The sequence below is a fragment of the Paraburkholderia sp. Ac-20340 genome (assembly GCF_017104965.1).
Lineage (GTDB): Bacteria > Pseudomonadota > Gammaproteobacteria > Burkholderiales > Burkholderiaceae > Paraburkholderia.
In genome coordinates this window covers 172,003-287,345 of the sequence record NZ_JAAGPR010000007.1, presented here as the reverse complement: position 1 = coordinate 287,345, position 115,343 = coordinate 172,003, and the positions used below count along the sequence as shown (strand labels likewise).

Here is a 115,343-nt window from a genome sequence, read left to right as displayed (position 1 = left end):
CGCCAATGTGGGGCGTCAGATCGAGGAACAGGCGGGCAGCGGCCAATAAGTCGCTGGAAGCGGCAGGACGTTCCAGGTATTCCGATTCGCAGGCCGGAGCGGTGCGCAAGCGCCGTTCCGGCTTTTTCATTGCCCGAATGGAAACTGGCAATTCCGCCATCTTTTGGCTTCTGCAGTGTCAGGTCCGAGGGCGCATAATGCGCGTGCGCCGTGATGGCGTCCCGTTTTGCAGACGCGCCCAGCGACATTCGAACAATCTTTGCGTGGGCGGGGAATAAAGATTCCGCACCGCGCGTTATCTCCTACTGAAAGGTTACGGCTCGCTCACGTGAAAACTTCTCTTTCCGCCGAATCGCGTTTCAACGCCGCCGCGCCCGCGCAAAAGTACACGCGCGTGGCCGTGCTGCTGCACTGGTCGATCGCCTTGCTGATTCTGGGCAACGTCGCGCTTGGCCTGACGGCTTCGCTGCTGCCCGACGGCACGCTCTCCGACGAAAACATCCGCTTCGTGATCGACACGCACAAGTCCATCGGCATCACCGTGCTGGGGCTTGCGATTCTGCGCGTGCTGTGGCGCCTCACGCACCGTCCGCCGCCGCTGCCCGCCGAATTCCCGGCATGGGAGCGCGCGGCCGCTCACGCGGCCCATATCGCGCTCTACGTGCTGATCTTCGCGATGCCGCTCACGGGCTGGCTGCACGACTCGGCGTGGGTGGCTGCGGCTTCGCATCCCATGTATCTGTTCGGGCTGTTCCAGTGGCCGCGTATCGGCTTCATCATGAATCTCGATCCCGCCACCAAGAACGCGTTACACGAGCAGTTCGGCGCGCTGCATACGGCGTGCAGTTATGCGCTCTATGGCGTGCTTGCGCTGCATATTGCGGGCGCGCTCAAACATCAGTGGATCGATCGTCATTCGGTGCTGCGCCGGATGATGCCGTGAACGACGACAAAGGACTGTCTTGAACGACTTGCTCGATCAGGCGCTCGCGCGCACTTCGCCGCGTATCGCGCCGCCGCCCACGCCGCTCGTCAGCATCGTGATTCATTTGAGCGTCATGGTGTTATGGCTTGTGCTGTTCGCACGCGCGTTCTTCCTGCAAGGCGTGGTCGCGTGGTCGACCGGCATCGCCTACGTGATCTACGACACGGTGCTGCTGATCTTCGTGGCATGGCAGGCGCGCGTGCTGTTGCGGCCCGCGCAGGACATTGGCATGGTTGTGCCCGCATCTGCATCGCTTTCGATGCCGACGCTGGGCGTCATCGTCGCCGCGCATAACGAGGCGGGCGTGCTGCCGATCACGCTCGATGCGCTGTTTGCGCAGACGCGCGCGCCGCGCCAGATCGTGATCGCCGACGATGGTTCGACCGATGGCACCGCCGCGTTACTCGCGAAGCGTTATGGCCTGACCGATCCCGGCGAAGGGCGCATGAGCGCGCCGTCGCTGCACTATCCGAATCTGCGCTGGCTGAAGCTGGCGCACGGCGGCAAGGCGCGTGCGCTCAACGCGGCACTGTGCGCGATGGACACGGATGCGGTGATGACGGTGGACGCCGACACGCTGCTCGAACCCGATGCCTGCGCCGCCATGGCCGACGCGTTCGCACGCGAACCCGCGCTCGTCGCGGCGGCGGGGCTGCTTACGCCGGTGTGCGGCACGACGCCGAGCGGGCGCTTCTTCCAGTGGTTCCAGACTTACGAATACATCCGCAATTTCATCTCGCGCTTTGCGTGGATGCGTGCGGATAGTTTGCTGCTCGTTTCAGGCGCTTTTGCTGCGTTTCGGCGCGAAGCGGTCGTCACGGTAGGCGGCTTCGATCCGAATTGTCTTGTAGAGGATTACGAACTGATTCACCGGCTGCGCCGCTATTCCGCGCGCGAAGGCCTCGGCTGGGATGTGCGCGTGATCGGCACGGCGCGCGCGACGACCGATGCACCCGGCACGCTCGCGAGTTTCCTGCGTCAGCGCCGCCGCTGGTTTGCGGGCTTTTTGCAGACGCAATACTGGTATCGCGACATGACCGGCAATCGCCGCTATGGCAAGCTCGGTCTCATGATGCTGCCGGTCAAGGCATTCGATACGGTTCAACCGATCTACGGCCTCACGGCATTTGCGTTGCTGCTGGGTTTTCTCTTCGATGGGCGCTTTACGATCGTCCTGCCGGTGCTGGCGGTGATCGTCGGCAAGATCGTGATCGACCTCGCGTTTCATTTGTTCTCCGTGCATCTGTACCGGCGCTGGAGCGGCGACCGCAAGAGTTCGAGCTTCGGCATGGCGCTGCTCGCAGCGATCTTCGAGCCGTTCTCGTTCCAGTTGATGCGCCACATGGGCGCGGCGCTCGGATGGCTGCATTTTCTGCTTGGGCGCCGCAAATGGGGCGTGCAGCAGCGAACGGGGCTGGGCGCACAACAGCAACGGCGCGAGACGGCGGCGCAATCGCGCTGATTGTCGTGCTTGCGTCGGTTGCGCAAGCACGCTCCTTCCCACTAGACTGCACCATGATGAGGCGTCGAATCGCGCGGCTTGACCCTCGCGCGATGGCGCCCGAAATCATGCACCATTCGGGCGCATAAAAGCCGGATTACGCTGGAACAACCGCGTTCCGGCGATGGCATACGCCTTGCTTTTCGTAGCGTACCGCAGCGCGCCGCCCGTGACGTGACGTCAGGGTTTCGCTGCATCCACGCGCGAGAACGAGCCGATGCAAGTCCATGACGAAATGCGCGACGAGGGCGCTGTGCGCGCCCATTACGAACGCTTCCAGCACTGGCTGGAGCGGCAGACTGGCGAGACGATGGCGCGCAAACGCGCCGAGGCGGACCTGCTGTTCCGGCGCGTCGGTATTACGTTCGCGGTCAACGGCGATCTATCGGGAACCGAGCGGCTGATTCCCTTCGATCTGATTCCCCGCATTATTCCCTCTGACGAATGGGCCACGCTCGAGCGCGGTTTGCGTCAGCGCGTCCAGGCGCTCAATCTGTTTCTGCACGACGTTTATCACGAGCGCAATATCGTGCGCGCGGGCATTATTCCGGCCGAGCAGGTGTATACCAATGCGCAATATCGGCCCGAAATGCAGGGCATTGATTTACCGCTTGGCATTTACGCGCATATTGCCGGTATCGATATCGTGCGTGATGGCCGCGACGGCGCGTTCTACGTGCTCGAAGACAATCTGCGCGTGCCATCGGGCGTCTCGTACATGCTCGAAAACCGCAAGATGATGATGCGGCTTTTCCCGGAGCTATTCGTCCAGCACAAGGTTGCGCCGGTTGCGCATTATCCCGATCTGCTGCTGGAAACGCTGCGTTCGTGCGCGCCCGACGGTGTGGACGATCCGGTGGTCGTGCTGCTCACGCCGGGCATGTACAACTCCGCATATTTCGAACATACCTTTCTCGCCCAGCAAATGGGCGTGGAACTGGTCGAAGGCAGCGATCTGTTTGTAGAGGATAACTATGTATTCATGCGCACGACCAAAGGGCCGCGGCGTGTGGATGTGATTTATCGACGCGTGGACGACGACTTTCTCGACCCGCTGGCATTTCGCGCCGATTCCGCGCTGGGCGTGCCGGGTCTGCTCACGGCATATCGCGCGGGCCGCGTCGTGCTGGCCAATGCGATGGGAACGGGCGTTGCCGACGATAAATCGATTTATCCCTATGTGCCGGACATGGTCGAGTTTTATCTGGGCGAGAAACCCATTCTCAACAATGTGCCAACGTGGCAATGCCGCCGCCCTGAAGATCTCGCCTATACGCTCGATCATCTTCCCGAACTGGTCGTGAAAGAAGTGCATGGCGCGGGCGGCTACGGCATGCTGGTCGGCCCGGCTTCGACGCGCGAGGAAATCGAGGCGTTTCGCGAACGCCTGATTGCGCGTCCGGGCAATTACATTTCGCAGCCCACGCTGTCTCTTTCTGCGTGCCCGACCTTTGTCGAAGCCGGCATTGCGCCGCGCCATATCGATTTGCGGCCCTTTGTGCTGTCGGGCAAGACGATCCAGATGGCGGCGGGCGGTCTGACGCGCGTGGCGCTCAAGGAAGGATCGCTGGTCGTGAATTCGTCGCAGGGCGGCGGCACGAAAGACACCTGGGTACTCGAATGAGTGCGCTATTCATTACTGTGGAAAACGTCGCAAAAAGCGGAAACAAAGAGGAGCGAGCATGCTGAGCCGTACCGCCGATCACCTGTTCTGGATGGCCCGTTATATGGAGCGCGCGGAGAACACCGCGCGCATGCTCGACATCAACCTGACGGCGCTGCTCTTGCCCGGCAATGCCGACGATGAAGTGCGCACGCATCGCGCGATGTTGCGTATTTCCGAACTCGATGCGGCTTTCGACGCACGTCACGACAAAACCACGCGCAGCAATGTGCTGCATTTTCTCGTTGCGGACCCAACCAATCCGTCGAGTATCTATTCGTGTCTGCAGGCCGCGCGCGAAAACGCTCGCGCCGTGCGCGGCACGCTCACGACTGAGTGGTGGGAAACCGTCAACGACACCTGGCTGCAATTCGCCGAACTGCTGCGCGGTAACGAACTGACTACGCATCCCGAATCCCTGTTCGAGTGGGTGAAGTTCCGCTCGCATCTCTCGCGTGGCGTGCGTGTGGGCACGGCCTTGCAGGACGACGCGCTGTTTTTCACGCAACTCGGCACCTTCCTCGAACGCGCCGACAACACGGCGCGTATTCTCGACGTGCGCTTTGTCGAAGTCGATCAGGCCGATTCGCGCTCGGCCGCACGCCAGCTCGAAGACTTCTATTACTGGACGTCGATTTTGAGTTCGGTATCGGCGCTGGAGATTTACCGCAAGGTTTATCGCGATGTGGTGACGCCTGCGCGCGTGGTCGAACTGTTGATCCTGAATCAGCAGATGCCGCGTTCGTTGCTTGCATCGATGGACGGTGTGTGCGCGAATCTCGCGATGCTGCGCACCGATGCCTCGCGCGAAGTCGAGCGCACAGCCGGCAAGCTGCGCGCCGAACTGCTTTACGCCGATCTGCGACAGATTTTCTCGGTGGGCGTGCATACCTTCCTCACGCAGTTTCTCGCGCGCGTGTATGAACTGGGCAACCAGGTGGCGCGCACGTATCTGATGCTGCCGCTGGGTTGATGCACTGAAAAGTCATTCGGATTCCAGATCGATTCGTTGAAGGATTTTCGCCATGCAACTCGCGATTCGCCACGACACCGTGTACCGCTACGACGCGCCGGTACATTACTCGATCCAGCAATTGCGCCTCTCGCCAATCACGACGGCTTCGCAGATCGTCACGCAATGGCATGTCGATGCGCCAGGCAAACTGGAAGCCAGTCGCGACGCTTACGGCAACACCTTGATGACGCTGGTGCTGTCGCGCCCGCACCGCGAAATACGCCTGCGTGTGCGCGGCGAAGTGGAAACCGTGCCGCTCGCGGATGGGCGTCTGACCGAAGGCGAGGGGCCGATCCCCACCTGGCATTTCACCTCGCCCACGCGGCTGACGGAAGCCGATACGGCGCTCGCCGAATTCGCGCAAAGTCTGGGGCCGCTCGACAGCGTGGCATCGATTCTCGACGCGGCGGCGCGTATTACGCAGCGCGTGCAATATGAATCGGGTGTGACCGATGTCGCGCATTCGGCCACCGATGCGTTTTCGCTAGGCCGTGGCGTGTGCCAGGATCACGCGCATGTGATGCTGGCGGTGTGCCGTGCGCGCGGCGTGCCGGCGCGTTACGTGAGCGGCTATTTCGCGCCCGGCGACGTGCCGGAAATGGCGAGTCACGCCTGGGTCGATGTGTGGCTCGACAACGGCTGGGTGACAGTCGATGTCACGCACGCCTGTTTCGCCAGCGAAAAATACTGTCGCATCGCGGTGGGGCGCGATTACGAAGCGGCTGCGCCGGTGCGCGGGCGGCGGATCGGCGGACTGGGCGAAACGCTCGATGTGAGCGTGCGCGTGAGCGCGCAAGGCGAACAGCAGCAATAGTTTTCTCGTTATACGAAAGGAAACCCGCCCAGCGTAGAGCCGCGGCGCGGGTTTCTCATACGCAACGCATGCTCCGTAGCGTGCGAAAATCGCGGCTACACGAGAAACGCACTGCGATCCGAAGGACAACTATGACGTACTGTGTAGCGCTGGCGGTAGAAGAGGGGCTGGTTTTCCTGTCGGATACACGCACGAATGCGGGGGTCGATCACATCAGCACATCGCGCAAGATGGCGGTGTTCGAGGAGCCCGGCGAGCGCGTGCTCGTGCTGCTGGTGGCGGGCAATCTGGCGATCACGCAGGCCACCATGCAGGTGCTGACCGAGCAGCGCGACAGCGCGCAGCCCTCGCTCTGGAGCGCGTCGAGCATGGTGGAGGCCGCGCGTATCGTCGGCGAGGCCGTACGCGAAGTGCATCGGCGCGATGCTGAAGCGCTCAAGCAGTTCAATGTCGATTTCAACTGCAGCTTCATTCTGGGCGGGCAGATCCAGGGCCAGGCCATGCGCGTGTTCCAGATCTACGCGGCAGGCAATTTCATCGAAACGTCGAGCGTGAATCCGTACTTTCAGATCGGCGAATCGAAGTACGGCAAGCCGATCATCGACCGTGTGCTGACGCCGCGCACGCCGCTCGACGAAGCGGCCAAATGCGCGCTGATTTCGATGGATTCCACGCTGCGCTCGAACCTGTCGGTGGGGCTGCCGCTCGATCTGCTGGTCTACGAACGCGATTCGCTGCGGGTGACGCGTTACGCGTCGCTTGACGATTCGAATGCCTATTTCCAGATGCTGCATTCGACGTGGGGCGAACGGCTGCGCCAGGTGTTCGCCGAGATTCCCGATCCGCTCTGGACCGACGACAGCAATGTGCCGCGTCACGAGCGCGTGGAATTGCCGGTGGTGCCGCGCGCGCCGCACGAAAACCATCGCGCGGACGGCGCATTGACGCGCCCCGCGCAGACCCTGGCGCAAGGGCCGCAACCCGCGACGCCGCCACGCAATACCTGAGCGTGTAGCCTTCTCCATCTGCTGTTCAAGCCCGAACCGCGCGGCCGATACAGCGCGCGGTTCCGCCTTTTAGCGTCCTTTCGCGTCACGCAACTGTCATGCACCGCGCCGCCGGAAGGCCGCTACGCGCGGTATCCTCCTGCAGGACGTGTGAACCGCAGGGCGAATGCAGGCGCGCGCAAGGCGCCTGCTGTGCGCTCTTTGACCGCAAAGAGGAGACGGGCGATGAAGCAGGACGATCCCAAGGCAGCGAAGTCGGACGAACTCGACGTAAGCACCACAGGCACCGAAAACAGTGGTCCCGACGATCCCGCGCGCCGCCGTGTGCTTGGCGGTATCGCCGCGGTTGGCGTGGGGCTGGCGCTCACCGGTTGCCAGACGCCGGAGTCGAATGCCGGTCTTGGCCCGCGCAGCGCCGGCGAAGCGCGCGTGGACGCCGCGCTGCGCGACCAGGTGCGCCACATCGTCGTGATCTACGCCGAGAATCGCAGCTTCACGAATCTCTACGGCAATTTCCCCGGCGTGCAGACGCCGCTCTCTGGCGTGCCGGCCTCGCGCTACGCGCAGCTCGACCGCGACGGCAAGACGCCGCTCGCGCAATTGCCGGCCATCTGGGGCGGGCTCGTGCCGCAGGCGCAGGAACTCGACGGCAAGCGCTACATGATCGGCGAGAAGGCGATCGCGGGCCTCGCAAACCAGCCGTTTCGTATCGTCGACACGCAGGGCGCGCCGTTGCCGAACGGAATCATCACGCGCGATCTGGTGCATCGCTTCTATCAGAACCAGATGCAGATCAACGCCGGCCGCAACGACCAGTTCGCTGCGTGGGGCGATTCGGGCGGCCTCGTGATGGGCTATTACCAGAACTCCGCCGAGAGCTTGCGGCTCTGGCAACTCGCGCAGCAATACACGCTCTGCGACAATTTTTTCATGGCCGCTTTCGGCGGGTCGTGGCTCAACCATATCTATCTGATTGCCGCCCAGGCGCCGTATTACCCGAACGTGCAGGCGAGTCCGGCGAAGCATCTGGTGTCCGTGCTCGACGGCGACGATCCGCTCGGCACGCGTCTGAAGGTGGCGGCCAGCAGCCCGGCATCGGCGCTGGGCGGGCCGCCGAAGTTCGTCAACGATGGCGCCTTCACGCCCGACGGCTACGCCGTCAACACGATGGCGCCGCCGTATCAGCCGAGCAGCGTGCGTCCCGCCGAAGACGGCAATCCGGCATGGGCCGACCCGGCCGATGTGCGCGTGATGCCGCCGCAGACCTTCGCGACGATCGGCGACCGGCTGTCGGCCAAAGGCGTCGACTGGGCGTGGTACAGCGGCGCCTGGCAGTACGCGCTCGACCATCGCGACACCGGTTCGGTGCCCGATTTCCAGTACCACCATCAGCCCTTCAATTACTTCGCCAGTTTCGCGCCGGGCACGGCGCAGCGCGCGCGGCATCTGCGCGACGCGGGCGTGGGCGACGATCCGGCCACCAACCGGCTGCTCGCCGATATCGACGCGGGGCGCTTGCCCGCCGTCACGTTCTACAAGCCGCAGGGCAATCTGAACATGCACGCCGGTTACGCCGATGTGGAGTCGGGCGATCGTCATATCGCCGCGGTGATCGGGCATCTGCAGCGCAGTCCGCAGTGGGCCAATACCGTGATCGTGATGACGCATGACGAGAATGGCGGCTGGTGGGACCCGGTGGCGCCGCCGACGGGCGACCGCTGGGGGCCGGGCTCGCGCATCCCGGCGCTGGTGATCGCGCCGTTCGCGAAGAAAGGGCACGTCGATCACACCTTCTACGACACCAACTCAATCCTGCGCTTGATCAGCCGGGTCCACGGGCTCGCGCCGCTCGACGGCGTCGCTTCGCGTGACCGCGCGTTTGCCGAGCGTGGACAGATGCCGCCGGGCGATCTCACGGGCGCACTCGATCTTGCGTGACGGGGCAGGGCTGGGTGGGCAGGGAGTCGGGCAAGTCGCGGTCAAAAGTTGCCGATCGGAAACATTCTGCTAATTCCGTGACTAAATCGACTAACTGCCTATCCGATCAATGAGTTGGCGCGCTAGCAAGCGGGTTATCAACAGGTTTATCCCAAGAAGCTGTGGACAACTTTTCTGCGCACTTTTTGTGCATTTTTGCTGATTTTTGGGTGTTTTCCCTTTGGGATCATGGGCTTGGATGCGATGTCCAGTAGTTGCCCACAGGGCTGTCAACGAAAACTGTGGACAAGGACGGCGCTGGTGGTCGAATTCGCATCAAACCTGCTGCAATCCGCAACGTAGCAGACAATTCGATATGCATCAAACACTTGGCGCACTCATCCCAGGGTTACGCACAGGCCTGCCAACAAAATCTGTGGATAGTCCGAAGGATCGGGCCCAGATGCTGATATCGATAACACTCGCCTTGCGCCACGCGCCGTTTCCGCCCGATAATCGACCTGCTGATCGGGTGCGAAAACGGCATCAAGTGCGGGTTCTAGCGGTCTGAAGAGCGCCGTAAGAGCCTGCAAGCCCGACTGCCCGAACGCGTCGCCCCCGCGCGCCGCGGCCATTTCCCCACTTCCCCGCCACTCTCCAACGCGCCGTGCTCAACAACTCGCGCTTTGTCGGTCTCCTGCGTATTCCCGGTTTTCTGCCGCTTGCCGGCGCCACCCTGATGCTCGGCGTGGCGATGTCCTTCACCGCACCGTATCTCTCGCTATTCGGCGTCGAGCGCGCCGGCATGACGCCGTTCCGTCTGGGCGTGTTCATGACCGCGATCGCTGCCAGCGGCGTGATCGCCAGTACGGCAGCGGGGCGCTGGAGCGATCGCACGGGCAAGCATCGGCTGCTGTTGCTGGTGTCGCTATGCGCGGCCACGCTCGGCTATATCTGTCTGTGCATCGTGCGCGATTACCGGCTGCTGCTGGCCGTGGGCATCGCGTTTATCGGCGCGGGCGGTTGCGCGATGTCGCTGGTGTTCTCGTTCAGCCGCGCCGCCTTGCCGGCCGCCGACGACGCCGAGCGCACCTTCGCCAGCGCCACCTTGCGCACGATTCTCTCGGCGGCGTGGGTGTTCGGACCGGCGGTGGGCGCGCTGGTGCTCGCAGCCACCGGCTTTTACGGTCTTTTCCTGTTCGCTGCGGCCAGCTTCGCGGCCTGCGGCGTGATCGTCTGGCGTATGCGCGAGCCGCGTCAGGACGAACACGCCACGCAGCATCTGATGAAGCGGCCCACCGCCCAGGACGTGGCGCAGGAGCGCGCCGAGGAAGCCATCGCGCCTTACGAGGGCCAGCCGCTCACGCAGGCCGAAGTGCAGCCGGCCGTGAAGCAGCGCCTGAACCCGCCCGCGCCGGATGCCCCGCAGAAGGACATCATGCGGGCCATCGTCGCGCTTACGCTGATTGGCCTCGCGGCCAACGCGACCATGATCGTGCTGCCGCTGTATATCGTCCACGGTCTGGACGGCTCGCGGCTCGACGTGTCGATCATGCTGGGCCTCGGCGCGTTCATGGAAATTCCGATGATGCTCGCGCTCGGCGCAAAGGCGTCGAAGCTGAACAAGTCGCACTGGCTGGCGGCCTGCGCGGTCGTGCATGCGGTGTACTTCGCGTCGATGGCGGCGGCGCCCGGCGTGCACGCGCTCATTCCGATGCAGATTCTCAACGCATTCGTGGTGGCCGTGACTTCGTGTCTCGGCATGACGTTCATTCAGGATCTGATGCCCGATTCTCCGGGGCGCGCGACGGCGCTGTTCTTCAATGCGTCGCGGCTGGGCTCGATTCTGTCCGGCGTGCTCTCGGGCATGCTGGTGCAGGCGTTCGGGTATCGCGGCACGTTTCTTTTTTGCGGCGTGCTCGCGCTGTGTGCGCTGGTGCTGTTCGCGGTGCCGGGCGAGCAATATCCGAAGATGGCGCGTGCGGTGCGCGATTTCGTGCGCGAGCGCATCGCTTCGCGCCCGAAATAAATATCGACGGAATTTGATCGGTCATCCGAATTAATCGACATAAAAGCACGGCATAAAAGCAAAGCGGCGCGATGTTATCGCGCCGCTTTTTTGCATACTGAATGCGGATGCGGTTATTCCACCGCTTCCGTCGCGCGAACGCCAACTGCGTGTTGCGCATGGCCCGCGTCGGCAAAATCTTCGGCATCCACATCGTAGCCCGACGGCTCCCAGCGAATCGCCAGCAGCGCGACCAGGCCCGCGAGCGGCGCAATCGCGATGATCCAGAACACGCGCGTGTTGAGCGCGGCGGCCAGCACCGGGAACAGGAATAGCGAAACCGTCGAACTCGCGCGCATCAGCGTCTGGTTCAGACCCACGCCCACGCCGCGCAGCGAAGTCGGATAGCCGAGCGAGGCGAACGTCATGCTGTGCGAGCCCGGCCCGATCCCCTGGCCGAACAGGAAGGCCGCGAGCAGGGCGACGGCGCTGACGACTTCGGGCGTCGTCGCCGGTTTGCCGACGATCGCCAGGCCCACCAGCGCGCCGAACTGGATGACATAGCCGCAGACCGTCATCTTCCATGCGCCGAAGCGCGGCACGGTGCGCACGGCGATCAGACCGCCCACGAACGCAAAGCCCAGGTTCAGCACGAGCGAGGCGAGGATGGTGGTGAGCATCGACTGCGCGAGAAAGCTCGAAATGATCACCGGCAGGCCGAACGCCACGGCGTTGTAGGCGAACGACGAGGCCACGCCGATCACCGTCGCCAGTGTCGTGCGGCGCGCATAGACGCCGCGCAGCAGCGCGCCGTAGTTCTTCCACGACGCCACGCGCGCCGGTTTGGCGGCCGTCTGAAGGGCTTCGGGGGCGACATCGGCATCGATGCCATAGGAGCGTTGCAGGATGCGCGCCGCGCCCGCGAGATCGCCCTGATTCGCGGCCCAGACCGGCGACTCGCTGATATAGCGGCTGCGAATCGCGATGATGACGAGCGCCGGCACCGCGCCGAAGCCCAGCGTCAGGCGCCACAGCAGGTGCGAATGCGAGGCGGGCAGCGTCGCGTAGAACGCCAGCACGAGCAGATAGGACACGCTGATGGCCGCGTACCAGACGGGACACCACATCGCCACGCGCGCGGCCTTGTTGCCGCGGCCGGACAGGCGCGAGAACTCGGCGAGGAAGGCCATTGCCACCGGCAGATCGATGCCCACGCCCAGTCCCATTACGAAGCGCGCGCCGCCCAGCACCCAGGCGTTAGGCGCGAGCGCGCAGGCGAGTGCGGCGACCACGAAGAAGAACATATCGGCCATGAAGACGCGATACCGGCCGATGCGGTCGGTCAGGAAGCCGCCGAGAAACGCGCCGACGATGGCGCCGAACGTGATCGCCGAGGCAACGAAGCCGGTGCCCGCCGGCGAGAGCGAGAATTCGCGCGCGACGTCCTTGAGGCCGAAGGCGAGGGCGCCCAGGTCGTAGGCGTCGAGGAACACGCCGCCCAGCGCAATCGCCACGACGATGCGCGCGTTACTGCCGGGCGCGCCGCCCGTGTTGACGAGGCGCGAGACATCGGCGGCGCTGCGGATCAGCGGACGGCTGGCGCTCGAAGCGCCGGAAAGCGAAGAGAGGGGTGAGGCAGACATGCGGGGCGGAGCGGCGGCTGGAAAGCTCGCAATGCTACCGGCGGGTGGCGTGCCGCCCAAATCGTCTTTCGTAATGAGCTTATGCGGTGGGCATGATTGTTGCGCCGCAGCAAAACGGGCGCATCGATGCCATCAGTGCATATAGGTGACGCGGCGCGTGCGGTCGCTCAGTTGCACGCCGGCGTCGAGCAGGCAGATGGCGAACCAGCGCGCCGTCTTGAGCATGCCGCTCACGCTCTGCGTCGGCAGCCAGTCGTTGAGCAACTGCACGGCGGCTTCGCTGCGCGTCGATTGCAGCAGCGCGAGCACCTGCAGCAGCGAGCCTTCGTCCTTCGCCAGTTCGGACGCGCAGCGGCATCGCGTGTCCAGCGGGCGGCAGGTGGCGCGGCAGAGCGTGCCCATCAGCAGATCGAAATGGCCGATGCCTTCGGCGCCCATGCCCGCGTCGGCGAGCACGCCGCGCCAGCTTTCGGCCTTGCCGTAGGCGTCGCAGTGCGGGCGCAGCCAGGTGCGCACGGCGCGCAGGATGGTTTGCTCGGCGCTATCGGGGTGCTGGACGAAGGTGTCGTCGATCAGCGTGTCGGTTCTCGCGAATGCGGCGGTGTAGTTCATGTGGGCCTCGGGCGAACAGGGCGGTCGGGCGCGCAGCCGGAGTGCGCGGATCAGTCAGGGCCGGGCTCGCCGGCATGGGAAACATGATGCCCCAAAAAACATCCAAATGCAAATGATTCTCATTTGTATAATGGCGATGCCAGTTGCGTCTACGCGAGTACGACGCTGACCCACACGCATGTGGCAGGACGATGTCGCCAGCGCCGCCAGAATCCAGCGTGACGCCAGAAAGGACTCTTCCAGGCGTTGCGCTTAATTCAGGGGCCACAAGCCGCTAAAGTCCCGTCCATGCGTGTTCCAGCGTTGCTGGCGCATCGTGAGAGTTCGCCCCGGCCCGAAGACGGCCGGGGCTTTTTTTTGCACTGCGCAAACCCGCGCCGCACCGGCCCGGCGGGGCCTGCAGGATCGGGCCCCTATGCATAAGTCATTGAGGCCAAAGAAACAAGTAAGGTATTATTTCGGCCGCGCGGTGTGGCGGTGTGTCGCTTGCACATGCGTCCATGAGGTCCCCGAGGGCACTTTTGAGGCCAGAAGCAGATTGGGCGGTGATGTTTTGTGATTTTTGCGCTAGCAGAAAGCGACGCAAAAACAATGACTTACATCAGGCGCTGATCGGATTTGGCTTGTTGCGCTGCAAAAGTTCCATATTCCGTTTACCCTCGTTAACCCTTGAACGTGTGTTGCATTTCGCCTCTCAGCTGACAAAACCATTTCAGCCAGTCTGGTCCGACTTTCACCCCGCGTTAATCTTTCAGTTTGCCTGCGCGCCAGCCCGCGCGCGGACGAACTCTGTGCACCGCATTTTTAAGGTCCTGTTGAAATGCAATCCGTTCCATTCCTGAGTCTGGCGATCTGGATCCCCATCCTGTTCGGCGTGGCTGTGCTGCGCCTCGGGTCGGATAGCCACCCCCAGCGCACGCGCTGGTTGTCGCTGATCGGCTCGATCGTCGGCCTCGTGGTGACCATTCCGCTGATTACCGGTTTCGACAACCATGTTGCCGCCATGCAGTTCGTCGAATTCCGCAACTGGCTGCCGGACTTCGGCGTGGCCTGGCGTCTCGGGATTGACGGCATTTCGATGTGGCTGGTGGTGCTCACCGCATTCACGACGCTCGTGATCGTGATTGCCTCGTGGGAGTCGATCACCGTGCGCGTGGCCCAGTACCACGGCGCGTTCCTGATCCTCTCGGGTCTGATGGTCGGCACCTTCGCGGCCACGGACGGCATGCTGTTCTTCGTGTTCTTCGAAGCGACCCTGATTCCGCTGTACCTGCTGATCGGTTCGTGGGGCCATGCCCGCCGCAGCTACGCCGCGGTCAAGTTCTTCTTCTTCTCGCTGGCCGGCTCGCTGCTGATGCTGGTGTCGATGCTGTATCTGTACAGCCAGGCGCACACCTTCGACATGGCCGCATGGCATAACCTGTCGATGGGCCTCGTGCCGCAGTTGCTGGTCTTTATCGGCTTCTTCGCGGCCTTCGCGGTCAAGGTGCCAATGTGGCCGTTCCACACCTGGCTGCCGGACGTCCACCTCGAAGCGCCCACCGGCGCGACCGTGATCCTCGCGATGCTCAAGCTGGGCGGCTACGGCTTCCTGCGCTTCACGCTGCCGATCACGCCGGACGCCGCGCACTTCTTCGCGCCGGCCATCATCACGCTGTCGCTGGTCGCCGTGGTGTACTCGAGCCTGCTGGCGCTCGCGCAAACCGACATGACCAAGCTGCTCGCGTACTCGACGATCGCCCACATGGGTCTCGTCACGCTGGGCCTGTTCCTCTTCAACCAGATCGGCACCGAAGGCGCCATCGTCCAGATGATTTCGTACGGCTTCGTCTCGGGCGCGATGCTGCTCTCGATCGGCATGCTGTTCGACCGCACCAAGACGCGCACGATCTCGGCTTATGGCGGCGTCGTCAACGTCATGCCGCGCTACGCCGTTTTCATGATGGTGTTCTGCATGGCCAATGTGGGCCTGCCGGGTACCTCGGGCTTCGTGGGCGAGTTCATGGTCATCATGGGCGCGATCCGCGTGAACTTCTGGATCGGTGCGATCGCAACGACCACGGTCGTGCTGAGCGCGGCGTACACCCTGTGGATGTACAAGCGCGTGATTTTCGGCGCGGTGGCGAACAAGAGCGTCGCGAAGCTGGCCGATATCGGCCGCCGCGAAACGCTGATTCTCGCGTCGCTGGCCGCACTGGTGCTGGCAGTGGGCATCTATCCGAAGCCCATGACCGACGCAATCGAACTCTCGGCCGCCAATCTGGTGGCCCAGGCCGGCCGCACCAAGCAGCCTGCCGAAGATACGGCCAACGCCGACGCAGTGCGCACGGATGCCGCACGCGCCGGTACGGAAGCGGAAGTGCGCGTGCCGCGCTCGCCGACGTAATCAGGCCGGTCACTGCAGAAGAATGACGACGCACCTGCGCGCCGTCCCGCTCATCAAGCGGCGCGGCGCGCAGGTGCGTTCAACTGTTTTCGGATTGTGTAATTCGGAAAAAAAGCCGCGGCGGATTGGCGTCAAGACCTAAATGGGGCTGCTTGAGCGTGTGTTGATGAGGCGCGACAAACCTCGCGAACCCATGCGACATAGTGTCTCACTTTTGTTTTGACAAAGATCATTTTCAGCATTCATTGATTGTCATGGATCAAAGCGGCTGTATGATTCGGGCGCGCTTCCTTTGCCGGATGTCAGGGGATGTGCCCGGAACTATTCAATGAATGAAATTCAGGCAAACGTGATGAAAAGAACAACCTTGCAAAGGTTATTGCTTCCCGTCAGCGCCGGATTGGCCATGTGTCTTTCCGGTTGCAACTTGGAAGTCCTCGACCCCAAAGGTAGCGTGGGCGTGGCGGAAAAGTCGCTGATCGCGACCTCCACCTGGGCCATGCTGATCGTGGTGATCCCTGTGATCATCCTGACGCTGTGGTTCGCGTACCGCTATCGCGAATCGAACCGCAACGCCACCTACGCGCCGAAATGGTCGCACTCGACGGCTATCGAAGTCGTCGTCTGGACCGTCCCGACGCTGATCATCCTGTTCCTCGCAGTGCTCACGTGGAAGACCACGCACGAACTCGATCCGTACAAGCCGCTTGAATCGAACGTCAAGCCGATCAACGTCGAAGTGGTCGCGCTGGACTGGAAGTGGCTGTTCATCTACCCGGATCTGGGCATCGCCACGGTGAACCAGCTGGCCGTCCCGGTCGGCACGCCGGTCAACTTCAGCATTACGTCGGACTCGGTGATGAACTCGTTCTTCATCCCGCAGCTGGGTACCCAGGTGTACGCGATGGCAGGCATGCAGACCCGTCTGCACCTGATCGCCGATCATGCAGGCGACTACGCCGGCCTGTCGGCGAACTTCAGCGGCAAGGGCTTCTCGGACATGAAGTTCCGTACTCTCGCCACGAGCCAGCAAGACTTCGACGCATGGGTCCAGAAGGTCAAGGCGTCCTCGACGCAGCTTTCGATGGATCAATACGCGACGGTTGCGCAGCCGAGCGAGAAGGCACCGGTTGAATACTTCTCGACGGTGGACCCGAAGCTCTTCAACAACATCATCGCGAAGTACAACAACGGCCACGTCACGAATTTCAGTGACCCGTCGTGCGTGACCAAGGGGTAACCAGGCATGTTCGGAAAACTTACACTAGCCGACATTCCGTATCACGAGCCGATTATTCTCGGCACGATGGTCGGTATGGCTATCATCGGCGCATTCGTGCTCGGTGGGATCACTTACCTCGGTAAGTGGAAATATCTGTGGACGGAGTGGCTGACGAGCGTCGACCACAAGCGTCTGGGCGTGATGTACATCGTGCTCGCCCTCATCATGCTGCTGCGCGGCTTCGCCGACGCAATCATGATGCGTACCCAGCTGGCTCTCGCGTACAACGCGCCGGGCTATCTGCCGCCGCACCATTACGACCAGATCTTCACGGCTCACGGCGTGATCATGATTTTCTTCATGGCCATGGCTTTCATGGTTGGCCTGATGAACATCGTGGTGCCGCTGCAGATCGGTGCACGCGACGTCGCGTTCCCGTTCCTGAACTCGCTGTCGTTCTGGATGACCGCCGTTGGCGCAATCCTGCTGATGATCTCGCTGGTCGTCGGTGAATTCGCGATGACGGGCTGGCTGGCTTACCCGCCGCTGTCGGAGCTCGCATACAGTCCAGGGGTCGGTGTCGACTACTACCTGTGGGCGCTGCAGATCTCGGGTGTCGGTACGCTGCTGACCGGCGTGAACTTCTTCGTCACCATCATCAAGATGCGCGCTCCTGGCATGACGATGATGAAGCTGCCGGTGTTCACGTGGACGGCGCTGTGCACGAACGTGCTGATCATGGCTGCGTTCCCGATTCTGACCGTTACGCTCGCGCTGCTGGGTCTGGACCGTTACATCGGTACGCACTTCTTCACGAATGACGGTGGCGGCAACGCCATGCTGTACCTGAACCTGATCTGGGCATGGGGTCACCCCGAGGTGTACATCCTGATCCTGCCGGCGTTCGGTATCTTCTCGGAAGTCGTCGCGACCTACGCCAAGAAGCCGCTGTTCGGCTACAAGGCGATGGTGTACGCAACCTGCGCGATCATGGTGCTGGCATTCGTCGTCTGGCTGCACCACTTCTTCACGATGGGTTCGGGCGCTGACGTCAACGCGTTCTTCGGTATCGCCACGATGATCATCTCGATCCCGACGGGCGTGAAGATCTTCAACTGGCTGTTCACGATCTACCGCGGTCGCCTCGAGTTCAACTCGTCGGTGCTGTGGACGCTCGGCTTCATGGTCACCTTCACCATCGGCGGCATGACCGGCGTGATGATGGCGATCCCGGGTGCCGACTTCGTGCTGCACAACTCGCTGTTCCTGATTGCTCACTTCCACAACGTCATCATCGGTGGCGTGCTGTTCGGCTACCTGGCTGGTTTCAACTACTGGTTCCCGAAGGCATTCGGCTTCAAGCTGAACGAAAAGCTGGGCAAGCGTGCATTCTGGTTCTGGCTCGTGGGCTTCTACGTTGCCTTCACGCCGCTGTACGTGCTGGGCTTCATGGGCGCAACGCGTCGTCTGAACCACTACGACAATCCGGCATGGCATCCGTGGATGATCATCGCGTGGGTTGGCGCAGTGCTCGTGGCAATCGGTATCGCTCACCAGCTGATGCAGCTGTATGTGTCGATCCGCGACCGCAACCTGCCGGAAAACCGCGATGTGACGGGCGATCCGTGGGGTGGCCGTACGCTGGAATGGTCGATGTCGTCGCCGCCGCCGTCGTACAACTTCGCGATCATCCCGAACGTGTCGGAACTCGATGAGTTCCAGCATCTGAAGGAAACCGGCCGCGCAACCGTTGACGTCGCGAACACGCACTACACCGACATTCACATGCCCTCGAACACGAGCGCAGGTCTGTTCATCGGTTTCTTCAGCCTGGTGCTCGGCTTTGCTGGCATCTGGCACATCTGGTGGCTCATGATCGTTGGCTTTATCGGCATCGTCGGTACGGCAATCGCTTACAGCTTCCAGAAGAACGAAGGCTATTACATCCCGGCCGCCAAGGTTCGGGCAGACGAAGAAGCGCGTAGTCGCGCACTGGCCAAGGCGTTTGCTGCCAAGCAACGCGGTGGCAAGGTTGAAGAAGCACTGGAGGCCAACTGATGTTGACGAAAACTGGTGCGGCCGCACTCGCGGAGCACGATCACCACGATCACCCGCCGTCACACTCGGTGTTCGGTTTCTGGCTGTACCTGATGACCGACTGTATTCTGTTCGGCACGCTGTTCGCAGTGTTTGCCGTCATGCAGAACCAGTTCGCAGGCGGCCCGACCGGCAAGGACCTGTTCGACATCAATGGCGTCGCGATGGAAACGGCAGTGCTGCTGCTGTCGTCCATCACGTATGGCTTCGCGATGATCGGCGCGCACAAGCAACGCAAGGGCCAAGTGCTGTTCTGGCTGGCCATTACGTTCCTGCTGGGCGCAACGTTCCTGTATTTCGAACTCCATGAGTTCGCGAACATGATCGCCGAAGGCAACGGCCCGCAACGCAGCGCGTTCCTGTCGTCGTTCTTCACGCTGGTTGCCACCCACGGTATCCACGTGACGTTCGGCATGATCTGGATGGTCGTCCTGATGGTGCAGACGCTGAAGGCGCCGGCACTGGGCGATCGCGAAATCCGCCGCCTGTCGTGCCTGAGCCTTTTCTGGCACTTTCTGGACATCGTCTGGATCTGCGTGTTCTCCTTTGTCTACCTTGCGAGCGTGATTTAAATGAGTGCTCATCCTATCCACGAAGAAGAAAGCCACGGCAGCTTCGGCGGCTATGTGGCGGGTTTCGTCCTGGCGGTGGTGCTCACGGCAGCATCGTTCTGGCTGGTCCTGCATGGCGGCCTGCCGCGTGAAACCGCGCTGCTCGGCCTCGCTGCCCTGGCAGTCGTGCAGATCGTGGTCCACCTCGTGTTCTTCCTGCATATGAACACGTCGTCGGGCCAACGCTGGAACGTGACCGCATTTGGCTTCACGGCCATGACGGTGCTGATCGTCGTGATCGGTACGCTGTGGGTCATGCACAACGTCAGCATGAACATGATGTCGCGTTAATCGTCGATTAACTGCACATCCCGCTGAAAAGCAAAAAACGCCGCCAGGGCTCGCGCCCGGCGGCGTTTTTCTTTGGGGTTTCGTATCGGAAAGTTTTGCTTTTCGGGCCTCAGGTGGCGAAGCGTTGCCGCACGACCTGGGCGACGGCACGGCCGAGTTTGTGGTGCTGATCGGCTTCGTAATGGATGCCGTCGGTCGGACTGACCTTGGCGAATTCGCCTGCATCGAGAAACGCCGAGCCGTATTTCACGGCCACACGCTCGTAGAGCGGCGCGAGCAGACGCGACTTCGCCGCGCCGCCCGTGAAGATCGCACCGAGAAAGCCGATCTCGTCGATCGGCACCGGCGACATCAGCAGCACATGCGGCGTCGATCCGCTCGGACCGGCGCGGCAGGCGACCAGCGTTTCGAGCAGCACGTCCACCGAATTGGCGATATCGGCCGGCGTGACGGAAAAGCGCGTCTTGAGATCGTTGGTGCCCAGCATGAGCACGACGACATCGACGGGCAACTGGCTTTCGAGGCACGCCCGCAGATACGCGAGGCCGTTTTTGTGACGTCCCTCGATCGGGTCGTCGTGCACCGTGGTGCGCGCGGGCAGGCCTTCTTCGATCACCTGCCAGCCGCTGCCGAGCGTCGCGGCCAGCACGCCGGGCCAACGATCGGCGGGGCCGAAGCGCTCCAGCACGCCGGGCAGATTGAGCGGTTTGGTGCCGTGGGTGTTCGAATCGCCAAAACAGAGCAGGGTACGTAACGACATGGATGGCTCTCCAGATGGTGAGTTTCCGATGCGAAATTTCCAGCCGCCGCGCGTTTTTCGGTGCCCGAACACGCTTGCAACGGCCAGCGCGATAAAGCCACTTTGAGAGTCGGGAGATTGCTAGACGACTGGTCTAATCCGCCTGTAACATGGCAACCCATGAACGCAGCGCCAGCCGTCGAAGTACGGCAACACATCCTCGATACCGCCATGCCCATCATTCTGGGCAAGGGTTTTTCAGCCGTCGGTCTGAACGAGATTCTCGCGACCGCGGGCGTCCCCAAAGGGTCGTTCTATCACTATTTCGGCTCGAAAGAGGCGTTCGGTGAAGCTTTACTGACGTCGTATTTCACGGAGTATGCGGATCGCCTTGAAGAGCAGCTCGTGCAGCGCGGCGGCTCGCCGGTCGAGCGCCTGATGGGGTATTTCGAGGAATGGCGCCTGATGCAGTGCGCGGACGGGCCGGACGGCAAGTGCCTCGCGGTCAAGCTGGGCGCTGAAGTCAGCGATCTATCCGAGCCGATGCGCGCGGTTCTGCGTCGCGGCACGGAAGAGATCGTGCGGCGCATCGGCGTGTGTATCGAGGAAGGCTGCGCAGATGGTTCGCTAAGCGGTATCGGCGATGCGAACTCCACGGCGGCCACGCTCTACGAACTCTGGCTGGGCGCGACGCTGATGGAAAAGATCCGTCGCGATCGGCGTCCGCTCGATGCCGCCATGGTGACCACGCGGCAACTCCTGAATCTGCCGCTGGGCGCGTGATTCAGCCCCGGCCGCAAGCGTAACCCGCACGCCACATCGGCATGACATCATTGTTTGAGCGCCCTTGAGCGGGCGCCTTCGCAAAGCGTCATGTCATACGGAAAGTTTCTAGACGACCGGTCTAATTGATTGCCCGCTGCAGGTAGTGACACGAATCGATATCGCGCGGCTGGACCGGTTTCATTGGACGCGAGAGCGTCCTGATCTCATCGAAAAAAGGAACGTCGATGAACGTACTGATCGTTTTGACTTCGCACGACGAACTCGGCAACACGGGCAAAAAGACGGGTTTCTGGCTCGAGGAATTTGCCGCGCCTTATTACGCGCTGCGTGACGCCGGCGCGCAGATCACGCTGGCTTCGCCCAAGGGCGGCCAGCCGCCGCTCGATCCGAAGAGCAGCGATCCCTCGGCGCAGACCGAGGCCACGCGCCGTTTCGATGCCGACGCCGCCGCGCGCGCAGAACTTTCCAATACGAAACGTCTCGCCGATGTCGACGCGAACGACTACGACGCGGTGTTTTACCCCGGCGGCCACGGCCCGCTCTGGGACCTCGCCGAAGATCCGCTGTCGATCGCGCTGATCGAAAAGACCCTCGCGGCAGGCAAGCCGGTCGCGGCCGTGTGCCACGCGCCTGGCGTGCTGCGTCATGTGAAGGGCGCCGATGGCCGCCCGCTCGTCGCCGGCAAGAAGGTGACGGGCTTCTCGAACAGCGAAGAAGCCGCCGTCGAGCTGACCGATGTGGTGCCGTTCCTCGTCGAAGACATGCTCAAGGCGAATGGCGGCAACTATTCGAAGGCCGCTGATTGGGCCGCGCACGTGGCCACCGATGGCCTGCTGATCACCGGCCAGAATCCCGCATCGTCCGAGCCGGTCGCCGAGGCTTTGCTCGCCCAGTTGCGCGGCAAGTAAGCGAAGTCCGCGCGTCTTATCCCGGTTTCCTTTCGGCAACTCCACGCGCCGCGCGTTACGCGCGGCGTGGCGAGTTTTTGTTGCCTGCTGCAATGAGGCGTGCCGAAAGGAAATCCCGATTTTCCGATCCCAGCGATCGACGTTTTTTCAAGGGCGCAGCCCGTGCCGCCGTGCCGGCTCGCGCCGCTAAAGGAGAGCAGTAGATGTCCGCATTGTTCGAACCGTTCAAGCTCAAAGATGTATCCCTGCGTAATCGCATCGCCGTGCCGCCGATGTGCCAGTACATGGCCGTAGACGGCATGATCAACGACTGGCACCACGTTCACTACGCGCAGATCGCGCGTGGCGGCGCGGGTCTCGTGATCGTCGAGGCGACGGCGGTGTCGCCGGAAGGCCGCATCACGCCGGGCTGCGCGGGTATCTGGAACGACGAGCAGGCCAAGGCCTTCGCGCCGACCGTCGCGGCGATCAAGGCGGCGGGTTCGGTACCCGGCATCCAGATCGCGCACGCCGGCCGCAAGGCGAGCGCGAACCGTCCGTGGGAAGGTGATGACCATATCCCCGAAGGCGATGCACGCGGCTGGCAAACCCTCGCGCCGTCGGCGATCGAGTTCGGCGCGAATCTGCCGAAGGTGCCGCAGGCCATGACGACCGACGATATCGCGCGGGTGCGCGAAGACTTCGTGGCAGCCGCAAAGCGCGCGCTCGACGCCGGCTTCGAATGGCTCGAACTGCACTTCGCGCATGGTTACCTCGCCCAGAGCTTCTTCTCGGAGCACTCGAACCAGCGTACCGACGCCTATGGCGGCAGCCTGGAAAACCGCAGCCGTTTCCTTCTGGAAACGCTCGCTGCCGTGCGCAAGGTCTGGCCGGAACATCTGCCGCTGACCGCGCGTTTTGGCGTGATCGAATACGATGGCCGCGACGAGCAGACGCTCGCCGAATCGATCGAACTCACGAAGAACTTCAAGCGCGAAGGTCTGGACATGCTGAGCGTGAGCGTCGGTTTCTCGACGCCGACCGCGCAGATTCCGTGGGCGCCGGCCTTCCTCGCACCGATCGCACAGAAAGTGCGTCGCGCAGCCGGTCTGCCGGTGTCGTCGGCATGGGGTATCGGCACGCCGGAACTGGCCGAGCGCTCGGTCGCTTCGGAGCAGCTCGATCTGGTGATGGTCGGTCGCGCGCATCTTGCGAATCCGCACTGGCCGTACTTCGCCGCGCAGGAACTGAAGGTGGATCGCGCGGCCTGGACGCTGCCGGCGCCGTACGCGCACTGGCTCGAACGCTACAAGGCCTAAGCGGGTTTTGATCGACGCATAAGCCGTGCAGGATCGGCAATACTCAAATATTGCCGATCGGAAATTTCGTTGCCGATAAGGACATCTCGATGAGCATTTATCTGTTTGCCAGCCTCACGCCGAAAGCCGAACACGTCGCCGACCTCGAAGCGGAACTGCGCCAGATGGTGGCGCAAACGCGCAAGGAGCCGGGCAACCGGCGCTACGACCTGCTGTGCCGCGCAGACGGTTCGCCGGGCTTTCACCTCTACGAAACCTATGTGGATGAAGCCGCGGTGCAGGCGCATCGCGAGAGCGCGCATTACGTGGCGTTCCGCGGCAAGATCGGCGCCTGGCTGGCCGAGCCGGTCGACGTCAAGACCTTGAAGGGCGTGGATATCGCGGCCTGATTTTTTGCTGCGACCGATGCGCAAAAGCGCCGGGGCGATGTCATGCCCCGGCGCTTTTGTTTTGTGCAGACATCAGCGAAGTTCAATTCGCGAAATCGAGCACTCATAGCGCCGCATGGAAAGTCCGAGGTTAATTAATGAATGCAAGTCGAATGATTTTTTAATCGCACTGCGAATCAAAAGTTTGACTTCGGGGAGACGAAAAACACCCCATTCGATGGCCGGCTCATTGCCCCCATTACAATGATTGTTTTGCTCATCGGCTGGCTTATCCGGATGCAGATCGAAGAACTGTTTCAGCAGGCGCACGAACGGCATATTGCCGGCGATTTTGCTTTGGCGCGCGAGGGCTACAGCCGCATTGTCGAACTCGACCCTTTACACGGCGCGGCGCGCTTCCGGCTTGCGGTGATCGATCTTCAGCAAGGCCGCTTTCAGGACGCTATCGAAGGCCTGACGAAAGCGCTGGAGATCGAACCCACCAACCGGCGCTATCGTGAAGCGTTGGGGCAAGCCTATGCCTTCGCGCAGCGTCATGCGGAGGCTGCCGCTGCGTATCGCGGTCTGCTCGAAGAAGACGCAACCGACCCCGATCACTGGTTCGGACTCGCCAGCGCGCTGCAGGCTCAAGGCGCGCTCAGCGATGCGGCGCTCGCATGGGAAGCCGTCACGCAGCGCGACCCGCAACGCGCCGACGCGCTCAATAATCTCGGCAATTGTCGCCGACTGCTCGGTGAAACGTCGCTCGCGCAAGGCGCCTACGAGCGTGCGCTCGCGGCGCAACCGGGCAATGTCGAAGCGCTGGTGAACCTAGGCACGTTGCTGCGCGCTCAGGGTTCGCGTGAGCGCGCACTGACGCTGCTGCGCGAAGCCGTTGCGCTCGCCCCCGATTCGACCGCCGCGCTCGTGAATCTCGGCGCGCTGTTAATGGACGAGGGAAAGCCGCAGGAAGCCGCCGATGTGCTGTCGCGCGCATTGGCGATTGCGCCGGACTTTGCGCATGCCGCCTACAACTACGGTAGCGCTCTTCACGCGCTGGGGCAGCGTCGCGAGGCGCAGGCGCAGTATCGCCATGCTTTGTCGATCGATCCCGCGCACGCCGAAGCGGCCAACAATCTGGGCAACGTGTGCCGCGAGCTGGGCGAACACAAGGCGGCGATGGACGCTTTCGAAACCGCCATTCGCGTGCGGCCCGATTTCGTCGATGCCTGGAATAACGCGGCCAATCTGCAACGAGCGCTCGGCCATCAAGACGAGGCACGCGCGCTGTTGCGCAAGGCGCTTGAACTATCACCGGATCATTCGCCCACGCTCAATAACCTGGGCAATGTCTTGAAGGATTGCGGCGAGCTTGACGAAGGCGTTGCCTGTTTCGAGCGCGCCGTTAAAAGCGATCCAGGCAATCTCACTGCCCATAGCAATCTGCTCTACGCGCTTTCATTTCAGTCGCCCGAACCTGAAGCGATCCTCGCGCAGGCGCGGCGCTGGTCGGCGCAACACGAAATACCGTTGCGCGCGCAGCGTTTTTCGCACGCGCTCAGGAGCGCGCAAGGACGACGTTTGCGAATCGGCTATGTCTCAGCGGATTTTCGTGAGCATTGCCAGGCATTATTCATGATGCCGCTGCTTTCGAATCACGACAAAAGCCGCTTCGAGATTCACGCCTATTCGAGCGTCGTTCGAGCCGACTCGACAACTGCGCGTCTCGCGGCTCACGTGGATGTGTGGCATGACGTGCGCCAGCTCGACGACGCCGCGCTCGCGCAACGGATTCACGCGGACGGCATCGACATTCTTGTCGATCTCACGATGCATATGGCCGATGGCCGCCCCTTGCTGTTCGCGCGCCAGCCCGCGCCCGTGCAGGTTGCGTGGCTCGCGTATCCGGGCACGACCGGTATCGAAGCGATGGGTTACCGGCTGACCGATCCGCATCTCGACCCGCTTTCGTACGAGGCGCACTACAGCGAACGCACGATCCGTCTGCCCGATACGTTCTGGTGCTACGACCCGCTCGCGCACGAACCGGCCGTCAATGCACTGCCTGCTGCCAAGGCGGGACACGTAACGCTCGGCAGTCTCAACAATCCCTGCAAATTGACGGAGCGCACGCTCGAATTGTGGGCGGGCGTGTTCGCGGCGCTGCCCAATGCGCGTCTGATGCTGATGGCCGCGCAAGGCGAAGCGCAGACGCGGCTGGCCGAACGCCTCGCACGTCACGGCATTGCGCCGTCGCGCGTGCGCTTCGTGCCGTTCCAGCCGCGCGATGCGTATCTGCGTACGTATCACGAGATCGACCTCGCCATCGACACGCTGCCGTACAACGGCCACACCACGACGCTCGACGCGCTGTGGATGGGCGTGCCGGTGGTGACGCGCGTCGGCGAAACCTGCGCAGGGCGGGCTGGCTTGTCGCAATTGGCCAATCTGGGGCTGGATGCACTCGCTGCCTTTTCCGACGAGGATTTCGCGCAGACCGTCGTGTCGCTCGCGACCTATCTGCCGCGTCTCGCGTATCTGCGCGCGACCTTGCGTGCCCGGATGGAAGCGTCGCCGCTGATGGACGGAGCGAAATTCGCGCGCGGTATGGAAACTGCGTACGAGGCGATGTGGCGCGAGTGGGCCGGCGCGGACAAAGCTCACCGCTAACCGCGATCTGACGCAACCAGCCGGATGGGGTAGGCCATCCGGCCGACTTGACGGGCTGCTCGACGCCCACGGCATCGATTAAGCACGCGCCCTGCATGCTGTATAAATATACAGTAAAATCTTCACCGTTCGGCCCGCCAACCCGGGCCAAAAGCTGCCGGGCGCCGCCGCCCGGTCCCACGCCTGTGATCCATCCGGAATGCCAGCGCAAGTGAGCGATAACCGATCCATCAGAATCCGCGGTGCCCGTCAGCACAACCTCAAGAACCTCGATCTCGACCTCCACACCGGCGAAATGACGGTGGTGACCGGGCCGTCCGGCTCGGGTAAGTCCAGTCTCGTGTTCGACACCCTTTACGCGGAAGGGCAGCGTCGTTACGTCGAAACCTTCAGTGCCTACGCGCGTCAGTTTCTCGACCGCATGGATCGTCCGCAAGTCGATCGCGTCGACGGCGTGCCGCCGGCCATCGCCATCGACCAGACCAATCCGGTGCGCAGCTCGCGCTCGACCGTCGGCACGATGACGGAGTTGAACGACCATCTGAAGCTGCTGTACGCGCGCGCTGCGAATCTGTTCGATCGCGTCACGGCGCAACCGGTGCGGCACGACACGCCGGAAACGATTTACGCCGAACTGCGCGCGCGCACGGCAGTGGGCGACCCGCGCCTCGTGGTGACGTTCCCGGTCGAACTGCCGGATACGACCACCGAAGAGGAAGTCCAGCAATGGCTGTCCGCGAGCGGCTATACGCGCGTGCAGGCGCAGCGCGAAGTGAAAGCGGCCGACGGCACGCGCAAGGTGCTCGACGTGGTGGCTGACCGTTTCCGCCTGCAGAACGCGGAAAAGAGCCGCGTGGTCGAGGCGATCGAGGCGTCGCTCAAGCGCGGCGGCGGGCGCGTGAACATTTATGTCGTATCGGAAACCGACGCCGCGAGCGACGTTTCCGATACGAAACCCGAACCGCAGATCTGGCGTTTCTCCACCGGCCTGCATTGCCCGGACAGCGATCTGCGCTACGCGGACCCGCAACCGGCGCTGTTCTCCTTCAACTCGGCGTATGGCGCCTGCGAAGTGTGCCGGGGCTTCGGCCGGGTGATCGGCGTGGACTGGGGTCTGGTGATTCCCGATGCGCGCAAGTCGCTGCGCGACGGCGCGATCAAGCCGCTGCAAACGCCCGCGTGGAAGGAGTGTCAGGACGACCTGATGCGTTATGCCGCCAAGGCCGGTGTACCGCGCGATACGGCCTGGGCCGAACTCACGCAGGAACAGCGCGACTGGGTCATCAACGGCGCGCCGGACTGGAAGGGTAGCTGGCAAACGCAGTGGTACGGCGTGAAGCGCTTTTTCCAGTACCTGGAATCGAAGGCGTACAAGATGCACATTCGCGTGCTGCTGTCGAAATATCGCAGCTATACGCCGTGCGAAACCTGCGGCGGCGCGCGTTTGAAGACCGAAGCGCTGCAGTGGCGCCTGGGCACGCAGGAAAACGCGGACGAAGTGCTCGCACCATCGGCGCGCTTTCTGCCGCATGGCGTGGACTGGACGCGTGCGCAACTCGAAGCGCTGCCGGGTCTGACGCTGCACGATGTCATGTTGTTGCCGATCGAGCGTATCCGGCGCTTCTTCGACGATCTCTCGCTATCGTCGGCACTCCTTGACGATGCGCTCAAGCTGCTGCTCGCCGAAGTGCGCACACGGCTCAAATATCTCTGCGATGTGGGCCTGGGCTATCTCACGCTCGACCGCCAGAGCCGCACGCTTTCCGGCGGCGAAGTGCAGCGGATCAACCTGACCACGGCGCTCGGCACCTCGCTGACGAAGACGCTGTTCGTGCTCGACGAGCCGAGTATCGGGCTGCATCCGCGCGACCTGAACCGTATCGTCGAAGCCATGCAGCGCCTGCGCGATGCCGGCAATACGCTGGTGGTCGTCGAGCACGATCCGTCGGTGATGCTGGCCGCCGACCGCCTGATCGACATGGGTCCGGGGCCGGGCGAGCGCGGCGGCACGATCGTCTATGACGGCACGCCCAGGGATATCCGTTCGTCCGGCACGCTGACCGGCGAATATCTGGGCGGTCATCGCGCGGTGGCCGATGCTTCGCACTGGGAGCGCCGGCCCGTCGATGCAAAGACGCCCAGCCTGCTGCTCGAAGGCGCGAGCGAACACAATCTGCGCGACGTGACCGTGCAGTTTCCGTTGCAGCGCCTCGTCTGTGTGACGGGTGTGTCGGGCTCGGGTAAATCGACGCTCGTACAGGACGTGCTGTATCCGGCGCTGGCGCGTCATCTTGGCAAGGCCACGGAATCGCCGGGCGTTTATCGCGCCCTGAGCGGCGCGGAGCAGATCACCGACGCCGTGTTCGTCGATCAATCGCCAATCGGCAAAACGGCGCGCTCGAATCCGGCCAGCTACGTGGGCGCGTTCGATGAAATCCGCAAGCTGTTTGCCAAGGCGCCGCTCGCGAAGCAGCGCGGCTATACGGCGGGGATGTTCAGTTTCAACTCGGGCGAGGGCCGCTGCCCGACCTGTGGCGGTTCGGGTTTCGAGCACATCGAAATGCAGTTCCTGAGCGACGTTTATCTGCGTTGCCCGGATTGCGACGGCAGCCGCTATCGCCCGGAAGTGCTCGAAGTGAAGATCGAGCGTGGCGGCCGTGCGCTCTCCGTGGCGGATGTCCTCGATCTGACGGTCAGCGAAGCCGCGCAGTGCTTCGCTAAGGATGACGAAGTATTGCGCGTGATCCAGCCGATCGTCGATGTCGGCCTCGAATACGTGAAGCTCGGCCAGCCGGTGCCGACGCTTTCGGGCGGCGAAGCGCAGCGCCTGAAACTCGCCGGTTATCTCGCGGAAACGGCGCAGGCGCGCGGCAAGAAAACGTCGGCGGGCGGACGTCTTTTCATGTTCGACGAACCCACCACGGGCCTGCATTTCGACGATATCGCCAAGCTGATGCGCGCGTTCGGCAAGCTGCTGGCGGGCGGCCATTCGCTGCTGGTGATCGAACACAATCTGGATGTGATCCGTGCCGCGGACTGGCTGATCGACCTCGGTCCCGAAGGCGGCGACGCGGGCGGCGAAGTGGTGTGCGTGGGCACGCCGGACGATGTGATCGCGTGCCCGCGTTCGCACACGGGCGCTGCGCTGGAGCGCTACGAAGCGGCGCTCGGCCATGGTGTCGAGCCGGTGCTCGCGGAAGAAGAGGGCGTTGCCTTGCAGACCGCGATGCGCGCCGCGCAGGCGCGCCGCGAGATCCAGGGCGAAGACGTCGTGCGTATCGTGAATGCGCGCGAGCACAATCTCAAGGCGCTCGACGTCGATATTCCGCATGGACGTTTCAACGTCATCACGGGCGTGTCGGGTTCGGGCAAATCCACGCTCGCTTTCGACATTCTGTTTCATGAAGGCCAGCGCCGCTATCTGGAATCGCTGAACGCTTACGCGCGTTCGATCGTGCAGCCTGCGGGCCGCCCGGAAGTGGACGCCGTGTACGGCATTCCGCCCACGGTTGCGATCGAGCAGCGTCTGTCGCGCGGCGGCCGCAAGAGTACGGTGGCGACCACGTCCGAGGTCTGGCACTTCCTGCGTCTGCTGTACGTGAAGCTCGGCATGCAGCATTGCGTTCACGACGGCACGCCGGTGACGTCGCAAAGCAGCGATGCGATCGTCGCGCAATTGTTGCGCGAGCATCGAGGTCAGCACGTTGGTCTGCTCGCGCCGCTCGTGGTGAATCGCAAGGGCGTCTATACGGATCTCGCGAAATGGGCGAAGGCGCGCGGCAATACGCATCTGCGCGTCGATGGCGAATTCGTGCCGGTTGCGCCGTGGCCAAAACTCGACCGTTTCCGCGAACACACCATCGAGTTGCCGGTGGGCGATATCGTGATCGAGCCTGAAAACGAGGCTCAATTGCGCGAAATGCTGGCCACGACGCTCGACGCCGGCAAGGGCGTGGTGCATCTGCTGGCGCCGCTCGACGGTCTGGATAATGCAATCGGCGACGGTAAATCGACCTCGCAGATCGGTGAAATCAAGGTGTTGTCGACGCGGCGCGCCTGCCCGGTTTGCGGTACGAGCTATCCCGAACTTGATCCGCGCATGTTCTCGTACAACAGCAAACACGGCTGGTGTACGACCTGCGTGGGCACGGGCCTCGCGCTCACGCGCGAACAACGCGCGGCCTATGACGATACGGTGATGGCCGCCGACGATCGCGGCCGCGAACAGACGCTGCCTTCGGAAGAGCAGGAGCCGGAAGGCATGGCCGATACGCCGTGCCCGGATTGCCACGGCACGCGTCTGAATCCCGAAGCGCGTGCGGTCACGTTCGACGAACATGCGATTGTCGACGTCGCGCAATGGACCGTTGGCGAAACGCGCCGCTGGATCGAATCGCTCGAACTCAATGGCCGCGATGCGCAGATTGCGCGTGACGTCATCAGCGAAATTCGCAGCCGTCTGCAATTCCTCGAAGAAGTCGGTCTGGGTTATCTGAGCCTCGATCGCGCTGCGCCGAGTCTTTCGGGCGGCGAGGCGCAGCGTATTCGACTGGCCGCGCAACTGGGCAGCAATCTGCAGGGCGTCTGCTACGTGCTCGACGAACCGACGATCGGTCTGCATCCGCGCGACAACCAGATTCTGCTCAACGCGCTGCGCAATCTCGGCGATAAAGGCAACACGCTGGTCGTGGTCGAGCATGATGAAGATACGATTCGGCGTGCTGATCACATCATCGATATCGGGCCGAGCGCGGGCAAACGCGGTGGTCGCGTGGTCGCGCAAGGCACGGTCGCCGATCTCGCGGCGCAGCCCGATTCGCTCACAGGCCGCTATCTCGCGCAGCCGATCGTGCATCCGCTGCAGCCGCGCCGCGAAGTGAAGCCCGCGCGTGCGGGCCACGAAGCGGTGCCGGCGCAATGGCTCACGGTGCATGGCGGCAAGCTGCACAATCTGCGCGACGTCACGGCTCAGATTCCGCTTGGCCGTCTCGTGGCGATTACGGGCGTGAGCGGGTCGGGCAAGTCCACGCTCGCGCGCGATGTGCTGCTTTCCAATCTGCTCGATGCGGTGGGCCGATCGGTGCTGTCGTCGCCGGCCGTGCGCCGTGCGCGCAAGAACGCGAAAGAGACTGCGCCGAGCGCTGCGGAGCGCCGCTCCAGCGTGATCGCCCGCACCGCGGCGAAGCCGAAACTTGAGGTTTCGCACGTATGGCAAGGCTGCGATTCGATCAGCGGATGGGAGACCATCGACCGCGTGCTCGAAGTCGATCAGACGCCGATCGGCAAGACGCCGCGTTCGTGTCCGGCCACGTATATCGGCGTGTGGGATGCGATTCGCCGTCTGTTTGCCGATACGCTCGAAGCGCGCGCGCGCGGCTATAGCGCATCGCGTTTCTCGTTCAATACCGGTGACGGCCGTTGCCCGGCATGCGAAGGCCAGGGCGTGCGCACCATCGGCATGAGTTTCCTGCCCGATGTGAAAGTGCCGTGCGATGTCTGTCACGGTCAGCGCTTCAACCCGGAAACGCTGGCGGTGACGTGGCGCGGCCGCAATATCGGCGAAGTGCTGACGATGGAGATTGACGAGGCGGTGGAATTCTTCGCTTCGATTACGAGTATTTCGCATCCGCTGCAGTTGATGAAGGATGTGGGGCTGGGCTATCTCACGCTCGGCCAGCCGTCGCCGACGCTGTCGGGCGGCGAGGCGCAGCGCATCAAGCTCGTGACCGAGCTTTCCAAGGTACGCGACGACATCACGCGGCGCGGGCAGAAAGCGCCGCACACGCTTTACGTGCTCGACGAGCCCACGGTCGGGCTGCACATGGCGGACGTCGCGCGTCTGATTCGTGTGCTGCACCGTCTCGCCGATGCGGGTCATAGCGTGGTGGTGATCGAGCACGATCTCGACGTGATCGCCGAAGCCGACTGGATCATCGATCTCGGACCGGAAGGCGGTGTGGGCGGCGGCACGATCGTCGGCGCGGCGGAACCGGAAGGACTCGTGAAAATCGCCGCGAGCCACACGGGCGTCGCGCTCAAACCGGTGCTCGCGCGCACGGCATCCGGCGAGGCGCAAAGCGAACCGGTGCAGACGCAAGCCGCGGACGTCGTCGCGGCCGCGCCAGGCGCCCGCAGAAGGCGCGCGGCGGCGTCCCAGGGGTAACCCGCCAGAAGGTCGGCGAAAGACGCCTGCAATGGCTTTAGGTGGCTTGCGCAGGCGTCAAATCGCTTGATCTGGGCGGCGGCGGCAAGGTATGATGGGTTCCGCTTGCAGCAAGCAGCCGCGCACCTTTGCGGCACATTCTGGCGAGCGGAGCAGCGGACTCAGATCCCCTCCGGACCGGCCACGGATTCCACCTCCTGGTCACCTCATCAGTGCAGCAAGGCTTCGCGCTAAATGGCGAAGCCTTTGTCTTTTCAGGCCAGACGATTCGATATCGATCGGCGCCTGGTCCCCTTGGCGATGCTAGAGGAATTAACCGATGTTCGACCTCGACGGTGAGGCGCGCGAACGGCTCATCCTGTGGATTCAACACCGCATGGAAGAGTACGGCATTACGCTCGAAGAACTTGAATCATCCATTGCAGAAAGCGCACGGCTACCCAAGTATCGCGACGCATATGGCAACTCCTGGAATGGAGAAGGCGATATGCCGAGCTGGCTGCTGCGTTATAAGCATGCGGGTCAGGATATCGAGCATTTCCGCTGCTAGCGGAATGACTGCCGCATAGCGCACGGCAGCCCCAGAAAACAGTCCGATTCCGCCAGAATTCCGCCAGGCATTCGTTTGGCTATCTCTGCTTTTTTTTCGAATATTTTTTCAGTGGCGTTTTAAAAATGCCTTTCCACGAATATTGAGTATTAAATAGAAAGCGTCCTGATTCTGCGGAGTCTGCGCTTTGCGTTCGCACGCGCATAGTGCTCGTAGCATTGCTATTGCGCCGATGCCGATGCCAATGCCGATTAACCAGGCTCAAGCCTGCGTCAGGCGATCCGCGCGATAATCGCGCTCATTGCGGCCCGACTGCCGCGAGGGGGCGATATGGCGTTGCTGGTTCTAGGTCTCGTGCTCTTTATCGGCGTGCATTCGATTCGTGTTGTGGCGGCGCCCTGGCGCGCGGCGCAGATCGAGCGTTTCGGCCTCAAGGCATGGCGTGGCATGTTCGCGCTGTTCTCGATTCTCGGCATCGTCTTTACGGTGCGAGGCTATGCGCTTGCGCGGCGCTATCCGGTGCCGGTCTGGTTGCCGTCTCATGGGATGGCGCACGTTACCGCGCTGTTGACGGCGATCGCCTTCATCATGCTGACAGCGGCCTATGTGCCGGGCAATCACATCAAACGCGCACTCGGCCAGCCCTTCGTGAGCGGCGTCGCGCTCTGGGCATTTGCGCATCTGCTCGCCAACGGCACGCTGCACGCGATGCTGCTTTTCCTGGTGTTTCTCGTCTGGGCGCTGATTGAAATTCGCACGGGCCGCAGGCGCGATCGCGAGGCCGGCGTCGTCTATGCACAAGGCGCGGTTTCACGCGACGCGATGGTGGTCCTTATCGGCCTCGTGGCGTGGGCCGTATTCGCGTTCTGGCTGCATGGTCTGCTGATCGGCGTGCGGCCGCTCGGCTGATTTTTCTGCTTTTTGCAAACGCATTCGCCTAAAGCCATCGCGCAAAAAAAGAAGCCTGCTTATGGCAGGCTTCATCAAGGTACTGCTCGGAGTTCCGCGATCAGATCGCAGTGATAGCGATCTTAGGGCCGGTTCATGAAAGGCGCGTGAAAGTACACGCAATAGTCATGTTGGAGCCCGCGCGGCGCACTGCATCAGAGGTCGAAGAACACGGTTTCGCCTTCGCCCTGCATGCGGATATCGAAGTGATAAACGATATTGCCGGCCTGTTCGCTACGGCGTGCGATCAGCGTATTGCGGCGTGCTTCGGGAACCGAAGCGAGCACCGGGTCGGCTGCATTCGCAGCGGTTTCGTCGTCGAAATAAATACGCGTGAAGGTATGCGTGAGCATGCCGCGCATCATGACGATCACATTCACGTGCGGCGCTTCACCGGCGTTTTCGGCGGCCGGCTTGACCGTGCGCACGACAAAGCGCTGCTCCGGGTCCGTGCCGGTGCCCACACGCGCGAAACCGCGGAAGCCCGTTTCGGCCACTTGAGCACGCGAGTCGGGATAGCGGCCTTGCGCATCGACCTGCGAGAACTCGAGCATCGCGTCGAACACGGGCTTGCCGTCGCCGTCGATCACGTGACCCATCAGCGTGATGTGCTCGCCGGGCGTTTTCGAACTGGCCAGTTCGGGCGTGAACAGGCTCTTGAAATCGAAGTTGTATTGCTGCGGGCAGAGGCCGTAGGCGAAATACGGGCCGACGGTTTGCGAGGGCGTTTCCTTGAGTGCCATGATCAACGCTCCGTGGGGGTCTGGTTCGGGCCGCGCAGCACGATGTCGAATTCGTAGCCGAGTGCGTAGCTGTCTTCGGTGGTGTCGAGCGAGAAGCGCGAAATCATGCGCTCGCGTGCCTGCTCCGGCGTGCCTTGATAAATCGGGTCGAACGCGAGGAGCGGATCGCCGGGGAAATACATCTGCGTCACGAGGCGCGAGCCGAAGTAATCGCCGAACAGCGAGAAGTGAATATGCTGCGGACGCCATGCGTTGGGGTGATTGCCCCAGGGATACGCGCCCGGCTTGATCGTCAGGAAACGATAGCGGCCTTCGTTATCCGTCACGCAGCGGCCTGCGCCGAGGAAGTTCGGATCGAGTGGTGCGTCGTGCTGATCCTGCTTGTGGACATAACGTCCCGCTGCATTGGCCTGCCAGATTTCCACGAGCGTGTTGCGCACCGGCTTGCCGCCGTCGTCGAGCACGCGACCCGTCACGATGATGCGCTCGCCCAGCGGTTCGCCGTTGCGTGCCGCATTACGCGTGAGGTCGTGGTCGAGTGCGCCGAGATCTTCCGCGCCATAAACGGGCGCGTGCAGATTCTTCAGCTTTTCCTTCAGCGGAATCATCGGCAGCGTCGGGCCGCGTTTGGTGGAGGAGCGATACGGAGGATAGACAAACGCCGGATGCGAATCGAAGTCGCGCGGCGACAGGATGGACTCGTCCATGGTGGGGTGTCTCCTGGCAGGATTTGTGGGAAGAAGTTTATTGCAGCGTGGCCAACGGTCGCGGCCCGTGCATGACGCCACTTTATCCAATGCGAAAAGTTATGCAAAATGACGTTTTATCGCGTCTCGTATAACCAATCGTTATGCAAAATCGCCTCGCCGATTCCCGTGTCAAATTTCGCCATCTCCAATGCTTTCTAGCGGTTGCGCAGTTCGGCAGCGTGCAGCAGGCGGCGGAGAGTCTGTCGATCACGCAGCCCGCTGTTTCCAAGACGATTGCCGAGCTCGAGGCGGCGCTCGGCGTGAAGCTGTTCGAGCGCGGACGGCATGGCGCGGTGCCCACGCGCGAAGGGCAGCTTTTCATGCCGCACGCGAGCGCGTGCGTGAGCGCGTTGCGTCAGGGCGTCGCGCTGCTGGCGCGCGAGGAAGGGGCCGTGGCCGCGACGCTCGATATCGGCGTGCTGCCGACCGTGGCGACCGCGATGTTGCCGGCCGCGATGCGGCGCTTCACGGTCGAGTGGCCGCGCGTCAGCGTGCGGCTGCTGACGGCCGCGAATGCGGAATTGCTGGAGCGGCTGAAGGCGGGCGCGATCAGCTTTGCGGTTGGGCGGCTTGCCGATCCCGAGCGGATGGTCGGCCTGAGCTTCGAGCAGCTTTATAACGAACCGCTTGCCGTGGTGGTGCGCAAGGGCCATCCGCTCGTCGCGGACGCGGATGCAGGCACGGGCGCAGTCAGGCCGCTCGCACAATTCCCGACGCAATTTCCGCTGGTGCTGCCGCCGTTCGGCACCTTGATCCGCCAGGCCGCGGACAGTCTGCTGGCGGCCTGGGGCGCGCCGCCGCTGACCTCGTTTGTCGAGTTGCTGTCGGTGTCGGTGGGGCGTGCGCTCGCGCTGGAAAACGACGCGGTCTGGTTCGTACCTTCGGGCGCGGTCGAATACGATCTGCGCGAGGGCACGCTGGTGCGCTTGCCGTTGCCGAGTGCCGGCGGCGAAGAACCGGTCGGCCTGATTCAGCGCACCGATACGCAGCCGAGCGCGGCTGGGCGCGCATTGATGGAGGCGGTGCGGCAGGCGACGCGCGAACGATCGGGCACGCAGACGCCGGTTGCGGCAAAGAAGGCGCGCTCGCGCGCTAAAAACAAGGCGTGATGCGCTGAACGTTGCGCTGTGCCGTCACGTTGCCGAAAGTTTCCTTTTGGAACGCGCCGGCTTTGCGGCAGGCGCGGCCTGCAATGCCTGGGCCGCTTCGAGCGCGCCCGGAATCGACTCGCCGGTGGACATCCATAGCACCACGGCGTCTTCCTTGCTGGTGGAAACGGCGTAATGACCGGTGCGGCTGTCGAAATACAAACTGTCGCCGGGTTCGAGGTCAGTGGGCGTGTAAAGCTCGGTGTGCAGGCAGACGCTGCCGCTGATCACGTAGATAAATTCCTCGCCTTCATGGCGCCCCCAGTCGTCGAACGCATCCACCGAGTGTGCCGTGATGCGCACGAGAAACGGCAGCATGGCCTTGTGCGCGAGTTCCGTGGCCAGCAATTCCATCGAATAGCCGCGATACGCGTGCGTTTTGCCTGCGCCACGCCGCGTGAGCGCGCGACGGCCGCCGGCGTCGAGCTTTGGCGTGGAGCCGAACAGTTCGCCTAGATCGATCTTCAGACCCGCGACGATTTTTTGCAGCACGTCGAAAGTTGGCGACATCAGCCCGTTTTCGATCTTCGACAGCGTCGAGCGCGAGACGCCGCACACGCGGCTGGCGTGTTCGATGGTCAGGTCCTGAGCGAGGCGCGCGGCGCGGACGCGATGTCCGAGTTCCGCGGTCGACGAGGCGGCCGATTGCGTGAGCGTGGTGTCCATGATCGGTAAAAGGGAGGCGGGTGTTCTGGCACGTTTCCGATCATAGCAAAGCGCTGCTTTTCGGAAACCTCGGCCAAACGGCTAAGCGGATGGCCAATGTTTGCTATCGCTTTGCAGCCGAACGGGCGAGCTGGCAGCGGCGAATAAGGATGTTTTGTCGCACCTGCGCCATTTATCGCCCTGAATTAACAATGCTTAAAGATTGCCGCGGATCTTGTCCTTGTCAGACTTGTCTTTCAATACAGTAAGGATTTGAGTAGAGCCTCGATATGCGTCGAGGGGTCACGTGACGAACGGTAGGGTGGTCCTTACTATTGATTTAGATGATGAAGGTCAAGTCTGGAGAAGAAAATGCGCGACGAACGTCTTGAATTACTGTTAGCCATCTCGCGGAGAACGCTCGGAGTCGAGCGCTTCGAGTTGACGGGCAAGCAAACGGCCGACTACCACGTGGTCAGTTCGGATGACGTTGGCCGCGCGCTCGAATCCGCCTACGACGCAGGTCTGATAATCGGGCACCGCATGGGCCGCGCCGAGTGCGTGCAGGAGTCATGAGCGGCTTCATGAACGGCGGATTGCCAGCGCAAGGCCGTAGCGCGCTGGCCGGTGTTTCCCGGTCGATAAGGGCTATCCGATGTATTGGATGGCCCTTTTGCATTCAGTGTGCGGTGTCGAGCGACATTTTTTTCCTATCGGAAACTCGCTCGGCTGAGCGATGTTTCTCAAAGGAAACTTCTGCGTGGAGACGGGCTTTCCTGAAAAAATGGCGCCATCAAGCCGTGAAACGCCCGTCCGGCAGGCTTTGTTGCGTTCGGCTTTCTCCGTCTTGCTGCACCATCTCGCCCCGTGTATAGTCGGCTGCATCACGTTTGTTTCTTATCGGAAATAAAAGGATCGGTCATGGACGCAACACGCATTCTTGCCGACCTCGGCATTTCAGAAGCAGCCAGGTCGGGTGACATCGAAGTGAGATCGCCGGTATCCGGCGAGTTGATCGGGCGGGTGGCCAGCCAGTCGGCGGCGGACGTCGACGCGGCGCTGACGCGCGCGCAGGAAGCCTTTCTCCAGTGGCGCAACGTACCCGCGCCGCGTCGCGGTGAACTGGTGCGGCTGCTGGGCGAGCGCCTGCGCGAACGCAAGGAAGCGCTCGGCAGCCTGGTCTCGCTGGAGGCGGGCAAGATCCTGCAGGAAGGGCTGGGCGAAGTGCAGGAAATGATCGACATCTGCGATTTCGCGGTTGGTCTTTCGCGGCAACTTTACGGCCTGACGATCGCATCCGAACGCCCCGGCCATCGCATGGCCGAAAGCTGGCATCCGATGGGCGTGTGCGCCGTGATCTCGGCGTTCAATTTCCCGGTCGCCGTGTGGTCCTGGAACGCGGCGCTTGCGCTGGTTTGCGGCAATCCCGTGATCTGGAAGCCGTCGGAGAAAACGCCACTGACTGCGCTGGCCGTGCAGAGGCTCATGAGCGAAGCGCTGAATGCGTTTGGCGACGCGCCCGATGGCCTGGTTTCGCTGGTGGTGGGCGGCCGCGACGTCGGCGCGAAACTCGTGGCCGATCCGCGCGCCGCGATCGTGAGCGCGACGGGCAGCACCGAGATGGGCCGCGCGGTCGGCGTGACCGTGGCACAGCGCTTTGGCCGCTCGATTCTCGAACTCGGCGGCAATAACGCGGGCATCGTGACGCCCAGCGCCGACCGCGAACTCGCCTTGCGCGCGATTCTCTTTTCGGCGGTTGGCACGGCCGGGCAGCGCTGTACTTCGCTGCGCCGCCTGTTCGTGCACGAGAGCGTCTACGAGGCGACCGTCGAGCGATTGAAGCAGCTTTACGCCAAGGTTCCGATCGGAAACCCGCTGGTAACCGGCACCTTGATGGGGCCGCTGATCGATTCGCACGCGTTCGAGCGCATGCAATCGGCACTGCAGCAGGCGCGTACCGAAGGCGGTACGGTCACGGGCGGCGAGCGGGTTCAGGTCGAGGGACTGGCCAACGGCTATTACGTGCGCCCCGCGCTGGTGGAAATGCCGGCACAGAGCGCCATCGTCCTCAAGGAAACCTTCGCGCCGATTCTCTACGTCATGAAGTATCGCGACTTCAATGATGCCGTTGCCGCGAATAACGCTGCCGCGCACGGTTTGTCGTCTTGCGTGTTCACGACGGACTTGCGCGAGGCCGAGCGTTTCCTTTCGGCATCGGGCAGCGATTGCGGGATCGCCAACGTGAATATCGGGCCGAGCGGCGCGGAAATTGGCGGCGCGTTCGGCGGCGAGAAGGAAACCGGCGGCGGCCGCGAATCGGGCTCGGATGCGTGGAAGGGCTATATGCGGCGCGCGACTAACACGGTGAACTATTCGTCGGCGCTGCCGCTGGCGCAAGGCATCGACTTCTCGATCGACTGATCGACTGATTGGTGGAATGGAAGGTTCGGGCAGGCGGCGCAAGCAGGCGCCGTCTGCCCGAAAGCTCAGTCAATTATTTCGGATTGCAGATCGTCAGGCCAGCCGCCGGAGCGTCTCGAACGACCAGCTATGCGGCACGCCATGCACGGCGAAGAACCACGCGGCAACCCATGAAGCGCCGATCACGATGAGATCGCATCGTCCGCTGCGCCAGAGGTTCAGTGAATGACGGCGCGCGATCCAGGGCACGCCCAGCGGGTTCGGCCAGTCCGCGAACAGATGGATCAAGCCGCCGCAGGCGAAGCCGAATGCGGGCGCGGCGATCAACCAATGCCCGAGCTCACGGTACGAGCACAGCAGCAAGGCCACCCAGCCCACACCCCAATGCGTGATGGTGCGATGCGTGACCCAGAGCTTGCGCTTTTTTCTCCACCACGCGACTTCCAGCCAGTCGGGCGCCGTGCCGCCTGCCACGCCGGCAACAAAAGCCAATGCGGCAGCGAGATGCCAGGGCGTATCCGCTCCCGCGTGCGTGATGATTGCAGCGGCGATGACACCGGCGGCCCAGCCGGTGGCGTGATGTGCGGACCCAGATGCCATGAAGCGTTGTCTTGCGAATTTCAAAGAGGGCGCAATCTTCGCAGATGTGACGGCATCATGACAGGGGCAAGACGCGAGAATTCATTTTGTCCGCTAAATAAAGGGCTTTTAGCGTTTTGGTTAGTTGCAACAGTTCTCGCGCGCGTTCACATCAGGTCGTGCAGCGCGCCACGTCGAAGCGCAATTCGGGTTCGGGCGGATCGTCCGATGTCGACGCGCCATGGGTCACACGAATCACCGATCCACTGCCGCTCGGGATGAGCGTGACCAGGTACGAGGCGTCCGAGCGCGAGCCCACGACGAGTTCCATGCTGTTGCCGTTACGCGATTCATGCACGCTGGACAGTCGATCTTCGAGGCAGTTCGCGATCGACGAAGGCGAGCGCGCCGACGACGCGTAAATCATGGTTTCGCCATTCGAGGCAGTGCTGGATGGCGACGATCCGCAAGCGGCAACGAGTGCGAGCGGGACGATGGCGATGAGGCGTTCCGAGAAGGTATTCATGAGCGGCGTGACGGGTGCGGGACAGGAGGCAACGCAGGCTGCGTTGCAGGACACGTGTGTTTATGAGTATACGCACGCGTTCATCGAAGCACGCTCATAGAGACGTAAAAAGATGCAACTGCGCGAGCGCTAGCGCGCATTCGATCGCGTGCCTGCGCGAACGTCAAAAGTTGCCGATACGAAACTGAAAGCACGGCGCGAAAGCACATCGAAAAAAACGCCCGGCTGCTTGTGGCAACCGGGCGTCTTGCTGAAGGCTGACAAGCGCGGATCGCGCGCTTGTGCGATGACGCTTGTGCGATGACTTCGGGGCGCTTTAGAAGCGGTGACGCAGACCGACGGTCGCGGCGATCTGGTTGTTGGTCGTCGACGGCGAGAGCGTGTTGATCGCAGCGACGTTGGCGACGGCCTGGCCCGAACCGTTCACGCCCATCGAACCCGAAGCGTGCTGATACACGCCAGCGAGGTAGACGTCGGTGCGCTTGCTGAGCGAGTAGTCGGTGCCGACCATGACGGTGTGCCACTTCGGGCTCTGGTCGCCGCTGCCCGTGCCGGTCACGGTGCCGTCGGTGAACGTGTACGAACCGACGAGGGCGAGCGCTGGCGTCAGGTGGTACGCGCCGTTGAGTTCGAAGTTGTCCATATGGAGATTCAGGCCGCTCACGCCAGCGAGCGTCGCGCCGCCGCTAGAGAGGCTTTGCAGACCGTCGATCTGCGAATGCGACCACACGAAGCCGACTTGCGCCGGGCCGTAGGTGTAGTTCGCGCCGGCGCCGAAGGTGCGTTGCTGACGTGCCGAGATATTCTGGTCAGCCGAAGCCGCGCCGCTCGTGTTGCCGCCCACGGTGCCCGAGTTGTTCAATTGCAGGTAGCCGGCCGCGACATTCAGCGGGCCGTTGCTGTACGACGCGCCCGCGCTCCAGGCGCGGCTGTTCGCGAAGCCGTCAGCCTGGTTCGAGAAGCCATACAGGCCGCCGAACTGCAGACCCGAGTAGTTCGCGCTCGAATACTTGACCGCGTTCTTGATCGAGAACGACTGGGCGAAGTTGTCGTTGTCGAACGGGTGACCGGCAAGGTTGTTGCCGAAGCCCGCGCCTGCTTCCGAGAGCGGCGCGAGGTACTGGTTCATCGAGTCGTACTGGCGGCCGAGCGTGAGCGTGCCGTACTTGTCGCTTTGCAGACCGACATAGGCCTGGCGGTTGAAGCCGCTGTCGCCGTTCTTGTAGCCGCCGTTATTGAGATTGAAGCCGCTCTCCAACGTGAAGATGGCCTTCAGGCCGCCGCCGAGGTCTTCAGCGCCTTTCAGGCCGAAGTAGTTGTTCGACATTGCGCCGCTGCCTTGCGCCCACAGACTGTGGCCGCCCGCATTGTTGGCGTAGACGATACCGGCGTCGAGCGAGCCATACAGGGTCACGCTGCTTTGCGCATGAGCGCTCATTGCAAATGCACCGAGAACACCAGCGAGGATAAGGGTTTTTTTCATGCTTTTAACTCCGGACAGTACTTGGGAATCTCACGAAAGCCGATTGTCTGGCAATGAATTTCGTGGTCTGACGATTCGAGGGAAAGTGTATTCCGGCAATCGTCGTGATTCGTTTTGTCCGGCACAACAATTCTTTCTGGAAATTGTAATAACCAGATTAATGCCTCTAAGTATTTGTCGATAAAGGTATTTTTCTTAATCGTGAGATATGCGACAAAATGTGACAAGGCCGATTTTGTTGCGCATGTGCGACGTACCCGGGAGGCTTGAGCCACGGTGCATTGCGGTGATTGCACGATTTTCGTGCGATATTTACGTCGAAATCTGAAAGGTACTGTTCCAGATTATGCGATCTAAAGGTAGGGTGCGCGGCGGTACAATTCGTTTGCCCCTTTGACCAAGGGTGGTCTTTTTTCATCTGTTTTTCGCGGCCCTCGGGCCGCGTTTTTTTTGCCTGTCGCTTAAAATCATTATTAGTTCAATGCGCGGAGTGAAAGACAGTGTTGCCAAAAACGAAATGAGTCATATTGACGCGTGAACGGCCGCGTCGGCGATTACGGTTGAGAAATTGAAAGCATTTTGATTGGCAAGTGAATGGCACGCATTATCGGCGTATCGGCTTATGTATTTTGCCGATTATTACGCGGCAGCCGATTGCGGCCCGGCTGACACCGGCGCCTATCGTCGCGAGCGGACGGTCTGACCGCCGCCCTGGCGCTTGCGGGTAAAATCCTGCCCCTGTCCGCAAAAAAGCGGGCAGATCCGCAGAACCCGATGGAACCCGCCATGACCGATGCTTCTCCCGCCGACTTCCCCGATGACGCCCACGATCCGACCGCCGAAGGGGAGGCCGAAGTGATTCAGGACCCGCGCCTGTGGCACAAGGACGGCTGGATGGCGCGCGTGATCAAGAACGAAGACGACGACGGCTGGGCGGTCCAGATGATCAAGGACGGCGAGCCCGAGCCCGCGCTGGTCGGACCCTGGACGATGGGCCGCGACAAGAAGAATCCGAAGCCGCTCGATACGTCGGCGTTCAACACGCTGGTGAAGACCGCTTCGGAAGTGCTGCGCCGTCACGAACAGCAGTTGCATGCGCTGCTGCACAAGCGCATCGGCCTGCGTACCGACGATGGCGATATCGACGTCACGCTCGATATCGTGCCCGACGAATACGAGCCCTACGCCATGCTCACGGCACTCGACGCTTACGGCGAACAGATCGCGCAGGTGCGCGTCGCGCCCAACTTCAAGCTGACCAAGGCGCGCGCGCAATCGTGGGCCGAAGGCGGTTTCGGCCGTATCGAATAACGGTTCTGCGACGTTTCCTGCAAAGGCTCTGAAGCCGCCGCGTTATTCCTGCTTGCAGAAAATGGCCGTCAGCAGCGGCCCGGCGTGATGGACGATGGCGGTATTGCCGGCGGCGTCGAGCGCTGCCTGCACCCTGGCCTGCGTCGCGACCACCACCGCGCCATAGGCCGAACGGCCGATGGGCTTGCCGTCGCCGGTCTTGAAAAGCGGATCGTCCTGCTGGAAGCCCACGATCGCGAACACGCTGAAGCCGTAAGCGGTCAGATGCTGGCCGTGCGCGGGCCAGAAAGCGTTGATCGAATTGCTCTCGACGCGCATGGGCTTTTCGTCGATCAGCTTCTGGTCGATCAGTCCCGAAATGAAATCGTGCGCCGACTCCTTGCAGGTCAGCGATTCGTCGAGGGCGGCCGCGTGGCCGGTCATCGGCACGAAAGGCAGCGCCGCAAGCAGCAGGGCAGCGAGGGAAAAGCGTTTCATCGAATGTCTGGCGATTGGGCCAAATTGGAGCCACGCCGGTGCGGCTTTGGCGTGCACAACCGGGGCCGATGCGAAAGGGCTGCACTGTACGCGGGTTTGCGCGAGCGTGCTCGCGGCAAAGCACGACGCAGCCCGCTGCGATTTCCGGCCGCGCGCGTCACCGCAACACCGCGCCACATTCCGCGCCAGGCCGTGTCAGGCAAGGAAAGCCAACCGTCCTCTTGCGAATCAATAATTTACACGCAAGTATGTTAGGCGCGAAAGCGTACTAAGACGCCTTACACTATACTTCCCGGTTATGACTGGAAAAGACCAACCTGTTAACCCGGCGCCCCGTGTGGTGCCGCTGCCGCGCACGTGGGATGCTCGCGCGGCGCGCTGGCTCGTGACACCGCTTGTCTCCACCCGCGTTACCCCCAATCATCTGACTACGCTGCGCCTGCTGATCGGCGTCGCCGGTGCTTTTTATCTGGCGCGCGGCGATTTTCTGCACGTCAATATTGGCGCCTTTCTGATCGTTCTGTCGAATTTCGTTGATCACACCGACGGCGAACTCGCGCGTATCAGCGGCAAAACCAGCCGTATCGGCCATTTCTACGATCTCGCGGCCGACGCCGCCACGACCATCCTGCTGTTTTTCGGCATGGGCTATGGCCTGGGCGTTGCGTCCGCTGGAACGGCTGCGGCCGAATGGCACGTGCCGCCGGCCGTGCTCGGCGGTATCGCCGGCGTGGCGGTCGCGGTAATCTTCTTCCTTCGCATGCGTATCGAGGAAATGGCGGGCAAGTCCGGCACGCAGCAGGCTTTCGTCGGCGGTTTCGAGACGGAAGACGTGCTGTATCTGTTGCCGCTTGTGACGCTCACCGGAATCGCATCGCCGTTTGTGTTGGCCGCCTCGATCGGCGCGCCGCTGTTCGCGGCTTATGTGGTGCTCGATTACTGGCGCGTGACGCGCCGTGCGGCCGGCAAGGAAACCAGTCAGGTTTGGATCAGCAGATGAGTGTGCAAGCAGAACAAGAACAGGCCGCAACGGGCGATGCGCGCATGGCGGATGGCCAGAATGCCTTTGCGGATGCGGTGCCCGACGCCGCCATTGGCCGCGCGCTAGGCGGCCTCGACTCGACGCAACTGCGCGACGAGTATGTGAATCAGGGCTCGTTCCTGTATCTCTCCGACTTTCTGCCCGCGGACGCCACGCAGCGGCTCATCGACGCCGCCAACGCGCTGATGCCCGAGGTCAATCGCAATTTCATTCCCGGCCACAAGGCGGGCGGCAGTGTGAGCCGTCACACGATCGACCGTCTGCAGCCGTATATCGCCGAGCTTTACCGCTCGCCCAAGCTGCTCGCCTGGCTCGAAAAGATCACCGGCGACAAACTCCAGCTTTCGCCCGAAGACGATCCACACGCTTACGCGCTGTATTACTACACGCGCGCGGGCGATCACATCGGCTGGCATTACGACACCTCGTATTACGACGGCCGCCGTTACACGGTGCTGCTGGGCGTGATCGACGACTCGTCGTGCATTCTCGATTACGAGCTGCACACGCGCGATGAAAACAAGGCCGACGAACCGGGCGCCGTGCAATATCCGCCGGGCGCGCTGGTGCTGTTCGACGGCGATAAACTGCGCCATCGCGTGACGGCCAGCCGCGAAGGCGAGGTGCGCGTTTCGCTCACGTTCGAATACGTGACCAACCCGAACATGCGTCCGTGGCGCCGTTTCATCTCGAACATGAAGGACGCGATTGCGTACTTCGGCTTCCGCCAGGTGTTCCGCAAGGCGCTGCAGTCCGCCACCGGCGGCGCGCGCAAGACCGGAGAGCGGGCGTGAGCCGTGTTGCCATCCTGCTGCTGTCGATCGGCACGGCACTGTTTATCGCGCTGCTGGCGTGGCAGGGTCTCGGCTCGATCACGAGCACGCTGGCGGCTGCCGGCTGGGGACTCGCGCTCGTCGCGGCGTTCCACGTCGTCCCGCTCGCACTGGACGCCGGCGCGATTGCGGTGATGTTCAGGAAGGGCGAGCGCGTCGATCAACGCGACGCGCTGCTCGCGCGCTGGAGCGGCGAGTCCGTCAACAGCCTGCTGCCGGCCGGCCAGATCGGCGGCCCGGTGGCGATGGTGCGTCAGCTTGCGCAGCGCGGCATGGCCATGCGCGACGCGGCAGCGGCCATCACGGTCAGCACGACGCTGCAGGCCGTGGCGCAGATCGTCTTCGCGGTGTTCGGCATCGCGCTCTTTTCCGCTTACGCCGCCAATGGCGCGCCGCGCGATCTCGGCGTGGCCGCGATCATCGCCACGGTCGTGCTCGGCGGCATGATCGCCCTGTTTTACGTGGCGCAGCGTCGTGGCCTGTTCGGCCGTTTGCTTCGCCTCGCGGCGAAGGTGTTCGGCAAGCGCGACTGGTCGTCGCTTGCCACGCGCGCCGACGCCATCGACGTAGCCGTCAAGGAGCTCTACAACGAACGCGGCCGCGCGGCGGCCAGCTTCGCGCTGAGCCTCGCGGGCTGGCTCGTCGGCACGGCGGAAGTGTGGCTCGCGCTGCATTTCCTCGGCCATCCGGTCGGCTGGATCGACGCGCTGCTGCTGGAAAGCATCGGCCAGGCGATCCGCGGCGCGGCGTTCGCCATTCCCGGTTCGCTCGGCGTCCAGGAAGGCGGCTATCTGCTGCTCGCGCCGCTCGTCGGCCTGCCGCCCGAGGCGGCACTCGCGCTCTCGCTCACCAAGCGCGCGCGCGAAATCGTGCTCGGTTTGCCGGGCCTTCTGTATCTGCATTTCAGCGAACGTAGCTGGCAACGCCGGCGCGCCCCGCGCGTCCCCGCTGTCGAAATCGCCGATTGACCTTTTTCTCCCAAGGAACGTTGCGCATGCGCGCCATCATTCTCGCGGCAGGCCTTGGCCTGCGCCTTCAGCAACGCGCTGGAGAACAGTTTCCGAAATGTCTGCTGCAATTCGAGGGCGTGTCGCTGCTCGAACGTCATCTGCAGATGCTCGAATCGGCGGGCGTTACCGAAGTCGTGCTCGCGCTCGGCTTCCAGCCTGAACTGGTCGAGGCCGAACTCAAGCGCATCGGCTGGCCGCACAAGGTCGAAGTGGTGATGAACCCGCGTTTCGATCTGGGCAGCGTGCTGACGGTGCATCGCACCGCCGAAGCCATGACGCGCGGCGGCGACGTGCTGCTGATGGACGCCGATGTGCTGTACGACGAGCGCGTGTTCGCGCCGCTGGTGGCAGGCGAGGCGCCGGCCAACCGTCTGCTGATCGACCGCGATTTCGAAGCCGGCGACGAGCCGGTGAAGCTGTGCCTGCGTGACGGCGTGCCCGTCGAGCTGCGCAAGCAGCTGGCCGTGGGCCTGCAGTACGACACCATCGGCGAATCGGTGGGCTTTTTCCGCCTGAACGAAGCGACGGCGAAGCGCTTCGCGCAGATCGTCGAAGGTTATGTCGATACCGGCCGCGCGAACCTGCCGCACGAAGAAGCGCTGCGCGATCTGCTGCTCGAACGCGGCGCCGAATTCGAAACGGCCGATGTCACGGGCGCACCGTGGATCGAGATCGACTTCCCGAACGACGTGACGCGCGCCGCCGAACAGGTGCTGCCGCAACTCACGCCGGTCGCGAGCCGCATGAAGCAGATCGCCGGGTAATCGCACTGCGTTGATGAGCGAAAAGGCCACCGTCAACGGTGGCTTTTTTGTTTCTGCGCGCCGCTCCATCTGTTGCCGGCCGCCCGCTTTCCGCAACACAGTGCCATAATGGCAGCTTTACGCCATCAGCCACGCTGATCGTCGTTCCTGCCCATGCCACTTGCCCTCGGCGCTTTCATCGTTCCGCTCATTGTCGCGTGCTCGATGTTCATGGAGAACGTGGACGCGACGGTCATCGTCACTTCGCTGCCCGCGCTGGCCCGCGATCTCGGCCAGGACCCCATTACGCTCAAGCTGGCCGTCACGAGTTATGTGATCGGCCTGGGCGTGTTCATTCCGATCTGCGGCTGGGTGGCCGACCGCTTCGGTTCGCGCAATGTGTTCCGCACGGCCATCGGCATCTTTATGGCGGGATCGCTGCTGTGCGCGGCGTCGCGTTCGCTGGAGATGTTCGTGGCCGCGCGCTTCGTGCAAGGCATCGGCGGCGCGATGATGGTGCCGGTGGGCCGCATCATCATCTTCCGTTCGCTGCCGAAGTCGGACTTCATTCGCGCCGTCAATTATCTGACTGTGCCCGCGTTGCTCGGTCCGGTCGTGGGGCCGCCGCTCGGCGGCTTTATCACCACGTATCTGCACTGGCGGCTGATTTTCTTCGTCAACATTCCGATTGGCGTGCTGGGTATCTGGCTCGCGAACCGGCATATCGCCAACATGCACGAAGAGCATCCCGGGCCGCTCGACTGGCTGGGTTTTCTGCTCTCGGCGGGCGGCGCATCGCTCTTCATGCTCGGGCTTTCGCTGGTGGGCGGCGAGCTGGTTTCCAATACGAAAGCCGTGACGATGTGCGTGATCGGCGCGCTTTTGCTGGCGGCGTACTGGTTCTACGCGCAGCGCGCCGAGCGGCCTGTTCTCGATCTGAAATTTTTGCGTATCCCGAGTTTCAACGCGAGCGTGGCTGGTGGCTCGCTGTTTCGTATCGGACTCGGCGCGGTGCCGTTCCTGTTGCCGCTCGCGCTGCAGGAAGGGCTGGGCATGACGGCGTTCGCTTCAGGGGCGATCACATGCGCGTCCGCATTCGGCTCGATCTTCATGAAGGCGATCGTGTCGCGCGTGCTCGGACGCTTCGGCTTTCGCAAGACGCTGATCGTGAATGCCGCGGTGGCGGGCGCGGCCATCGCCATTTACGGCGCGTTTTCGCCGGGCACGCCGGTGTGGCTCATCTGGTTCATCGTGCTGGCGGGCGGCATCTTTCCGTCGCTGCAATTCACGGGCCTCAATTCGCTGGCTTATGCCGATATCCCCACGAAAGACATCGGCCGCGCGACCAGTGTGGCCAGCGTGATCCAGCAGGTGTCGCTCGGCTTGGGCGTGACGATCGCGGGTATCGTGCTGCAAGTTTCGCATCGGATACAAGGGCATGCGAGCATCGTCTGGACCGACTTCTGGCCGGCGTTTCTGGTGGTCGGGTTGTTCTCGGTGGCGTCGATTCCCGTCACGATGCGTTTGCCCGCCAATGCAGGCGATGAAATCGCACGCGGGCGGCGCGGGCAGACTTGAACGCAGATGTTTGACCCGCGTGAGCTATCGGCGGATCGCCGGATCGCAAACGATTTCTGTGCGTGCTATAAGCGTTGGGACCGGGCCACAAGCCCGGTGAAAGCTGGGCAAGAACGCGTTATACGATGAACCGAATCATGGAGGTCACTCAATGAAGCTGGTCGATAGAACGAAAATTTCCGCTGCCGCTCTCGCACTCGTTTCACTTTCCGCTTTATCCGCGGGCTTTCTTGAAGCCACGCCGGCCTTTGCCAAAGATACCCAGCCAGGCCCCGTCGTTCTGAATGCATCGGCCGTTGCCGTTGCCGATAAATATGCCGCCGATGCCGCCGAAGAGATCTTCAAGGCAGGCGGCAATGCCGTCGATGCGGCGGTCGCCATTGCCTTCTCGCTGGCCGTGACTTACCCGGAAGCGGGCAATATCGGCGGTGGCGGTTTCATGACGCTCTATGTGCACGGCAAGCCTTATTTCCTCGATTATCGCGAGCGCGCGCCGCTGGCCGCTACGCGCACGATGTATCAGGACGACAAAGGTAACGTGATCGAAGGCAAGAGCCTTTATGGTTACGACGCCGTGGGCGTGCCGGGCACGGTTGAAGGCATGTGGGAAGCGCAAAAGCGCTTCGGCAAGCTGCCGTGGAAACAGGTGCTGCAACCCGCGATCAAATACGCGCGCGATGGTTTCATGGTCGACGAGCAACTGGCGAAGCGTCGCGAGGATGCCTCGAAGGAATTCGGTGGTAAAACCAATTTCGACCAGTATTTCGGCGAGATGAAAGTGGGCGAGACCTTCAAGCAGCCCGATCTTGCCAATGTGCTCACGCGTATCGCCAATCAAGGCGCGAAGGACTTCTACGACGGCAAGACCGCCGATCTGATTGCCGCATCGATGAAAGGCCACGGGCTGATCACGAAGCGCGATCTGCAGGAATACAAGGCCGTGTGGCGCCAGCCGGTCGAAGCGAAATGGAACGGCTACGAAGTGATTACCGCGCCGCCGCCGAGTTCGGGCGGCGTGGGCCTCGTGCAATTGCTCAAGATGAAGGCCGATCTCGCACCGCAATTCAAGGACGTGCCGCTCAATTCGCCGCAATACATTCATTTGATTTCGGAAATCGAAAAGCGCGTGTTTGCGGATCGCGCGCAATACCTGGGCGATCCTGACTTCTACAAGGTGCCGGTCGCGCAATTGACCGACGACGCGTATATCGCCAAACGCGCCGCCGAAGTCGATCCCGACAAACCTTCGGATACGAAGAGCGTGCAGCCGGGACTCGGCACCTCGATGCCGGAAAAGGCCGAGACCACGCATTTTTCGGTGGTCGACAAATGGGGTAACGCCGTGTCGAACACCTACACGATCAACGGCTACTTCGGCTCGGGTGTGGTGGTGCCGGGCGCAGGCATCGTGCTCAACGACGAGATGGACGACTTCTCGGCCAAGCCGGGCGTGCCGAATATGTTCGGCGTGGTGGGCAGCGACGCGAACGCGATTGCGCCGAAGAAGCGCCCGCTGTCGTCGATGTCGCCGACCATACTCACGAAGGACGGCAAGGTGTCGCTCGTGATTGGCACGCCGGGCGGCTCGCGCATTTTCACGTCGATCTTCCAGGTCATCAGCAACATCTACGACTTCAAGATGCCGCTCAAGGATGCCGTGGGCGCGATGCGTTTCCACCATCAACTGTTGCCGCCCAACACGATCTTCTGGGAGCCGTATGAGCCGATCGACGGCGATCTCGCGAAGCAGGTCGAAGCGAAGGGTTATGTGCTGAAAGGGCAGAACTTCAACGGCGACATTCAGGCGATCCGCATCGATGGCGATACGCCCGAAGCGGCTGCCGATCCGCGTGGACGTGGCGTGACGCGCATCGTGCAATAAGCCGCTTAGACGCTTGCGGTCAATGCTACCGGTTGCGGGCGCACCTTGTTTCCGATGGGAAATTTTTGCCGGGAAAGTTTTCCTGAAATGAGAGGATGAAGCGCAAGCGCGCGCAATCGGTCACGAAAAGTTCGCATAGGGTGCGCGTTTGTCCTCTTTAATGAGGATTCCAGCGCGCAGGGCATCGCGTAGGATGCAATTTCCGGCGACGGTGAATACCAGCCGGCGTGTGTTTTCATGGGCGGCTCCGGCTGCCCATTTTCTTTTTGCGCACGGCTTTTTCGCCACGCTTTTTCCAGTTTTCCCTCCTGATTTTCCCGCGGTGTTGTGCGCCCGCACGCTGCCTTGAATTCGGTAAAACCGCTATATAAGCTATAACGTTCGTGGCTCTCCGCTAGCCCGTCAACCGCAATCCCAACGCAGGGTCACTGGCGCCGCGCATGTACCTGACAAGCCGCGAACTGGCGTTGCTCGCCGATATCTTCAAGCTGCTGGCCGACCGCTCGCTGCCGGAAGCGGTGCTGCGTTACGAAGCGGGGCGGCGTCTGCTCGATCTGCTGCGCGCGGATTTTCTCGGCTCCTATGTGTGGGATGACGCGCAGGGCAGGTTTGCGAACCGCGTCGCCATCAATATGTCCGCCGACAATCTCGGCGATTACGAACGCTATTTCCAGTTTCGTGATCCGCTCACGCCATTGCTGCAACATCAGCGCGGAGCGGTGCGCGTGACCGATGTCATCGCGCATGAAGAACTCGCGCGCACCGAACTCTTCAACGATTTCCTGCGGCGCGACGGCTTGCACTGGGGTTTGAATCTGTTCGCATGGGACGGCGACACGAATATCGGCGATCTGCGCATCTGGCGCGGGGACCATCGCGAGAATTTTTCCGATCACGAACTGGCGATGCTCGACCTGATCCGGCCGGCGTTTACCGCCGCGCTGGCACGCTCGCGCGACGAAGGGCTGAACGCGAAGGCGCTGGAGGGAGAACCGGTGCTGCTACCAGGCGCCTTACCCAATGCGATCCCTAACGCGTCGCCCGATGCGAGCGACCTGATCGCACGCCTCACGCGGCGCGAGCGCGAGGTCGTGACACTGGCCGCCGAAGGCCTGCTCGACAAGGAAATCGCGCAACGGCTGGGCATTTCCTATACGACCGTGCGCACTCATCTCGATCGCTCGTTCCAGAAACTCGGCGTTAGCAATCGCTCGCGGCTGGCGCGGCTGCTGCAAACGGCGCGACGTTGACGATCGGAAACATGGCGCGCGGCATGACGGTGGGCGGCTTATTGCGCTATCGGCATATCTTCACGTGCGGCTTCGATCAGACTCAGCGCAGCCTGCGCATCACCGATGTGCTCGAGCGCGAGCAGCGCGAAACGGGCGAGAAAAAGCGGCGTATTGGCTTCGCCCAGTTGCGTCATGGTCTTGCATAACTGGGTGTACACGGTGTCGAGATCGCTGGCGTTCATGGTGTTTTCCTGATGGGTTGATTGCGTCGATGGGGCAGCGTTGCGACTTACGCATTTCACGCGGCGCGCAGTGCATGAGCGAGCGCCTGCAGCACGCATTGCGCGAGGGTGGCTCCGCTGCCTTGCCAGCGTCCTAGTACGTGGCCGTCCGGTCGCACGAGATAGAGCGTGCCAGGCGTCGCGCCATACATCGGAAAGAGGCGGCCCGTGTGGTCCCAGCCGCAGCGTTGCGTGATATCGGCTGGCGTCTGTTGCGTGAGCGGCACGAGCGTGAAGGGCACCTTGCATGACGTCTCGATTGCGGCCAGTGCAGGTGGCGCACCACCGTCATCGCCGAAATAAAACGCCGTGAAATGCGGGCCGACGAGATCCGTCATGTGGCCTGCGCGTGCGCCGTGGCCATCGACGATCGTGAGCGGACATTCGGGCAGCACCGTGCCTGGCGCGGGACCACCGGCGATCGGATCGGAAACGGCGTTGAGCGGCGAGTCCTTGTAGGCAATCGCCGATGTCTGACGCGGATTGATCAGCGATCGCACGCCTGCATGGCGAGCGGCGAGACTCAACACTGCAGTGCGCATCAATTCGAAGGCGAACGACGGCGGCGCCATGAATTCAGTGCTTTTCGTGCCATAGCTGAGATTCTCGTGCGCGGCGAACACGCGTTCATCGGAATAGCTGTCGAGCAGACGCGCATTCGCGCGTCCGTGAGTCACCCAGGCCAGTTTCCACGCGAGATTGTCCGCATCGTCGATACCGGAATTCGCGCCGCGCACGCCGAAGATCGGCACGAGATGCGCGGCGTCGCCGGCGAACAGCACGCGTCCATGGCGATAGCGTTCGAGCGTGAGCGCGTTGGCCTTGTAGATGGTGATCCAGATGGGCGACCACGCGGCCGTTTCGCCCATCATGTCGAGCAGGTTTTGCACGCGCGGCATCACGTTTTCGGGCTTGACGGCGGCTTCGGCGTCTTCGCCGTCGCGCAATTGGTAGTCGATGCGCCAGACCTTGTCGGGCTGCTTGTGCACGAGCACGGTCGAGCCGGGATTCGACGCCGGATCGAAATACGCGAGGCGCTCCGTTGGCCGCGCGCTGTCGAGCAGGATATCGACAATCACATAACGGCCTTCGTAGCTCGTGCCGGTGAGTTTCAGGCCGAGCGCTTCGCGCACGGTGCTGCGCCCGCCGTCGGCTGCGACCAGCCAGTCGGTTTGCGCCTCGTAATCGCCATCGGGTGTGGACAGCGTGAGCGTCGCGCCATGCGCATCGTGCTGCACCGAGGTCACTTTCGTACGCCAGCGGATATCGATGAGATCCGCGTGACGTTCGGCGGCATCGAGCAGGAATTGCTCGATGTGGTACTGCGCGAGATTCACCATCGGCGGCAGCTTCTGGTTTTCGTCCTGCGGCATCGTGAAGTGCAGCACTTCATCGTGACGATAGAAACTGCGCCCGCCGGTCCACGGCAGGCCTTTGGCGAGAAAGCCATCGAGCGCGCCCAGGCGTTCGATGATTTCCAGGCTGCGGCGCGAAATACAGATCGCGCGGCTGCCGTGACAGACCGACTCGTCGGCTTCGATCAGCACCGAGCGCACGCCATGTTTGGCGAGACCCAAGGCGATAGCGAGTCCCACCGGCCCGCCGCCGACGATCGTGACGGCGTGGCGCTGTGTTTCGCGGCCATCGGCGAGGGCGGGAAGGCGGGCGTCGTACTGCTTCGCCTCGAAGGGATAGGGCTTGAATTCGACGCTCATTGCGCGTTGTCTCCGATCGGAAATTTTTGTTCGCGCGCGGGACGCGAGAGGTCGCGCGCGGCACCGCCGGCTTCGTTAGCCGACGGCGATGCAATGAGTATCGCGTGCGGGGGAGACGGCGCTGTCCTCATTTTGGGTACAGCGCCAATGGTGCGAGGCGGGTTAGCGCGCGTCGTTGGCGAGGCAGAGCGCGAACAGTTGACGCTGGCTGGAAATACCCAGGCGTCGATACGCGCGCTTCTGATAGGTCACGACACTGCTGGGCTTCACGCCCATGTGTTCGGCGATTTCGGCGGCGCTGAGTCCTTCGAGCACACCGCGCAGCGCGTCGAGTTCGCGCTTCGACAATTCGGGGCAGAGGCTGCGCAGCCGCGCGAGCATCAATTGCGGAATGCCCATCTGGCTCTGCCCGCGCAGCGCGTAATGATGTTTCGTCGCCTCGCCGATCAGCGGCGCCAGCGACTCCACCAGTTCCACCTGACCCGGCTGGAACATGCCGGCGTCGCGCTCGCGGTAGAGATTCACCGAAAGCCAGATGTCCGCAGCGGGTTGCAGCAGCAGGGAGAGCCGATCGGAGACATTGGGCGTGGCGTAGCAGGTCTGGCGATAGCCTTCGTGCGCGATGTCCTCGCTCGACTGCCAGTGCAGCACGAGCGAGTTGCCCGGCTGGCTGGCGGCTTCGCCGGTGACGATGCGCTGATTACCGTCGAGCGCGTAAAACAGGCGCGCGTAGGTATCGGCGACATCACGCAGAAAACGCCCGCCGCGATGGTCGGCCACGGAAACCGTGCGCGGTCGGTTGCCGAATTCGTACGCGAACACCGTGCATTGCGAAACCGAGGTGGCCGGGCCGAGCAGATTCAGCACTTCGGTCGCGAGCGCATTGCTATCGCCGCCGCCAATCGCGGAAACGAGGCGGGTGACGCGGGACAGATCGAATGCGCCGTTGGAGGCCGCTGGTCCCGTTCGGTCGAGACGCCAGTAACGCATGTTTCTTTTACGAAAACGAGAAAACTCTGTGAGCCATGAATGAAGGAAAACGATGCAGAAAAACCACAGATAAAGACTTTCGAGGTTAGCACCGAATTCGTCCGCAGCGTCGGCCCGCATGGGCAGGGAAAGCACCAGGCGCAGGGCCGTATCTTCACCTCGCGCGATACCCGTTTCGCCCACGCGGGCAACGGCGGCGAGCAAGCAAGAAGTCGCCCAGTTGGGGTAATCTCCGTACTTGCGCCAAAACAGCGCAGATGTTTCCTTTCTTATCAGATCGCTTCCAGTCGGAAACCCCCGCAATGTGGACTCTTCCCACCGCCATCCCGCCCGATTTCGGCACCGGGGCGGTTTTTCTCAGCGTGCTCGTGACGCAACTCGGCGTGCCGGTTCCCGCCGCGCCGGTGTTGATCCTGGCGGGCACGATGGCGGCCGGCGGGGAAGCGTCCTATGTGAATCTGCTGCTCGCGGCCGTGGTGGCGACGCTGTTCGCGGATTCGCTCTGGTTCACCGCAGGCCGCATGCGCGGTCGCCGCCTGCTCAACGGACTCGTGCGCTTTTCGCTGTCGCTCGATACGACGATCCGCGTGGCGCGCAACGTGTTCGAACGCTACGGCGCGCCGATCCTTTCGGTGGCGAAGTTCGTGCCGGGACTCGGGCTGATGTCCGCGCCGCTGCTCGGCACCACGACGATGGACGTGCGTATTTTTCTGCTCTGGGATGCGGTGGGTGCGACGCTCTGGGCGGGCACCTGGCTGATCGGCGGGGCGGCGCTGCATTCGGAAATCGCACGCTTCGCGATGTTCGTGCGCGCCAATGGCTGGACGATTTTCGATGTGCTCGCGGTGGCGGGCGTGCTGTTTCTGGCGTATCGCTGGGCGCGCCGCCTGCAATTGCGGCACTGGCTGGCCACGCATCGCATCTCGCCCGATCAGCTCGACGACATGATGAAATCCGCGTCGCCGCCGATCGTTTTCGACGCGCGTCCGCAAACCGTGCGCGAGAAAGAGTCGTACCGGATTCCGGGTGCGCGGCCGCTCGATCTCGATTCGAGCGAGGCGCTACCGCCCGAACTGGTCGCGCGGCCCATCGTGGTGTACTGCGTGTGTCCGAACGAGGTGACGGCCAAGCGCATCGTGAACCGCCTGCGCGACAAGCACATCTATCACGCGCATGCGCTGCGCGGCGGACTCGATGCCTGGGAGCGGCGCGGCTATCCGGTCGAGCCGCTGTCGTCGGATTTTCATGCCCTGCATGCACTGGCCGATGAAGCATTCGAAGACGGCGCGGAACAGGAGTTCACCGTTCGCGCGAGCCTGTCGAAGTAACAGGGCTTGCCAACGTCATGCGGCAGCGATGCTGCCGCATGACGTTCAAAACCATGCTCAGACACGCTGGCGGCGCGAACCGCCGCCCACATTCTGGCCCGCATCGCGCGCCATCTGTGCATATCCCCACACCGATAGCAGCGTCAACACGCCCGCGCCCAGAAACGCGAGGCGGAAGTCGTCGAGCGTGAACATGTGGCCGCTTGTTTCCCCATGGAAACTCGCGGCCACGCGCAACGCCAGCGCGCCGAATGCGATCCCCAGACCGTTCGTCATCTGCGCCGCCGCGCTCCAGAGCGTGCTGGCGGCGCTCATCTGCGGCTGCGCGACATCGGCGTAAGCGAGTGTGGCGAGCGTCGAGAACTGCATCGAGCGCGTCACGCCATAGACGAACACCACGATCAGCACGATGGCGAGCGGCACGTCGGGCGTGAGCAGGCCGCAGGCAATCATCGAGATGCCGGCAATCGCCACGTCGACCATCGCGACGAGACGAAAGCCCCAGCGTTCGAGGATGCGCGTCGTGAGCGCCTTCATGCCGAGGTTGCCGAGCGCGCTGGCGAGCAGCAGCAGACCCGCATTGAAGGCCGACAATCCAAAGCCGATCTGGAACAGCAGCGGCATCAGATAAGGCGCTGCGCCAATGCCGATGCGCGTGATCGAGCCGGTCACGACCGTCACGGAAAAGGTGGGGATTTTCAGCGTGGAAACGTCGACGAGCGGCGTGGGATGGCGCTTCGCATGCACGAACGCGATCGCGCCAACCACGATGCCGGCCGCCACGATCGCGGCTGCGCGCCACGGATTTTCGCCGGGCTGGCTCGCGAGTTCCGCGCCGTAAAGAATGGCCGTGAGCGATGCACCGCTCAGCACGAGGCCGACCACATCGAGCGGGCGTCGTTGCTCGCCGCGCAGATTCGGCACGATCGTTGCAATGGCAACGAGTACGGCAATGCCGAACGGCACGTTGAGCAGAAAGATCCAGCGCCACGACGCGTAAGTCGTGATGAAGCCGCCCACCGGCGGGCCGACCACGGGGGCAGCAATCGCGGGCCAGGTGATGGTGGAAATGGCCTGCATCAGACGGCTTTTCTCGGTGCTGCGCACGACGATCATGCGGCCCACGGGCACCATCATCGCGCCGCCGATGCCTTGCAGGACGCGCGCCGCGACGAATTCGCCGAGATTCTGCGAGACGCCGCACAACATCGACGCCAGCGTGAACGTGACCACCGCGCCGAAGAACACCGTGCGCGAGCCGCAGCGATCCGCAACCCAGCCGCTTGCCGGAATGAAGATGGCGAGCGCCAGCATATAGGCCGTCACGCCCAGGCTCAGGCCGTTGGGCCCGACGCCGAACGAGTGCGCCATTTGCGGCAGCGCCGTGGCGATCACCGTGGTGTCCAGATACTCCATGAAGAACGTCGCCGCGACGATATAGGGCAGCCAGCCGACTGCGCGTGCGCTGGTGTTGCTCATCGTGCCGCCTCGCACCCTGCGGTGTGAACGCGTTCGAAGCGGATGGGAGTGGAAGGACTCAGGCAGGACGTGCGGATCATGGTGCATCGGAAAGGAAACAAACGAGGCGACAGTTTCCGATACGAAAGTGCCGGTGTACAGCGCCGGAATGCTTGTCCAGCCGGCTGGATGAACGCGGCGGGCCTGCGACAGCGTTCCCGCGACGCGCGTACACTCGTCGGCGATTCGTCAACGCACGATTTGTGGAGGATCGGAAATGGAACACCGTTTTCTGGGCGCATCGGGCTTCAAGGTGCCGGTGCTGAGTTTCGGCACGGGCACGTTCGGCGGCAAGGGCGAGTTCTTCGAAGCGTGGGGCGCAACCGATGTGGCCGAAGCGAGCCGTCTGATCGACATCTGTCTCGACGCGGGCGTCACGATGTTCGATACCGCCGATATCTATTCGCGTGGCGTGTCGGAGTCGGTGCTGGGCGAGGCGCTCAAGGGCCGTCGCGACAAGGCCATCATTTCCACCAAGGCGACCTTTCGCTTCGACGATGACGACGCCAATAACGTCGGCTCCTCGCGTTTCCATTTGAAGCGCGCGGTCGACAATGCGCTCAAGCGCTTGCAGACCGATTACATCGACTTGTTTCAACTGCACGGTTTCGATGCGAAAACGCCAGCCGAAGAAGTGCTCTCGACGCTCGATGAGCTCGTGCGCGCGGGCAAGATTCTCTATACCGGCGTGTCGAATTTCTCGGGCTGGCATCTGATGAAGTCGCTGGGCGTGGCGGACCGTTACGGCTATCCGCGCTATGTCGCCAACCAGACTTATTACTCGCTGATCGGGCGTGATTACGAGTGGGAACTGATGCCGCTCGGCATCGATCAGGGCGTGGGCGCGGTGGTCTGGAGCCCGCTTGGCTGGGGCCGCCTGACCGGCAAGATCCGCCGCGGCCAGCCGCTGCCGCAGACGAGCCGCCTGCACAAAACCGCCGAGCAGGGGCCGCCGGTGCCGGACGAATACCTGTTCCGCGTGCTCGATGCGATCGACGAAGTCGCGCAGGAAACCGGCAAGACCGTGCCGCAGATCGCACTGAACTGGCTGCTGCAGCGGCCGACGGTGGCGACCGTGCTGATCGGCGCGCGCGACGAAGCGCAGCTACGCCAGAATCTGGGCGCGGTGGGCTGGAATCTCACGGCGGAGCAGGTCGCGAAGCTCGACGCGGCGAGCGCCGTGCGGCCGGTGTATCCGTACTGGCATCAGGAAGGGTTCAGCGAGCGCAACCCGTCGCCGGTTTGACGCGAGCGGGCAGGCTGCTTATTCGGCTTCTGCCGAACGCATGATTTCCGCCGCGCCAAGGTGGATCGCCAGCGCGTAAAAATCGCGCTCGGCAAGATTGGCGGCCTTGGCGATGGCCATGGCGCGGTGATGGTCGTGCGGATGCAGCAGCAGCTTGACTTCGATCTTGGCGGGCGACTTGAGAGCGGATTCCATGGCACAACTCCTTCGGTAACCGGGCGCGTAGCCCGTGACGGGTGCGAAGCCCATTACCAGCCGCCAAAGCGCGCGCGAGCGCGGGCCGTTCACCGTGGCGAAAGCCGCGGCGTGTTAAACGGCGCTTGACGAGGAGTGGGCCTGAAAGTTCTGACCAGCCGCGCCCGGCGAGGGCGTGGCGGCGCGATGCGCGTGCCGGCGTTAGCGCGGCGCGGGCGATCGTCCTGCGACTGCAAAGGTATTGCGGATCGTGCGGGTAGTGCGGATGTTGCGGGTGAGACGGGAATGCGGCGTCTCGTACGGCGGATACGGCAGGGAAGCACACTGCATGGGTAACCAACCTCCGGAATTATTTTTCTGCTGCGGTTGGGCACCGCATATGTTACGGACGAGAGTATAGCGAGATCGTGATCTAGGGTAAACACCTATATCGTTACCTAAGCGTCAAATCATTGTTGCGCTGTTTGAGAGAATCACTGGAATCAAGCGGAAAAAAACCGGACGACGCCTGGCGGCGTGGTCCGGTCTCTGGATACGGCGGGCGTGACGGGTGGCGTCCCGTCAGGGGCGTTTAGCCCGTGGTGTCCTTGCGCAGGCGGGCGCGAGCCTCGCCGAGCGATTCGAAACGGCCGTGCGTGTCGTCGAAAATCGACACGGTGCCCTGGCCGATGTCGTACACCCAGCCTTGCAGCTGCAGCTGGTTCTGCGCGATACGCGCCGCCACGGCGGGGTGGGTGCGCAGATGCGTGAGCTGGAGGCGCACGTTTTCTTCTACCAGCGCCTGCACGACCTGATCTTCTTCCAGGCCGCGCGTGAGCACGACGCTGCGTGCCGCCTGGGCGTTACGCAGCCAGGCCGTGACCGTGGGCATGTTGGCGGTGGCGGCGTCGCCGGAGGCGAGGCCCTTCATGGCGCCGCAGTCGGTGTGGCCGCACAGCACGATCTGCTTGACGTTCAGCGCCATCACGGCGAATTCGACCACGGCGGACACGCCGCCGAGCATTTCGCCGTAAGCCGGCACGATATTGCCGATGTTGCGGCAGACGAACAGTTCACCCGGGCGCGCCTGCGTGATCATTTCCGGCGACACGCGGGAGTCGGCGCAGGTAATGAACAGCGTATGCGGGGCCTGGTTGTTGGCCAGGCTGCGGAACAGCTCCTGGTTACCCGGAAACACGCGATGAGTGAACTCGTCCACGCCGTCGAGGAGGTGTGACAGATCGCAGCCGCACGATTCGGAGTGATCGTCGTGCGAATGGTGATGGTCTGGCATGGAAGTTTCTCTCTTTTTCATGAATCGACACAATCGAATAGCCGCGGCACACACGTGCCGGACCTGCCTGGATGTAGCTTCCCGTTTCGTTTCGGAAACGACCGTGCACAAACTGGACAATCGAAAGCGTATTTTCTCACGCGGCGAGCGCTTGCTGTATTACATCGAACGGCATGTTTCGCATTGGCGCTGCCTGATGAGCGGCTTTTGTCATACGACCGGCCAGTCGGTTGTCAGCGGGTTTTCGCTGCGTCCCGGGGCCGGCGCGGCAGCATTGTACGCGAGGCGGCGATTTATGCGAGCAGGTGTTTCCTGAAGGAAACTATTGCATCGATGGCGGGGAACGAGGTTATCGACACTTTATCGCGGCGGTGCACGTCGAATTAATTCGGATGTCGAAATAAATTGCGGAATAAAAACGCTCGCCGCAACAGCGTGCGGCGAGCGGTGCGCGCGAGCGTTAAATGCAGTGGTTCAGGACTCCATCGCGTGTTGTGTCGCGCCCGCGCGGCGTCCCGGCATGAAGTACCACACGCCCGCGAGCATTTGCAGCACGACCAGCGCGGTCCAGACGGCCTGATGCGCCACCACGGGATAGTGGCCGTCCACGGCGCTCCAGTGTCCGAGCGCGGCGCCGATGGCGATCTGCGTCACGAAAATGCCCACGAAGATCACCAGCGTGAACGTGGTGTTGACGCGGCCGATCAGGCGCGACGGGAAGTATTCGGCGAGCACGGCATAGGTGAGGATGCCGGTGCCGCCGAGTGCGCCATACGCGGCCCACAGTAGCGTCGCGGGCAGCGGGACGCGCGCGGCGAGCAGCGCCTGCACCAGCACGAACAGCGCCATGGTCACGCCGGAGAAACGCGCGACATTCACGCCGCGCCGCTCGAAAGCTCGCGCGAGCGCGCCAAAGCCAATATTGCCGACGATAAACGCAGCGCCCAGCACCGAAACCAGCGAGGCCGCGCGCGAAGCCGCGTCGACAGTGCCGGCCGGCGTCACGTCGCGCAGGAACGCGCCCACCCAGAGCGACTGCATTGCGTAGAACACCGTCTGCGTCAGCGCGGAAAACGTCGCCGTTTTCCAGAATGCGTGGCTGCGCAGAATGTGCGCGGTGCCTTTGAACTGTTCGAGCACGCTGGCCTGATGGTGCGTGTCGCGCGTGCGCGGGCCGCCAATCCAGATGGTCGCCGCCACCGCTGCGGTGAGCACGGCCAGGCCGATGCTGATCGAGCGCCACGGCGCGATCGTCAGCAGCCACGAGAGCGGGGCGCCGACCGCCACGCCGCCCAGACCGCCCACCGCCATCACGAGGCCGTTGACGAGCGTCAGCTGCGCGACCGGGAAGTGCTGGGCCGTGGCCTTGAACGCGCCGCCCAGGCAAACCGAAACGCCCACGCCCACCAGCAGCCGGCCGACCATCATCGCGCCCATGTTGTGCGAGAGCCCGAAGACGAGCGCGCCAGCGGCGGCCACCAGCATCACGCACGACGTCACGCGGCGCGGGCCGAAGTGGTCGAGCAGCACGCCGGCCGGGATCTGCGCGCCCGCGAAGCCGAGGAAATAGAGGCTCGTGAGCGTGCCGAGATCGGTGGCGGTGAAGCCCATTTCGTGCGTCAGGAACGGCGCGAAACCGAGGTTGACGCCACGGAACAGATACGAAACGAAGTAGCCGAGCGCGAAGACGGCGAATACGCGCAATCTGAGTGCGGTCATGGTTGCGATCGATCGAAGGGCGCCCGGGCCGCAAGGCAAGGCGTCCCGAAAGCGGTGGGAATGGCGGAAGACTGGCGAAAAGGCGATTTTGGCGAAAAGCCGCGCGCGAGGCCAGCGAGAGATTTCAGTCGCGATTGTGAGTAGAATTTGACGTCATGTCCCGATCGCTCCCTCCCTTGCAGGCCCTGCGCGCGCTAGAAGCGGCGGCGCGCCGGCGCAGTTTCAGCCGCGCCGCCGAAGAATTGCATTTGACGCACAGCGCCGTGAGTCACCATCTGCGCGCGCTCGAAGCGGAACTCGGCGTCGAGTTGTTTCGCCGCGCGGGCAGCCGCATGATTCCCACCGCCGCAGGTGCGCAACTCGCCGAGCGCGTGCGGCGCAGCCTCGACGATCTGCGCGAGGCGCTCGACGCCACGCGTCCGGGTGTGAGCGGCGTCACCCGGCTCGAATTGAGCGTGATGTCCGATTTCGCGTCGGTCTGGCTGATCCCGCGTCTGGGCGACTTTTACGACCGCTATCCGAACGTCGATCTTTCGCTGCGCATGCACGCCGATGTCACACCGCCCGATCCTTATCCATTCGATGTCGGCATCTGGTATCGGCGGGTGGACGAGCCGGGGTTCCAGATCCGCAAACTGCTCGACGATCAGGTGGTGGCCGTGTGCAGTCCCGCGCTGCTGGCGCGCCATCCCGGCTTTCGCATCGAGGATCTGGCGGCCATGCCGCTGCTGCGTTTCTCGCGGCGTTCGTGGCGCGACTTCTTCGAGGCGGCGGGCGTGGCCGGCGACGAGCCCGAGCGCGGCCCGGTTTTCGACGATGCCGGTCTGTTGCTGCAGGCCACCGTGGCGGGCCAGGGCGTGGCGACGGCGCGCCTGCAACTGGCGCGCGGTTTCATCGAGCGCGGCGAACTGGTGCAACTCGGCCAGGTACGCATTCCGGCTTCGCTCGACTATTACTTTACCTGGCGCGAAGGCCATCCGCGTGAAGCGGCGATCCAGCAGTTCTATCGCTGGGTAAAAACGCAACTCGCGGCGCAATTGATCAAATAAGCCCAGGCTTTTTTCTTTCGTGCGTAAATGCGGGTAATTCCTGTGTGAGTGTCTGTCAACGCAGTTTGAATGACACGCGTTGCTGGTCGATAAGGACAGGCGATTGCGTGGCTATCAATGAGGCAAAAGGCGCTTATTCATGCGGCATGGTCTTTTTATGCACGGATGTATGCACCTGATTGGCGCGGCTTAAATGGCATTCAATTGCATTCATCGATGTGGAATGCGCCGGGTGTGAGTTCGCATTGTCCTGGCATGCGGGAAAGCGTACTGGCGTGGCCTGGCGGCGCGCGTCAATTCCTCTGTTGAATTGATGCTTTTCACCCACGGTTGAATAGTTTTGGCGGCAGCTTTCGCATCAGACTCGAAATAAATAGAGTATCGTTAGTCCCCAATGCGCATGGCAGCGCCATGCAGACAGCGGTATCCGGTAGTGAATGGGTGTGTAGTGCACGGCCCGGCTGGGCCATCAAAAAACTGTGACAACAGGAGAAACTGCATGAAGGCTATTCAGGCGTTCAAACTGGCAGCCGGCACGATGCTGGTCGCTGCTTCGCTTCACGTCTATGCACAGGACGCCGCCAGCGCGCCCGCAGCCGCACCGACCGACGCCGCCAAGGCTTCGGTCCAGCAGTCGAAACAGCAATACAAATCGGCCAAGGCCGCTAACCGTGCGCTTTCGCGCAAGGTGCGTGGCGCACTGGCGAAGGCCAAGGACATCAGCGTGGCCAACATCACCGTGCGCGCCAAGGATGGCGCTGTGATCCTGCAAGGCACGGTGCCGGAGCAGGGCCAGATCGACCGCGCTACGGAAGTGGCGAAGGGCGTGGCTGGCGTGACGTCGGTGAAGAATGCGCTGACGATCCGTCCGGTCGGGACCTGATCGCCGGAGCGCGGCACGCGCCGGCCGCTTCGCGCGGCGGGCCGTGCCCGATGCTTCGAGGCCGCATGGGCAATCCACGAATGGGTTGTCCCTGCGGCCTTTTTGTTTTCAATCGTTCAAGGCTCGACGTAGTGCATTTTCTGCGATTCGCCTAGCAATAGCGGCTGGTTCGCGTCGGCGGTCGCGCGCAGATAATCCCATAGCGACGTGATGCGGCGCAGCTTGCGCAATTCCTCGCGGCTGCAAAGCCAGAAGCGCCGCGTCACCACGACTTCATCGGGCAGGATGCTGACCAGACGCGGATCGGGTTCGGCCATGAAACACGGCAGGATCGCGAGCGCGCTGCCTTGCAATGCCGCGTGATATTGCGCGATCACGCTGGTGCTGCACAGACTCGCCGTGACATTGGGCGCGCTGCGTTCGAGGTAAAGGAGTTCGTGGCTGAAGGCCAGATCGGCGACATAGCTGATAAACGCATGCTGGCGCAGATCCGCAGCCGAACGAATTGGCGGATGCTGTTCCAGATAGTCAGGTGTCCCATAGAGTCGAAGCCGATAGTCGCTGAGCTTCGTATAGACATACTGGCCGCGTTCCGGGCGCTCCAGCATGATCGCCAGATCGGCTTCGCGTTTCGACAGACTCACGAAATGCGGCACCGGTAGCAGATCGATCGACATATCCGGGTGTCTTGCCGTAAAGCGCGCCAGTTGCGGCGCAAGAAAAAAGCAGCCGAATCCTTCCGTCGATCCCACGCGCACATGCCCCGACAGCGACTGCGATCCCTGCGCGAATTGTTCGCTCGCCGATTGCACCGTGGTTTCCACTGCATCGGCATAGGCGAGCAGGCGCTGGCCTTCCGCCGTGAGCACGAAACCGCCCGAGCGCGATTTGTCGAATAGTACCGTCCCCAAAGCGGTTTCCAGTTCGCGCACGCGCCGCGCGACCGTGGTGTGATCGACGCCCAGCCGTTTCGCGGCGGCGCTCGCGCGCTGCGTGCGCGCCACTTCGAGGAAGTAGCGCAAATCGTCCCAATTCAATGTCTCCATCTGTCCCGTTGTGTTTTTTTGCATATCGGATGGGCTTTTTCATCTATATGCCGTGGATATTCGAATAACTATACTCGTTAGCAGACCGCTTCATAAAAGCTTCGTAGCCGCGTGACGGACGGTCGCCTACTATAAAGATGGAGACAAACGATGCACATGCAGTCGACCCCCGAAGGGGCGGCAGTGGCCGTTCCCGTTTCTGGACATAAACCACGCGCCCGCGACTATCTGATCGCAGGCTGGGCCAGCATGGCCGGTACCACGATCGAGTGGTACGACTTCTTCCTCTACGGCACCGCTGCCGCGCTGATTTTCAATAAGGTTTTCTTCCCCACGCTCGATCCGATTCTCGGCACGCTCGCGGCTTTCGCGACCTATGGCGTGGGCTTTATCGGCCGTCCGATGGGCGGCATCGTGTTCGGCCATTTCGGCGATCGTATCGGCCGTAAATCGATGCTGCTGGCCACGCTCTTGCTGATGGGCATTCCCAGCATGGTGATCGGCCTGATTCCTTCGTATGCGAGCATCGGCTACTGGGCGGCCGTGCTGCTGGTGGCCATGCGCTTTCTGCAAGGCATGGCGGTGGGCGGCGAGTGGGGCGGTGCCGTACTGATGGCGGTCGAACATGCGCCGCCGGGACGCAAGGGATTCTTTGGTTCGCTGCCGCAAACGGGCGTGGGTTTCGGCTTGATTCTTTCGTCGATTGCGATGGCCGCCGTGACCGCGTTGCCCGAAGCGGATCTGCTTTCGTGGGGCTGGCGCGTGCCGTTTCTCGCGAGCATCGCGCTGGTGCTGATCGGCTGGGTGATTCGTGTGCGTGTGCCCGAGTCGCCGGATTTCGAGCGCGTGAAGCGCGAAGGCGCGCCCGTGAAAGCGCCGGTGATAGAAGTGTTCCGCCGTCAACCGCGCGAATTGCTGACGATTATCGGCGCGCGCACGGCGGAAAATACCTGGTTCTATTTGGTCGTTGCCTTTGCGCTCGCTTACGCCGCGAACCAGCTCAAGATTCCCAAGGTGCAAATCCTGCATGCGATCACGGCAGGCGCGGTGCTTTCGCTCGTGACCATGCCGTTCTCGGGCTGGCTCAGCGACCGTATCGGGCAGAAACGTCTCTTTCTCGCAGGCCTCGTGATCATGGCGCTATTCGCCGCGCCGTTCTTTTCGATGCTCGAAACGCTGCATGCGGCGACAGTCTGGTGGGCGATGGTGCTGGGCGTGGGCGTCGTATTCCCGATTCTCTATGCGCCCGAATCGCAACTCTTTGCCGCGCAATTTCCCGCTGAAATCCGCTATTCGGGCATTTCGGTTTCCGTACAGGTTGCGGGCGTGCTCGGCGGTGGCGTCGCGCCGATGATCGCAACCGCGCTGCTCGCCTACGGCGGCGGCAAGCCGCATTACGTGGTGGCGTATATGGTCGTGCTGGCCGTGATCGCCTTTGTGTGCACACTCATGATGCGATCGCGTCACGAGTAAAAAATAAGCAGTCATCCTATGTAACTGGCCAAGGCCGGATCATTCGAACCTTTGAGAGGAAGTGCAAGATGAACGCAGTCACCCAGGCATCCAACGCGCACGTGTCGACCGTCAAGCTGCTGATCGACGGCGAGTTCGTCGATTCGAAGACGAGCGAGTGGCGCGATATCGTCAATCCCGCCACGCAGGAAGTGCTGGCGCGCGTGCCGTTCGCCACGGTTGCGGAAGTCGATCGGGCGGTGCAGAGCGCGCAGGCGGCTTTCGCCACGTGGAAGAACACGCCGATCGGCACGCGTCTTCGCATCATGCTCAAGCTGCAGGCGCTGATTCGCGAGAACATGTCGCGCATTGCGCAGACGCTCACCGCCGAACAGGGCAAGACGCTGCCCGACGCCGAAGGCGATATTTTCCGCGGCCTCGAAGTGGTCGAGCACGCCTGTTCGATCGGCACATTGCAGCAGGGCGGTTTCGCGGAAAACGTCGCGGGCGGTGTCGATACTTATACGCTGCAGCAGCCTATCGGCGTTTGCGCGGGCATCACGCCGTTCAATTTCCCCGCCATGATTCCGCTCTGGATGTTCCCGATGGCGATCGTCTGCGGCAATACCTTCGTGCTCAAGCCTTCGGAACAAGACCCGCTTTCGACCATGCAGCTGGTCGAACTGGCGCTTGAAGCCGGCGTGCCCAAGGGCGTGCTCAACGTCGTGCACGGCGGCAAGGAAGTGGTCGACGCGATCTGCTCGCATCCGCTGATCAAGGCGATTTCGTTCGTGGGCTCGACGGCGGTGGGCACGCATGTTTATCGGCTCGGCAGCGAACATGGCAAGCGCGTGCAATCGATGATGGGCGCAAAGAATCACGCCGTCGTGCTGCCCGATGCGAATCGCGAGCAGGCGATCAATGCGCTGGTAGGCGCATCGTTTGGCGCGGCGGGGCAGCGTTGCATGGCGACGTCGGTGGTGGTGCTGGTGGGCGCGGCGCAGCAATGGGTGCCCGAACTGGTGGAAAAAGCGAAGGCGCTCAAGGTCAATGCGGGTCACGAGCCGAAGACCGATGTCGGCCCGGTGGTCTCGCGTGCCGCGAAGCAGCGCATTCTGGGTCTGATCGAATCGGGCGTGAAGCAGGGCGCGACGCTCGCGCTCGATGGCCGCGACGTCAAGGTGCCGGGCTATGAAAGCGGCAACTTCGTCGGGCCGACGGTGTTCACCGATGTGAAGACCGACATGGATATCTACACCAACGAAATTTTCGGCCCGGTGCTGGTCGTGCTCACGGCCGATACGCTCGATGAAGCGATTGCGATCGTCAACGCGAATCCGTTCGGCAATGGCGTGGGTCTGTTCACGCAAAGCGGCGCGGCGGCCCGCAAATTCCAGAGCGAAATCGACATCGGCCAGGTCGGCATCAATATTCCGATTCCGGTCCCGGTGCCGTATTTCAGCTTCACGGGTTCGCGCGGTTCGAAGCTTGGCGATCTCGGCCCGTACGGCAAGCAGGTCGTGCAGTTCTACACGCAGACCAAGACCGTCACGGCGCGCTGGTTCGACGACGCGACCGTCAACGACGGCGTGAACACGACGATCAGCCTGCGCTGAGCCCACACACAACGCGCAACAACAAGCGAAACGAACAGCGGACCATCGAGGGAGAATCGCTCATGAAAATAGGTTTCGTTGGGCTGGGTCATATGGGTGCGCCGATGGCGCTCAATCTGCTCAAGGCCGGACACGCGCTGAGCGTGTTCGATCTGAGCGCCGGGGCGATGCAGACGCTGGCCGATGCGGGCGCAACCAAAGCCGCCTCGCCTAAAGAAGCGGTGAGCGGCGCGGAGTGGGTCGTCACGATGCTGCCCGCCGCCGCGCACGTGCGCAGCGTGCTGAGCGCCGAAGACGGTGTGCTGGCGGGCATCGGCAAAGGCGTGACGATCATCGATTCGAGCACGATCGATCCGGCCAGCGCGCGTGAATTCGGCAAGCTGGCGCAGGCGAACGGCAATGCTTTCGTGGATGCGCCGGTGTCGGGCGGCACGGGCGGCGCGGCGGCCGGCACGCTGACCTTCATGGTGGGCGGCAGCGCGGCGCTCTACGAGAGCGTGAAGCCGGTGCTCTCGGGCATGGGCAAGAACATCGTCCATTGCGGCGAGACGGGCACGGGGCAGGTCGCGAAGATCTGCAACAACCTCGTGCTCGGCGTGACCATGGCGGGCGTGGCGGAGGCGATGGCGCTGGGCGAAGCGCTGGGCATCGACGCGAAAGTGCTGGGCGGCATCATGAATACGTCGACGGGGCGCTGCTGGAGTTCCGATACCTACAATCCGTTTCCGGGCGTGATCGAAACGGCGCCTTCGACGCGCGGCTATACGGGCGGCTTCGGCACGGATCTGATGCTCAAGGATCTGGGCCTCGCCACCGATGCCGCGAAGAGCGCGCATCAACCCGCTTTCATGGGCGCGATTGCGCAGCAGCTTTATCAGGCGATGAGTAGCCGTGGCGACGGCAAGCTCGACTTTTCGGCCATCATCAAGCTGTATCGCGGCGAGAAGGGCTGACCGAGAAGGGCTGACGCAGTGAATCGGCAATAAAGCGGTAATGAGAAACGGCGCGGGCGGAACACCAATCCGCTCGCGCCGTTTTTTTAAGCTTCAGATTCTCTCGATTGCGGCCATACGCGATTCGATGCGCTTGAGCAGGCGTTTGAACCACGCATTGAGCAGCGTGTTCGACGTGGCCGCGAGCGTCGAGCACGCGAGAATGCGATAGACGTCGTTGCGCGTGAGCTTCGAAGGCCGCGCCGGATCGAGCCAGTCTTCGTTCGCCACCAGCAATTCCAGCGTTTCGAGGCCGATCAGGATCGGCCACAGGCACGCGAGGCGCAGACGCACCGAAAGACGCGGCAGCGCGAACGTATAGTCGATCGCCGCGCGGAAATGATCGAGCGCGATGCGCACGAGCCCGAACATGAGCGGGCGCGCGCGCGCCGACGTCCCCGGCTGCAGCAGATCCTCGGGCGTGAGCGCGGCCTGTGCGAGCATCGTCGCGGGCAGATAACAGCGGCCGATGCGCAGATCCTTGCCGCAATCGCGCAGCACGTTCACCAGTTGCAGCGCCTTGCCGAAGCGCACGCCGCGCTGATACATCGTGTCGCGCAGGGCGGGCGCGAGCGTGTCCGGCAGATGCATATAGGTCATCTTCGTCCAGAACTCGCCCACGCAGCCCGCCACCAGATACGTATAGCGGTCGAGCGCGTCCCAGGTGCCGAGCGCGGCCACCTGGCCCGAATGTTCGTCGGGGAAGGTGTGCAGATCGAATTCCATGCCTTCCGTGAGCGTCGTGACGATCTCGCGCACGGCCACGCGGTCGGCTTCGTCGAGTTGGGACAGCACGTCGAGTGCGCCGCCGAGCGATTCGAGCAGCAGCTTTTCGTCCGATTGCGTCTGCTGGCCGGCCACTTCGCTGGCGATGCGCGCGAGGGCGTCGTCGCGGGTCTCGATGCCGTTCACGCGCTCGCGAAACGCCAGCAGCAGCGCGAGGCGCTGGGCGGGCGGGATCAGCGAGGTATCGGCGATGGTGTCGGCCGCACGCGCGAGCAGGTAGGCCTCGCCCACGGGATCGCGCATGCCGGCGGGCAGCACGCGCATCGTGAGGTAGAACGAGCGGGAGACGCCCTTGAGCAACGGGCCGAGCAGAAAGGCCCGGTTAGAATTCGACATGTCGGTTGGGAATTGAAGCTGGCTGTAAAGCGGCAGGCGCATTGTAGCGTGGACGCGGGGCGCTCCCTTGCGGAGTGCCCGGCCGTCGTTACTCCGGCGGCGTGCTGTTCGGCCCGCTTGCCGGTCGGTTTTCAACTCATCGCTAACCGTTTCATCCCCATGAACGTTCGTTCATGGTTCTGTTGGCTCCTGTTTCACTGCTGTCTGCGATCTGTCAGCGTTGGTAATCCATCTCGTTACAGCGGATTTCTGGCGGCTTGCGCCAGAAGCCTGTGCAAGCCGCCGCTGAAAGGCGGCGCAGCCCCGTCCAGGCCGGTGCTGCAGCGTTTTCGCGCGCCTCGCGCGCAGCGTCGCGCAATATTGATGAAAGTAATCCAGGTAACGCACGGGTAATGCCGCGCGGCGCCGCGCCCACTAGACTCCGCCGATGCTTTTGTCACGGAGTGCCGTTCATGTCCACGTCCACGTCACTTGCCATCGATTCGCTGCGCGGCTTCGAGCTGTCCGCGGACGGCCAGTATCTGATGGTCAACGGCAACCAGCCGGACAGCGTCGCGCTGCATTGCTCGGTCATGCATGAGTTGCTGGCCGCCCTGTCCAACGCCATCGGCCGTTCGGAGCGCATTCGCCACAAGACCGCGAGCGTGAAGTTCGCGATGCCCTGCGAAGCGTGGGAAATCGGCCGCGAGAACGGCGCCGTGCAACATCTCGTCGTGAGCTTTCGCCTGCCGGGCGGCGCGGAACTGTCGTTCCGCCTGCACCCCTCGCAAGCCGCGCATATGACCGAAGTGCTTTCGCTTGCTACGGGCCTTGCCAAGCCGCAGCGGCCCAGCGGGATGCGCATGCAATAGACGAGCGCTGCGAATTCCCGGCCCGGCGCGCCTGCCCAGGCGGCGCGCGCCCCAATCCTCACGCGCTGGTGCGGTTCGCCGCGCAGCGTCTCTCGCGTCGCGCCGCTTCGCGCGGCGTATTCGTTTGTCTTCGCTGGCCTACTTCTCGACCTCCCGCATGACGGTTTCATCTTCTACGCGCTACGCACGCGCGCTGACCTTCGCCGGCTTCGGACTCGGCATTGCCGCCACGGCGCAAGCCGCCGAGCCCTTCGTGGTGCAGGACATCCGCATTGACGGGCTGGCGCGCATCGAGCCCGGTACCGTATTCGCCTATCTGCCGATCAAGCAGGGCGACACCTTCTCCGACGACAAGGCTTCCGACGCCATCCGCGCGCTCTACGCCACCGGCTTCTTCAGCGATGTACGCATTGCCACCGAAGGCCGCACGCTGGTCGTGCAGGTGCAGGAACGCCCGGCGATCGGCACGATCGATTTCGCGGGCATCCACGAATTCGACAAGGACAATCTCACCAAGGCGCTGGGCGCGGTGGGTCTGTCGCCGGGCCGCAGCTTCGACAAGGCCCTGGTGGACCGCTCCGAGCAGGAACTCAAGCGCCAGTACCTCACGCGCGGCTATTACGCCGCCGAAGTGAAAACCACCGTCACGCCAATCGACCGCAATCGCGTGGGCCTGCTGTTTTCGGTGATCGAAGGACCGAGCGCGAAGATCCGCCAGGTCAACTTCATCGGCACCAAGGTGTTCAGCGAGAGCACGCTGCGCGACGAAATGCAGCTCTCCACGCCGAACTGGTTTTCGTGGTACACGAAGAACGATCTGTACTCCAAAGAAAAGCTCACGGGCGATCTGGAAAACGTGCGCTCGTACTATCTGGACCGCGGTTACCTCGAATTCAATATCGATTCGACCCAGGTGTCGCTGTCGCCGGACAAGAAGGACATGTACCTGACGATCTCGGTACATGAAGGCGAGCCGTACACGATTTCGAGCGTCAAGCTGGCGGGCAATCTGCTCGACCGCGAGGCGGAGTTGCGCAAGCTGGTCGGCGTGAAGCCGGGCGAGCGTTTTTCGGCGTCGAAGCTCAAGGACACCACCAAGGCGCTGGTCGATAAACTCGGCGAATACGGTTACGCGTTTGCGACCGTCAACGCCGAACCGCAGATCGATCAGGTCCATCACACGGTCGCGCTGACGCTGCAGGTCGATCCGAGCCGCCGTGTCTATGTGCGCCGCGTGAACGTGGTCGGCAATACGCGTACCCGCGATGAAGTGGTGCGCCGCGAAATGCGCCAGCTCGAAAGCTCGTGGTTCGATTCGAACCGTCTGGCGCTGTCGAAAGACCGTGTCAATCGTCTTGGCTACTTCACGAATGTCGAAGTGAGCACGGTGCCGGTGGAAGGCACCCAGGACCAGGTCGACGTCGACGTGAAAGTGACCGAAAAGCCCACCGGCACGCTGTCGCTGGGCGTGGGTTACGGCTCGGGCGAAGGCCCGATCATTTCGGCGGGCATTTCGCAGGACAACGTGTTCGGCACCGGCAAGAGTCTTTCGCTGAACGTGAATACGGCGTCCACGTATCGCACGCTGTCGGTGACGCAGGTCGATCCGTATTTCACGGTGGACGGCATCAAGCGCATCACCGATGTCTATTACCGCACCACCGAGCCGCTCTATTATTCGAGCACCAACGACACGAGCTTCCGTATCGTTTCGTACGGCGCGGACATGAAGTTCGGTATTCCGTTCTCGGAAACGGATATGGTCTATTTCGGCCTCGGCATCGAACAGGATCGACTCGATATCGACTCGGAAACGCCGCAGACCTATAAGGACTACGTGAGCGAATTCGGGCGCGTGTCGAATACGGTGCCGTTCACGGTGGGCTGGTCGCGCGACAATCGCGACAGCGCGCTGGTGCCGAGCCGTGGTTACTTCGCCCAGGCCAATGCCGAAGTCGGCACGCCGGCCGGTACCGAGTACTACAAGGCCGATGCGCAGCTGCAGTACTACTACTCGTTTGCGCGTGGCTTCGTGCTGGGCATGAACTTCCAGGGCGGCTACGGTAACGGCATGGGCGGCAAGGCGTACCCGATCTTCAAGAACTACTACGCGGGCGGTATCGGCTCGGTGCGTGGTTATGAATCGGGTTCGCTGGGTCCGCGCGATACGTCGACCAACGATCCGATCGGCGGCTCGAAGATGGTGGTCGGCAATATCGAGCTGACCTTCCCGCTGCCGGGCACGGGCTACGACCGCACGCTGCGCGTGTTCACCTTCTTCGACGGCGGCAACGTCTGGGGTTCGGAAGGCAGCAGCACGGGCGCGAACGGTCTGCGTTACAGCTACGGTGCGGGTCTCGAATGGATTTCGCCGATCGGCCCGCTTAAGCTCGACCTTGGCTTCCCGCTGGTCAAGCACGCGGGCGATCAGTACCAGAAGTTCCAGTTCCAGATCGGTACGTCGTTCTAAAGCGATCGAAGGGCCGGCGGCTAGGTCTGATGAAAAGTCAGATCAACAGCTCTAACGAATGGTAGAGCCGCCGCCGCTCCGGGTCCTGCGAGGCTTCGCCCGCACGGATCGCATCCTTCAGGCAGTCCAGAAAGCACTCGGCGGCCGCTGAAAGCGGCACGCCGCGTCGCGCGACCACACTCACCACGGTGCGGTCCACTTCCTCCTGCAGCGTCAGCGCGCGAAGGTTCTCGCGCGCGAAACGCGTCTCCACCAGCGGCCACGGAAAGATGCTGACCATGTCGGTATTCATGATCAGGCCCATTGCCACGATGAACGAATGCGCGAGATGCACCGTGCGCGGCAGCGGCAGGCCGTGACGGCGGAATACGTCGTCGGTGACCATTTCCTTGCTGGCCGGGTCCCAGTTCAGCAGCCACTCGCAGTCCTGCAATGCCTTCAGCGAATGCGCCAATTCGAGCGGATGCCCCTTGCGCACGACCACGGCGGATTCGGTCGCGAAGATCGGCGTCTGTGAAAACTCGGCGTGCAGCGAGGCGAGGCCCGGCTTGCCGAGCGAAAAGTCGAGCGTGCCGTCGCGCAGGCGCGGCATCACGATATTGAGCAGACCCTCGTAGAACTCCAGCTGCATGCCGGGCATGCGCGCGCGAAAACGCGTGACGGCGTCGGGCAGGAACGACAGCGCGAGCCACGGCGTCACGCCGATCGAAAGCTTGCCGCCGCCACTGCCGCGCCGCGCGTCGAGTTCGTCCTGCGCGCGCGCCAGTTGATGCACGACGGCGCGCGCGTGCACCAGCAGCGCCTGGCCCGCTTCCGTGAAGGCGATGCCGTTGGCGTTGCGCGTCACCAGCGCGATCTGCTGCTCGGCTTCCAGCTCGCGCACCGCCTTGGTGGCGGCCGCGGGCGAGATGCCCAGCGCGCGCGCCGCCGCGCGGATGCTGCCGGTGTCGGCCATGGCGACCAGCGCCCGGAACTGATGGAACTTCATGAGGGAAAACCCGGGTGAAAACCTGCGGTTGGCGGGCTAACCATTTTAGGGCTGTCGGCGACAAATCGGCGTCATTATCCTGAGGCATCGAGTAATCACCTTGCTTCAGGAGACGACGGATGAACACGATGGCGATTCCCCCCGCAATTGCGGCGATCGAAGAGGAAATGATCGCGCTGCGCCACGCGATCCACGCGCACCCGGAACTCGGCTTCGAAGAATTCGTGACCAGCGATCTGGTCGCTGAAAAGCTCGCCGCCTGGGGCTACGAGGTGCATCGCGGGCTGGGCGGCACGGGCGTCGTCGGCACGCTGAAGGTGGGGAACGGGACGCGCCGTCTGGGCCTGCGCGCCGATATGGACGCCTTGCCGATTCACGAAGCCACCGGCCTCGATTACGCGAGCCAGATCCCCGGCAAGATGCACGCGTGCGGCCACGACGGCCACACGGCCATGCTGCTGGCGGCTGCCAAACATCTGGCGCAATCGCGCGCCTTCGACGGCACACTGCACCTGATTTTCCAGCCGGCCGAGGAGGGGCTCGGCGGCGCCAAGCGTATGCTCGACGAAGGGCTGTTCGAGCAATTCCCCTGCGACGCCGTGTTTGCCATGCACAACATGCCGGGCTTTCCCACCGGCAAGCTCGGCTTCCGGTCGGGGCCGTTCATGGCGTCGTCGGATACGGTCATCATCGATATCGACGGGCGCGGCGGTCACGGCGCGATGCCGCACAAGGCGACCGATCCCGTGGTGGTGGCCGCGAACATCGTGCTCGCGTTGCAGACCATCGTGTCGCGCAACGTGCCGCCGCTCGATATGGCGATCGTGACGGTCGGCGCGATCCACGCGGGCGAGGCGCCCAACGTGATTCCGCAAACCGCGCAGATGAAGCTTTCGGTGCGCGCGCTGCGCCCCGAAGTGCGCGACCTGCTCGAAGCGCGCATTACCGCGTTGGTGCACGCGCAGGCAAGCGCCTATGGCGCGACGGCGCGCATCGATTATCAGCGGCGTTATCCGGTGCTGGTCAACGATGCGGAAATGACCGCCTTCGCGCAGGACGTCGCGCGCGACTGGCTCGGCGAAGACGGGCTGCTCGACGAACTCGCGCCGCTCACGGGCAGCGAAGACTTCTCGTTCCTGCTCGAAAAGTGCGCGGGCAGTTATTTGATCATCGGCAATGGCGATGGAGAGGGCGGCTGCATGGTCCACAACCCCGGCTACGATTTCAACGACGACTGCCTTGCCACCGGCGCCGCGTACTGGGTGCAACTCGCCGAACGCTTCCTGCAGGCCTGAGGCAGAACCGGAGCGCAAATGGAGCGCACTTGAAACGCACCTGAAGCGCACCTGAAGCGCACCTGAAGCGCAACGCCATGAACACGGCATGAGACCCGGGCAAGGGCATCGCACCCGCCCGGGCTGACAGGAGACCCACGATGACTGCCACCACCCTGCACACCGACCCGGACGCCGCGCACGGCCCGACACGCGCTACGCGTGCCTCGCGCGCGAAGGCCATCGCCGCGATCACGCTGGGCAACGGCCTGGAGTTTTTCGACTTCACGGTCTACAGCTTCTTCGCGACCACCATCGGCACGCTGTTTTTCCCGGTGCATGGCGCGCTGAACCAGTTGCTGCTCGCGGTGGGCAGCTTCGGTGTGGGCTTTATCGTGCGGCCGCTCGGCGGCGTGATGATCGGCGCATTCGCCGATCGCGCGGGCCGCAAGGCCGCCATGACGCTCACGCTCTGGCTGATGGCGCTGGGCTCGGCGCTGATCGCCTTCGCGCCCACCTACGCGCAGATTGGCCTCGCGGCGCCCGCGCTGATCGTGCTGGCGCGGCTGGTGCAGGGCTTCGCGGTGGGCGGGGAAGTGGGCGCCTCGACCGCCATGCTGCTCGAATACGCCGACGACCGCTCGCGCGGTTTCTACGGTAGCTGGCAGTTCGTGAGCCAGGCGCTCAATACGGTGTGCGGCGCGCTGCTCGGCGTGGCGCTCACGACCGCGCTGTCGCCCGCCGCGCTGCATAGCTGGGGCTGGCGCGTGCCGTTCGTGATCGGCATGCTGGTGGTGCCGGTGGGCGTGTATATCCGCCGCCATCTGGACGAAACCCTCGAACACGCCGAACCCGTCGACGCCAATACGCCGGTCGCCGTCGCCGCGCGCCCGCTGCGCGAAATCTTTGCGAATCACCGTACCGCGCTGGTGGCGGGGGTGCTCACCACGATCGGCGGAACGGCTGCGAACTATATCGTGCTGTTCTACATGTCCACGTACGCGATCAAGATCCTCGGCTTGCCGATGTCGGTGGGCATGAGCGCGGCGCTCGTGGCCGCGCTGGTGACGGCGGCGTGTTCGCCGTTTGCGGGCATCCTGTCCGACCGGTACGGGCGCAAGCGCGTGCTCGGCGTGTCGCGCGTACTGCTGATCGCGGTGATTTATCCGGCCTTCATGCTGATTCATTCGGTGCCCACCGTGCCGGCCGTGCTGGGCGTCGTGGCGGTGCTGGGCGTGATCGTGGCCTTTACGGCCGTGCCGAATATCGTGATGCTGCCCGAACTCTTTCCGCAATCGATTCGTGTCACCGGCATGTCGATTGTCTATTGCGTGGGAGTATCGATCTTCGGCGGCTTCGCGCAGTTTTTCGCCACGTGGCTGATTCAACTGTTCGACAATCCGCTCGCGCCGGCGTGGTATCTGATCGGCTGCGGCGCGGTTTCGCTGATTGCCTTGCCGATGATTCGCGAACCGGCAGGACGGCCGCTCGACTGAAGCATTCGCTTCAAATACGGCGCGCGCTATGCAATATTGGCGCGCGCCGCTTATTTCTTTATGCGGTTTTAGCACGACGCTTTCTAGAATCGAGCCATGTTAAACAACATTGCGCGCCGCAACCGGCGGCATGCGCCTGGCTCATATGGCATCGCTGCTCACGCACCTTTCTGCTTCCACGCACCGTTGTGCCAAGCCGCATCGACCCGCACGTCATCTCACCGTGCAGATGACGGTGCGCGTGGCGCCTGCCAATGCACAACTCGCGCGATGTCTGCTGCATGGCCTGCTCGGCGATGCCATGGGCGTTCACAGCATCGATATCGATCGACGCCTCGAACTGGCCTGCCTGCATGTCGAACTCGAGCGCGGCCGCGTGCCCGATGCCATGGCGTTACTGATTCGCTCATTACCCGGCGCGGAGTTCGGCATCGTTCGCCATATCGAATGAATGCGTTAAAGACACGTATAAACGTTTGCAATCCATAATTAAATTCATTTCAAACCGCGAAACATATTGCGTATTTGTTTCATTGCATGGCTTTGAAATTGATTGACAATAAATAAGGTGTGCTTTGAATGGCACACGTGATCGTGCACTCTGAGGAAACGCAGTAAGATCCTCTCCGAGCTTGAGGCGGCGCAGCACATCCCGTATGCGGGGATTCGCCCAGGTTCGTCGGTCCAGCGTAGATCGTCGACAACGGAGAAAAGCATGACACGCGGATATCGGGTAGCACGTTTGTGCTTGTCCTTGGGTCTGGTCGTCGTGGCAGCTGCGTGCCACGACAAAGCGCCGGTAGCATCGGCGCCGCCGCCCGCCAATGTGGATGTGATCGACGTCGCGCTGCGCGACGTGCCGGTCGTTTTCGATTACGTCGGGCAGACGGAAAGCTCCCAGCAGGTCGAGATTCGCGCACGCGTGAGCGGCTTTCTGGAAAAGCGCATCTATGAAGAAGGGTCGATGGTCCATCAAGGGGACGTGATGTTCCAGATGGATCGCAAGCCGTTCCAGGCTGCGCTCGATGCGGCGCGCGCGGAATACGCGCAGCAGAAGGCGCGGCTCGATACGGCGCAGGCTAATCTCAATCGCGTCAAACCGCTCGTTGCGAAGAATGCGTTGAGCCAGAAAGACCTCGACGATTCGATCGGCCAGCAACAGGCGGCCGCGGCCGCGCTCGAACAGGCGCGCGCCAATGTCACGAGCGCCACGCTCAATCTGGGCTATACGACGATCACCGCGCCGGTCACGGGGCTGTCGAGCTTCGCGAAGAAGCAGGACGGGTCGTATATCGACACCACCAATAGTCTGCTGACCTACGTCGCGAAACTCGATCCCATGTGGATCAACTTTTCGCTCTCCGAAAACGAGATGTTGAATCTGCGCACGCAAACGAAAAACGGCACGCTCAAGCTGCCGCAGATCGACAAGCTCGAAGCCTATATCGTGCTCGCGGACGGCAGTACCTATCCGTACACCGGCCGCATTGCCTTTGCCGATGCTTCGTTAAGCGAACAAACCGGCACGTATCTGATTCGCGCGACCGTGCAGAATCCCACCGGCGCGCTGCGTCCGGGCCAGTTCGTGCGGATCAAGCTGCGCGGCGCGGATCGCGCGAATGCGATCGCCGTGCCGCAGAATGCCGTGATTCAGGGGCCGCGCGGCGCGTTCGTGTGGACCGTCGATAAAGATGGCAAGGCGCAGCAGCGTTCGGTCGAAACCGGCGAATGGAACGGTAACGACTGGGTGATCAGTTCGGGCCTGCATGCGGGCGATCGTGTGGTGGTGGATAACACGTTGCGCCTGATGCCGGGCGCGCCGGTGAAGGCGCATCTGGTGCGGGCGCCGGTGGCGCAGGCGAATGCCGCGGGAGCAGGCGGCGCGGCTGGCGCCAATAGCGCGAATGGCGCAGCCAATGCCGCTGCGGCTAGCGGCGCGAACGCCAATGCCAGCGCAAACGCCAGCGCAAATGCAAACGCCAGCGCAAACGCAGATGCCAATAACCCCGCCGCCCGCACGCCGCTCTATTTCACGAGCGGCAGCGCGAGCCTCGACGCGCAATCGGCATCGGCGCTCGCAGCGGTTGCGCAGCGTCTGGTCGCGTCGCCCGCCACGCGCGTGGTGGTTTCCGGCTACACCGATTCCACCGGCTCGATGGCCGCGAACGAAAAGCTCGCGCACGCGCGCGCCGACACCGTGCGCTCGGCGCTCATCGTCGCGGGCGTGCAGGACGCGCGTATCGACATGCGCAAGCCCGCGCGCGTGGTCGCCTCCGATCCGGCCGACAAGTCCCGCCGCGTGGACGTGACCCTCTCGCAAGCCGCGGGAGGTTGAGCGATGAAGTTCTCCCACTTCTTTATCGACCGGCCGATTTTCGCGTCGGTGCTGTCGATCATTCTCGTGGTCGCCGGCATGGTGTCGATGCTGAACCTGCCGATCGCGCAGTTCCCCGATATCTCGCCGCCGCAGATCACCGTGAGCGCGACCTATCCGGGAGCGAGTGCGGACATCGTCGCGCAGAACGTCGCCGCGCCGATCGAGCAGCAGGTCAACGGCGCGGACAACATGATGTACATGAACTCGTCGAGTTCCTCGACGGGCAACATGACGCTCACCGTGTACTTCAACATCGGCACGGACCCGTCGCTCGCGCAGGTGGACGTGCAGAACCGCGTGAACCTCGCGCTGCCCACGCTGCCCGATGCGGTGACGGCGCAGGGCGTGTCGGTGCAGAAGCGTTCGTCGGCGTTCATGATGGTGATCGCCATCTATTCGCCCGATAACGCCTACGACCAGTCCTATGTCGCCAACTACGCGAACGTCTATGTGCTCGACGCGCTCAAGCGTATTCCGGGCGCGAACCAGGCGACCATCTTCGGTTCCGCCGACTACGCGATGCGCGTGTGGCTCAAGCCCGACCGCATGGCGCGGCTGGGCATCACGGTTTCCGACGTGCAGAACGCCATCAGCGCGCAGAACCAGCAGTTCTCCGCGGGGCGATTAGGTCAGGCGCCAACCGATGGACCCGTGCAGCAGACCTTCCCGGTGGCGACCAAAGGGCGGCTCACCGAACCCTCGCAATTCGACGACATCATTCTGCGCGCGGCCTCGGGCGATGCGGCCATCGTGCGTATCAAGGACATCGGCCATACCGAACTGGGCGCGAAGGACTACTCGCTGCGCGGCCGCTACAACGGCAAGACGGCCACGCTGATCGCGGTTTATCAGCAGCCGGGCGCAAACGCGCTGCAGGTGGCCAAGCAGGTCAAGCAGACGCTCGAGCAACTGTCGAAGAACTTCCCGCCGGGCCTCAAATACGAGGTTGCGCTCGATACGACCGAGTTCGTGCGCGAGTCGATCGGCGAAGTCGTGCACACATTGCGCGACGCGGTGATTCTCGTGATTCTGGTGGTCTTCATCTTCCTGCAGAGCTTTCGCGCGACACTCGTGCCGATTCTCGCGGTGCCGGTGTCGATCATCGGCGCGTTTATCGGCATGGAGGCATTCGGCTTTTCGATCAATATGCTGACGCTGTTCGGCATGGTGCTGGCGATCGGTATCGTGGTTGACGATGCGATTGTGGTGATCGAAAACGTCGAGCGCAATATGAGCGAGTTCAAGCTGCCACCCAAAGAGGCGGCCAAACGCGCGATGGACGAAGTGAGCGGGCCGGTCGTGGCGATCGTGCTCGTGCTGCTCGCGGTGTTTATTCCGGTGGCGTTTCTTTCCGGCATCACGGGGCAGTTGTACAAGCAGTTCGCCGTGACGCTGGCGGTGTCGGTGGTGCTCTCGGGTATTGTCGCGCTGACGCTGTCGCCCGCGCTCGCCGCCATCCTGCTCAAGCCCGACGACCATCAAAAGAAGAAAAACCGCTTTTTTCGCTGGTTCAACGAGAAGTTCGAGAAGCTCACGAACGGCTACGGCAGCTGGGTGCAGACCGCGATTCGCCGCGTGACGCTGTCGCTGGCGCTGATCGTCGTGATGATCGTGGCCACGGGCGGGCTCTTCAAGACGATTCCTTCGTCGTTCCTGCCGGTGGAAGATCAGGGTTATCTGCTGGGCGCGGTCGTGATGCCCGATGCGGCCAGTCTCGACCGTACCGGCGATCTCTCGAAGAAGGCCGAAGACTGGTTCGCGAAGCAGCCGGCAGTGAGTTCGGTGGCGGCGCCGATCGGCTTCAGTCTGATCGACTCGCAATACAAGTCCAACGCGGGCACGCTGTTCATCACGCTCAAGGGCTTCAAGGATCGTGGCGCGAACGGGAGCGCGGAGGATTTGATCCGCGATGCGCAGAAGTATTTCTCGACCTTCAAGGAAGGCGCGGTGGTGCCGCTCAATCCGCCGTCGATTCCGGGTCTGGGCACGACGGGCGGTTTCGAGTTCTGGCTGCAAAGCACGGGCGACGGCAACTATCAGGAACTGGAGCAGAAGGTGCGCGCGATGATCGCCAAGGCGCGCCAGAATCCGGCCTTGCGCAGCGTGAATTCGACCATCAACACGAATTCGCGGCAGTTGCTGGTGGAGGTGGATCGCGAGCGAGCGGAAACCATGGGCGTGCCGGTGCAGGACGTTTATACGGCACTGCAGACGATGTTCGGTTCGTCCTACGTGAGCCAGTTCCCGAAGGGCAGCCGTCTGTTCCAGGTGATCGTGCAGGCCGAACCGCAATACCGCACGCGCCCCGACGACATCCAGCAGCTCTATGTGCGTAACCGCACCGGCAGCATGGTGCCGATCAAGGCCGTGGCGACCGTGCGTTTCGTGCCGGGCCCGGACATCGTCAATCGCTTCAACAACTTCCCGGCGGCGAAGATCAGCGGCGATGCAGCGCCTGGCCATAGCTCGGGCGAGGCCATCGCGGCGATGGAGGAAATCGCGAAGGAAACGCTCGGCGACGGCTATAGCTACGAATGGAGCGGTCAGGCCTACGAAGAAAAGAAGGCCGGTTCCACGGCGGCGATGGTGTTCGCGTTCGCCCTGCTGATGGTGTTCCTGATTCTCGCGGCGCAGTACGAGAAGTGGTCGCTGCCGATCGGCGTGCTGATGGCGGTGCCGTTCGCGATCTTCGGCGCGCTGGTGGGCATCTTCATACGCGGCATGGAAGACGACGTGTACTTCCAGATCGGCTTGACGGTGCTGATTGCGCTGGCGGCGAAGAACGCCATTCTGATCTTCGAGTTCGCGGTGGAAATGCGCGAGAAAGAGGGCATGTCGCCATACGAGGCCGCGCTGCACGCCGCGAAACTGCGTTTGCGCCCGATCATCATGACGTCGCTTGCGTTCATCCTGGGTTGCGTGCCGCTTGCGATCGCCAGCGGCGCATCGGCGGCGAGCCGCCGCTCGCTGGGCACGGGCGTGATCTTCGGCATGCTTGGCGCCACGCTGATCGCGCTGTTCTTCATCCCGATGTTCTTCTGGGGGCTCGAAACGCTGTCGTCGCGCAAGAAGTCCAAGGCGGCCGATACACCACCTTCGCCACCTTCGCCATCGCCGCCGCCGGCACTGCCGCCTGCGCAGGAGGGTTGAAGCCATGAACCCGACACTCAAGCGTGCATGGCGTCCCACCGCAATCGCCGCGAGCGTGCTGCTGCTCGCGGCCTGCACGGTCGGGCCCGACTATCATCGGCCGACCGTCGAAACGCCGGCGACGTTCCGCTACGCCTCGGCGAATGGCGAGGCCGTCGATCCCGCATCGATCGACTGGTGGAATCAGTTCAACGACCCGGTACTCGACGATCTGATCGACAAGGCGCTGGCGCAGAACAAGGATTTGGGCATCGCGGCGGCGCGCGTCGAAGAGTATTACGGCCGCTACGTGGTGACGCGCGCGGGCCTGTTTCCGCAGGTCAGCGCGAATTTCGGCGGCTCGCGCAGCCGTGGCGTGCCCGCGCCCGGTTATCCGCCGATGGTCGGCAATCAGGTGCAGCTGGAAGGCGTCGCGTCCTGGGAACTCGATCTGTTCGGGCGCTTGCGGCGTTTGACGGAAGCGGCGCGCGCCAATTATCTGGGCACGCAGTCGGCGCAGCAGGCGACGCGTATCGCGATCATTTCCAATGTGGCAACCGGCTATCTGCAACTGCGCGATCTCGACAACCAGTTGACGATCGCGCAGGAAACGTTGCACAGCCGCGAAGGTTCGCTCGATCTGTTCGAGCAGCGCTTCGCGGGCGGCGTGGTGTCGAAGCTGCAATTGAGTCAGGCGAAGTCGGAATACGAATCGGCGCAGGCTTCGGTGTTTTCGATCCAGCAGCAGATCTCGCAGCAGGAAGACGCAATTTCGTTATTGCTCGGCCAGAATCCGGGGCCGATTCCGCGCGGCAAGAGCATCACGCAACTCACAGCGCCGGCGATTCCGGCGGGCTTGCCGTCGACCTTGCTGGAGCGCCGGCCCGACATTCTCGAAGCGGAGCAGACGCTGATCGCGGCCAACGCCTCGATTGGCGCGGCGCGCGCGCAGTATTTCCCGGATATCTCGATCACGGGTCTGTTCGGCGCGGCCAGCACGGCGCTGTCGGGTCTCTGGACCGGGCCGGCGCGCGTGTGGTCGTTCGCGGGTTCGATCACGCAACCGATCTTCGAGGGCGGGGCGATCGCCGGTTCCGTGCATCAGGCCGAGGCGCAGCATCAGGAAGCGCTGTTGAGCTACCAGCAGACGATCCAGCAGGCATTTGCCGATGTCGAAAATGCGCTGGTGGGCGTGGCGCGCACGCGCGATCAACTCGATGCCACCACGCGCCAGGTGGAGGCGCTCACGCAATACGCGTCGCTGTCGCGCGATCTCTACGAGGGCGGTTACACGAGCTATCTGGAAGTGCTGGACGCCGAGCGCAGTCTGTTCGCCGCGCAGATCCAGCAGTCGCAATTGCAGGATCAGCAGCTCGCGCAGATCGTCAGTCTGTATAAGGCGCTGGGTTACGGCTGGACGCCGAAGACCAGCGCCAGCGCCGACGCCAAACCGGCGCCGCAGCCGTCATAGCGGCGCGCTGTTATCCGCCTTGCATTGGCCGATGTCGCGGTTGCGAACGCGGCCGGTGTAAGGCGGCTCATTCCATTCAAGGCGCGTCGGAAATCAGATAACGCTGCGGTTGCGGCGCGGGATGCGTCGCGTTGGCTATTTGCGTCGCGTTGGCTATTTGCGTCGCGTTGTGGTCGTTGCGCGCGATGTTCTGAAGGTGCGCCGGCGCTGCGTTCCTGAGTATGGTGCGACGAAAGCGCCGCCGCCTCCATCGTTTGATGGAGAAACGTGCGGCGATTCAGTTTGCCGAGGCGTTTGCCGAAGCCTTTGCAGCAAGCAGGCGCGGAATCAATCGGCGGCGCGGCGGTCGGCGAGCGCCAGCTCGCAGTCCTTGAGCACTTGCAGCACCAGCTTGGCCTGATAGTTGAGGTCGTCGGTATCGAGAATTTCCTCGACCGCGTCGCGCGCCCATGTGGCGTCGACGAACCACGCATGCTGCTTGGCGATTTCCTGCGCGAGGGCGGTGAGCCGCGCGATGGCCAGCCAGTCGGCTTCGCGCGCGTGGCGGTCGAGCCACTTGTGCGCCGCCTGCACGTGAAAGGCCGCATTGGGCCAGGATTCGTTGAGATAGTACGCTCCGAGGCTCCCGCAGGTGAGCCAGCAGAGCAATTCCACGCGGTCGCGCGGACTCAGATGGTGGCGTACATCACTCATGGCGACGCTCGCGAAGGTGACAGAGTTCGATTGACGGGCACTTGGGCGCTACGACTCCGGTAACCCAACAATATCACGGGTTACACAAGATGTCAGAGCAAGTCATGTGCCGCATACGCGGGCTACAGGGATAGCGTCGCCTGGCGGCGCCTCGTATGCAAACCAGGACTGACACCAGGGTGTGACTCGGCGTGTGATTATTCGAGCGATGATTTTGGCGCTGCGACATCGCCACGCGTGTGCAGCAGCCTGCGAATTCAGGCCGTCCTGCCGCTTGCATAGGCGAGCCGCGCGGCTGCGTCGGTTGCGCCCATGCCGTTGGCGACGTCGAATGCCGTATTGCCCGCGCCGTCCTGCGCACGCGGATTCGCGCCGCGCGACAGCAGTTGATCGACGATATCGACGCGATTGAACATGGCCGCGATCATCAGCGCGGTGCGGCCGTCGGGCGAGGCGCCTTCGACGTCGGCGCCATTGTCGAGCAGCGCGCTCACCACATCGGCAAAGCCCTTGAAGGCGGCGCCGGCGATCGGCGTCTGGCCGTTGTCGTTGCGCAGGTCGGGGTCGGCGCCGCGCTGGATTAGCGCGCGTACCGCGTCGGCGTGTCCGTGGTAGCTGGCCAGCATCACGAGGCTGTCGCCTTTCTCGTTGCGCAGATTGGGCGGCAGGCCCTGATCGATCAGCGTGGCGAGCGTGGCCGCTTCGCCGCGGCGTGCGCTATCGAACACTTCGCGCGCGAAATCGATCAGGCGCGGGTCGAGATCGTCGCTGGACGGCGGGTGTGCGGTCACGGCAGGCTCCTGGAACGCGTAGCGCGGCTGTCCATTGTGGCGCAATTGCGCGGACGCTGCGCGCTGCGGCAGGCGGGATGAAAAAAGCGAAAAACGGCGCGACGTGACCAGGCACGCAGCGCCGTTTCGATCAGGCGATCAGCGGATTAGCGGATTAGCGGATCAGATCGCGCCGGGATCGCACTCAGGGCACGAGCCACAGCGCCACCGCATAAATCACCAGCGACACCGCGAAGGTCACGGCGGTATAGCCCATCACGCGCTGGATGCGGATGCCCGCAATCGCGACGATCGGCACCGCCCAGAACGGCTGCAGCATGTTCGAGACGTTTTCGGCCATCGCCACGCCCATGGCGGTGCGCGGCACGGATGCGTGCAGGCTCAGCGCGGCGGGCAGCACGAACGGCCCCTGCACGGCCCAGTGGCCGCCGGCGCTCGGCACCAGCAGCGTGATGATCAGCGAGCTGAGGTAGCTCCAGATCGGCAGCGTGACGGGCGTGGCGATCGTCACGAAAGCCTTGGCGATCATCGACGCCAGACCCGTGCCCTTCATGATGCCCATGATGCCGCCGTAGACCGGGTATTGCAGCAGCATCGAACCGGTCTGGCGCGCGGCGCGGCGGATCGCATTCGCATAGGCGATCGGCGTGCGCTGCAGCGCGAGGCCGATCAGCAGGAAGATCAGGATCGTCGTGTTGATGTCGAGATCGAAGCCTTTTTCGCTCCACTCCATCGCCAGATAGCCGCCGCCCAGCACGATCAGCAGCAGCGTGCCGAGCATCGACTGTTCGAGGCGCGTGGCGAACGAAGGCGTGTCGCTGATACGCGCGTGCGGGTCGTCGCTCGGGGCGTTATCGGCGCTTTCGGCCGTCTGGTTGAAGGCCACCACGTCTTCGGCCTTCGGGTGCATGCGGATGAAGATGAAGGTCATGACGACCACCACCAGCACGGTCGGCACGAACACGAACGGCGCGAACACCGTCTGCGCGAGCGGCACGACCTGGCCGGTGGCTTTTTCGACCAGATTGAGCGCGTTGCCGTGCGACGCCTGCGACAGCGCGATCGAGCTGGACAGGCCGCTATTGCAGATCGACCACGCCGAATAGCTGCCCGCCACCAGCCACGCGAAATCCACCTTCACGCGGCGCGCGATTTCACGCGACAGCAGGGCGCCGACGATCAGCCCAAGCCCCCAGTTGAGCCAGGCCGCAATCGCCACGACCGGAAACACCAGCAGCGCGGCGCGCGCGGGCGTCTGCGCATGGGCGGCGAGCGCGCGCAGGCCGCGCTGGACGATCGGCGCTTCGGCGATGGCGTAACCGGTCGCGAGAATCAGGATCATCTGCAACGCAAAACCGAGGATGCCGAAGGTGCCCGTGTACCAGGCGTCGAGCACGGTCGGCACATTGCCGTGCGGCGCGATGACGAGCGCGAGGACGGCGACGAAGGCGGTCAGGCAGATCGACAGGACAAACGGATCGGGCATGACCCGTTCGAATACATAGACGAGGGCGGCAACCACGCCGCGTCCCTTCGCAGGCGCTTGTGCGCCGGGGTTGTGGTCTCTTTTCATGCTGTTATTGCTCACGCTGCGTGTGGCTTCGGTGGCTATTTCTAGCGGTCGCCATCTTGCTGGCCAGGGCGGTCAGGATCGGCGTGCGTGTGCGGATGGGCCCGTCCCCATGCGGCGGACTGGCTGCGCGTGGGTCGCGTGATTCAGTCAGACTTTGGCGTGTGGTCAGGATGCCGAGCGGCGGCGCGTCTCCTGTGCTCAAAGGCGTGTAGCCCCGGCGCAGCGGGTTCGTAAGTGCCTCACGCGGCGCAGTGCATGCGTTACGCGAAGCGGCCAGGCCCGTTGTTATTATTGTGTGTTCGATATGTGAACATCGTTTCGTTTATCGAACGGGCCAATAGTCGCCTTATGCCGTGTGAATGTCAAGCTGGAATAACGGACGCAAGCGGGCTTTTCACGTCAGATCGACGTGAATTGAATGCTAATTGAAAGAATTGAGATTGCCGGCGCGGCGGGTTTGCGGATGCAAACCGGAGGGACGCGGCCCCGCGCATGAGCGAGCGGGGCCGCGAAAGGCGGGGTCAGGCGTGGCGGTTGGTGTCGTCGCCGTCTTCGTCGAGATCGTCTTCGTCGTCTTCATCGTCGAAGTCGCTGTCTTCCTCGTAGTCCGCCTGGCTGCCGAGCAGGAATTCGTCGACGAGCGGCGCGAGCACGCGCGCATGCGCATTCGCCAGATCGTGGCCGCCGCCGTTGACCACGTCGAGTTCCGAATTCGGCAGCAGTTCGAGCAGGCGTTCGCCCACGGCCAGCGGGCTGACCGGATCGTTGTCGCCCCACAGCAGCATCACCGGCTGCTGGATATAGGACAGTTCGCCCGAGAGGTCTTCGCGCAGCGTCAGGAACCAGTCCGGCAGTTGCGGGTTCTGCGCGGCGAAATCCGCGCGCCAGTCCTGCGCGCCCAGCGCCTGCGTATCGATGCCGCCCGACGTCACGGCCAGCACGATATGGGTGATCAGCGCGGGCTTCGCGAGCGCGGCGCGCATGGCGATCACGCCGCCCATCGACTGGGCGATGATCGCGGTCGGCTGGTCGATCTGCTGCACGACCTTGCGCACGAGATCTTCGAAATGCTCGACATCGGGATCGGCCGGCACGCCGCCAAAGCCCGGATACGTCACGAAGCGGCGCGTGGCCGTATGTTCGAGATGATCGGCGAGCGGTTGCCAGAACGCCGGGTCGCCCGAAGCGCCGGGCAGGAAGAGAAGTTGGGTCGGTGCGTGCAAGATGGTTCGCCGGGAACGCGCAGGTTCGCCAGGCGCGGCGGCGCCTGCGCGGGGTTGTGAGATTGGATAGCGGCCGATCTTAGCACGCAGTCCGTGAACGAATCCGCGCAGGGACCGGTGCGCCTTGCATGCCTGAATAGCGGGGCCTGGGCGCGCGGGCGGCGGCAAGGCGGACGGTACAATGTGCCTCGGCCGATCTGGCCGCCTCGTCGCGTTTTGCCGCGATGCCGCCCATTACCAGAACGAAGACCATGCAAAAGAAGCCGGCTAAAGACTCGTCGCTGCCCGCCTACGAACAGATCAAGCGTCACGTCCTCGCGCAAATCGAGAGCGGCGCGCTCAAGCCCGGTGACGTCGTGCCTTCGGAAACGGAGATGGTCAAGGAGTTCGGCGTGGCGCGCATGACCGTGTCGCGCGCGCTGCGCGAACTGATGACCGAGGGCGTGCTCAACCGCGTGCGCGGTTCGGGCACGTATGTCGCGCCGCGCCAGTACGAATCGACGGTCCTGCAGATCCGCAATATCGCCGATGAAATCGCCGCGCGCGGCCATCGTCACGCGGCGCGTGTGCTCGCGCTCGAAGCCAGCGACGACGAAAGCGCCATCGCCGCGCTCGAACTCGACGCCGGTCCCGTGTTCCATTCGCGCATCGTGCACAGCGAAGAGGGCGAGCCGATCCAGTACGAGGATCGCTACGTGAATCCCGAAGTGTTTCCCGAGTATCTGGAGCAGGATTTCACGGTCGAAACGCCCAATCACTACATGGTGCGTCTCGCGCCGATCCAGCGCGCGGAATTCCGCATCTACGCGCAAAAGCCCGACGCGCGCGTGCGTCAGTACCTCGAAATGGAGATCGGCGAGCCTTGCCTGCTGCTGTTGCGGCGCACCTGGGTCGGGCGGCATGTGGCCACTTCGGTGCGGCTCTGGCATCCGGCTTCGCGTTTTCATCTCGCGGGATCGGTTTAAGTTTTTATCCGCGCTATTCGCCATTACCACCGGTAACGCGCGGCAAGCCGCAACGCGTATTGCCGATAATCGCCCGCGGTCCCGCTGCGGCCCCATTCCCCGCCGATTTCCGCCATGCCGCTCCAGCGCGGCGACCACGCGCTTTCGACGCCAATTCTCGCTTCATAGCGATTCGCAGGCGCGATCTGATCCAGCGTGACGCCGCTAAAGTCCACCGACGATGTCGAACTGTCGTGCCACCAGTTGAGCGTCAGGTGGCATTGCAGCAACGCGCTCGCAAGCTCCAGCGCGCGCACGATCCGCACGCCCAAACGGGTCACCAGATCGTTGCCGACACCGGCGTTCAGCGTGGTGCCGTTGGGCTCGGTCGTATCGACGCCAAGTCGGTGTACCCAGATCGCCTGCGCCTGCGGCACGATCTGCCAGTTCGCGTCCGAGCCGGGCGCGAATGCCCAGCCGCCTTCCAGCGAAGCCAGCATGCGCTGCGAGTGATAGTGGACGCCGGGCAGGTCGCTGCCGTTCACGGCGTTATCGAACCATGCGTACTGAAACCAGCTATCGACATAGGCGCCGGATTGCGTGGCCGCGTTGGCGAACCAGGTGGCGTACACGCCGCCGCTGTAACCCTGTGTGCTGCCCGAGGCCTGTGCGTCGTTGCCTGCCGCGTAGCCTGCGCTCTGCGCGTTGCCGTAGGCCGCCATCGCGCCCAGGTGCAGACGGTCTGCATCGCTGAAAAGCGCGCGCTGCATGATGTCGCCGCCGCCCTGCAGGACGATGGTGTTGGTGCGCGCGCTGTAGTTATCGGCTGGGCCGGAGCCTTGATCGGTGCGGCCGGTCAGGCGTAGCCACGCGCTATTGCCGCTCGCGGGCAGCGTTGGCATGCGGTCGCGCAATGTGTGGATGAACATGGCCGTGGCGGCGTATTCGTTGGCGAGATACACCGGCACTTCGGGCCGATAGTCAGGCAATGGCGTGGGCGTCGGGCCGGGTGGAGCGGGCGGTGTTGGCGGTGTTGGCGAGGGCGGTAACGGTGGCAGCGGCGGGATCAGAATTCGTTGCGAACTCAACAACCAGTTGCCCGAATCCGCGCGATACAGATGATATTCGTAAGGCCCGGCGACAGCGCGCCCGAGCTGCACGAAGCTGCCTGCTGGCGCCGTGCCGCCATTCAGCACGACGATCACCGGGATGCCGTAGGTGGTGACCTGGCCGCGTCCGCCCGCGTTGAGAAAGCGCAGGCCGGTCGTGCCCGTCACCGCGCCGCCCTTGACGATGACGCGGTCGGTCGGTGACGTATCGCTGCCCAGCGAGGTGTTCATTACGAGCGTCGCGTTGCCGCCGGTCAGGCGGGTGAGCGTCAATGTGTGGAACCCGGCGAGCGCGGGCGAAGCGAACGCCACGGTGCTGTTGTCGAGGCTCAGGCCCGTCAGTATCGAATCGCCGGTGATCGTCCAGCTTGTGCCGTTGACCAGCGTCAGTTGTGCGATGGCGCCCGTGCTGGCGGCGCCGCTCATGAGCGCCGCGCCGCGGAGCGCCGAACCGCTTGCCAGAAGGTCGATCTGGCTCGGCAGCGTGACGCTTTCGAGCGTCAGCAACGCGGGCCCGGTGGCCGCGCCGCCCGCAAGCCGCACCACGGCCACGCCATTGAGCACGTCGATCGCCGATCCCTGCGCGCTCGCGAGCGTGCTGTTCGCGAGGAGGGCGGTTTGCGTCGTCGCATCGCCTGCGCCTGCGCCTGCGAGGTGCAGTGCGTTCGCGTTCTGGCCGCTGACGCTCACGCTGCCCGAGTCGAGCGCCAGTTGCGCTCCATGGGTCAAGTCGATGCCATCCGCGTTCGCGCCGGAAGTCGAAATATGCGTGCCCTGCGCGACGATTGTCGATCCTGCGCCGTCTGCCGCGAGACCTGTCGCGGCGCTGCCGCCCGTCGAGATTGCGCCGCCTGTCAGCGTCAGGCTGCCGCTGGCCAGCACCTGTGCGCCGATCGAGGATGCGCCGAGCGTCGTGACGGTCGTGTCGCCGGCTGTGATGACGCTGCCCGCGCCCGAGACGTAGAGCCCGTTCGACACATCGCCGATGGTGCGCAGATCGACGCCGCGCAGCGTGATCGTGTCGCTGGAATCGACCTTCGCGCCCGCCGATCCCGCGCCGGTCGTCACCACCGAGGTCTGCCCGTCGAGCGCATCGATGGCGATACTCGAGTTGCCGGAGGTCGCCGAAAGTCCTGGCGAGCCGTCGCCGGTCGTCAGGATCGAACTCGGTCCGCTCAGCGTGAACGCGCCGGTCGCCACCGCGACGCCTGCCGCCTGATAGCCGTTCGTCACGAGCGTTGAGTCGTGCAGGACGATCACGCCGCCGTAGTCCATGAACGCGCCGTGCGCGCGGTCGCCGCTCGTCGTCAGGTTGATGCTGCCCGTAATGAACGCACCCGTGGAAAACGCATGGACGCCGTTGGAGTGCGCGCCGATCACGCTGATCGTGCTCGCGTTCGTGCTTGCGCCGAAGTCGATCGAGCCGCCGTTGTTGGCATACGCGCCGGTCGAGTTGTCGCCGGCCGATTCGAGCGTGACCGGCGCGGTCACGGTAATGGTGCCGGCATTGATCGCGTGAAACACCGCCGCGTAGGCCGTGGCGCCGGTGTTGAAGGTGCCGCCCGGGACCGTGCCGTTGCAGCCATCGGCGGTATAGGACGTGGCGCTGGGCGCAGGCGGCGCACAGGTTGCGGCGCGCGCGGGCAACGCGGACTCCGCCGCCAGAAGCAGGACGAGGCGGACGCAGGTCAGCGCGAAGCCGCAGAGCGTTGCGCCGAAGCCGTACATGCGCAGAGATGCCATGCCTCAGCCTTCGCGAGGCGCCGGTGTCCGCAGAAAAGCCATCGACGGGCTTCCACGGGAGCCGGCGCGCCCGCTCACAGGACGACATGTGAAATGGTGCGTTTTGGAGCGTTGAGGGGCGTTTGCCGGGAGGAATCACGTCCCAGACAGAAATATTAGTAACGCATAAGCCGCATCGAAAGGATTCTTCATATCGAATTTTTCTGACGGTGTGAGGGCGTGATCTTGTCTATTCAACATATCGGCGTGAATCGGCGGGAATCATTCGATTGATGCAATAAATCCGCAAAATCGCCAGGGTAAGCCCCTACGATTGTTTTATTGAAACGAGTTGTATATACAACTTAACGGCGATAGACTAGCTCTCACGTTGCCGCGACGCCGCTTGAAGCAGACGTTGGAAAACCTTCCGGTCGCGCCCGAACTTCCATCCCGAGACGAACGAACGCCATGAACCATCCGAACTTCACCGATCCCCGCCTCGACCCCTCCCGCACGATCCGCGCGCCGCGCGGCAGCGAGAAGGTCTGCAAGACCTGGCTGGCCGAAGCCGCGTACCGCATGCTCCAGAACAATCTGGACCCGGAAGTGGCCGAGCATCCGCACGCGCTGGTGGTTTATGGCGGCATCGGCCGCGCCGCGCGCAACTGGGAATGCTTCGACCAGATTCTGGCGTCGCTGAAGGATCTGAACGAGGATGAGACGCTGCTGATCCAGTCGGGCAAGCCGGTGGGCGTGTTCCGCACGCATGCGGATGCGCCGCGCGTGCTGCTGGCGAATTCGAATCTCGTGCCGCATTGGGCCACGTGGGAGCACTTCCACGAACTCGACCGCAAGGGCCTCATGATGTACGGCCAGATGACGGCGGGCAGCTGGATCTATATCGGCTCGCAGGGCATTGTTCAGGGCACCTACGAAACGTTCTACTCGGTGGCCAACCAGCATTTCAACGGCAATCCCAAGGGCCGCTGGATTCTCACGGGCGGCCTAGGCGGCATGGGCGGCGCGCAGCCGCTGGCCGCAACGATGGCGGGTTTCTCGATGATCGCGGTGGAATGCGACGAGACGCGCATCGACTTTCGTCTGAAGACGCGTTATGTGGACCGCAAGGCGAAGACGCTCGATGAAGCGCTTGCGATCGTCGAAGAAGCGAAGCAGACGGGCAAGCCGGTTTCGGTCGGTCTGCTCGGCAATGCCGCCGATGTGTTCGCCGAATGCGTGGCGCGCGGCATCACGCCGGACTGCGTGACCGACCAGACCAGCGCGCACGATCCGATCAACGGTTATCTGCCGCAAGGCTGGAGCGTCGAGCAATGGCGCGAGGCGCAAAAGGTTGCGCCGGACAGCATCGTCAAGGTGGCGAAGCAGTCGATGGCGCATCAGGTGCAGGCCATGCTCACGCTGCAGGAACGCGGCGCGGCCACGCTCGATTACGGCAACAACATCCGCCAGATGGCGCTGGAAATGGGCGTGGAAAACGCCTTCGATTTCCCGGGCTTCGTGCCGGCGTATATCCGCCCGCTGTTCTGCGAAGGCAAGGGTCCGTTCCGCTGGGTCGCGCTTTCGGGCGATCCTGAAGACATCTACAAGACCGATGCCAAGGTCAAGGAACTGATTCCCGATGATCCGCATCTGCATAACTGGCTCGACATGGCGCGCGAGCGCATCGCGTTCCAGGGGCTGCCCGCGCGTATCTGCTGGGTGGGCGTGAAGGATCGCTATCGTCTGGGTCAGGCGTTCAACGAAATGGTCAAGAACGGCGAACTGAAGGCGCCGATCGTGATCGGCCGCGATCACCTGGATACGGGTTCGGTCGCGAGCCCCAACCGCGAAACGGAATCGATGAAAGACGGTTCGGACGCCGTGAGCGACTGGCCGCTGCTCAACGCGCTGCTCAACACGGCGGGCGGCGCGTCGTGGGTGTCGCTGCATCACGGCGGCGGCGTGGGCATGGGCTTCTCGCAGCACTCGGGCGTGGTGATCGTCGCCGATGGCACGCAGGCTGCACATGAGCGTCTGGGCCGCGTCCTGCACAACGACCCGGCCACGGGCGTAATGCGTCACGCCGATGCCGGCTACGAACTCGCGCAGCAGACCGCTCGCGAAGCGGGCCTCAAGCTGCCGATGCTGGGCCGATGATTCATACGCCTGCCATGCAAGCTGCCCAGTTTGAATCCGCCGCGCGGCTTACGCTGCTGCGCGGCGCGGATCTGGTGGCGTCGCCGTGGAAGAATGGCGGCGGCGTCACGCGCGAAATCGCTTTGAGCGGCTCGCCTGAAGCGTTCGCGTGGCGCGTGAGCGTCGCGGACGTCGCCCAGGCCGGGCCGTTTTCGCGTTTCGACGGCGTGGCGCGTACGCTCGTGCTGCTGGAAGGCGCGGGCATGGTGCTCGACGAAACGGGCGAGCAGGCGCGTACGCACACGCTTGCCAACGCGCTGGACGTGGCGCGTTTCGACGGCGAAGCGCCCATTTCGGCACGCCTGATCGACGGTCCTACGCGCGACTTCAATCTGATGGTGCGCCGTGAGGTTGCGCGCGCAACCTTCGAAATATGGCGTGATAGTGTGACGCGCGAGGTCAGCGGCGAAACAGTGCTGCTCTACTGCGCAAGCGGTGCCTTGAATGTTCGTGTGAGCGGCGCGCAACGCGTTGCGCTGGGCGCAGGCGATACGCTGCGTATCGATACCACGGACACCACAGACACCACGGATGCCGTGCGTTACGCACGCATCGAGACGGAAGGCGAGGGCGCCTTGCTCGCCATCGCACTGGAGTCCATCAAGCCATGAACCAGACTGTCTGGCACAACCTGAATCTGTGCGCGCAGGGCGACCCGCGCGACACCATCGAGCATGCCGCGATTGCCGTGGAAAACGGCACCATCGTCTGGATGGGCGCGGCAGCGGCGTTACCGGCGGCTTTCGCGCCGTGGCCGCGCGAAGACCTGCAAGGCGCGTGGGTCACGCCGGGTCTCGTCGATTGTCATACGCATCTTGTCTACGGCGGCCAGCGCGCCGATGAATTCGCGCAGCGCCTCGCCGGCGTGAGCTACGAAGAAATCGCGCGCAATGGCGGCGGCATCGTCTCGACCGTGCGCGCCACGCGCGCGGCGAGCGAAGCGTCGCTGTTTGCGCAATCGGCGGCGCGCCTGGAGCCTTTGCTGGCCGAAGGCGTCACGGCTGTCGAAATCAAATCGGGCTACGGCCTCGAACTCGACGCGGAGCGCAAGATGCTGCGCGTCGCGCGTCAACTGGGCGAGCGCTATCCGGTCACGGTGCGCACGACCTTTCTCGGCGCGCACGCGTTGCCGCCCGAATACGCGGGTCGCGCCGACGCCTATATCGACGAAGTCTGCGAGCGTATGTTGCCCGCGCTGGCGGACGAAGGTCTCGTCGATGCCGTCGATGTGTTCTGCGAGCGCATCGGCTTTTCGCTTGCGCAAAGCGAGCGCGTGTTCGAAGCCGCTGCGCGCCGCAATCTGCCGGTCAAGATGCACGCGGAGCAATTGTCGAATAGCGGCGGCGCGGCATTGGCCGCGCGATACGGCGCGCTGTCTTCCGACCACCTCGAGTTTCTCGACGAAGCGGGCGTGGCCGCGATGAAGGAAGCGGGCAGCGTGGCGGTGCTGCTGCCGGGCGCGTATTACTTCATCCGCGAAACGCAGTTGCCGCCGCTCGAATTGTTGCGCCGCTACGAAGTGCCCATCGCGATTTCGACCGACAGCAATCCGGGCACCTCGCCGGCCACTTCGCTGCTGCTCATGATGAATATGGCGACGACGCTGTTCCGCATGACCGTGCCCGAAGTGCTGCAAGGCGTGACGCAGCACGCCGCGCGCGCATTCGGCGACGCCGCACGCCACGGCACGCTGGCCGTGAACCGTCCCGCCGATTTCGCGGTGTGGCAAGTGCAATCGCTCGCTGAACTCGCTTACTGGATTGGCCGTCCGTTGTGTACGCGTGTCGTGCGCGGCGGCAAGACCGTTTTCGATCGTCCTCTCACCGCATGAATCACGCCACGACTATGAATGATGCTTCGCGCTCGCTGTTCGCGGCACAGGCCTGGCTGCCGCAAGGCTGGCAACGCAATGTGCTGCTCGAATGGGATGCAGCGGGCACGCTGCTGCGCGTGCAGTCCGGTCTCGATGCAGCGCCCGATGGTGTCGCGAAGGCATCGGGTCCGGTTATACCTGGGATGCCTAATCTTCATTCGCATGCGTTCCAGCGTGCGATGGCCGGGCTCACCGAATACCGCGCGAATCCCACCGATAGTTTCTGGAGCTGGCGCGATCTGATGTATCGCTTTGCCGCGCGCATCACGCCCGACGATCTGGGCGCCGTCGCGCGCTGGCTCTACGTGGAAATGCTGAAGGCCGGTTATACGTCGGTTTGCGAATTCCATTACGTGCATCACGCGCAGGATGGGCAGCGTTATGTGAATCCGGCGGAACTCGCGCAACGCGTGGTCGATGCGGCGAGCGAAACCGGCGTGGGCATGACGATGCTGCCCGTGCTCTATCAATACAGCGGTTTTGGAGCGCGTGCGCCGCGCGAGGATCAGCGCCGCTTCATCAACACGCCCGAGCAATTGCTGGGCATCGTGGAAGCGCTGCGCGGCGCGCGGCCCGAGCATGGCGCACTGCGCTATGGCGTTGCGCCGCATTCGCTGCGCGCCGTTTCGGAAGCGTCGCTGCGATCGCTGCTGGCTGGGCTCGATGCGATTTCACCGGATGCGCCGGTGCATATTCATATCGCCGAACAAACCGCCGAAGTCGAAGCCTGCATCGAAACCGAAGGCGCGCGTCCGGTGCAATGGCTGCTAGATCGCTTCGATGTGAATGCGCGCTGGTGCCTCGTGCACGCAACGCATGTCGACGATCGCGAAACGCAGGCGCTCGCACGCAGCGGCGCGGTGGCGGGTTTGTGTCTGACCACCGAGGCCAATCTGGGCGACGGCATCTTCCCGACGCACGACTATCTCGCCGCGAATGGCGTGTTTGGCGTGGGTTCGGATAGTCATATCGGCGTGGACTGGCGCGCGGAATTGCGTCTGCTCGAATACGGGCAGCGCCTCGTGCGCCGCGAGCGCAATGTGCTGGCGGCGCCGCAACAGACCAGCGTGGCAGACCGCCTGTACAGCGCGGCGCTCGCCGGCGGCGCACGGGCGACCGGCCGCAAGGTGGGTGCGCTCGAAGCGGGCGCGCGCGCCGACTGGATCGTGCTCGACGCGCAGCATCCCGATCTCGCGGAAAAAACGCCGCAAAACTGGCTTTCTTCGGTGGTGTTCTGCGAGCATGGGCAAACGCCGGTGCTGGATGTCTACACGGGCGGCGAAAAGGTTGTCGAAGGCCGCCGCCATCGCGACGAAGCGCGGCTCTATGCCGACTATCGCGCGACGCTGGCACGCCTGCTCGCAGACGCCTGAGCGCCTCATCACGAACGGACCGACCGACTCATGACCGATCTCTACACCCTCGAGCGCGGCGACGCGCCGCTGCTCGTTTCGATTCCGCATCTGGGCACCACGATTCCCGAGGCACTGCGCGCGCAATACACGGACGTCGCATTGACGGTCGCGGATACCGACTGGCATCTCGATCGCCTTTATGTATTTGCGAAGTCGCTGGGCGCGACCATTCTGGGCGCGCGCGTCTCGCGTTACGTGATCGACCTCAATCGCCCGCCTAACGATGAAAGCCTCTATCCGGGGCAGACGACCACCTCGCTCTGCCCGACTGAAACGTTCCGTGGCGAGCCGATTTATCGCGAAGGTTGTGCGCCCGATGCGGCGGAGCGCGAGCGCCGGGTGCAGGCGTATTGGCAACCGTATCATCAGACGCTGCGCGCCGAGCTTGAGCGCCTGCGCAGCCAGCACGCCAACGTGCTGTTGTGGGAAGCGCATTCGATTGCGAGCGTATTGCCGCGTCTATTCGACGACAAACTGCCGGATCTGAATCTCGGTACACAGGAAGGGCGCACGACGCACGCATCGGTGCAGGCGCGCGCGGAGCAGGCTGCTGCCGCAAGCGACTTTACGTGGATCGCAAACGGGCGTTTCAAGGGCGGCTATATCACGCGTCATTTCGGCGCGCCGGAACAGGGCGTGCACGCGATCCAGCTTGAAATGTGCCAGTCGACGTATATGAACGAGCATGCGCCGTTCGACTACGCGCCTGCGCTTGCAGAGCGCGTCGAGCCCGTGCTGCGCAAGATGGTGGGCGGTGCGCTGGAGGCGATTCAGGCGCTCAATGCTGCGTCCTGAGTAGTGTGAAGCATTAAAGCGTGAAAGCTGAACGGCTCTGGATTGATCGTCCAGAGCCGTTTTTTATTGGGTGTCAGGAATTGTATTTTCAGTCGTATTTTCAGTCGCGCTCGATTGGCAGAATCAAACGCTCAGGAATGGTTTGCGGCGCGCGGCGCATCGTGACGTAATAGATCACACCGGGAACGATCAAGCCGAGAATCCACGAAATATCGGTGCCGCCCAGCGCATCGACGAAAGGGCCCGTATAAAAACTCGTGGAAATAAACGGCATTTGCACCAGCACGCCTAGCACGTAAATCGTGATCGCTTTCACATTCCAGCGGCCGTAGCGGCCATGGGGATCGGAGAGCGCGGGCACGTCATAGCGCGACTGCGTAAAGCAATAATAATCGACGAGATTGATCGCGCTCCAAGGCGTGAAGAAAGCCAGCAGGAACAGAATAAATGCCGTGAATTCCTTGAGGAAGGAGTGGCGTCCGGCGAGTGCAACCAGCGTCGAAATCCCCACCATGCCGACGATATAGACAAGGCGATGACGCGTAGAAATAGCGCGTTTCGCACGAAACGCGCTAACGATCGTGGCCATCGACATAAAGCTGCCGTAGGCATTGAGCGTGGTCACCGTGAGCTTGCCGAAAGCGATGCTGAAATACAGCATGGCCGCGACCGCGCCGCTTGCACCAAGCCCCACGATATACGCCACTTCATGGTGCGCGAATTCATGCCCGGCGAGCGCCGCGGCGAACACGCCGAATACCATCGCCGCCTGCGCACCGATCACCGACCCTGAACCGACCGCCAGAAAGGTTTTAGCCGGCGAGGTCGAGCGCGGCAAATAGCGCGAATAGTCTGCAACATAAGGACCGAAAGCTATCTGCCACGAAGCCGAAAGCGACATCGAAAGCAGGAAGCTCGCCACGGTGAAATGCCGGTTGGCGAGCAGCGCGCCAATATCGTGATGCGCAAAGAGTTGCGCGAACATATAGCAGAACGCCAGCACGCCGATCACGCTGGCGATGCGTCCGACAAAGTGAATCGAACGATAGCCGAGTATCGTCAGCACGACGATCAGCGCCGCGAACAGGCAGATGCCGGTCGTATCGGAAACAGCCAGCAATTGCGCGGTGGCCTGGCCCGCGAGCACGGTGCCGCTCGCTGAAAAGCCCACATACATGAGGCAGACGAGCACGATAGGAATGGCCGCGCCATACACGCCAAACTGCACGCGGCTCGAAATCATCTGCGGCAGGCCGAGTTGCGGACCTTGAGCGCCGTGCAGCGCCATCACCGCGCCGCCGATCAGTTGTCCAATCAACAGCGCGATAAGCGACCAGAACACGTCGCCGCCAAGCACGACGGCGAGCGCGCCCGTGATGATCGCCGTCACCTGCAGATTGGCGGAAAGCCAGAGCGTGAACTGGCTGAAGAGGCTGCCGTGGCGTTCCGTATCGGGAATGTAGTCGATTGAACGGGATTCCAGCAGCTTGCGGCTTTCCGGCTCAAGTTTGACGAGGGATTCAGGAATGGCCACGGACGGCTCCGGTAACAGGAAGTAGGCGTGACGCCCGTGCAGACGAGCGCAAGGATGCTCAAATCTTGTTGTATAGACAACTCGTGCGAAATAGGGAGTTACCCGCGTGCAGTGACGTGCGCCGGTGCATTGTGCGCCGGGTTTCCAATCGGAAAAAAATGATTATTCGTGGATGAGTGCGTGCGTATGCGGCGGCGCTACAGCAGCCACTCGATCGGCAGGATGGAAAAGAACCAGACGGCCAGGCGTGAGCTCCAGCGCGAGTTTGGTTCGGTGTCGTAACGCATCGTGCCGTCTGCGGTTTCGCGGGTCCAGTAGAGCGAACCGTCCGGGTCGAGTTTCGCCTGCCAGGCAAGCTTCGGAACCTGGGTCCAGAACGCCGATTCGATGCGGCCCGCAAGCACCGGGCTTTCGATCACGAGGCCGAGTTCGGTGTTGAGATTGGCCGAGCGCGGATCGAAATTGAGCGAACCGACAAAGACGCGCCGACCATCTACCGCGAACGTTTTCGCATGCAGGCTCGAACCGGAACTGCCGAATACGCCGGGTGCCTGTTCCCTGTTCGCGCTTGTGCCGGCCGCGCGGCGCAATTCGAACAATTCCACGCCGCCGTTGAGCAAGGCTTTCCGACGGCGAGCGTAGCCGGCGTGGACGGGCAGCACATCGGTGGCTTCGAGCGAGTTCGTGAGCACGCGCACCGTCACGCCATTCGCTGCGAGTTGCGTGAAGTATTGCGTGCCCAGTTCGCCGGGGACGAAGTACGGCGAGACCAGATCGATTTCGCGCTTCGGTTCGCCGAGGATGTCGCGCAACTGATTGAGTACGAGCGATTCCGGCGCGGCCTTGCCTTTCGCCTTGGCCGGGTCGTCGCTCACGAGACGCGTGGGCGCCCATTCGAGTGGCAGGGTGCCGTCCAGCAGGCGGCGTACGTCGGTCTGTTCTTGCAGCGCTGCAATAAAGGCTTTTGCAGCGGGATTGGTCTGAACGGCTTGCGCGGCGCGATCGAGCGAATCGAGTTGGGCTGGCTGCGGCGCGGGCAGGATTTCATGCGCGGGCCATGCCGAAGCGCTTGACCAGTATCGGTCGAAATCGTGCGCGACATCGCTGGCAGCAGGGCCAACGGCCAGCACATCGAGATCGGCGAATACCACGCCGTCCGTCGCGCCAAAATATTCGTCGCCGATATTGCGGCCACCGAGGATGGTGGCCATGCTGTCGGCGGTCAGCGACTTGTTATGCATGCGCCGGTTCAGGCGCGAAAAATCGTAGAGGAATCCGATCGATTTCGGGCTGCGTATGGCGAAGGGATTAAAGAGGCGTACCTGAATGTTGGGATGGGCATCCAGCGCGGCGAGCGTGGCATCGAGCGAGGATGGGATGCCGTTATCGTCGAGCAGCAGACGCACACGCACGCCTCTATTCGCGGCTTCGCGCAGCGCTTCGAGCAATAGCGTGCCCGTGAGATCGTTGCGCCAGATGTAGTACTGCACGTCGAGCGTGCGTTGCGCAGCGCGGACGAGATCGACGCGCGCGGCGAAGGCGTCCAGCGGATTCGCGAGCGGATCGATGCCGCTCAGACCCGGATGCGTAGCGATTGCGCTTTCGATCGCCACGCCCAGCGGCGTCGCGCGCGCCTGTGTGAGGCTCAGGGCAGTGGAATCCGTACGCGGACCTGGCGTGGGTAGCTGGCAGGCCGTGAGCGCGAGCGCGCACAGCATGGACCCGGTGCCGATGCCGGAGAACAAACATCGCTTCACTATCGATGAAATGGACGATCTTGGCATGGAGCATCCGCGCGGAGATTGGCGTCAGCTTACGCGAATGCGATTGGCCATTCCACGAGGATGCGCGCACGCGCGCTTGAATCGTGTGCGGACTGGCTGCGCTCCGGTTGGGCTTGCCGAACGCGGACCGATTGGCGCGCGACAATGACTTCGTTATTCGCGCAGCATCTGTGCGAGCGTAGCGAACAGGACCGCGCGACGATTGGTTTTACGGTGAATCATGCCAACCGTGCGCATGAACGGCGGATTGCTCAAGGTAATGAGTTTCAGATTGGGATCGTCACGCCAATTGCCGTTGTGGAGCACGGGCAGCACGCTGACACCCACATCGTTGCGCACGAGCGAGACGATCGTTTCGATGGAATTGAGTTCGAGGTATTCCTGCGGTTTCATGCCGAGCGTGCGCAAGGCGTTGTCGATCACGTTGCCGGTTGGAACACGGCGATCGAAACGGAGAAAGTTTCGATCGCGCAGAATGCGCCGCGTGTCGTTGCCTTTCACGGCACGGCTAGTGACAAGCATGAGCGGCTCTTCATAAAGCGGCGTCCATGCGAGCGATTCGTGCACCGTGCCGTCGGCATTGCCGACCACCACGGCCACATCGACTTCACCCGTTTCCACCATCTCGGCCAGCTCGGCCGAGCGCGCGGAAGTCAGGCGCACTTCCAGTTCGGGATGCCCGGTCTTGAGGTGCGCAACGGCAAGCGAAAGCGCACCGATCACAGAGACCACGGCACCGACGATCACCGAGCCTTGCAGCGTATCGTCCGCACTGGCAGGCAGTTCGTCGATCAGATCGAGAATGCGTTCGACCTTCGTGCAGATTTCCAGCCCTTCGCGCGTAAACGCCACCTGACGGGCGCGCCGGTCGAACAACTGGCGCCCCAGTGCTTCTTCGAGCCCGCGCATCTGCAGACTCACGGCCGCCTGCGTGAGCGCGGTCTTTTCCGCAGCGAGGGCGAACGAGCCGCTACGCGCGACGGCGTGCAAGGTACGCAGCATGCGCAGGGAGAGCATGGAAGAAATATTTAAGTATCGAAAACAAAATATTAATGTTTTTTTGCTTGAGCCTTCAAGATAATTGTCATGTCCGTCTGACCGATGCGCCTGGCTGGCGCTTCGCCGTGCTTCGACCACTTCAACCGATATCGTCATGACACGCTTTAACTGGCACAACCCTTATCCGACGCCGCGCTTGCCGGTGTTCGCCCGCAACGTCGTTTCGACCTCGCATCCGCTGGCGGCGCAGGCCGGTTTGCGCATGCTCTGGAAAGGCGGTAACGCGGTAGACGCGGCGATTGCGGCTGCGGCGGCGATCACGGTGGTCGAGCCGGTGTCGTGCGGCCTCGGCGGCGACGCTTTCGCGCTTGTCTGGGACGGTGAGCGCCTGCATGGCCTGAATGCGTCCGGCACCGCGCCGGCTGCCTGGAATCTCGACTACTTCCGCCGCAAATACGGCGAGGAAAACGGCTTGGCCAGACAGCCCAAACGCGGCTGGGATACGGTCACGGTGCCGGGCGTGATCGCAGGCTGGGAAGCGCTGCATGCGAAGTTCGGTTCGCTGCCGTTCTCGGACCTGATGGCGCCCGCGATCGAGATCGCTGAACGCGGGTATGCGGTGCCCACGATCGTCGCGCGCAAATGGCAGGCTGCCGTGCCGGAATTGCACAATCAGCCGGGTTTTGCAGACACATTTATGCCGCGCGGACGCGCGCCCGAGATCAGCGAGCATGTACGTTTGCCGGGCCATGCGGCCACGTTGCGGCGGCTCGCGGAAGCCGGGCCGCGCGCGTATTACGAAGGCGAAATCGCCGAGCGCATCGCGGCGTTTGCACGCGAAGGCGGCGGGGCGCTCACGCTCGACGATCTGCGCAACTATCGCGCAGAGTGGGTCGAGCCTATTTCAAAGGGCTATCGCGGCTATCGCGTGCACGAGATTCCGCCTAATGGGCAGGGCATTGCGGCACTCATTGCGCTCGGCATTCTGGAGCAATTCGATATTGCTGCGTTGCCATGCGATGGCATCGAATCGCAGCATTTGCAGATCGAAGCGATGAAACTCGCGTTCGCCGATGTTTATCGTTATGTTTCCGATCCGAAATCGATGGAAGTGACGCCCGAACAGATGCTCGACGAGGCGTATCTTAAGGAACGCGCCAGGCTGATCGACCCGAAGCGCGCGACGCAATTCGATTTCGGCATGCCGCGCTCGGGCGGCACGATTTATCTTTCCGCCGCCGACGAGCGCGGCATGATGGTGAGCTTTATCCAGTCCAACTATATGGGCTTTGGATCGGGCGTAGTCGTGCCGGGCACCGGTATTGCCATGCAGAATCGCGGTTGCGGTTTTTCGATGGACCCGGCTTCGCCGAATGTGGTCGATGGCGGCAAGCGGCCATTCCATACGATCATTCCCGCGTTCCTCACGCAGCAGGTGAATGGCCGCGATGAAGCGGTCATGAGTTTCGGCGTGATGGGCGGCGACATGCAGCCACAAGGTCATCTGCAGACGGTGGTGCGTATGCTCGATTACGGCCAGCAACCGCAGGCCGCGTGCGATGCGCCACGCTGGAAAGTGAATCGCGATTTCACGCTGGATATCGAATCGACTTTCGATGCCGATACCGCGCAGGCGCTGCAAGCACGCGGCCACGTCATTCAGGGTATCGACGATCCTTATATGGATTTCGGCTCCGGTCAATTCATCTGGAAACTCGATCGCGATGACCTCGAACGCGGTTATGTGGCGGCCAGCGATACACGGCGCGACGGCCTCGCTGCGGGTTTCTGAGCACGCCCGTTTGACGCTGTCTGATGCACACTGGCCCGCTGTACTGAACGATTTACCCAGCAGTGCTATATTCGTGGGTGGCGTTGCAGTGCAGCAACGCGTGATGCTTACGTTTTGTCAGATGGCGGAGAGTTAAATGTCGATCGAATACCGTGGCTTTCAGATCAATGTCGATACGAAAGCCGACGCGACGGACACCCAATGGCTGTGCCGCGCAGATATCAAAGGCGTGAAAGACGAAGTACGCGATGTCCAGTTGCCGGTCGTGGACCTCGAGTTTCCCAAGCTCAAGATCGATGTGCTGATGGTGGTGAGCATGGTGGAGCACAAGGCGCGTCAGTCCATCGATGACTGGCACACGGCACATCCGGCTTCGGCTTGAATGTGCTGTTGATGCATCGCGCGTGATTCGCCAGCGATGAGATGGAAATGAAAAGGCCCGCGAGGGCCTTTTGCTTTTCGAGGCGTTGCGTTTATTTGCGTCCGACGACATGCCTCGGCTGCCCCGCATAAAACGCCGCGATATTGTCGATCAGTTGATCGGCTAGCGCCTGAATCGCTTCGTCGCTCGCCCACGCAACGTGAGGCGTGAGAATAAAGCCGGGATGCCCGAGTATCGCCTGGAAAGGATGTTGCGCAGGCAACGGTTCTTGCGAAACCACATCGAAACCCGCGCCAGATAGTTGCCCGGATTGAAGCGCGTCGACCAGCGCGGCTTCGTCCACGAGACCGCCGCGCGCGGTATTGATCAGCAGCGGGCGGCGTGCCATGCGTGCGAAAGCAGCTGCATCGATCAGGTTGCGCGTAGCGGGCGTGAGCGGACAGTGCAGCGAGATGATGTCGCTTTGCGCGAGCAGCGTGTCTAAGGGCACGAAATCCTCGGTGGTATCAGCGCGGTCTGCGTGTGCCGCGAACAGCACGCGCAGTCCCAGCGCACGACCGATCGCTGCCGTTGCTTGCCCGAGCGCGCCCGCGCCGATAATGCCGAGCGTCGACCCTGCCAGATCGCGAATCGGATAATCGAAGAAGCAGAATTGGCCCGCTTCGAGCCAGCGCCCGGCGCGCACGGCTTCACGATAGGCGACGAGGCTGCGCCGCAGCGCGAAGATCAGCGCAAAGGTGTGCTCCGGTACCGTGTTGCGCGCATAGCCGCGAATATTGCTCACGACGATGTCACGCGCGGCGCAGGCCTGTAGATCGATATTGTCGGTGCCGGTTGCCGCGACGGCGATCATGCGTACGCGCGGTGCCTGTGCGAGCGCGTCCGCCGTGATCGGCGCCTTGTTGGTGATGACGATATCGGCGTCACGGATACGTTGCGTCACCTCGGCGGGCAAGGTGCGATCGTAAGTTTCCAGGCGATGGTCGAACGGCAAGGCGCGCAAACGGGATTGCGGCGCAAGAGTGGCGCGGTCGAGAAAAACGACGCGGGGTGGCGCAGCCAGGTCGGTCATGAGCGAGAGCGGGAAAATGGGCGGATCGGAAATCGGGAAAATTGTTGCGCTTGAAGGAGCACGGAAGGGCGCGCCATGCAGTCACCCTTCAGTCACGCTGCATTGTGCGGCGCGCGTGATCCACGAGGTTTGCTGTTTGATCGACAAAAGTTTCCGATCGGGAAAAGCGCGGGAAAATCTCGGGAATATTGCGGGAGCCGCGCTCGCGAACCGCAAGCCTTTCCATTTGCTCAACCCCGATTGAGCAACCATCGATTATCAAAGCGCCCGATCCAGCCCATGATGGTGTCCAGATTCGAAAACCAGTCTGGAGACAATCATGTCACGACCCCTTTCGGGTATCCGCGTTCTGGAGCTTGGGCAGCTGATCGCGGGCCCGTTCGCCGGGAAAATGCTCGCTGAGTTCGGCGCGAGCGTCATCAAGGTCGAGCCGCCGGGCAGCGGCGACCCGCTGCGCAAATGGCGTCTGCTGCACGAAGGCACTTCCGTGTGGTGGGCGGCGCAATCGCGCAACAAGCAATCGCTCACGCTCGATCTGCGCGCGCCGGAAGGGCAGGATGTGATCCGTCGTCTCGTATCGGAAACAGACGTGCTGATCGAGAACTTTCGCCCTGGCACGCTCGAGGGCTGGGGTTTGGGCTGGGACGTGCTCAGCGAGATCAACCCGGGGCTCATCATGCTGCGCGTGTCGGGCTATGGTCAGACGGGACCGTATCGCGACCGGCCCGGTTTCGGCGTCGTGGCGGAAGCGATGGGCGGTCTGCGCCATCTCAGCGGCGAGCCAGAACGTACACCGGTGCGCGTGGGGATTTCGATCGGCGATTCGCTTTCCGCGCTGCATGGTGTGATCGGCATCCTGATGGCCTTGCGCCATCGCGAGCAGCAGGGCGGCAAGGGCCAGGTGGTGGACGTCGCGCTTTATGAATCGGTGTTCAACATGATGGAGAGTCTGCTGCCGGAGTATTCGGTGTTCGGCACGGTGCGCCAGCCTGCCGGCAGTAGCTTGCCCGGCATCGCGCCGAGTAATGCCTACCGTTGCAGCGACGGCAAATACGCGCTGATTGCGGGCAACGGCGACAGTATCTATCGCCGCTTGATGGAGTTGATCGAGCGCCCGGATCTGGGCGCCGATCCGGCGCTTGCGCAGAACGACGGACGCGTCGCGCAGGTCGCGCGCATCGACGAGGCGATTGGCGCCTGGTGTGCGCGCCGCACGCTCGACGATGTGCTTGCCGCGCTCAACGAGGCGCGCATTCCGGCGGGGCGTATCTATGACGTGGCGGATATCGCCGCCGATCCGCATTACCACGCCCGCGAGATGATCGTCGAAGACCGCCTGCCCGACGGCACGCCGGTGCAGGTGCCCGGCATCGTGCCGAAGCTGAACGCGACGCCCGGTGTGATCGAGCACAGCGCGCCGACGCTCGGCGAGCATACCGATACGGTGCTGGAATCGATCGGCATCGACGCAGCGACGCGTGACGCCTGGCGCGCACGCGGTGTGATCTGAACGCGGGAGGAGACCATGACGAAGCAGTCAAAACGCCTGTATCTGAACGAAGTCGCAACACGCGACGGCTTCCAGAACGAAGCGGCTTTTATCGATACCGACGATAAAATCGCACTGATCGATGCGCTGAGCGCATGCGGCTACGCGAAGATCGAAGTGACGTCGTTCACTTCGCCGAAAGCGATTCCCGCGCTGCGCGACGCGGAGGCCGTCATGCATGGCATCGCGCGCCAACCGGGCGTGGTCTATACGGTACTTGTGCCGAATGTGCGAGGCGCGGAGCGCGCGCTTTCGTGCAACGTGGACGAAGTGAATCTCGTGATGTCCTTGAGCGAAAGCCACAATCGCGCGAATCTGCGCATGACGCGCGAGCAGTCGTTTGCACAACTCGGCGATGTGATCGACGCAATGCGCGGCACGGGCGTGGCGATCAACGTCTCGCTGTCGACCGCGATGGGCTGTCCGATGGAAGGCGATGTGCCGCTTGCAACCGTGCTCGACTGGATGGCGCGCTTTGCAGAGCGCGGCGTGCATGGCATCACGCTTTGCGATACGACCGGTATGGCTTATCCGAGTCAGGTGCGCGAGCTGTGCGAGCGCTCGCGCGCACAATTCGATGCGCTCGAATTGACGCTGCATTTTCACAATACGCGCGGCATGGCGCTTGCCAATACGCTGGCCGCGCTCGAAGCGGGCATCGTGCGCTTCGATGCGTCGCTCGGCGGGCTCGGTGGCTGTCCGTATGCGCCGGGCGCCACGGGCAACGTCTGCACCGAAGAACTGGTACACATGCTCGAACTGGACGGCTACGATACCGGCGTGAATCTTGCCGCCGTGCTTGATGCGTCGGCGCGTCTGCCTGCGCTGATCGGCCATGACGTGCCGAGCCAGATCCTCAAGGCGGGCCGCCGCACCGACCTTCATCCGTTGCCTGGCGGCGTGCAAGGCATGCCCGAGCAGCGCGCGTTCTCATAAGGAGTGAATCAATGGCATTGATCGATCATCTCGACCATCTGGTCCTGACCTGCGTGGACCCCGAAGCGACGAAGCACTTCTACACGGAAGTGTTGCAGATGCAACTGGAGACCTTTGGCGCGGGGCGCCTCGCGTTTCGTTTCGGCAACCAGAAGATCAATCTGCATGTGCGTGGCGCGGAATTCGAGCCGAAGGCGCACGTGCCGGTGCCCGGCGCGCTCGATCTCTGCTTTATCGCCGCGGTGCCGCTCGATGCGGTGATCACGCATCTGAATGCGTGCGAATGGCCCATTGTGGAAGGACCGGTCGAGCGCACGGGCGCGACGCAGAAGATCCGCTCCGTTTATGTGCGTGATCCCGATCTGAATCTCATCGAAATCTCCGAACTGATCTAAAGTTTCCGATCGGAGAAAAAGTTTTCCCGGATTGTTTTTCTCTTTCGCAGTGAGACGGGGGGCGCCGTCCCGCTGCCGAAAGCATGGGCGATCGAGCCCGTGCACGGACGCGCCACGCGCGTCCGCCTCTCTCGTCCCGCCTGCCGCAGTCCTTCCTCCGTTGCCTTCCTATCGAAGCCCGCTTGGGGCACGCACCTTTCGCATGCGCGCCAGATGCCGCACAATGACCTGATCCATCGGTTCCGTTAGCAAACCTTTCCCCTTGCATCATGGTCAATCCGCTTCATTTCGATCTGCAGTCGTTGCGCGTGTTTCTGCTCGTTTCGGAGCATGGCAGCCTGACCAAGGCCGCCGAGCACGGCCAGCTCACGCTCTCTGCCGTGAGCAAGCGCATTGCGGAACTGGAGAGCGTGACGGACTGCGCGCTCTTTATCCGCCGCGCGCGCGGCGTGGAACTCACGCCCGCCGGCATCGCACTGCTCGAACATGCCACGCGCGTGGTCGATCAGGTCAACCGCATGGCGAGCGAGATGGGCGATTACGCGGCCGGCGTGCGCGGCCACGTGCGCATGTGGGCCAATACCTCGGCGATCGTGCAGTTTCTGCCCGTGGATCTCGCCGGCTTTCTCAACGGGCATCCGGGCATCAAGGTCAGTCTGGAAGAGCGCCTGAGCCATGAGATCGTCGAAGCACTGAACGCAGGCAAGGCCGATATTGGCGTGTTCGCGGACAACGTGCCCGCGCCGGGCGTCGAACGGCGTCTTTATCGGCGTGACGAACTCGTGTTGCTGGTGCCGCAGGGGCATCGCTTTGCAAAGCAGGACATCATTCGTTTTGCGGATACGCTCGACGAAGATTATGTCGGCCTGAGCGACGGCAGTTCGCTGCTCGCCCGCATGACCGACGCAGCGTTCGCCGCCGAGCGCTCGCTCAAGTTGCGCATTCAGGCGTCGAATTTCGATGGCGTGTGCCGCATGATCGAAGCGGGGCTGGGCATTGGCATTCTGCCGCGCGATTCGGTGAGCGACGAGCGCGGCAAGATCGGCGTTTCCAAAGTGAAACTCGCGGATGCGTGGTCCACGCGCACGCTCTGGGTGGGTATCAAGGCGGGCAGTGCGCCGAGTTCGGATATCGTGAGCCTGTTCGACTATATGTCGGCGCGTAGCTGAAAACGTAAATGGCCACGCATTGCGTGGCCTTTCCATCTGCCGGTGCGATTCCAGTCAGTTTCCGGTGCTGGAAGCAGGCTGGAATCGTTTGTGCACGGCGGCTATTTAACGTTCATTGAGCGTCGGATTGGTTGCCGTAATAAACGGATCAAACGTCATATGAGCGTTATCTTCCAGCAGCATGGTAATCGTATATTGGACGTTGTTTCCCGCGCTGTTGACGCGGCCGCCCCAAACCGTTCCGTCGTATTGCGGATAACTTTGCGGATTGACCATATTGGGAATGGCCTGGCCGTTAAACGAAAGAATGGAAATGGATTCGCCAGGGTTGATGGAAACAGCCGACCACACGATCGTATCGCCGTTTTGGCACTTGGTGCGCAATTCATTGGTCCCTTCCGATCCGTCGCCGCTGTAGCCGGTCGAATCGACCATAAAAACATATTTCGCCAGATTGTTTTCAGCAATTGCCTTGGCGACATTGACAAGCACATTCACATAGATCGTAGCCATCATTCCCCCACGTTTTAAAAATATAAGAAGTGAGTCTCCGGTCCTGATGGAACTGGAGTTGAATTTTACGTCAATCACATCGAGACAATACGAAAGCGACTTTCCGGTTCGGCCCTGGGAAAGTGCGCGCTAGATAAAGAATTCATCCGTCGCGCCAAGCGGAATATAGGAGACTTTCTTCGCGAAAGTACCCTCTCAAGAATGATAGGTGAGGGTGGCGATGTTCTTGTAGCGAGTGCTGCGCGATGTTTATGTCGGAATCCGAATTGATTGATTCGAATTCGCGCTGACAGATTGTTATGTCAGCTTATGCGCGCGAGATAAGCGGAGGTACGTATTTGTGTTGTTGCCGGAAATTTAGCGGGGATGCAATTCATTTTCTTGTCATGTAATTTTTTGTAATGGCATCCCGCTAGAAGGTCTGGAATTGATTGCGTTCCAGATCGGCATCATCGCGTTGTTGCAAGTGACGCGTAACGCTCGTTTCTCTTAATGGTTTTTGCTAATGGAGTAAACGCGCGAAAAGAGTGATGACGTGGAGTCGGTTCTGTGATCGATCAAACCGGATTGATTTCGTCCTGACTACGGCGTGTGGTGAGCGGTCCGAGCACACGCAGCGTGATGGCAACAATCGCCAGCGCGCCCGAAATCACGCCAAACATGGCAAGCGGACCGTGTTGGGTCAGCACGGGCAGCAGGATAAAGGGCAGGGCGCTGCTGACGATGCGCGAAAGCGAATACGTGCTGCCGATTGCCGTCGAACGCACGCTCGCGGGGAAAATTTCGGCTTGATAGACGTGGTACGCGTTGCTGAAGACATTCGAAGCGCAAGTCGTCAGCACACCGAAGCAGATAATCATGGCGATGTTATCGGAATAGGCAAAACCCAGACCGAACAACGCAATCGTGACCAGCGAGGCGATCACCAGCGTGCGCCGCTCGATCCAGTTCAGCAGCGGCACGGAAAGCAGCGAGCCGAGCGGATAACCGAGGAACGAGAGCGCCACGAACAGTGTGCTGCCGGTTACGTCGAAACCGCGACTTTTCACTACCACACCCGCAAGCGTGCCGAAGCCGTAATAGCCGAAGCCCTGAAACAGGTGGAAGATCACCAGCATCACATAACGCTTGTCGTAAGGCGCCTTGCCGAGCAGCGCAATGCGTTCGCGCAGGCTCAGCGGATGCTTGCGCTCGCCGCTTTCTGCGAAGTTCGTGGGCATGGCTACCCCGGCGCTATCGGCGAAACGGCGCAGCGTATTGTGGGCTTCCTGCACACGGCCTTGCGCGAGCAGCCAGCGCGGGCTTTCCGGCAGACGATGCTTGACGGCCAGCACGAACACCGCGCCCAGGCTGCCGATCGCGAGAATCACGCGCCATCCCGCGATGCCGTCGTAATGCAGCGGATTGAGCCATACCGCCAGAAAGCCCACCAGCGGCACCGCGATATACGAGGTGGTGTAGGCCCAGGCGGCAAGACGGCCGCGCCGGTCTTTCGGCAGGATTTCGGAGAGGTAGCTGTCCGCCACCGGATAGATCGCGCCCACGCCGACACCGGTGAGAAAGCGACAGATCACCAGCATGCCGGCATTGATCGAGAACGCGCCCAGCAGCGAAAACAGGCTGTACCAGACCAGCGTGAGCAGAAACGCGCGGCGTCGCCCGATGCGATCGGCGAGACTGCCCAGCAGCAGCGAACCAAAGAACATGCCGATAAAGGCCGATGCCAGCAGCAGCTTGAAATCGGTGCTGTGACCGTCGAGACCGTATTCGTTTTGCAGCGCGGACCCGATCGAGCTGACGAGAAAGATCTCGTACATGTCGAAGAACAGGCCGATGCCGACGACCCAGACGACGAAACGGTGCAGTGCACCAACGGGCATCTCGTCCATAAAGGCGCCGAGCGTGGTGGACTGCGGTGCACGGCCGGGCAGTGCGCTGCCGGAGGCTGCGGTGCCGGAGGCCTCGCCCGGGGCATGGCCGCCCAGATTCAGTGGTTGGCTGTTCATCATGTCTCCTGGTATAGGTATGCCGCGGCTCTTCAAGGCCGGCGGTTTGCGCGCTGCCGCATGGGTCCTTTGAGGGATCGTGTGACTTTAGGCGCCTGATACCAGTGTCGGCGATTTTCCCCAGCGCGAAAATTGCGGATGACTCAAGCCTCCTTTCCCGGCGAGAAAGTCTGGCATGCGCGCAAGTCCTCGACATGCTGCGTGTTTCCTATGAGAAATAAACGTCGAATGCGCACGCAACCCAGTTTTTCGATCGGTTTCCCAATTCGCATGCACCAAGGCCAAATCGGCGCAGAATATTGATCCGCGTCACTGTTTCGTGCAGCCGCGAAACCGCGGCCAATCGCCGTAAGCCCAGCCAGACGGGCTTATAACGGCCCCAGTAAGTTGTCTATGCGAGGATCGCTATGGGATCGTATGAGCCTCGATGCCAGAATGCGGGCCGCTTAGCAAGCCGCGACACTCTGTCGCCCTTGTGAGTCGCGCACGCACCTGGAGGTCCCCTCATGAAAAACCACGGCCTGTCACGGCGGGGTTTTCTCAAAGCCAGCATGCTGGCGGGCGTGGCGGTATATGTGGCGCCGTTCGGCAGCCGCGCATTCGCTGCCCTGTTCGAAGAAAAACTCCTCACACCGGTCAAATGGGATGCCGCTACCGGCGCACCCAAGTTCCGTATCGACGGTATCGCCAAAGTCACGGGCTCGAAAGTCTTCGCGCGTGACGTTCGCGCCGCCGACATGCCCCATTGGCCGCAACAGCAGTCGCACGCGCTGATTCTGCGCACGACCCAGGCCGACCGCCTCTACGAAGGCTTCGACCTGAGCCTGCTCGGCGACGATCTCAAGCCCGACCGCGTTGTCACCGCCGACGATCTCGCGCGCGATGGCCTGGCGTTCCCCGCCTTCTACGGCGACGATATGCTGCTGCCCGCGGGCAAGACGCCCGCCTATCTGGGCCAGGCGGTTGCGATCCTGATCTATCACGATTTCGCGCGCTTTCGCTTTGCGAAGAATGCGCTCAAGTTCCGCGACGATGTGATCCGCTACGGCGCGCAGACCGGCTCGCTCGAACGCGATCCGTGGGGCACCTTCCGCTTCGTGCGCGTGGGCGGCAAGACGGCCTATGACGACGATGTCTATTCGAGCCTCAAGGACGCGCCGATTTTCCCGAGCATGATGCGCAAGCACGCGCCGGTCTGGCCGGACGGCAACGAGCACGGCAAGCTCGACGAGCAGGGCATGTTCCACGCCGGTCGTATCGCCGATGAACTCGATCATCCGTCGGGCGACTGGCTGGTGTTCGATCGCGAGTACAACACCCAGTCGATCGATACCGCCGCGCTGGAACCGGACAACGCGAACGGCTGGTACGACGCCGCCACGCAGTCGCTGCATATGGTCGTGCCCACGCAGTCGCCGCTCGAAGTGGCGGATGCGGCTGCGGGCATGGTTGCGAAGTGCGCGTATCCGGTGAAGCAGTTGTTTCTGCATCCGTGCTACACGGTGGGCTACGGCTCGAAGGATCACTACAACGTGCCGTTCTACGGCTTCGTGGCGGCGCTTTATGGCGAAGGCCGCCCGGTGCGCTTCGCGAACGACCGCTACGAGCAGTTCCAGACGTCGATCAAGCGCCACGCGTTCAAGATGCATTACCGCATCGCTGTCGATCGCAAGACCGGCATGCTGCAATCGTTCAAGGGCGATTTCGAGGCCAACGGCGGCGGCCGCTGCAACTTCTCGCCTTCGGTGGCGATGGTGGGCGCGACGGCCGCGCAATCGATCTATTACTTC

At 62.9% G+C, this 115,343-nt stretch carries 95 protein-coding genes (2 of these 95 only partly in view); 63 read left to right on the top strand and 32 right to left on the bottom strand.

What is annotated here, in order from left to right; translation table 11 throughout:
* From G3N59_RS12415 to G3N59_RS12375, 9 genes are all read left to right on the top strand, one after another.
* Positions 1 to 49 carry the 3' end of a catalase gene (locus tag G3N59_RS12415; RefSeq protein ID WP_205982903.1) on the top strand. It extends 1,415 nt beyond the left edge of the window, so only the last 49 of its 1,464 coding nucleotides appear in the window; the start codon falls outside the window, past its left edge; the stop codon is at positions 47 to 49.
* A 279-nt stretch (positions 50 to 328) separates the two neighbouring features.
* Positions 329 to 943, top strand: a complete 615-nt coding sequence (locus tag G3N59_RS12410; protein WP_205982902.1) for a cytochrome b — start codon at positions 329 to 331, stop codon at positions 941 to 943.
* A 19-nt stretch (positions 944 to 962) separates the two neighbouring features.
* Positions 963 to 2,447, top strand: a complete 1,485-nt coding sequence (locus G3N59_RS12405; RefSeq protein WP_205982901.1) for a glycosyltransferase — start codon at positions 963 to 965, stop codon at positions 2,445 to 2,447.
* A gap of 256 nt (positions 2,448 to 2,703) precedes the next feature.
* Positions 2,704 to 4,110 carry a circularly permuted type 2 ATP-grasp protein gene (locus G3N59_RS12400; RefSeq protein ID WP_205982900.1) on the top strand — a complete coding sequence of 469 codons (1,407 nt, stop codon included), beginning with the start codon at positions 2,704 to 2,706 and terminating at the stop codon, positions 4,108 to 4,110.
* Positions 4,111 to 4,168: 58 nt separating this feature from the next.
* On the top strand, positions 4,169 to 5,122 hold the full coding sequence (locus G3N59_RS12395; RefSeq protein WP_205982899.1) for an alpha-E domain-containing protein: 954 nt from the start codon (positions 4,169 to 4,171) through the stop codon (positions 5,120 to 5,122).
* Positions 5,123 to 5,174: 52 nt separating this feature from the next.
* On the top strand, positions 5,175 to 5,978 hold the full coding sequence (locus tag G3N59_RS12390) for a transglutaminase family protein (RefSeq protein ID WP_205982898.1): 804 nt from the start codon (positions 5,175 to 5,177) through the stop codon (positions 5,976 to 5,978).
* Between the two features lie 131 nt (positions 5,979 to 6,109).
* Positions 6,110 to 6,985: a proteasome-type protease gene (locus tag G3N59_RS12385; RefSeq protein ID WP_205982897.1), complete on the top strand. Its 876-nt coding sequence runs from the start codon at positions 6,110 to 6,112 to the stop codon at positions 6,983 to 6,985.
* 225 nt (positions 6,986 to 7,210) lie between these two features.
* Positions 7,211 to 8,923, top strand: coding sequence for an acid phosphatase (locus tag G3N59_RS12380; RefSeq protein WP_205982896.1), 1,713 nt, complete (start codon positions 7,211 to 7,213; stop codon positions 8,921 to 8,923).
* Between the two features lie 646 nt (positions 8,924 to 9,569).
* On the top strand, positions 9,570 to 10,931 hold the full coding sequence (locus G3N59_RS12375; protein ID WP_205982895.1) for a sugar efflux transporter: 1,362 nt from the start codon (positions 9,570 to 9,572) through the stop codon (positions 10,929 to 10,931).
* 113 nt (positions 10,932 to 11,044) lie between these two features.
* On the opposite strand, the gene G3N59_RS12370 is transcribed toward G3N59_RS12375, so the two are convergent.
* Positions 11,045 to 12,553, bottom strand: a complete 1,509-nt coding sequence (locus tag G3N59_RS12370) for an MFS transporter (RefSeq protein WP_205982894.1) — start codon at positions 12,551 to 12,553, stop codon at positions 11,045 to 11,047.
* A 132-nt stretch (positions 12,554 to 12,685) separates the two neighbouring features.
* The gene (locus G3N59_RS12365; RefSeq protein WP_205982893.1) at positions 12,686 to 13,165 is read right to left on the bottom strand and encodes a hypothetical protein; all 480 of its coding nucleotides are present in this window, start codon (positions 13,163 to 13,165) and stop codon (positions 12,686 to 12,688) included.
* An 820-nt stretch (positions 13,166 to 13,985) separates the two neighbouring features.
* Between G3N59_RS12365 and G3N59_RS12360 the strand changes: the two genes are divergently transcribed.
* The 5 genes from G3N59_RS12360 (at position 13,986) to cyoD (ending at position 19,772) form a co-directional block, all read left to right on the top strand.
* Positions 13,986 to 15,551: an NADH-quinone oxidoreductase subunit M gene (locus G3N59_RS12360; protein ID WP_205982892.1), complete on the top strand. Its 1,566-nt coding sequence runs from the start codon at positions 13,986 to 13,988 to the stop codon at positions 15,549 to 15,551.
* 352 nt (positions 15,552 to 15,903) lie between these two features.
* Positions 15,904 to 16,791, top strand: coding sequence for a ubiquinol oxidase subunit II (gene cyoA, locus G3N59_RS12355; protein WP_205982891.1), 888 nt, complete (start codon positions 15,904 to 15,906; stop codon positions 16,789 to 16,791).
* Positions 16,792 to 16,797: 6 nt separating this feature from the next.
* Positions 16,798 to 18,831 carry a cytochrome o ubiquinol oxidase subunit I gene (gene cyoB / locus G3N59_RS12350; protein WP_205982890.1) on the top strand — a complete coding sequence of 678 codons (2,034 nt, stop codon included), beginning with the start codon at positions 16,798 to 16,800 and terminating at the stop codon, positions 18,829 to 18,831.
* Positions 18,831 to 19,442: a cytochrome o ubiquinol oxidase subunit III gene (cyoC, locus tag G3N59_RS12345; RefSeq protein ID WP_205982889.1), complete on the top strand. Its 612-nt coding sequence runs from the start codon at positions 18,831 to 18,833 to the stop codon at positions 19,440 to 19,442. Before cyoB ends, cyoC begins: the two co-directional genes overlap by 1 nt.
* The gene (cyoD, locus tag G3N59_RS12340) at positions 19,443 to 19,772 is read left to right on the top strand and encodes a cytochrome o ubiquinol oxidase subunit IV (protein ID WP_205982888.1); all 330 of its coding nucleotides are present in this window, start codon (positions 19,443 to 19,445) and stop codon (positions 19,770 to 19,772) included.
* Between the two features lie 109 nt (positions 19,773 to 19,881).
* On the opposite strand, the gene G3N59_RS12335 is transcribed toward cyoD, so the two are convergent.
* Positions 19,882 to 20,532, bottom strand: coding sequence for an SGNH/GDSL hydrolase family protein (locus G3N59_RS12335; RefSeq protein ID WP_205982887.1), 651 nt, complete (start codon positions 20,530 to 20,532; stop codon positions 19,882 to 19,884).
* Between the two features lie 159 nt (positions 20,533 to 20,691).
* On the opposite strand from G3N59_RS12335, the gene G3N59_RS12330 reads away from it, so the two are divergent.
* From G3N59_RS12330 to G3N59_RS12295, 8 genes are all read left to right on the top strand, one after another.
* Entirely contained in the window at positions 20,692 to 21,294 is a 603-nt protein-coding gene (locus G3N59_RS12330; RefSeq protein WP_205982886.1) for a TetR/AcrR family transcriptional regulator, read from the top strand.
* 227 nt (positions 21,295 to 21,521) lie between these two features.
* On the top strand, positions 21,522 to 22,205 hold the full coding sequence (locus G3N59_RS12325; protein WP_205982885.1) for a type 1 glutamine amidotransferase domain-containing protein: 684 nt from the start codon (positions 21,522 to 21,524) through the stop codon (positions 22,203 to 22,205).
* 203 nt (positions 22,206 to 22,408) lie between these two features.
* Positions 22,409 to 23,503: an NADH:flavin oxidoreductase/NADH oxidase gene (locus tag G3N59_RS12320; RefSeq protein WP_205982884.1), complete on the top strand. Its 1,095-nt coding sequence runs from the start codon at positions 22,409 to 22,411 to the stop codon at positions 23,501 to 23,503.
* A gap of 89 nt (positions 23,504 to 23,592) precedes the next feature.
* Complete coding sequence (locus G3N59_RS12315; protein ID WP_205982883.1) at positions 23,593 to 23,892, top strand: putative quinol monooxygenase; 300 nt, start codon at positions 23,593 to 23,595, stop codon at positions 23,890 to 23,892.
* 276 nt (positions 23,893 to 24,168) lie between these two features.
* A complete protein-coding gene (locus G3N59_RS12310; RefSeq protein ID WP_205982882.1) occupies positions 24,169 to 26,541 on the top strand; it encodes a tetratricopeptide repeat protein in 2,373 nt (790 codons plus the stop codon).
* 211 nt (positions 26,542 to 26,752) lie between these two features.
* Positions 26,753 to 32,704, top strand: a complete 5,952-nt coding sequence (gene uvrA / locus G3N59_RS12305; RefSeq protein ID WP_205982881.1) for an excinuclease ABC subunit UvrA — start codon at positions 26,753 to 26,755, stop codon at positions 32,702 to 32,704.
* Positions 32,705 to 33,023: 319 nt separating this feature from the next.
* A complete protein-coding gene (locus tag G3N59_RS12300) occupies positions 33,024 to 33,254 on the top strand; it encodes an H-NS histone family protein (RefSeq protein ID WP_205982880.1) in 231 nt (76 codons plus the stop codon).
* A 330-nt stretch (positions 33,255 to 33,584) separates the two neighbouring features.
* Entirely contained in the window at positions 33,585 to 34,163 is a 579-nt protein-coding gene (locus tag G3N59_RS12295) for an NnrU family protein (protein WP_205982879.1), read from the top strand.
* A gap of 194 nt (positions 34,164 to 34,357) precedes the next feature.
* Here the strand turns inward: G3N59_RS12295 and pcaG are convergent, their stop codons facing one another.
* Positions 34,358 to 34,948, bottom strand: coding sequence for a protocatechuate 3,4-dioxygenase subunit alpha (pcaG, locus tag G3N59_RS12290; protein ID WP_205982965.1), 591 nt, complete (start codon positions 34,946 to 34,948; stop codon positions 34,358 to 34,360).
* Entirely contained in the window at positions 34,948 to 35,652 is a 705-nt protein-coding gene (gene pcaH, locus G3N59_RS12285) for a protocatechuate 3,4-dioxygenase subunit beta (RefSeq protein WP_205982878.1), read from the bottom strand. Before pcaH ends, pcaG begins: the two co-directional genes overlap by 1 nt.
* Before the next feature lie 143 nt (positions 35,653 to 35,795).
* Between pcaH and pcaQ the strand changes: the two genes are divergently transcribed.
* Positions 35,796 to 36,803 (top strand): pca operon transcription factor PcaQ, encoded by a 1,008-nt coding sequence (gene pcaQ / locus G3N59_RS12280; RefSeq protein WP_205982877.1) that lies wholly within the window; start codon positions 35,796 to 35,798, stop codon positions 36,801 to 36,803.
* Between the two features lie 24 nt (positions 36,804 to 36,827).
* Here pcaQ and G3N59_RS12275 read toward each other — a convergent pair whose 3' ends face one another.
* The gene (locus G3N59_RS12275; RefSeq protein WP_205982876.1) at positions 36,828 to 37,508 is read right to left on the bottom strand and encodes an XRE family transcriptional regulator; all 681 of its coding nucleotides are present in this window, start codon (positions 37,506 to 37,508) and stop codon (positions 36,828 to 36,830) included.
* Positions 37,509 to 37,859: 351 nt separating this feature from the next.
* On the opposite strand from G3N59_RS12275, the gene G3N59_RS12270 reads away from it, so the two are divergent.
* Entirely contained in the window at positions 37,860 to 38,063 is a 204-nt protein-coding gene (locus G3N59_RS12270) for a hypothetical protein (RefSeq protein WP_205982875.1), read from the top strand.
* 345 nt (positions 38,064 to 38,408) lie between these two features.
* Positions 38,409 to 39,908, top strand: coding sequence for an aldehyde dehydrogenase family protein (locus G3N59_RS12265; RefSeq protein ID WP_205982874.1), 1,500 nt, complete (start codon positions 38,409 to 38,411; stop codon positions 39,906 to 39,908).
* 93 nt (positions 39,909 to 40,001) lie between these two features.
* Here G3N59_RS12265 and G3N59_RS12260 read toward each other — a convergent pair whose 3' ends face one another.
* From G3N59_RS12260 to G3N59_RS12250, 3 genes are all read right to left on the bottom strand, one after another.
* A complete protein-coding gene (locus tag G3N59_RS12260) occupies positions 40,002 to 40,508 on the bottom strand; it encodes a metal-dependent hydrolase (RefSeq protein ID WP_205982873.1) in 507 nt (168 codons plus the stop codon).
* A 151-nt stretch (positions 40,509 to 40,659) separates the two neighbouring features.
* Complete coding sequence (locus G3N59_RS12255) at positions 40,660 to 41,013, bottom strand: sugar ABC transporter ATPase (RefSeq protein WP_205982872.1); 354 nt, start codon at positions 41,011 to 41,013, stop codon at positions 40,660 to 40,662.
* Between the two features lie 316 nt (positions 41,014 to 41,329).
* A complete protein-coding gene (locus G3N59_RS12250; protein WP_205982871.1) occupies positions 41,330 to 42,496 on the bottom strand; it encodes a porin in 1,167 nt (388 codons plus the stop codon).
* 786 nt (positions 42,497 to 43,282) lie between these two features.
* On the opposite strand from G3N59_RS12250, the gene G3N59_RS12245 reads away from it, so the two are divergent.
* Complete coding sequence (locus tag G3N59_RS12245) at positions 43,283 to 43,807, top strand: hypothetical protein (RefSeq protein WP_205982870.1); 525 nt, start codon at positions 43,283 to 43,285, stop codon at positions 43,805 to 43,807.
* Positions 43,808 to 43,849: 42 nt separating this feature from the next.
* Here the strand turns inward: G3N59_RS12245 and G3N59_RS12240 are convergent, their stop codons facing one another.
* Positions 43,850 to 44,284, bottom strand: coding sequence for a hypothetical protein (locus tag G3N59_RS12240; RefSeq protein ID WP_205982869.1), 435 nt, complete (start codon positions 44,282 to 44,284; stop codon positions 43,850 to 43,852).
* A 298-nt stretch (positions 44,285 to 44,582) separates the two neighbouring features.
* Here G3N59_RS12240 and G3N59_RS12235 point away from each other — a divergent pair, with 298 nt between their 5' ends.
* The 6 genes from G3N59_RS12235 (at position 44,583) to ggt (ending at position 51,372) form a co-directional block, all read left to right on the top strand.
* Positions 44,583 to 45,284, top strand: coding sequence for a CDP-alcohol phosphatidyltransferase family protein (locus G3N59_RS12235; RefSeq protein ID WP_205982868.1), 702 nt, complete (start codon positions 44,583 to 44,585; stop codon positions 45,282 to 45,284).
* Positions 45,281 to 46,120 carry a 2OG-Fe(II) oxygenase gene (locus tag G3N59_RS12230; protein WP_205982867.1) on the top strand — a complete coding sequence of 280 codons (840 nt, stop codon included), beginning with the start codon at positions 45,281 to 45,283 and terminating at the stop codon, positions 46,118 to 46,120. The genes G3N59_RS12235 and G3N59_RS12230 overlap by 4 nt, the downstream gene beginning before the upstream one ends.
* Complete coding sequence (locus G3N59_RS12225; RefSeq protein WP_205982866.1) at positions 46,117 to 47,127, top strand: flippase-like domain-containing protein; 1,011 nt, start codon at positions 46,117 to 46,119, stop codon at positions 47,125 to 47,127. The genes G3N59_RS12230 and G3N59_RS12225 overlap by 4 nt, the downstream gene beginning before the upstream one ends.
* A 26-nt stretch (positions 47,128 to 47,153) precedes the next feature.
* A complete protein-coding gene (locus tag G3N59_RS12220; protein ID WP_205982865.1) occupies positions 47,154 to 47,933 on the top strand; it encodes a phosphocholine cytidylyltransferase family protein in 780 nt (259 codons plus the stop codon).
* A gap of 153 nt (positions 47,934 to 48,086) precedes the next feature.
* Entirely contained in the window at positions 48,087 to 49,490 is a 1,404-nt protein-coding gene (locus G3N59_RS12215; RefSeq protein ID WP_205982864.1) for an MFS transporter, read from the top strand.
* Positions 49,491 to 49,641: 151 nt separating this feature from the next.
* Positions 49,642 to 51,372, top strand: a complete 1,731-nt coding sequence (ggt, locus tag G3N59_RS12210) for a gamma-glutamyltransferase (protein WP_205982863.1) — start codon at positions 49,642 to 49,644, stop codon at positions 51,370 to 51,372.
* Between the two features lie 5 nt (positions 51,373 to 51,377).
* On the opposite strand, the gene G3N59_RS12205 is transcribed toward ggt, so the two are convergent.
* A complete protein-coding gene (locus G3N59_RS12205; protein ID WP_205982862.1) occupies positions 51,378 to 51,611 on the bottom strand; it encodes a hypothetical protein in 234 nt (77 codons plus the stop codon).
* 201 nt (positions 51,612 to 51,812) lie between these two features.
* Here G3N59_RS12205 and G3N59_RS37305 point away from each other — a divergent pair, with 201 nt between their 5' ends.
* Positions 51,813 to 52,622, top strand: a complete 810-nt coding sequence (locus G3N59_RS37305; RefSeq protein ID WP_205982861.1) for a LuxR family transcriptional regulator — start codon at positions 51,813 to 51,815, stop codon at positions 52,620 to 52,622.
* 38 nt (positions 52,623 to 52,660) lie between these two features.
* Here G3N59_RS37305 and G3N59_RS12195 read toward each other — a convergent pair whose 3' ends face one another.
* The 3 genes from G3N59_RS12195 to G3N59_RS12185 form a co-directional block, all read right to left on the bottom strand.
* Positions 52,661 to 52,846: a DUF2783 domain-containing protein gene (locus G3N59_RS12195; RefSeq protein WP_205982860.1), complete on the bottom strand. Its 186-nt coding sequence runs from the start codon at positions 52,844 to 52,846 to the stop codon at positions 52,661 to 52,663.
* Positions 52,847 to 52,902: 56 nt separating this feature from the next.
* Positions 52,903 to 54,600: an FAD-dependent oxidoreductase gene (locus G3N59_RS12190; protein ID WP_205982859.1), complete on the bottom strand. Its 1,698-nt coding sequence runs from the start codon at positions 54,598 to 54,600 to the stop codon at positions 52,903 to 52,905.
* A gap of 162 nt (positions 54,601 to 54,762) precedes the next feature.
* Positions 54,763 to 55,590, bottom strand: coding sequence for a helix-turn-helix transcriptional regulator (locus G3N59_RS12185; protein WP_205982858.1), 828 nt, complete (start codon positions 55,588 to 55,590; stop codon positions 54,763 to 54,765).
* Between the two features lie 302 nt (positions 55,591 to 55,892).
* Here G3N59_RS12185 and G3N59_RS12180 point away from each other — a divergent pair, with 302 nt between their 5' ends.
* Positions 55,893 to 56,918 (top strand): VTT domain-containing protein, encoded by a 1,026-nt coding sequence (locus G3N59_RS12180; protein ID WP_205982857.1) that lies wholly within the window; start codon positions 55,893 to 55,895, stop codon positions 56,916 to 56,918.
* 57 nt (positions 56,919 to 56,975) lie between these two features.
* Here the strand turns inward: G3N59_RS12180 and G3N59_RS12175 are convergent, their stop codons facing one another.
* Positions 56,976 to 58,397 carry a DHA2 family efflux MFS transporter permease subunit gene (locus G3N59_RS12175; RefSeq protein ID WP_205982856.1) on the bottom strand — a complete coding sequence of 474 codons (1,422 nt, stop codon included), beginning with the start codon at positions 58,395 to 58,397 and terminating at the stop codon, positions 56,976 to 56,978.
* A gap of 256 nt (positions 58,398 to 58,653) precedes the next feature.
* Between G3N59_RS12175 and G3N59_RS12170 the strand changes: the two genes are divergently transcribed.
* Positions 58,654 to 59,682: an aldo/keto reductase gene (locus G3N59_RS12170; protein WP_205982855.1), complete on the top strand. Its 1,029-nt coding sequence runs from the start codon at positions 58,654 to 58,656 to the stop codon at positions 59,680 to 59,682.
* 18 nt (positions 59,683 to 59,700) lie between these two features.
* On the opposite strand, the gene G3N59_RS12165 is transcribed toward G3N59_RS12170, so the two are convergent.
* Both G3N59_RS12165 and G3N59_RS12160 read right to left on the bottom strand, forming a co-directional pair.
* Positions 59,701 to 59,877, bottom strand: coding sequence for a hypothetical protein (locus G3N59_RS12165; RefSeq protein ID WP_205982854.1), 177 nt, complete (start codon positions 59,875 to 59,877; stop codon positions 59,701 to 59,703).
* Between the two features lie 571 nt (positions 59,878 to 60,448).
* Positions 60,449 to 61,150 (bottom strand): carbonic anhydrase, encoded by a 702-nt coding sequence (locus tag G3N59_RS12160; RefSeq protein WP_205982853.1) that lies wholly within the window; start codon positions 61,148 to 61,150, stop codon positions 60,449 to 60,451.
* Here G3N59_RS12160 and G3N59_RS12155 point away from each other — a divergent pair.
* Positions 61,149 to 61,466, top strand: a complete 318-nt coding sequence (locus G3N59_RS12155) for a hypothetical protein (RefSeq protein WP_205982852.1) — start codon at positions 61,149 to 61,151, stop codon at positions 61,464 to 61,466. The two genes, G3N59_RS12160 and G3N59_RS12155, sit on opposite strands and share 2 nt — an antisense overlap.
* A 158-nt stretch (positions 61,467 to 61,624) precedes the next feature.
* Here G3N59_RS12155 and G3N59_RS12150 read toward each other — a convergent pair whose 3' ends face one another.
* The gene (locus G3N59_RS12150) at positions 61,625 to 62,869 is read right to left on the bottom strand and encodes an MFS transporter (RefSeq protein ID WP_205982851.1); all 1,245 of its coding nucleotides are present in this window, start codon (positions 62,867 to 62,869) and stop codon (positions 61,625 to 61,627) included.
* A 155-nt stretch (positions 62,870 to 63,024) separates the two neighbouring features.
* Between G3N59_RS12150 and G3N59_RS12145 the strand changes: the two genes are divergently transcribed.
* Positions 63,025 to 63,918: a LysR substrate-binding domain-containing protein gene (locus tag G3N59_RS12145; protein WP_205982850.1), complete on the top strand. Its 894-nt coding sequence runs from the start codon at positions 63,025 to 63,027 to the stop codon at positions 63,916 to 63,918.
* Positions 63,919 to 64,417: 499 nt separating this feature from the next.
* Positions 64,418 to 64,801 (top strand): BON domain-containing protein, encoded by a 384-nt coding sequence (locus tag G3N59_RS12140; protein ID WP_205982849.1) that lies wholly within the window; start codon positions 64,418 to 64,420, stop codon positions 64,799 to 64,801.
* Between the two features lie 116 nt (positions 64,802 to 64,917).
* On the opposite strand, the gene G3N59_RS12135 is transcribed toward G3N59_RS12140, so the two are convergent.
* Complete coding sequence (locus G3N59_RS12135; protein WP_205982848.1) at positions 64,918 to 65,871, bottom strand: LysR family transcriptional regulator; 954 nt, start codon at positions 65,869 to 65,871, stop codon at positions 64,918 to 64,920.
* Between the two features lie 132 nt (positions 65,872 to 66,003).
* Here G3N59_RS12135 and G3N59_RS12130 point away from each other — a divergent pair, with 132 nt between their 5' ends.
* The 3 genes from G3N59_RS12130 to mmsB all read left to right on the top strand — a co-directional run bounded on the left by G3N59_RS12130 (position 66,004) and on the right by mmsB (position 69,868).
* Entirely contained in the window at positions 66,004 to 67,320 is a 1,317-nt protein-coding gene (locus G3N59_RS12130; RefSeq protein ID WP_241023390.1) for an MFS transporter, read from the top strand.
* A 68-nt stretch (positions 67,321 to 67,388) separates the two neighbouring features.
* A complete protein-coding gene (locus tag G3N59_RS12125) occupies positions 67,389 to 68,915 on the top strand; it encodes a CoA-acylating methylmalonate-semialdehyde dehydrogenase (protein WP_205982846.1) in 1,527 nt (508 codons plus the stop codon).
* A gap of 62 nt (positions 68,916 to 68,977) precedes the next feature.
* Positions 68,978 to 69,868: a 3-hydroxyisobutyrate dehydrogenase gene (gene mmsB, locus G3N59_RS12120; protein ID WP_205982845.1), complete on the top strand. Its 891-nt coding sequence runs from the start codon at positions 68,978 to 68,980 to the stop codon at positions 69,866 to 69,868.
* A gap of 93 nt (positions 69,869 to 69,961) precedes the next feature.
* Here mmsB and G3N59_RS12115 read toward each other — a convergent pair whose 3' ends face one another.
* A complete protein-coding gene (locus G3N59_RS12115; protein WP_205982844.1) occupies positions 69,962 to 71,029 on the bottom strand; it encodes a phytoene/squalene synthase family protein in 1,068 nt (355 codons plus the stop codon).
* 452 nt (positions 71,030 to 71,481) lie between these two features.
* On the opposite strand from G3N59_RS12115, the gene G3N59_RS12110 reads away from it, so the two are divergent.
* Both G3N59_RS12110 and bamA read left to right on the top strand, forming a co-directional pair.
* The gene (locus tag G3N59_RS12110) at positions 71,482 to 71,880 is read left to right on the top strand and encodes a hypothetical protein (RefSeq protein WP_205982843.1); all 399 of its coding nucleotides are present in this window, start codon (positions 71,482 to 71,484) and stop codon (positions 71,878 to 71,880) included.
* 157 nt (positions 71,881 to 72,037) lie between these two features.
* Positions 72,038 to 74,350: an outer membrane protein assembly factor BamA gene (bamA, locus tag G3N59_RS12105; RefSeq protein WP_205982964.1), complete on the top strand. Its 2,313-nt coding sequence runs from the start codon at positions 72,038 to 72,040 to the stop codon at positions 74,348 to 74,350.
* Between the two features lie 37 nt (positions 74,351 to 74,387).
* Here bamA and G3N59_RS12100 read toward each other — a convergent pair whose 3' ends face one another.
* On the bottom strand, positions 74,388 to 75,338 hold the full coding sequence (locus G3N59_RS12100) for a LysR substrate-binding domain-containing protein (RefSeq protein WP_205982842.1): 951 nt from the start codon (positions 75,336 to 75,338) through the stop codon (positions 74,388 to 74,390).
* A 119-nt stretch (positions 75,339 to 75,457) separates the two neighbouring features.
* Here G3N59_RS12100 and G3N59_RS12095 point away from each other — a divergent pair, with 119 nt between their 5' ends.
* The 6 genes from G3N59_RS12095 to G3N59_RS12070 all read left to right on the top strand — a co-directional run bounded on the left by G3N59_RS12095 (position 75,458) and on the right by G3N59_RS12070 (position 85,085).
* On the top strand, positions 75,458 to 76,633 hold the full coding sequence (locus G3N59_RS12095) for a M20 aminoacylase family protein (protein WP_205982841.1): 1,176 nt from the start codon (positions 75,458 to 75,460) through the stop codon (positions 76,631 to 76,633).
* A gap of 140 nt (positions 76,634 to 76,773) precedes the next feature.
* The gene (locus tag G3N59_RS12090; protein ID WP_205982840.1) at positions 76,774 to 78,108 is read left to right on the top strand and encodes an MFS transporter; all 1,335 of its coding nucleotides are present in this window, start codon (positions 76,774 to 76,776) and stop codon (positions 78,106 to 78,108) included.
* Positions 78,109 to 78,238: 130 nt separating this feature from the next.
* Positions 78,239 to 78,559 (top strand): hypothetical protein, encoded by a 321-nt coding sequence (locus G3N59_RS12085; RefSeq protein ID WP_205982839.1) that lies wholly within the window; start codon positions 78,239 to 78,241, stop codon positions 78,557 to 78,559.
* A gap of 297 nt (positions 78,560 to 78,856) precedes the next feature.
* On the top strand, positions 78,857 to 80,443 hold the full coding sequence (locus G3N59_RS12080) for an efflux RND transporter periplasmic adaptor subunit (RefSeq protein WP_346777878.1): 1,587 nt from the start codon (positions 78,857 to 78,859) through the stop codon (positions 80,441 to 80,443).
* Positions 80,444 to 80,446: 3 nt separating this feature from the next.
* Positions 80,447 to 83,635, top strand: a complete 3,189-nt coding sequence (locus G3N59_RS12075) for a multidrug efflux RND transporter permease subunit (protein WP_205982837.1) — start codon at positions 80,447 to 80,449, stop codon at positions 83,633 to 83,635.
* Positions 83,636 to 83,639: 4 nt separating this feature from the next.
* On the top strand, positions 83,640 to 85,085 hold the full coding sequence (locus G3N59_RS12070; protein WP_205982836.1) for an efflux transporter outer membrane subunit: 1,446 nt from the start codon (positions 83,640 to 83,642) through the stop codon (positions 85,083 to 85,085).
* Between the two features lie 327 nt (positions 85,086 to 85,412).
* Here G3N59_RS12070 and G3N59_RS12065 read toward each other — a convergent pair whose 3' ends face one another.
* From G3N59_RS12065 to G3N59_RS12050, 4 genes are all read right to left on the bottom strand, one after another.
* Positions 85,413 to 85,778: a hypothetical protein gene (locus G3N59_RS12065; RefSeq protein WP_205982835.1), complete on the bottom strand. Its 366-nt coding sequence runs from the start codon at positions 85,776 to 85,778 to the stop codon at positions 85,413 to 85,415.
* Positions 85,779 to 86,035: 257 nt separating this feature from the next.
* The gene (locus G3N59_RS12060; protein ID WP_205982834.1) at positions 86,036 to 86,569 is read right to left on the bottom strand and encodes an ankyrin repeat domain-containing protein; all 534 of its coding nucleotides are present in this window, start codon (positions 86,567 to 86,569) and stop codon (positions 86,036 to 86,038) included.
* A gap of 184 nt (positions 86,570 to 86,753) precedes the next feature.
* Complete coding sequence (locus G3N59_RS12055) at positions 86,754 to 88,142, bottom strand: TIGR00366 family protein (protein WP_205982833.1); 1,389 nt, start codon at positions 88,140 to 88,142, stop codon at positions 86,754 to 86,756.
* A 521-nt stretch (positions 88,143 to 88,663) separates the two neighbouring features.
* A complete protein-coding gene (locus G3N59_RS12050) occupies positions 88,664 to 89,365 on the bottom strand; it encodes an alpha/beta hydrolase (RefSeq protein WP_205982832.1) in 702 nt (233 codons plus the stop codon).
* 251 nt (positions 89,366 to 89,616) lie between these two features.
* Here G3N59_RS12050 and hutC point away from each other — a divergent pair, with 251 nt between their 5' ends.
* Positions 89,617 to 90,330, top strand: a complete 714-nt coding sequence (gene hutC, locus G3N59_RS12045) for a histidine utilization repressor (protein ID WP_241023389.1) — start codon at positions 89,617 to 89,619, stop codon at positions 90,328 to 90,330.
* 23 nt (positions 90,331 to 90,353) lie between these two features.
* Here hutC and G3N59_RS12040 read toward each other — a convergent pair whose 3' ends face one another.
* Positions 90,354 to 93,161: an autotransporter outer membrane beta-barrel domain-containing protein gene (locus G3N59_RS12040; RefSeq protein WP_205982830.1), complete on the bottom strand. Its 2,808-nt coding sequence runs from the start codon at positions 93,159 to 93,161 to the stop codon at positions 90,354 to 90,356.
* A gap of 450 nt (positions 93,162 to 93,611) precedes the next feature.
* Between G3N59_RS12040 and hutU the strand changes: the two genes are divergently transcribed.
* From hutU to hutG, 5 genes are read left to right on the top strand one after another with little or no spacing between them, the layout of a single operon-like run.
* Complete coding sequence (hutU, locus tag G3N59_RS12035) at positions 93,612 to 95,300, top strand: urocanate hydratase (protein ID WP_205982829.1); 1,689 nt, start codon at positions 93,612 to 93,614, stop codon at positions 95,298 to 95,300.
* The gene (locus G3N59_RS12030; RefSeq protein ID WP_241023388.1) at positions 95,297 to 95,950 is read left to right on the top strand and encodes a HutD family protein; all 654 of its coding nucleotides are present in this window, start codon (positions 95,297 to 95,299) and stop codon (positions 95,948 to 95,950) included. Before hutU ends, G3N59_RS12030 begins: the two co-directional genes overlap by 4 nt.
* Positions 95,947 to 97,170, top strand: coding sequence for an imidazolonepropionase (hutI, locus tag G3N59_RS12025; protein WP_205982828.1), 1,224 nt, complete (start codon positions 95,947 to 95,949; stop codon positions 97,168 to 97,170). Before G3N59_RS12030 ends, hutI begins: the two co-directional genes overlap by 4 nt.
* A 14-nt stretch (positions 97,171 to 97,184) precedes the next feature.
* On the top strand, positions 97,185 to 98,585 hold the full coding sequence (locus tag G3N59_RS12020; protein ID WP_205982827.1) for a formimidoylglutamate deiminase: 1,401 nt from the start codon (positions 97,185 to 97,187) through the stop codon (positions 98,583 to 98,585).
* Positions 98,586 to 98,615: 30 nt separating this feature from the next.
* Positions 98,616 to 99,422 (top strand): N-formylglutamate deformylase, encoded by an 807-nt coding sequence (gene hutG / locus G3N59_RS12015; protein WP_205982826.1) that lies wholly within the window; start codon positions 98,616 to 98,618, stop codon positions 99,420 to 99,422.
* Between the two features lie 100 nt (positions 99,423 to 99,522).
* Here the strand turns inward: hutG and G3N59_RS12010 are convergent, their stop codons facing one another.
* From G3N59_RS12010 to G3N59_RS12000, 3 genes are all read right to left on the bottom strand, one after another.
* Complete coding sequence (locus tag G3N59_RS12010) at positions 99,523 to 100,908, bottom strand: cytosine permease (RefSeq protein WP_205982962.1); 1,386 nt, start codon at positions 100,906 to 100,908, stop codon at positions 99,523 to 99,525.
* 245 nt (positions 100,909 to 101,153) lie between these two features.
* Positions 101,154 to 102,674, bottom strand: coding sequence for a phospholipase D family protein (locus G3N59_RS12005; protein WP_205982961.1), 1,521 nt, complete (start codon positions 102,672 to 102,674; stop codon positions 101,154 to 101,156).
* A 219-nt stretch (positions 102,675 to 102,893) separates the two neighbouring features.
* The gene (locus tag G3N59_RS12000; protein WP_205982825.1) at positions 102,894 to 103,757 is read right to left on the bottom strand and encodes a LysR substrate-binding domain-containing protein; all 864 of its coding nucleotides are present in this window, start codon (positions 103,755 to 103,757) and stop codon (positions 102,894 to 102,896) included.
* Between the two features lie 136 nt (positions 103,758 to 103,893).
* Between G3N59_RS12000 and G3N59_RS11995 the strand changes: the two genes are divergently transcribed.
* Together G3N59_RS11995 and G3N59_RS11990 are read left to right on the top strand one after the other, a co-directional pair.
* Positions 103,894 to 105,531, top strand: coding sequence for a gamma-glutamyltransferase family protein (locus G3N59_RS11995; protein WP_205982824.1), 1,638 nt, complete (start codon positions 103,894 to 103,896; stop codon positions 105,529 to 105,531).
* A 136-nt stretch (positions 105,532 to 105,667) separates the two neighbouring features.
* Positions 105,668 to 105,913, top strand: a complete 246-nt coding sequence (locus G3N59_RS11990) for a hypothetical protein (RefSeq protein WP_205982823.1) — start codon at positions 105,668 to 105,670, stop codon at positions 105,911 to 105,913.
* 91 nt (positions 105,914 to 106,004) lie between these two features.
* Here the strand turns inward: G3N59_RS11990 and G3N59_RS11985 are convergent, their stop codons facing one another.
* Positions 106,005 to 106,985, bottom strand: a complete 981-nt coding sequence (locus G3N59_RS11985; protein ID WP_205982822.1) for a D-2-hydroxyacid dehydrogenase — start codon at positions 106,983 to 106,985, stop codon at positions 106,005 to 106,007.
* On the opposite strand from G3N59_RS11985, the gene G3N59_RS11980 reads away from it, so the two are divergent.
* From G3N59_RS11980 to G3N59_RS11960, 5 genes are all read left to right on the top strand, one after another.
* On the top strand, positions 106,984 to 107,229 hold the full coding sequence (locus G3N59_RS11980; RefSeq protein ID WP_205982821.1) for a hypothetical protein: 246 nt from the start codon (positions 106,984 to 106,986) through the stop codon (positions 107,227 to 107,229). The genes G3N59_RS11985 and G3N59_RS11980 overlap by 2 nt on opposite strands.
* A 75-nt stretch (positions 107,230 to 107,304) precedes the next feature.
* On the top strand, positions 107,305 to 108,495 hold the full coding sequence (locus tag G3N59_RS11975) for a CoA transferase (RefSeq protein WP_205982820.1): 1,191 nt from the start codon (positions 107,305 to 107,307) through the stop codon (positions 108,493 to 108,495).
* Between the two features lie 15 nt (positions 108,496 to 108,510).
* Complete coding sequence (locus G3N59_RS11970; RefSeq protein WP_205982819.1) at positions 108,511 to 109,470, top strand: hydroxymethylglutaryl-CoA lyase; 960 nt, start codon at positions 108,511 to 108,513, stop codon at positions 109,468 to 109,470.
* Between the two features lie 11 nt (positions 109,471 to 109,481).
* On the top strand, positions 109,482 to 109,865 hold the full coding sequence (locus G3N59_RS11965) for a VOC family protein (RefSeq protein ID WP_205982818.1): 384 nt from the start codon (positions 109,482 to 109,484) through the stop codon (positions 109,863 to 109,865).
* 269 nt (positions 109,866 to 110,134) lie between these two features.
* On the top strand, positions 110,135 to 111,034 hold the full coding sequence (locus G3N59_RS11960) for a LysR family transcriptional regulator (protein ID WP_205982817.1): 900 nt from the start codon (positions 110,135 to 110,137) through the stop codon (positions 111,032 to 111,034).
* A 105-nt stretch (positions 111,035 to 111,139) separates the two neighbouring features.
* On the opposite strand, the gene G3N59_RS11955 is transcribed toward G3N59_RS11960, so the two are convergent.
* Together G3N59_RS11955 and G3N59_RS11950 are read right to left on the bottom strand one after the other, a co-directional pair.
* A complete protein-coding gene (locus G3N59_RS11955) occupies positions 111,140 to 111,550 on the bottom strand; it encodes a hypothetical protein (RefSeq protein ID WP_241023387.1) in 411 nt (136 codons plus the stop codon).
* 554 nt (positions 111,551 to 112,104) lie between these two features.
* The gene (locus G3N59_RS11950) at positions 112,105 to 113,553 is read right to left on the bottom strand and encodes an MFS transporter (protein WP_205982816.1); all 1,449 of its coding nucleotides are present in this window, start codon (positions 113,551 to 113,553) and stop codon (positions 112,105 to 112,107) included.
* A 506-nt stretch (positions 113,554 to 114,059) separates the two neighbouring features.
* On the opposite strand from G3N59_RS11950, the gene G3N59_RS11945 reads away from it, so the two are divergent.
* A protein-coding gene (locus tag G3N59_RS11945; RefSeq protein WP_205982815.1) for a molybdopterin cofactor-binding domain-containing protein crosses the window boundary here: on the top strand, positions 114,060 to 115,343 show its 5' portion. It continues 1,566 nt past the right edge of the window; 1,284 of the gene's 2,850 nt are visible here — the first part of the coding sequence; the start codon lies at positions 114,060 to 114,062; the stop codon falls past the right edge of the window.

Bases quoted from the DNA above. Each gene is read 5' to 3' on its own strand.
- G3N59_RS12400 (WP_205982900.1), top strand. From the start codon at position 2,704: ATGCAAGTCCATGACGAAATGCGCGACGAGGGCGCTGTGCGCGCCCAT.
- G3N59_RS12395 (WP_205982899.1), top strand. From the start codon at position 4,169: ATGCTGAGCCGTACCGCCGATCACCTGTTCTGGATGGCCCGTTATATG.
- G3N59_RS12390 (WP_205982898.1), top strand. From the start codon at position 5,175: ATGCAACTCGCGATTCGCCACGACACCGTGTACCGCTACGACGCGCCG.
- G3N59_RS12385 (WP_205982897.1), top strand. From the start codon at position 6,110: ATGACGTACTGTGTAGCGCTGGCGGTAGAAGAGGGGCTGGTTTTCCTG.
- G3N59_RS12380 (WP_205982896.1), top strand. From the start codon at position 7,211: ATGAAGCAGGACGATCCCAAGGCAGCGAAGTCGGACGAACTCGACGTA.
- G3N59_RS12370 (WP_205982894.1), bottom strand. From the start codon at position 12,553: ATGTCTGCCTCACCCCTCTCTTCGCTTTCCGGCGCTTCGAGCGCCAGC.
- G3N59_RS12365 (WP_205982893.1), bottom strand. From the start codon at position 13,165: ATGAACTACACCGCCGCATTCGCGAGAACCGACACGCTGATCGACGAC.
- G3N59_RS12360 (WP_205982892.1), top strand. From the start codon at position 13,986: ATGCAATCCGTTCCATTCCTGAGTCTGGCGATCTGGATCCCCATCCTG.
- cyoA (WP_205982891.1), top strand. From the start codon at position 15,904: ATGAAAAGAACAACCTTGCAAAGGTTATTGCTTCCCGTCAGCGCCGGA.
- cyoB (WP_205982890.1), top strand. From the start codon at position 16,798: ATGTTCGGAAAACTTACACTAGCCGACATTCCGTATCACGAGCCGATT.
- cyoC (WP_205982889.1), top strand. From the start codon at position 18,831: ATGTTGACGAAAACTGGTGCGGCCGCACTCGCGGAGCACGATCACCAC.
- cyoD (WP_205982888.1), top strand. From the start codon at position 19,443: ATGAGTGCTCATCCTATCCACGAAGAAGAAAGCCACGGCAGCTTCGGC.
- G3N59_RS12335 (WP_205982887.1), bottom strand. From the start codon at position 20,532: ATGTCGTTACGTACCCTGCTCTGTTTTGGCGATTCGAACACCCACGGC.
- G3N59_RS12330 (WP_205982886.1), top strand. From the start codon at position 20,692: ATGAACGCAGCGCCAGCCGTCGAAGTACGGCAACACATCCTCGATACC.
- G3N59_RS12325 (WP_205982885.1), top strand. From the start codon at position 21,522: ATGAACGTACTGATCGTTTTGACTTCGCACGACGAACTCGGCAACACG.
- G3N59_RS12320 (WP_205982884.1), top strand. From the start codon at position 22,409: ATGTCCGCATTGTTCGAACCGTTCAAGCTCAAAGATGTATCCCTGCGT.
- G3N59_RS12315 (WP_205982883.1), top strand. From the start codon at position 23,593: ATGAGCATTTATCTGTTTGCCAGCCTCACGCCGAAAGCCGAACACGTC.
- G3N59_RS12310 (WP_205982882.1), top strand. From the start codon at position 24,169: ATGCAGATCGAAGAACTGTTTCAGCAGGCGCACGAACGGCATATTGCC.
- G3N59_RS12300 (WP_205982880.1), top strand. From the start codon at position 33,024: ATGTTCGACCTCGACGGTGAGGCGCGCGAACGGCTCATCCTGTGGATT.
- G3N59_RS12295 (WP_205982879.1), top strand. From the start codon at position 33,585: ATGGCGTTGCTGGTTCTAGGTCTCGTGCTCTTTATCGGCGTGCATTCG.
- pcaH (WP_205982878.1), bottom strand. From the start codon at position 35,652: ATGGACGAGTCCATCCTGTCGCCGCGCGACTTCGATTCGCATCCGGCG.
- pcaQ (WP_205982877.1), top strand. From the start codon at position 35,796: ATGCAAAATCGCCTCGCCGATTCCCGTGTCAAATTTCGCCATCTCCAA.
- G3N59_RS12275 (WP_205982876.1), bottom strand. From the start codon at position 37,508: ATGGACACCACGCTCACGCAATCGGCCGCCTCGTCGACCGCGGAACTC.
- G3N59_RS12270 (WP_205982875.1), top strand. From the start codon at position 37,860: ATGCGCGACGAACGTCTTGAATTACTGTTAGCCATCTCGCGGAGAACG.
- G3N59_RS12265 (WP_205982874.1), top strand. From the start codon at position 38,409: ATGGACGCAACACGCATTCTTGCCGACCTCGGCATTTCAGAAGCAGCC.
- G3N59_RS12260 (WP_205982873.1), bottom strand. From the start codon at position 40,508: ATGGCATCTGGGTCCGCACATCACGCCACCGGCTGGGCCGCCGGTGTC.
- G3N59_RS12255 (WP_205982872.1), bottom strand. From the start codon at position 41,013: ATGAATACCTTCTCGGAACGCCTCATCGCCATCGTCCCGCTCGCACTC.
- G3N59_RS12250 (WP_205982871.1), bottom strand. From the start codon at position 42,496: ATGAAAAAAACCCTTATCCTCGCTGGTGTTCTCGGTGCATTTGCAATG.
- G3N59_RS12245 (WP_205982870.1), top strand. From the start codon at position 43,283: ATGACCGATGCTTCTCCCGCCGACTTCCCCGATGACGCCCACGATCCG.
- G3N59_RS12240 (WP_205982869.1), bottom strand. From the start codon at position 44,284: ATGAAACGCTTTTCCCTCGCTGCCCTGCTGCTTGCGGCGCTGCCTTTC.
- G3N59_RS12235 (WP_205982868.1), top strand. From the start codon at position 44,583: ATGACTGGAAAAGACCAACCTGTTAACCCGGCGCCCCGTGTGGTGCCG.
- G3N59_RS12230 (WP_205982867.1), top strand. From the start codon at position 45,281: ATGAGTGTGCAAGCAGAACAAGAACAGGCCGCAACGGGCGATGCGCGC.
- G3N59_RS12220 (WP_205982865.1), top strand. From the start codon at position 47,154: ATGCGCGCCATCATTCTCGCGGCAGGCCTTGGCCTGCGCCTTCAGCAA.
- G3N59_RS12215 (WP_205982864.1), top strand. From the start codon at position 48,087: ATGCCACTTGCCCTCGGCGCTTTCATCGTTCCGCTCATTGTCGCGTGC.
- ggt (WP_205982863.1), top strand. From the start codon at position 49,642: ATGAAGCTGGTCGATAGAACGAAAATTTCCGCTGCCGCTCTCGCACTC.
- G3N59_RS12205 (WP_205982862.1), bottom strand. From the start codon at position 51,611: ATGAAAACACACGCCGGCTGGTATTCACCGTCGCCGGAAATTGCATCC.
- G3N59_RS37305 (WP_205982861.1), top strand. From the start codon at position 51,813: ATGTACCTGACAAGCCGCGAACTGGCGTTGCTCGCCGATATCTTCAAG.
- G3N59_RS12195 (WP_205982860.1), bottom strand. From the start codon at position 52,846: ATGAACGCCAGCGATCTCGACACCGTGTACACCCAGTTATGCAAGACC.
- G3N59_RS12190 (WP_205982859.1), bottom strand. From the start codon at position 54,600: ATGAGCGTCGAATTCAAGCCCTATCCCTTCGAGGCGAAGCAGTACGAC.
- G3N59_RS12185 (WP_205982858.1), bottom strand. From the start codon at position 55,590: ATGCGTTACTGGCGTCTCGACCGAACGGGACCAGCGGCCTCCAACGGC.
- G3N59_RS12180 (WP_205982857.1), top strand. From the start codon at position 55,893: ATGTGGACTCTTCCCACCGCCATCCCGCCCGATTTCGGCACCGGGGCG.
- G3N59_RS12175 (WP_205982856.1), bottom strand. From the start codon at position 58,397: ATGAGCAACACCAGCGCACGCGCAGTCGGCTGGCTGCCCTATATCGTC.
- G3N59_RS12170 (WP_205982855.1), top strand. From the start codon at position 58,654: ATGGAACACCGTTTTCTGGGCGCATCGGGCTTCAAGGTGCCGGTGCTG.
- G3N59_RS12165 (WP_205982854.1), bottom strand. From the start codon at position 59,877: ATGGAATCCGCTCTCAAGTCGCCCGCCAAGATCGAAGTCAAGCTGCTG.
- G3N59_RS12155 (WP_205982852.1), top strand. From the start codon at position 61,149: ATGGAAGTTTCTCTCTTTTTCATGAATCGACACAATCGAATAGCCGCG.
- G3N59_RS12160 (WP_205982853.1), bottom strand. From the start codon at position 61,150: ATGCCAGACCATCACCATTCGCACGACGATCACTCCGAATCGTGCGGC.
- G3N59_RS12150 (WP_205982851.1), bottom strand. From the start codon at position 62,869: ATGACCGCACTCAGATTGCGCGTATTCGCCGTCTTCGCGCTCGGCTAC.
- G3N59_RS12145 (WP_205982850.1), top strand. From the start codon at position 63,025: ATGTCCCGATCGCTCCCTCCCTTGCAGGCCCTGCGCGCGCTAGAAGCG.
- G3N59_RS12140 (WP_205982849.1), top strand. From the start codon at position 64,418: ATGAAGGCTATTCAGGCGTTCAAACTGGCAGCCGGCACGATGCTGGTC.
- G3N59_RS12135 (WP_205982848.1), bottom strand. From the start codon at position 65,871: ATGCAAAAAAACACAACGGGACAGATGGAGACATTGAATTGGGACGAT.
- G3N59_RS12130 (WP_241023390.1), top strand. From the start codon at position 66,004: ATGCAGTCGACCCCCGAAGGGGCGGCAGTGGCCGTTCCCGTTTCTGGA.
- G3N59_RS12125 (WP_205982846.1), top strand. From the start codon at position 67,389: ATGAACGCAGTCACCCAGGCATCCAACGCGCACGTGTCGACCGTCAAG.
- mmsB (WP_205982845.1), top strand. From the start codon at position 68,978: ATGAAAATAGGTTTCGTTGGGCTGGGTCATATGGGTGCGCCGATGGCG.
- G3N59_RS12115 (WP_205982844.1), bottom strand. From the start codon at position 71,029: ATGTCGAATTCTAACCGGGCCTTTCTGCTCGGCCCGTTGCTCAAGGGC.
- G3N59_RS12110 (WP_205982843.1), top strand. From the start codon at position 71,482: ATGTCCACGTCCACGTCACTTGCCATCGATTCGCTGCGCGGCTTCGAG.
- bamA (WP_205982964.1), top strand. From the start codon at position 72,038: ATGACGGTTTCATCTTCTACGCGCTACGCACGCGCGCTGACCTTCGCC.
- G3N59_RS12100 (WP_205982842.1), bottom strand. From the start codon at position 75,338: ATGAAGTTCCATCAGTTCCGGGCGCTGGTCGCCATGGCCGACACCGGC.
- G3N59_RS12095 (WP_205982841.1), top strand. From the start codon at position 75,458: ATGAACACGATGGCGATTCCCCCCGCAATTGCGGCGATCGAAGAGGAA.
- G3N59_RS12090 (WP_205982840.1), top strand. From the start codon at position 76,774: ATGACTGCCACCACCCTGCACACCGACCCGGACGCCGCGCACGGCCCG.
- G3N59_RS12085 (WP_205982839.1), top strand. From the start codon at position 78,239: ATGCGCCTGGCTCATATGGCATCGCTGCTCACGCACCTTTCTGCTTCC.
- G3N59_RS12075 (WP_205982837.1), top strand. From the start codon at position 80,447: ATGAAGTTCTCCCACTTCTTTATCGACCGGCCGATTTTCGCGTCGGTG.
- G3N59_RS12070 (WP_205982836.1), top strand. From the start codon at position 83,640: ATGAACCCGACACTCAAGCGTGCATGGCGTCCCACCGCAATCGCCGCG.
- G3N59_RS12065 (WP_205982835.1), bottom strand. From the start codon at position 85,778: ATGAGTGATGTACGCCACCATCTGAGTCCGCGCGACCGCGTGGAATTG.
- G3N59_RS12055 (WP_205982833.1), bottom strand. From the start codon at position 88,142: ATGAAAAGAGACCACAACCCCGGCGCACAAGCGCCTGCGAAGGGACGC.
- hutC (WP_241023389.1), top strand. From the start codon at position 89,617: ATGCAAAAGAAGCCGGCTAAAGACTCGTCGCTGCCCGCCTACGAACAG.
- G3N59_RS12040 (WP_205982830.1), bottom strand. From the start codon at position 93,161: ATGGCATCTCTGCGCATGTACGGCTTCGGCGCAACGCTCTGCGGCTTC.
- hutU (WP_205982829.1), top strand. From the start codon at position 93,612: ATGAACCATCCGAACTTCACCGATCCCCGCCTCGACCCCTCCCGCACG.
- G3N59_RS12030 (WP_241023388.1), top strand. From the start codon at position 95,297: ATGATTCATACGCCTGCCATGCAAGCTGCCCAGTTTGAATCCGCCGCG.
- hutI (WP_205982828.1), top strand. From the start codon at position 95,947: ATGAACCAGACTGTCTGGCACAACCTGAATCTGTGCGCGCAGGGCGAC.
- G3N59_RS12020 (WP_205982827.1), top strand. From the start codon at position 97,185: ATGAATGATGCTTCGCGCTCGCTGTTCGCGGCACAGGCCTGGCTGCCG.
- hutG (WP_205982826.1), top strand. From the start codon at position 98,616: ATGACCGATCTCTACACCCTCGAGCGCGGCGACGCGCCGCTGCTCGTT.
- G3N59_RS12005 (WP_205982961.1), bottom strand. From the start codon at position 102,674: ATGCTGTGCGCGCTCGCGCTCACGGCCTGCCAGCTACCCACGCCAGGT.
- G3N59_RS12000 (WP_205982825.1), bottom strand. From the start codon at position 103,757: ATGCTCTCCCTGCGCATGCTGCGTACCTTGCACGCCGTCGCGCGTAGC.
- G3N59_RS11995 (WP_205982824.1), top strand. From the start codon at position 103,894: ATGACACGCTTTAACTGGCACAACCCTTATCCGACGCCGCGCTTGCCG.
- G3N59_RS11990 (WP_205982823.1), top strand. From the start codon at position 105,668: ATGTCGATCGAATACCGTGGCTTTCAGATCAATGTCGATACGAAAGCC.
- G3N59_RS11980 (WP_205982821.1), top strand. From the start codon at position 106,984: ATGAGCGAGAGCGGGAAAATGGGCGGATCGGAAATCGGGAAAATTGTT.
- G3N59_RS11985 (WP_205982822.1), bottom strand. From the start codon at position 106,985: ATGACCGACCTGGCTGCGCCACCCCGCGTCGTTTTTCTCGACCGCGCC.
- G3N59_RS11975 (WP_205982820.1), top strand. From the start codon at position 107,305: ATGTCACGACCCCTTTCGGGTATCCGCGTTCTGGAGCTTGGGCAGCTG.
- G3N59_RS11970 (WP_205982819.1), top strand. From the start codon at position 108,511: ATGACGAAGCAGTCAAAACGCCTGTATCTGAACGAAGTCGCAACACGC.
- G3N59_RS11965 (WP_205982818.1), top strand. From the start codon at position 109,482: ATGGCATTGATCGATCATCTCGACCATCTGGTCCTGACCTGCGTGGAC.
- G3N59_RS11960 (WP_205982817.1), top strand. From the start codon at position 110,135: ATGGTCAATCCGCTTCATTTCGATCTGCAGTCGTTGCGCGTGTTTCTG.
- G3N59_RS11955 (WP_241023387.1), bottom strand. From the start codon at position 111,550: ATGATGGCTACGATCTATGTGAATGTGCTTGTCAATGTCGCCAAGGCA.
- G3N59_RS11950 (WP_205982816.1), bottom strand. From the start codon at position 113,553: ATGAACAGCCAACCACTGAATCTGGGCGGCCATGCCCCGGGCGAGGCC.